Source organism: Vibrio sp. J1-1, from assembly GCF_021728395.1.
Classification (GTDB): domain Bacteria; phylum Pseudomonadota; class Gammaproteobacteria; order Enterobacterales; family Vibrionaceae; genus Vibrio.
Genome location: NZ_JAKKCM010000010.1, coordinates 1 through 115,343 on the forward strand (window position 1 = coordinate 1; position 115,343 = coordinate 115,343).

The 115,343-nt window shown below is 45.7% G+C and carries 95 protein-coding genes, 1 tRNA gene, 1 other RNA gene and 1 other annotated feature (1 of these 98 running past the window's edge); of the genes, 61 read left to right on the forward strand and 36 right to left on the reverse strand.

Annotation, left to right across the window (positions count from 1 at the left end):
• Positions 1-158: 158 nt before the first annotated feature.
• The 5 genes from L3V31_RS15875 to rpsU form a co-directional block, all read right to left on the reverse strand.
• Positions 159-234: transfer RNA gene (locus tag L3V31_RS15875), tRNA-Ile, on the reverse strand.
• Between the two features lie 154 nt (positions 235-388).
• The gene (rpoD, locus tag L3V31_RS15880; protein WP_237317286.1) at positions 389-2,257 is read right to left on the reverse strand and encodes an RNA polymerase sigma factor RpoD; all 1,869 of its coding nucleotides are present in this window, start codon (positions 2,255-2,257) and stop codon (positions 389-391) included.
• Between the two features lie 99 nt (positions 2,258-2,356).
• The gene (gene dnaG, locus L3V31_RS15885) at positions 2,357-4,114 is read right to left on the reverse strand and encodes a DNA primase (protein ID WP_237317288.1); all 1,758 of its coding nucleotides are present in this window, start codon (positions 4,112-4,114) and stop codon (positions 2,357-2,359) included.
• Between the two features lie 143 nt (positions 4,115-4,257).
• Positions 4,258-4,701: a GatB/YqeY domain-containing protein gene (locus L3V31_RS15890; protein ID WP_176290838.1), complete on the reverse strand. Its 444-nt coding sequence runs from the start codon at positions 4,699-4,701 to the stop codon at positions 4,258-4,260.
• 28 nt (positions 4,702-4,729) lie between these two features.
• Positions 4,730-4,945 carry a 30S ribosomal protein S21 gene (gene rpsU / locus L3V31_RS15895; RefSeq protein WP_001145625.1) on the reverse strand — a complete coding sequence of 72 codons (216 nt, stop codon included), beginning with the start codon at positions 4,943-4,945 and terminating at the stop codon, positions 4,730-4,732.
• 229 nt (positions 4,946-5,174) lie between these two features.
• Between rpsU and tsaD the strand changes: the two genes are divergently transcribed.
• Together tsaD and L3V31_RS15905 are read left to right on the forward strand one after the other, a co-directional pair.
• Positions 5,175-6,191, forward strand: coding sequence for a tRNA (adenosine(37)-N6)-threonylcarbamoyltransferase complex transferase subunit TsaD (gene tsaD / locus L3V31_RS15900; RefSeq protein ID WP_237317289.1), 1,017 nt, complete (start codon positions 5,175-5,177; stop codon positions 6,189-6,191).
• Positions 6,192-6,342: 151 nt separating this feature from the next.
• The gene (locus L3V31_RS15905; protein ID WP_237317291.1) at positions 6,343-7,158 is read left to right on the forward strand and encodes an alpha/beta fold hydrolase; all 816 of its coding nucleotides are present in this window, start codon (positions 6,343-6,345) and stop codon (positions 7,156-7,158) included.
• A 25-nt stretch (positions 7,159-7,183) separates the two neighbouring features.
• Here the strand turns inward: L3V31_RS15905 and plsY are convergent, their stop codons facing one another.
• Complete coding sequence (gene plsY, locus L3V31_RS15910) at positions 7,184-7,795, reverse strand: glycerol-3-phosphate 1-O-acyltransferase PlsY (protein ID WP_237317293.1); 612 nt, start codon at positions 7,793-7,795, stop codon at positions 7,184-7,186.
• Between the two features lie 251 nt (positions 7,796-8,046).
• Here plsY and folB point away from each other — a divergent pair, with 251 nt between their 5' ends.
• From folB to L3V31_RS15925, 3 genes are read left to right on the forward strand one after another with little or no spacing between them, the layout of a single operon-like run.
• Positions 8,047-8,406: a bifunctional dihydroneopterin aldolase/7,8-dihydroneopterin epimerase gene (gene folB / locus L3V31_RS15915; RefSeq protein WP_237317295.1), complete on the forward strand. Its 360-nt coding sequence runs from the start codon at positions 8,047-8,049 to the stop codon at positions 8,404-8,406.
• A complete protein-coding gene (gene folK / locus L3V31_RS15920) occupies positions 8,403-8,885 on the forward strand; it encodes a 2-amino-4-hydroxy-6-hydroxymethyldihydropteridine diphosphokinase (RefSeq protein ID WP_237317297.1) in 483 nt (160 codons plus the stop codon). Before folB ends, folK begins: the two co-directional genes overlap by 4 nt.
• Before the next feature lie 15 nt (positions 8,886-8,900).
• Complete coding sequence (locus tag L3V31_RS15925; RefSeq protein ID WP_237317299.1) at positions 8,901-9,704, forward strand: undecaprenyl-diphosphate phosphatase; 804 nt, start codon at positions 8,901-8,903, stop codon at positions 9,702-9,704.
• A gap of 54 nt (positions 9,705-9,758) precedes the next feature.
• On the opposite strand, the gene L3V31_RS15930 is transcribed toward L3V31_RS15925, so the two are convergent.
• Entirely contained in the window at positions 9,759-10,979 is a 1,221-nt protein-coding gene (locus tag L3V31_RS15930) for a multifunctional CCA addition/repair protein (protein WP_237317301.1), read from the reverse strand.
• A 137-nt stretch (positions 10,980-11,116) separates the two neighbouring features.
• Between L3V31_RS15930 and L3V31_RS15935 the strand changes: the two genes are divergently transcribed.
• Complete coding sequence (locus tag L3V31_RS15935) at positions 11,117-12,757, forward strand: ExeA family protein (RefSeq protein ID WP_237317303.1); 1,641 nt, start codon at positions 11,117-11,119, stop codon at positions 12,755-12,757.
• Positions 12,757-13,422: a general secretion pathway protein GspB gene (locus L3V31_RS15940; RefSeq protein WP_237317305.1), complete on the forward strand. Its 666-nt coding sequence runs from the start codon at positions 12,757-12,759 to the stop codon at positions 13,420-13,422. The genes L3V31_RS15935 and L3V31_RS15940 overlap by 1 nt, the downstream gene beginning before the upstream one ends.
• Positions 13,423-13,488: 66 nt before the next feature.
• Here L3V31_RS15940 and L3V31_RS15945 read toward each other — a convergent pair whose 3' ends face one another.
• The 3 genes from L3V31_RS15945 to L3V31_RS15955 form a co-directional block, all read right to left on the reverse strand.
• Positions 13,489-14,100 carry a TIGR04211 family SH3 domain-containing protein gene (locus L3V31_RS15945; RefSeq protein ID WP_237317307.1) on the reverse strand — a complete coding sequence of 204 codons (612 nt, stop codon included), beginning with the start codon at positions 14,098-14,100 and terminating at the stop codon, positions 13,489-13,491.
• Positions 14,101-14,282: 182 nt separating this feature from the next.
• On the reverse strand, positions 14,283-15,542 hold the full coding sequence (locus L3V31_RS15950; protein ID WP_237317309.1) for an inorganic phosphate transporter: 1,260 nt from the start codon (positions 15,540-15,542) through the stop codon (positions 14,283-14,285).
• Positions 15,543-15,672: 130 nt separating this feature from the next.
• Positions 15,673-16,353 (reverse strand): TIGR00153 family protein, encoded by a 681-nt coding sequence (locus tag L3V31_RS15955; RefSeq protein ID WP_014230765.1) that lies wholly within the window; start codon positions 16,351-16,353, stop codon positions 15,673-15,675.
• Positions 16,354-16,565: 212 nt separating this feature from the next.
• Here L3V31_RS15955 and L3V31_RS15960 point away from each other — a divergent pair, with 212 nt between their 5' ends.
• Positions 16,566-18,098 carry an inorganic triphosphatase gene (locus tag L3V31_RS15960; RefSeq protein WP_237317311.1) on the forward strand — a complete coding sequence of 511 codons (1,533 nt, stop codon included), beginning with the start codon at positions 16,566-16,568 and terminating at the stop codon, positions 18,096-18,098.
• A 47-nt stretch (positions 18,099-18,145) separates the two neighbouring features.
• Here the strand turns inward: L3V31_RS15960 and L3V31_RS15965 are convergent, their stop codons facing one another.
• Entirely contained in the window at positions 18,146-18,919 is a 774-nt protein-coding gene (locus L3V31_RS15965) for an ion transporter (protein WP_237317312.1), read from the reverse strand.
• 66 nt (positions 18,920-18,985) lie between these two features.
• Between L3V31_RS15965 and L3V31_RS15970 the strand changes: the two genes are divergently transcribed.
• The 3 genes from L3V31_RS15970 (at position 18,986) to hldE (ending at position 24,706) form a co-directional block, all read left to right on the forward strand.
• Positions 18,986-20,242 carry a methyl-accepting chemotaxis protein gene (locus L3V31_RS15970; protein ID WP_237317314.1) on the forward strand — a complete coding sequence of 419 codons (1,257 nt, stop codon included), beginning with the start codon at positions 18,986-18,988 and terminating at the stop codon, positions 20,240-20,242.
• A gap of 122 nt (positions 20,243-20,364) precedes the next feature.
• Positions 20,365-23,208, forward strand: a complete 2,844-nt coding sequence (gene glnE / locus L3V31_RS15975; protein ID WP_237317316.1) for a bifunctional [glutamate--ammonia ligase]-adenylyl-L-tyrosine phosphorylase/[glutamate--ammonia-ligase] adenylyltransferase — start codon at positions 20,365-20,367, stop codon at positions 23,206-23,208.
• A gap of 67 nt (positions 23,209-23,275) precedes the next feature.
• The gene (hldE, locus tag L3V31_RS15980) at positions 23,276-24,706 is read left to right on the forward strand and encodes a bifunctional D-glycero-beta-D-manno-heptose-7-phosphate kinase/D-glycero-beta-D-manno-heptose 1-phosphate adenylyltransferase HldE (RefSeq protein WP_237317318.1); all 1,431 of its coding nucleotides are present in this window, start codon (positions 23,276-23,278) and stop codon (positions 24,704-24,706) included.
• A gap of 158 nt (positions 24,707-24,864) precedes the next feature.
• Here the strand turns inward: hldE and tolC are convergent, their stop codons facing one another.
• On the reverse strand, positions 24,865-26,187 hold the full coding sequence (gene tolC / locus L3V31_RS15985) for an outer membrane channel protein TolC (protein ID WP_237317320.1): 1,323 nt from the start codon (positions 26,185-26,187) through the stop codon (positions 24,865-24,867).
• A gap of 228 nt (positions 26,188-26,415) precedes the next feature.
• Between tolC and nudF the strand changes: the two genes are divergently transcribed.
• The 6 genes from nudF to parC all read left to right on the forward strand — a co-directional run bounded on the left by nudF (position 26,416) and on the right by parC (position 33,431).
• Positions 26,416-27,063, forward strand: a complete 648-nt coding sequence (gene nudF, locus L3V31_RS15990) for an ADP-ribose diphosphatase (RefSeq protein WP_237317322.1) — start codon at positions 26,416-26,418, stop codon at positions 27,061-27,063.
• A 3-nt stretch (positions 27,064-27,066) separates the two neighbouring features.
• A complete protein-coding gene (locus tag L3V31_RS15995) occupies positions 27,067-27,525 on the forward strand; it encodes a DUF1249 family protein (protein ID WP_237317324.1) in 459 nt (152 codons plus the stop codon).
• A 46-nt stretch (positions 27,526-27,571) separates the two neighbouring features.
• A complete protein-coding gene (cpdA, locus tag L3V31_RS16000; protein WP_237317326.1) occupies positions 27,572-28,378 on the forward strand; it encodes a 3',5'-cyclic-AMP phosphodiesterase in 807 nt (268 codons plus the stop codon).
• A gap of 47 nt (positions 28,379-28,425) precedes the next feature.
• Complete coding sequence (gene yqiA / locus L3V31_RS16005) at positions 28,426-29,010, forward strand: esterase YqiA (RefSeq protein WP_237317328.1); 585 nt, start codon at positions 28,426-28,428, stop codon at positions 29,008-29,010.
• A 251-nt stretch (positions 29,011-29,261) separates the two neighbouring features.
• Positions 29,262-31,142: a DNA topoisomerase IV subunit B gene (parE, locus tag L3V31_RS16010; protein ID WP_237317330.1), complete on the forward strand. Its 1,881-nt coding sequence runs from the start codon at positions 29,262-29,264 to the stop codon at positions 31,140-31,142.
• A 3-nt stretch (positions 31,143-31,145) separates the two neighbouring features.
• The gene (gene parC, locus L3V31_RS16015; RefSeq protein WP_237317333.1) at positions 31,146-33,431 is read left to right on the forward strand and encodes a DNA topoisomerase IV subunit A; all 2,286 of its coding nucleotides are present in this window, start codon (positions 31,146-31,148) and stop codon (positions 33,429-33,431) included.
• A gap of 38 nt (positions 33,432-33,469) precedes the next feature.
• On the opposite strand, the gene degS is transcribed toward parC, so the two are convergent.
• The 3 genes from degS to zapG all read right to left on the reverse strand — a co-directional run bounded on the left by degS (position 33,470) and on the right by zapG (position 36,732).
• Positions 33,470-34,534, reverse strand: coding sequence for an outer membrane-stress sensor serine endopeptidase DegS (gene degS / locus L3V31_RS16020; RefSeq protein WP_237317335.1), 1,065 nt, complete (start codon positions 34,532-34,534; stop codon positions 33,470-33,472).
• Positions 34,535-34,731: 197 nt separating this feature from the next.
• On the reverse strand, positions 34,732-36,099 hold the full coding sequence (locus L3V31_RS16025) for a DegQ family serine endoprotease (protein ID WP_237317337.1): 1,368 nt from the start codon (positions 36,097-36,099) through the stop codon (positions 34,732-34,734).
• A gap of 189 nt (positions 36,100-36,288) precedes the next feature.
• Positions 36,289-36,732: a Z-ring associated protein ZapG gene (gene zapG / locus L3V31_RS16030; protein ID WP_014230780.1), complete on the reverse strand. Its 444-nt coding sequence runs from the start codon at positions 36,730-36,732 to the stop codon at positions 36,289-36,291.
• A gap of 195 nt (positions 36,733-36,927) precedes the next feature.
• Here zapG and zapE point away from each other — a divergent pair, with 195 nt between their 5' ends.
• From zapE to sspB, 8 genes are all read left to right on the forward strand, one after another.
• Positions 36,928-38,031, forward strand: coding sequence for a cell division protein ZapE (gene zapE / locus L3V31_RS16035; RefSeq protein ID WP_237317339.1), 1,104 nt, complete (start codon positions 36,928-36,930; stop codon positions 38,029-38,031).
• Positions 38,032-38,282: 251 nt separating this feature from the next.
• Positions 38,283-38,711, forward strand: a complete 429-nt coding sequence (gene rplM, locus L3V31_RS16040) for a 50S ribosomal protein L13 (RefSeq protein WP_237317340.1) — start codon at positions 38,283-38,285, stop codon at positions 38,709-38,711.
• Between the two features lie 15 nt (positions 38,712-38,726).
• A complete protein-coding gene (rpsI, locus tag L3V31_RS16045) occupies positions 38,727-39,119 on the forward strand; it encodes a 30S ribosomal protein S9 (protein WP_005372876.1) in 393 nt (130 codons plus the stop codon).
• A gap of 544 nt (positions 39,120-39,663) precedes the next feature.
• A complete protein-coding gene (gene petA, locus L3V31_RS16050) occupies positions 39,664-40,254 on the forward strand; it encodes a ubiquinol-cytochrome c reductase iron-sulfur subunit (RefSeq protein ID WP_237317342.1) in 591 nt (196 codons plus the stop codon).
• Positions 40,254-41,519, forward strand: coding sequence for a cytochrome bc complex cytochrome b subunit (locus L3V31_RS16055; protein ID WP_014230784.1), 1,266 nt, complete (start codon positions 40,254-40,256; stop codon positions 41,517-41,519). The genes petA and L3V31_RS16055 overlap by 1 nt, the downstream gene beginning before the upstream one ends.
• Positions 41,516-42,253, forward strand: a complete 738-nt coding sequence (locus L3V31_RS16060) for a cytochrome c1 (protein WP_237317344.1) — start codon at positions 41,516-41,518, stop codon at positions 42,251-42,253. Before L3V31_RS16055 ends, L3V31_RS16060 begins: the two co-directional genes overlap by 4 nt.
• Positions 42,254-42,351: 98 nt before the next feature.
• Entirely contained in the window at positions 42,352-42,987 is a 636-nt protein-coding gene (gene sspA / locus L3V31_RS16065; RefSeq protein ID WP_237317346.1) for a stringent starvation protein SspA, read from the forward strand.
• 16 nt (positions 42,988-43,003) lie between these two features.
• Positions 43,004-43,489: a ClpXP protease specificity-enhancing factor gene (sspB, locus tag L3V31_RS16070; RefSeq protein ID WP_237317348.1), complete on the forward strand. Its 486-nt coding sequence runs from the start codon at positions 43,004-43,006 to the stop codon at positions 43,487-43,489.
• A gap of 63 nt (positions 43,490-43,552) precedes the next feature.
• Here sspB and L3V31_RS16075 read toward each other — a convergent pair whose 3' ends face one another.
• The 4 genes from L3V31_RS16075 to L3V31_RS16090 are packed head-to-tail and all read right to left on the reverse strand — an operon-like array spanning position 43,553 to position 47,003.
• The gene (locus tag L3V31_RS16075; RefSeq protein ID WP_237317350.1) at positions 43,553-44,221 is read right to left on the reverse strand and encodes a BON domain-containing protein; all 669 of its coding nucleotides are present in this window, start codon (positions 44,219-44,221) and stop codon (positions 43,553-43,555) included.
• A gap of 21 nt (positions 44,222-44,242) precedes the next feature.
• Complete coding sequence (locus tag L3V31_RS16080) at positions 44,243-44,833, reverse strand: phosphoheptose isomerase (protein WP_237317352.1); 591 nt, start codon at positions 44,831-44,833, stop codon at positions 44,243-44,245.
• A 3-nt stretch (positions 44,834-44,836) separates the two neighbouring features.
• The gene (locus tag L3V31_RS16085) at positions 44,837-45,205 is read right to left on the reverse strand and encodes a YraN family protein (protein ID WP_237317354.1); all 369 of its coding nucleotides are present in this window, start codon (positions 45,203-45,205) and stop codon (positions 44,837-44,839) included.
• Complete coding sequence (locus L3V31_RS16090) at positions 45,189-47,003, reverse strand: penicillin-binding protein activator (protein ID WP_237317355.1); 1,815 nt, start codon at positions 47,001-47,003, stop codon at positions 45,189-45,191. Before L3V31_RS16090 ends, L3V31_RS16085 begins: the two co-directional genes overlap by 17 nt.
• A 68-nt stretch (positions 47,004-47,071) precedes the next feature.
• Between L3V31_RS16090 and rsmI the strand changes: the two genes are divergently transcribed.
• The 16 genes from rsmI (at position 47,072) to lpxC (ending at position 65,456) form a co-directional block, all read left to right on the forward strand.
• Positions 47,072-47,935: a 16S rRNA (cytidine(1402)-2'-O)-methyltransferase gene (rsmI, locus tag L3V31_RS16095; RefSeq protein ID WP_237317357.1), complete on the forward strand. Its 864-nt coding sequence runs from the start codon at positions 47,072-47,074 to the stop codon at positions 47,933-47,935.
• A 198-nt stretch (positions 47,936-48,133) separates the two neighbouring features.
• An RNA gene (gene rnpB / locus L3V31_RS16100) (RNase P RNA component class A) lies at positions 48,134-48,563 on the forward strand.
• 230 nt (positions 48,564-48,793) lie between these two features.
• Positions 48,794-49,744 carry a 16S rRNA (cytosine(1402)-N(4))-methyltransferase RsmH gene (gene rsmH, locus L3V31_RS16105; protein WP_237317358.1) on the forward strand — a complete coding sequence of 317 codons (951 nt, stop codon included), beginning with the start codon at positions 48,794-48,796 and terminating at the stop codon, positions 49,742-49,744.
• Between the two features lie 5 nt (positions 49,745-49,749).
• Positions 49,750-50,067, forward strand: coding sequence for a cell division protein FtsL (ftsL, locus tag L3V31_RS16110; protein ID WP_237317359.1), 318 nt, complete (start codon positions 49,750-49,752; stop codon positions 50,065-50,067).
• Positions 50,064-51,851 carry a penicillin-binding transpeptidase domain-containing protein gene (locus tag L3V31_RS16115; protein ID WP_237317362.1) on the forward strand — a complete coding sequence of 596 codons (1,788 nt, stop codon included), beginning with the start codon at positions 50,064-50,066 and terminating at the stop codon, positions 51,849-51,851. Before ftsL ends, L3V31_RS16115 begins: the two co-directional genes overlap by 4 nt.
• Before the next feature lie 61 nt (positions 51,852-51,912).
• Complete coding sequence (gene murE, locus L3V31_RS16120; protein ID WP_237317364.1) at positions 51,913-53,394, forward strand: UDP-N-acetylmuramoyl-L-alanyl-D-glutamate--2,6-diaminopimelate ligase; 1,482 nt, start codon at positions 51,913-51,915, stop codon at positions 53,392-53,394.
• On the forward strand, positions 53,391-54,755 hold the full coding sequence (gene murF, locus L3V31_RS16125) for a UDP-N-acetylmuramoyl-tripeptide--D-alanyl-D-alanine ligase (RefSeq protein WP_237317366.1): 1,365 nt from the start codon (positions 53,391-53,393) through the stop codon (positions 54,753-54,755). The genes murE and murF overlap by 4 nt, the downstream gene beginning before the upstream one ends.
• The gene (gene mraY / locus L3V31_RS16130) at positions 54,755-55,837 is read left to right on the forward strand and encodes a phospho-N-acetylmuramoyl-pentapeptide-transferase (RefSeq protein ID WP_014230799.1); all 1,083 of its coding nucleotides are present in this window, start codon (positions 54,755-54,757) and stop codon (positions 55,835-55,837) included. The genes murF and mraY overlap by 1 nt, the downstream gene beginning before the upstream one ends.
• 38 nt (positions 55,838-55,875) lie before the next feature.
• Positions 55,876-57,189 carry a UDP-N-acetylmuramoyl-L-alanine--D-glutamate ligase gene (gene murD, locus L3V31_RS16135; protein ID WP_237317368.1) on the forward strand — a complete coding sequence of 438 codons (1,314 nt, stop codon included), beginning with the start codon at positions 55,876-55,878 and terminating at the stop codon, positions 57,187-57,189.
• A 21-nt stretch (positions 57,190-57,210) separates the two neighbouring features.
• Positions 57,211-58,407 (forward strand): cell division protein FtsW, encoded by a 1,197-nt coding sequence (gene ftsW / locus L3V31_RS16140; protein ID WP_237317370.1) that lies wholly within the window; start codon positions 57,211-57,213, stop codon positions 58,405-58,407.
• Positions 58,394-59,461: an undecaprenyldiphospho-muramoylpentapeptide beta-N-acetylglucosaminyltransferase gene (gene murG, locus L3V31_RS16145; RefSeq protein ID WP_237317372.1), complete on the forward strand. Its 1,068-nt coding sequence runs from the start codon at positions 58,394-58,396 to the stop codon at positions 59,459-59,461. Before ftsW ends, murG begins: the two co-directional genes overlap by 14 nt.
• 23 nt (positions 59,462-59,484) lie before the next feature.
• Positions 59,485-60,942 (forward strand): UDP-N-acetylmuramate--L-alanine ligase, encoded by a 1,458-nt coding sequence (gene murC / locus L3V31_RS16150; protein WP_237317374.1) that lies wholly within the window; start codon positions 59,485-59,487, stop codon positions 60,940-60,942.
• A 191-nt stretch (positions 60,943-61,133) separates the two neighbouring features.
• A complete protein-coding gene (locus tag L3V31_RS16155) occupies positions 61,134-61,916 on the forward strand; it encodes a cell division protein FtsQ/DivIB (RefSeq protein WP_237317527.1) in 783 nt (260 codons plus the stop codon).
• Positions 61,909-63,171: a cell division protein FtsA gene (ftsA, locus tag L3V31_RS16160; protein WP_014230805.1), complete on the forward strand. Its 1,263-nt coding sequence runs from the start codon at positions 61,909-61,911 to the stop codon at positions 63,169-63,171. Before L3V31_RS16155 ends, ftsA begins: the two co-directional genes overlap by 8 nt.
• A 30-nt stretch (positions 63,172-63,201) precedes the next feature.
• On the forward strand, positions 63,202-64,437 hold the full coding sequence (gene ftsZ, locus L3V31_RS16165) for a cell division protein FtsZ (protein WP_237317375.1): 1,236 nt from the start codon (positions 63,202-63,204) through the stop codon (positions 64,435-64,437).
• Between the two features lie 101 nt (positions 64,438-64,538).
• Positions 64,539-65,456, forward strand: a complete 918-nt coding sequence (gene lpxC, locus L3V31_RS16170; RefSeq protein ID WP_237317377.1) for a UDP-3-O-acyl-N-acetylglucosamine deacetylase — start codon at positions 64,539-64,541, stop codon at positions 65,454-65,456.
• Positions 65,457-65,525: 69 nt separating this feature from the next.
• Here the strand turns inward: lpxC and L3V31_RS16175 are convergent, their stop codons facing one another.
• On the reverse strand, positions 65,526-65,981 hold the full coding sequence (locus tag L3V31_RS16175; protein ID WP_237317379.1) for a DciA family protein: 456 nt from the start codon (positions 65,979-65,981) through the stop codon (positions 65,526-65,528).
• A gap of 399 nt (positions 65,982-66,380) precedes the next feature.
• Between L3V31_RS16175 and secA the strand changes: the two genes are divergently transcribed.
• The 6 genes from secA to L3V31_RS16205 all read left to right on the forward strand — a co-directional run bounded on the left by secA (position 66,381) and on the right by L3V31_RS16205 (position 76,417).
• The gene (secA, locus tag L3V31_RS16180) at positions 66,381-69,107 is read left to right on the forward strand and encodes a preprotein translocase subunit SecA (RefSeq protein ID WP_237317381.1); all 2,727 of its coding nucleotides are present in this window, start codon (positions 66,381-66,383) and stop codon (positions 69,105-69,107) included.
• Between the two features lie 125 nt (positions 69,108-69,232).
• The gene (gene mutT, locus L3V31_RS16185; protein ID WP_237317383.1) at positions 69,233-69,634 is read left to right on the forward strand and encodes an 8-oxo-dGTP diphosphatase MutT; all 402 of its coding nucleotides are present in this window, start codon (positions 69,233-69,235) and stop codon (positions 69,632-69,634) included.
• A 114-nt stretch (positions 69,635-69,748) separates the two neighbouring features.
• Positions 69,749-70,558: a 4-hydroxy-tetrahydrodipicolinate reductase gene (dapB, locus tag L3V31_RS16190; protein ID WP_237317385.1), complete on the forward strand. Its 810-nt coding sequence runs from the start codon at positions 69,749-69,751 to the stop codon at positions 70,556-70,558.
• Positions 70,559-71,040: 482 nt separating this feature from the next.
• Positions 71,041-72,180 (forward strand): glutamine-hydrolyzing carbamoyl-phosphate synthase small subunit, encoded by a 1,140-nt coding sequence (gene carA / locus L3V31_RS16195; RefSeq protein WP_237317387.1) that lies wholly within the window; start codon positions 71,041-71,043, stop codon positions 72,178-72,180.
• Between the two features lie 16 nt (positions 72,181-72,196).
• Complete coding sequence (gene carB, locus L3V31_RS16200; protein ID WP_237317389.1) at positions 72,197-75,430, forward strand: carbamoyl-phosphate synthase large subunit; 3,234 nt, start codon at positions 72,197-72,199, stop codon at positions 75,428-75,430.
• A 207-nt stretch (positions 75,431-75,637) separates the two neighbouring features.
• Positions 75,638-76,417, forward strand: coding sequence for a TSUP family transporter (locus tag L3V31_RS16205; protein ID WP_237317391.1), 780 nt, complete (start codon positions 75,638-75,640; stop codon positions 76,415-76,417).
• On the opposite strand, the gene L3V31_RS16210 is transcribed toward L3V31_RS16205, so the two are convergent.
• The 10 genes from L3V31_RS16210 to gltB (L3V31_RS16255) all read right to left on the reverse strand — a co-directional run bounded on the left by L3V31_RS16210 (position 76,344) and on the right by gltB (L3V31_RS16255) (position 93,506).
• Positions 76,344-77,213, reverse strand: a complete 870-nt coding sequence (locus tag L3V31_RS16210; protein ID WP_237317393.1) for a LysR family transcriptional regulator — start codon at positions 77,211-77,213, stop codon at positions 76,344-76,346. The genes L3V31_RS16205 and L3V31_RS16210 overlap by 74 nt on opposite strands.
• 129 nt (positions 77,214-77,342) lie before the next feature.
• Positions 77,343-77,963 (reverse strand): TRIC cation channel family protein, encoded by a 621-nt coding sequence (locus tag L3V31_RS16215; RefSeq protein WP_237317394.1) that lies wholly within the window; start codon positions 77,961-77,963, stop codon positions 77,343-77,345.
• A 68-nt stretch (positions 77,964-78,031) separates the two neighbouring features.
• Positions 78,032-78,856 (reverse strand): vitamin B12 ABC transporter substrate-binding protein BtuF, encoded by an 825-nt coding sequence (btuF, locus tag L3V31_RS16220; protein WP_237317396.1) that lies wholly within the window; start codon positions 78,854-78,856, stop codon positions 78,032-78,034.
• Positions 78,856-79,809, reverse strand: a complete 954-nt coding sequence (locus L3V31_RS16225) for a cobalamin biosynthesis family protein (protein ID WP_237317397.1) — start codon at positions 79,807-79,809, stop codon at positions 78,856-78,858. Before L3V31_RS16225 ends, btuF begins: the two co-directional genes overlap by 1 nt.
• 30 nt (positions 79,810-79,839) lie before the next feature.
• Positions 79,840-80,535 carry a 5'-methylthioadenosine/S-adenosylhomocysteine nucleosidase gene (gene mtnN, locus L3V31_RS16230; RefSeq protein WP_237317399.1) on the reverse strand — a complete coding sequence of 232 codons (696 nt, stop codon included), beginning with the start codon at positions 80,533-80,535 and terminating at the stop codon, positions 79,840-79,842.
• Positions 80,536-80,598: 63 nt separating this feature from the next.
• Positions 80,599-81,027 carry a DUF1499 domain-containing protein gene (locus tag L3V31_RS16235; protein WP_237317401.1) on the reverse strand — a complete coding sequence of 143 codons (429 nt, stop codon included), beginning with the start codon at positions 81,025-81,027 and terminating at the stop codon, positions 80,599-80,601.
• A 121-nt stretch (positions 81,028-81,148) separates the two neighbouring features.
• Positions 81,149-82,561, reverse strand: a complete 1,413-nt coding sequence (locus tag L3V31_RS16240; protein WP_237317403.1) for an FAD-dependent oxidoreductase — start codon at positions 82,559-82,561, stop codon at positions 81,149-81,151.
• A gap of 21 nt (positions 82,562-82,582) precedes the next feature.
• A complete protein-coding gene (gltB, locus tag L3V31_RS16245; RefSeq protein WP_237317405.1) occupies positions 82,583-87,046 on the reverse strand; it encodes a glutamate synthase large subunit in 4,464 nt (1,487 codons plus the stop codon).
• Between the two features lie 452 nt (positions 87,047-87,498).
• Positions 87,499-88,968: a glutamate synthase subunit beta gene (locus L3V31_RS16250; protein WP_237317407.1), complete on the reverse strand. Its 1,470-nt coding sequence runs from the start codon at positions 88,966-88,968 to the stop codon at positions 87,499-87,501.
• Complete coding sequence (gltB, locus tag L3V31_RS16255) at positions 88,968-93,506, reverse strand: glutamate synthase large subunit (protein ID WP_237317529.1); 4,539 nt, start codon at positions 93,504-93,506, stop codon at positions 88,968-88,970. Before gltB (L3V31_RS16255) ends, L3V31_RS16250 begins: the two co-directional genes overlap by 1 nt.
• Before the next feature lie 563 nt (positions 93,507-94,069).
• Between gltB (L3V31_RS16255) and L3V31_RS16260 the strand changes: the two genes are divergently transcribed.
• The 3 genes from L3V31_RS16260 to L3V31_RS16270 all read left to right on the forward strand — a co-directional run bounded on the left by L3V31_RS16260 (position 94,070) and on the right by L3V31_RS16270 (position 98,179).
• Complete coding sequence (locus L3V31_RS16260; RefSeq protein ID WP_237317409.1) at positions 94,070-95,029, forward strand: TIGR01212 family radical SAM protein; 960 nt, start codon at positions 94,070-94,072, stop codon at positions 95,027-95,029.
• A 347-nt stretch (positions 95,030-95,376) separates the two neighbouring features.
• A complete protein-coding gene (gene arcB / locus L3V31_RS16265; RefSeq protein ID WP_237317411.1) occupies positions 95,377-97,728 on the forward strand; it encodes an aerobic respiration two-component sensor histidine kinase ArcB in 2,352 nt (783 codons plus the stop codon).
• 1 nt (position 97,729) lies between these two features.
• Complete coding sequence (locus L3V31_RS16270; protein ID WP_237317413.1) at positions 97,730-98,179, forward strand: hypothetical protein; 450 nt, start codon at positions 97,730-97,732, stop codon at positions 98,177-98,179.
• A gap of 67 nt (positions 98,180-98,246) precedes the next feature.
• On the opposite strand, the gene arcA is transcribed toward L3V31_RS16270, so the two are convergent.
• The gene (gene arcA / locus L3V31_RS16275) at positions 98,247-98,963 is read right to left on the reverse strand and encodes a two-component system response regulator ArcA (RefSeq protein ID WP_020335906.1); all 717 of its coding nucleotides are present in this window, start codon (positions 98,961-98,963) and stop codon (positions 98,247-98,249) included.
• A gap of 360 nt (positions 98,964-99,323) precedes the next feature.
• Here arcA and L3V31_RS16280 point away from each other — a divergent pair, with 360 nt between their 5' ends.
• On the forward strand, positions 99,324-99,731 hold the full coding sequence (locus L3V31_RS16280) for a DUF3293 domain-containing protein (protein WP_237317415.1): 408 nt from the start codon (positions 99,324-99,326) through the stop codon (positions 99,729-99,731).
• A gap of 59 nt (positions 99,732-99,790) precedes the next feature.
• A complete protein-coding gene (locus L3V31_RS16285; RefSeq protein WP_237317417.1) occupies positions 99,791-100,273 on the forward strand; it encodes a putative 4-hydroxy-4-methyl-2-oxoglutarate aldolase in 483 nt (160 codons plus the stop codon).
• Here the strand turns inward: L3V31_RS16285 and L3V31_RS16290 are convergent.
• The gene (locus L3V31_RS16290) at positions 100,270-100,740 is read right to left on the reverse strand and encodes a ribonuclease regulator (RefSeq protein ID WP_237317419.1); all 471 of its coding nucleotides are present in this window, start codon (positions 100,738-100,740) and stop codon (positions 100,270-100,272) included. The genes L3V31_RS16285 and L3V31_RS16290 overlap by 4 nt on opposite strands.
• Positions 100,741-101,183: 443 nt before the next feature.
• Positions 101,184-101,303, forward strand: a sequence feature (Thr leader region).
• Between the two features lie 54 nt (positions 101,304-101,357).
• On the opposite strand from L3V31_RS16290, the gene thrA reads away from it, so the two are divergent.
• The 3 genes from thrA to thrC are packed head-to-tail and all read left to right on the forward strand — an operon-like array spanning position 101,358 to position 106,071.
• Positions 101,358-103,817, forward strand: coding sequence for a bifunctional aspartate kinase/homoserine dehydrogenase I (gene thrA, locus L3V31_RS16295; protein WP_237317421.1), 2,460 nt, complete (start codon positions 101,358-101,360; stop codon positions 103,815-103,817).
• 20 nt (positions 103,818-103,837) lie between these two features.
• On the forward strand, positions 103,838-104,794 hold the full coding sequence (gene thrB, locus L3V31_RS16300) for a homoserine kinase (RefSeq protein WP_237317530.1): 957 nt from the start codon (positions 103,838-103,840) through the stop codon (positions 104,792-104,794).
• Complete coding sequence (thrC, locus tag L3V31_RS16305; RefSeq protein ID WP_237317423.1) at positions 104,791-106,071, forward strand: threonine synthase; 1,281 nt, start codon at positions 104,791-104,793, stop codon at positions 106,069-106,071. The genes thrB and thrC overlap by 4 nt, the downstream gene beginning before the upstream one ends.
• 119 nt (positions 106,072-106,190) lie before the next feature.
• On the opposite strand, the gene grcA is transcribed toward thrC, so the two are convergent.
• Positions 106,191-106,568: an autonomous glycyl radical cofactor GrcA gene (gene grcA / locus L3V31_RS16310; protein ID WP_237317425.1), complete on the reverse strand. Its 378-nt coding sequence runs from the start codon at positions 106,566-106,568 to the stop codon at positions 106,191-106,193.
• A gap of 327 nt (positions 106,569-106,895) precedes the next feature.
• Between grcA and nfo the strand changes: the two genes are divergently transcribed.
• The 3 genes from nfo to L3V31_RS16325 all read left to right on the forward strand — a co-directional run bounded on the left by nfo (position 106,896) and on the right by L3V31_RS16325 (position 109,403).
• Complete coding sequence (gene nfo, locus L3V31_RS16315; protein ID WP_237317426.1) at positions 106,896-107,783, forward strand: deoxyribonuclease IV; 888 nt, start codon at positions 106,896-106,898, stop codon at positions 107,781-107,783.
• Positions 107,784-108,059: 276 nt separating this feature from the next.
• Positions 108,060-108,740: a uracil-DNA glycosylase gene (gene ung, locus L3V31_RS16320; protein WP_237317429.1), complete on the forward strand. Its 681-nt coding sequence runs from the start codon at positions 108,060-108,062 to the stop codon at positions 108,738-108,740.
• Positions 108,741-108,851: 111 nt separating this feature from the next.
• Entirely contained in the window at positions 108,852-109,403 is a 552-nt protein-coding gene (locus L3V31_RS16325; protein ID WP_237317430.1) for a hemerythrin domain-containing protein, read from the forward strand.
• 229 nt (positions 109,404-109,632) lie between these two features.
• On the opposite strand, the gene L3V31_RS16330 is transcribed toward L3V31_RS16325, so the two are convergent.
• Positions 109,633-109,818: a DUF3545 family protein gene (locus L3V31_RS16330; protein ID WP_014230839.1), complete on the reverse strand. Its 186-nt coding sequence runs from the start codon at positions 109,816-109,818 to the stop codon at positions 109,633-109,635.
• A 723-nt stretch (positions 109,819-110,541) separates the two neighbouring features.
• Between L3V31_RS16330 and L3V31_RS16335 the strand changes: the two genes are divergently transcribed.
• Positions 110,542-111,975 carry a sodium:alanine symporter family protein gene (locus L3V31_RS16335; protein ID WP_237317432.1) on the forward strand — a complete coding sequence of 478 codons (1,434 nt, stop codon included), beginning with the start codon at positions 110,542-110,544 and terminating at the stop codon, positions 111,973-111,975.
• A 108-nt stretch (positions 111,976-112,083) separates the two neighbouring features.
• Positions 112,084-112,860, forward strand: coding sequence for a peroxide stress protein YaaA (gene yaaA, locus L3V31_RS16340; RefSeq protein WP_237317434.1), 777 nt, complete (start codon positions 112,084-112,086; stop codon positions 112,858-112,860).
• A gap of 66 nt (positions 112,861-112,926) precedes the next feature.
• On the opposite strand, the gene srmB is transcribed toward yaaA, so the two are convergent.
• Positions 112,927-114,150, reverse strand: coding sequence for an ATP-dependent RNA helicase SrmB (gene srmB / locus L3V31_RS16345; protein ID WP_237317436.1), 1,224 nt, complete (start codon positions 114,148-114,150; stop codon positions 112,927-112,929).
• 107 nt (positions 114,151-114,257) lie between these two features.
• Entirely contained in the window at positions 114,258-114,977 is a 720-nt protein-coding gene (locus L3V31_RS16350; protein ID WP_237317438.1) for a tRNA1(Val) (adenine(37)-N6)-methyltransferase, read from the reverse strand.
• A gap of 330 nt (positions 114,978-115,307) precedes the next feature.
• On the opposite strand from L3V31_RS16350, the gene brnQ reads away from it, so the two are divergent.
• Positions 115,308-115,343 carry the 5' end (the start) of a branched-chain amino acid transport system II carrier protein gene (gene brnQ / locus L3V31_RS16355; RefSeq protein WP_237317440.1) on the forward strand. 1,275 nt of this gene lie beyond the right edge of the window, so the window shows 36 of its 1,311 coding nt (coding positions 1-36); its start codon is at positions 115,308-115,310; the stop codon falls past the right edge of the window.

Consider the following 115,343-nt stretch of genomic DNA (forward strand, 5'->3'; position numbering starts at 1 on the left):
AGTCAAAAAAGAAATCTAAGGAGAAAACCAAGTAGAAGCCAACGTGAAATTTTAGTCTAAAATAGACTTACTTAAGTGGATCACTTTTCAATGCAAATGGTGGATCAGATTTAAGTGCAAATTAACATATGAATTTCTTCATACGCCTTATCGGAATTTGGTGGCCCCTCGCAGACTTGAACTGCGGACCAATCGATTATGAGTCGACTGCTCTAACCACTGAGCTAAGGGGCCTGATAGGTCAACGATTATAGGGGAAGCGTTGCGAGGTGTCTAGATACCAACATGGCTAATTGCGCTTAGTTTTTATCCACTTAGCACAGTGGATAATAAAAAAGGTGACCTAGGGTCACCTTTTTTGATTTTTTAACGCAGATGAGCGCTGTACTTACTCGTCTAGGAAGCTGCGCAGAGTTTCTGAGCGGCTTGGGTGACGAAGTTTACGCAGTGCTTTTGCTTCGATCTGACGAATACGTTCACGAGTAACGTCGAACTGTTTACCTACCTCTTCTAGCGTGTGGTCGGTGTTCATATCGATACCAAAGCGCATGCGAAGTACTTTTGCTTCACGTGGCGTTAGACCTGCAAGCACGTCTTTTGTCGCGCCTTTCAAGCTTGTCGCTGTTGCAGAGTCCAATGGTAGCTCAAGCGTTGTATCTTCGATGAAATCACCTAGATGCGAATCTTCGTCGTCACCGATTGGTGTCTCCATTGAGATTGGCTCTTTCGCGATTTTCAGTACTTTACGAATCTTATCTTCTGGCATCTGCATGCGTTCTGCCAGTTCTTCTGGTAGTGGTTCACGACCCATCTCTTGTAGCATTTGACGAGAGATACGGTTTAGTTTGTTGATCGTTTCGATCATGTGAACCGGAATACGAATCGTACGAGCTTGGTCTGCGATTGAACGAGTGATTGCCTGACGGATCCACCACGTTGCGTATGTCGAGAACTTGTAACCACGACGATATTCGAACTTATCTACCGCTTTCATCAAGCCGATGTTACCTTCTTGGATTAGATCCAAGAATTGTAGACCACGGTTGGTGTATTTCTTCGCGATAGAAATTACCAGACGTAAGTTCGCCTCAACCATCTCTTTCTTCGCACGGCGAGCTTTTGCTTCACCGATAGACATACGACGGCTGATGTCTTTAACGTTTTGTACGCTCAGAGATGTCTCTTCTTCAATCATTTTTAGCTTAGTGATTGAACGACGGATCTCTTCTTCGTTACGTTTGATTTTCTCTGCGTATGGTTTGTCAGACGCTAGAACTTCATCTAACCAAGCATCGCTTGATTCGTTACCAGTGAACAGAGCGATGAACGATTTCTTCGGCATTTTGCCGTATTCAACGACTGACTTCATGATCAAACGCTCTTGAGTGCGAACGCGATCCATAGAAGTACGCAGCTCATTCACCAAGTGATCAAACTGTTTTGGTGTTAGACGGAATTCTTTGAACACGTCTAGCATCATTTCATTAGCAACGGTTGCTTTCGGGCTTTCGTAACCGTATTCATTGATTGCTAATTGTAGATTTTGGTATGTACTACGAAGCTGATTAAACTTCTCCAGAGCAAGTTCTGGATCGATACCAACATCTTCTTCAGAATCTTCTGAATCGTCTTCTTTGTCTTCGTCTTCATCATCATCAACGTCTGTGTTATCTTCATCTTCTAATTGAGATTCAGACAGCTCAGAACCGATGTGCGTTGCCGTAGGAGCAGCGGTATCGTCTGCATCTGGGTCTACAAAGCCAGAAATTAGGTCCGTAAGGCGAAGCTCTTCTGCTTGAACTTTATCAAACTGTTCAAGAATGTACGGGATCGTTCCTGGGTATTCAGCAACCGATGATTGAACTTGGTTAATACCTTCTTCAATACGTTTTGCGATGTCGATTTCGCCTTCGCGAGTCAGTAGTTCAACAGTGCCCATTTCACGCATGTACATACGTACTGGGTCTGTCGTACGACCAATCTCACTTTCTACGCTAGAAAGTGCAGCGGCTGCAGCTTCAGCTGCATCTTCATCGGTAATATTTGTGTCATCATTTAGTGCTAAATCATCAGCATCAGGAGCAGTTTCTACTACCTTAATGCCCATATCATTGATCATCTGAATGATGTCTTCTACCTGTTCTGAATCTACGATTTCAGCAGGTAGGTGGTCATTTACTTCGGCGTAGGTCAGATAGCCTTGTTCCTTGCCTTTAATAACAAGTGACTTTAGCTGTGACTGCGGATTTTGATCCATAGACGGTATCCAACTTCGTAATCTGGTGAAGGAATCAGTATGCGAAATGCAAACCACTAACTATAACAAATTAAATTGATGCTGACTAATTAAACAGGGTTACGCTTTTAAATCTAGCATAAGTGCTAGCAGCTCCCTTTTCTCTTCGGCTGATAAACCGACACTTCTTGCTTTGGCCTGCAGGTTTTCAATTTGTTTTTCAACACACTGGGCGATAATTTTGTCCAATGAGTCTAAAAAAATTTCTTCTTGGTTGTCTTCATCGAGTGGAATGTCCCAACTCGCAAGACGAGACAGAAGTGCCTCATTTTGGCTATTTCGCCAGTGCTCTAATAATTGGCCTGTGTTTATATGGGGATGCGGCTGGCATTTATCAAGCACATCTACAAATAAACTGAGGCCAGGTATGGATAAATCTCTCACTGTGGAAAGGTCCGGTACCATTTGAGCATAGCTCGGATTTTGAATAAGTAGAGCAATAACCTCACGCATTGGAGTCCGTTTGATCTCTTTGTGCGGTTGAGGTCGAGTATCGTTCACTTTTTTACGTGATTGACGCAGACGGTTGTCAAAGCCTGTGCGTTCATCAAGTAGTTTTTCGAGTAGCTCCTGAAAGTATGGATCAGGAATCTTGTCTATCAAGGCACTAGCATAAGCTCTGAGTGCTGATTTACCCTCATTATTGCCCAAGTTTATTTGGTGCAACTCGATGAGGTTATCAAACAGGTAGCTCGATAGTGGTGTTGCTTGCTCAATTTGCTGCTCGAAGGCCGCTTTGCCGTATTTGCGAACATAGCTATCTGGGTCTTCACCATCTGGTAAGAACAAAAATTTCAATGTGTTACCAGTTTTCAAGTACTGAAGAGCGTTTTCCAGTGCTCGCCAAGCGGCTTCTTTACCTGCTCGGTCTCCATCGTAGCAACACACCACCGTGTTGGTTTGGCGAAACAGCATTTGAATATGATCGCCAGTGGTTGAGGTGCCTAATGAAGCGACAGAGTAATCGACGCCATATTGCGCTAAAGCAACAACGTCCATATAACCTTCAACCACTAAAACTAGTGACGGCTCTCGGTATGCCTGCAGCACTTCGTAAAGGCCGTAAAGCTCTTTACCTTTATGGAAGATCGGCGTTTCCGGGGAGTTTAGGTACTTCGGTGTGCCGTCGCCTAGCACTCGGCCACCAAATCCAATAACTCGACCGCGGCGGTCGCGAATCGGAAACATCACACGCCCACGGAATCGGTCGTAGCGATTTCCTTTGTCGTTCTCAATCAACATGCCACCAGATACGAGCATGTCTTGAGCGTCTTTCTGCTGACCGAAGTTCTTACGAACTAAATCCCATTCGTCAGCCACGTAACCGATGCCAAACTTCTGAACGATTTCGCCAGATAAGCCACGATCTTTAAGATACTCAATAGCAACTTTGTTTGCTGGTTGCTTTAGTTGATTACGATAGAACTGAGCGATGCTACCCATTAAATCGTAAAGGTTACGTTTCTCGCTGCTGCTGGCTTGTGGACCAGATTTAAACTGACCACCGCCACTGCGCTGTTCACGTGGAACATCCAGGCCTAAATATGAGGCAAGCTCTTCGATGGCTTCCACAAAGTCCAGGCGTTCAAACTCCATGATGAAGTCAATAGCGTTACCATGAGCACCACAACCAAAACAGTGGTAAAACTGTTTTTCCTGGCTAACGCTAAAAGAGGGCGTTTTCTCGTTGTGGAATGGGCAACAAGCGCCGTAGTTTTTACCTTTTTTCTTAAGTTTCACGCGCGCGTCGACGATATCGACAATATCAAGCCGAGCTAGAAGGTCATCGATAAAATTGCGTGGGATGTGTCCAGCCATAAAACCTAACAAAAAAGAAAAATCATGATTGGTGTGAATGAATTACTGAGAAAGCGTGTGTGCGACTTTGAGTTATTTCATTCAGATACAAACAAGCCGTGCGTTCCAAAGGATAGCACGGCTTGCTGCAATTGGGTGGGGTGTTAAGCCAATTTAGCGCGAACCAAACCGCTTACTTTACCCATATCTGCACGCCCTTGAATTTGCGGTTTCAAAACGCCCATTACTTTACCCATGTCTTGCATGCCAGCTGCACCAGATTCTGCAATCGCGTTCTCGATAAGAGTCGCAACTTCATCGTCTGTCAGTGGTTGAGGCATAAAGTCCTCAAGAACCGTAATTTCTGCTTGTTCCGCATCAGCAAGATCTTGACGACCCGCTGCTTCGTACTGCGTAACAGAGTCGCGACGTTGTTTAACCATCTTAGTCAATACCGCAATAATGTCGTCGTCGTTCAGAGTAATCTGTTCGTCAACTTCACGTTGCTTAATTGCTGCTAAGGCTAAACGAATAGTACCAAGGCGCAATTTGTCCTTGGCTTTCATCGCTAATTTTTGCTCTTCTTTGAGTTGATCAATCAGAGCCATAACTAAATTCCTCTACGGAGCTCAGTTATTAGTACAGGCGAACGCGACGAGCGTTTTCGCGAGCTAGCTTCTTAGCGTGACGCTTTTGAGCTGCTGCTTTAGCGCGTTTGCGAACTGTAGTTGGTTTTTCGTAGTGCTCACGACGACGCACTTCAGAAAGGATACCTGCTTTTTCGCAAGAGCGCTTAAAACGACGTAGAGCAACGTCGAACGGTTCGTTTTCACGTACTTTAACTACTGGCATATGCCTTTCACCTCAGGGGTTATTCGTTAATGCTGGCATTCAACAGACCAAATCACAAATATTTGGTCACTTACCAGCTGATCAAAAATGGTGCGGAATTTTAATCCGATCACAACTGCTTTGTAAAGCATTTTGTCGATTATTGTCTGTACAAAATTTGTTTGCAGCACCAAGGCAAGGTAATATGACGCCCAAATTTCCTCTATATAGAAAGCATACTGAGATAACCATGCGCATTATTGGTATTGAAACCTCTTGTGACGAGACTGGCATCGCGATTTATGACGATGAAAAGGGTTTATTGTCACACAAGCTTTACAGCCAAGTAAAACTTCACGCAGATTATGGTGGTGTGGTGCCTGAGTTGGCTTCACGTGACCATGTGAAGAAAACCATTCCTCTTATTAAAGAGGCATTAAAAGAAGCCAACCTGACTTCAAAAGACATTGATGGCGTGGCGTACACCGCAGGTCCAGGTTTGGTTGGGGCATTATTGGTTGGCGCAACCATTGGTCGCAGTATCGCTTACGCTTGGGGTGTGCCTGCGGTGCCTGTTCATCATATGGAAGGCCATTTACTGGCGCCAATGCTGGAAGACAACCCACCGCCGTTTCCGTTTGTAGCGGTATTGGTGTCTGGTGGTCACTCTATGATGGTGGAAGTGAAAGGCATTGGTGAGTACCAAATTCTTGGTGAATCAATTGATGACGCAGCCGGTGAGGCCTTTGATAAGACCGCGAAGTTGATGGGGTTGGATTACCCTGGTGGTCCGCTGCTATCAAAGTTGGCTGAAAAAGGCACGCCGGGGCGCTTTAAATTCCCACGTCCAATGACAGATCGCCCGGGTCTCGACATGAGCTTCTCTGGACTGAAGACATTCACTGCGAATACTATTGCGGCCAATGGCGATGATGAACAGACTCGCGCAGATATTGCACTGGCATTTGAAGAAGCGGTCTGTGCGACGTTGGCGATCAAGTGTAAGCGCGCACTGGATCAGACTGGTATGAAGCGTATTGTTATCGCGGGTGGAGTGAGTGCCAACCGTCGTCTACGTGCAGAACTGGAAAAGCTGGCGAAGAAAGTTGGTGGTGAAGTTTACTACCCACGTACAGAGTTTTGTACCGACAATGGCGCAATGATCGCTTATGCGGGTATGCAGCGTCTGAAAAACGGTGAAGTATCGGATTTGTCTGTCGAAGCACGTCCTCGTTGGCCGATCGATCAACTAACACCGATAGCGTAAGCGTATTTATCTTGTACAGGCCTCTATTAATAGAGGCCTTTGTTTTTGATAACAAGAGCACATCAATAGCAGGTGGTTGTTTTCCGCAATAACCTCGCGACGCTTGGTTCATTGGCAACATCAGGTAGAAAAAGAATTAATGGATATCGCAATGAATAAATTTGAAATTGAAGGTCAGCAACTTGCCTATCTAGATCAAGGTAAAGGGCCAGTACTGCTGTTTGGTCACAGCTATTTGTGGGATAGCCAAATGTGGGCACCGCAGGTTGAAGTTCTGAGCCAGTTTTATCGCTGTATCGTGCCTGACTTATGGGCGCACGGGGAGTCAGATGCTGCGCCTGCATCGACTCGTTCGCTTGTCGATTATGCGCAACAAATGTTGGCGTTGATGGATCACCTGCAAGTAGAAGAGTTTTCCATTGTTGGTTTATCTGTTGGTGGCATGTGGGGAGCTGAATTAACTGCTCAAGCGCCTCAGCGTGTGAAGTCACTGGTACTGATGGATACTTTTATTGGCTGGGAGCCAGAAGTCACACACAAGAAGTACTTTGCAATGCTGGATACCATCGATCAAGTTCAATCGGTGCCAGAGCCTATTGTCGAAGCGGTTGCGCCTTTGTTCTTTGCGAATAATGTTGACCAAGCGAACCCAGAATTAATTGCGTCATTTAAGCAAAGCTTACAAGCAATGCAAGGTGAGCGTGCGGTTGAAGTGGCACGAATTGGCCGAATGGTCTTCGGTCGACGTGACGTGATTGAAGATTCAGAGAAGTTTGCATTGCCGACGTTAATTGCAGTCGGCCGTGAAGATAAGCCTCGCCCGGTGTTCGAATCTTATTTGATGAATGATTGTATTACAGGCAGTGAACTGGTTGAAATCCCAGAAGCGGGTCACATCAGCTCGCTTGAACAGCCCGAATTCGTCAATCAGATGTTGTTGAACTTTTTAAATAAAGTTTACTCTTAAAGCTGCACTAAACAGAAACTCGGCACTAGGCCGAGTTTTTTTCTGTCAGTTTCTTTTGCCCGATTTTAGGCTCTTCGCCGGACAATAAACGTCGGATGTTCTGGTGATGTTTAAATACGATCAGACAACACAGCATCGCAACAGGTAAAGTGTACTGTGGCTTGAACATCCAGGTATAAAAAGGCGTCAGCAATACCGTGACCAGAGCTGCAAGGGAAGAGTAGCGGAATATGACCGCAACGCAGAGCCAGGTCAGCATCACCAAAACCGTAAGGTCGAGCCCAATTGGCGCGATTGCCCCGAAGGCTGTGGCAACGCCTTTTCCGCCTTTGAAATGGAAGAAAATAGGGTACATATGGCCAAGGCATGCAGCGATAGCAATGACACCCAGGATGATCGGGTTAATCCCAAGGAAGTAGCCTCCCCAAACCGGAATGGTGCCCTTTAGCATGTCACACAGCAGGACTGAGAGAGCAGCACCTTTACCGCCAATGCGTAATACATTGGTCGCGCCTGGGTTATTGGAGCCAACTTTACGTGGATCTGGCAATTTTAAGAGACGACAAATCAAAACCGCACTGGAAATAGAACCCAGTAAATAGGCGGCCATCGTCATTATCAGTGCCAGTGCGTCCATAGAAGTCCTTGATGGATTGGAATTTAATGCTCAGTTCTAGCGTAGTTGTTATCATAGCGTGAATCTGCTGCTAGCAGAAACACTCTCTACGAAGGAGCTTGCATTATGTGAGTTCCTGTATATAAAGGTGTTTTGCAGTTTTTATACCTAAGCAACTTTATCCTGACCCGATTATAAGTGGCTTAGGTATAGAATATTACGATCAAATTACCCTCAATGGGTATCCGACCTCTGAAATAGAAGGACATAAGATGGCTCTGGATAAAGTGTTTATTGAACAATTAGAAGTGATCACCACGATTGGCGTGTACGATTGGGAACAGCAAATTAAACAAAAGCTGGTACTTGATATCGAAATGGCGCACGACAATAAGCCAGCAGGCAAAAGTGATGATGTTCAAGATGCATTAGATTACTCGCAAGTGAGTGAAGCGGTATTAAACCACATAGAGAACGGCCGTTTTTTACTGGTAGAACGTGTGGCGGAAGAAATCGCAGAGTTGATCATGCAACGTTTCTCGGTGCCTTGGATTAAAATTCGCTTGGCAAAACCAGGCGCGGTTCCACAAGCTCGCTCTGTTGGCGTGGTAATCGAGCGAGGTCAGGCATGATCACCGCTTATATCGGTGTCGGTACGAATATAGACAGAAAGCAGCATGCGAAAGTTGCTTACAACGAGCTGCAACAGCTTGGAGAAGATCTTCTTGTATCCCCGATATATGAATGTGAGCCAATTGGTTTCAGCAGCCAGAATTTCTACAACTTTGTGATTGCTCTGCGTACAACTTTATCATTAGAAGAGTTGAGTCGTTGCCTCCGTGAGATTGAATTTAAGTGGGGGCGAGAAGAAAATGCGCAAAAGTATCAGGATCGAACACTGGATCTGGATATAGTGTTGTTTGGTGAGATCATCTCCAAGCAAAAGCCCGAACTGCCTCGCAGTGATATCTACAAATATCCTTTTGTCACAAAGCCTTTGTATGATCTCAAACCACATTTGGTTATTCCTGGTGATGGACGCACGGTCGCGGATGTTTGGTACGCGATGCAACCAGTTGATTCTCTCAAGCCAGTTTCTTTTTCACTTTAAATTTGAGTTGTTTACATGAGTTATTTGGAAGCCTTTATTTTGGCTCTGATTCAGGGTCTGACGGAGTTTTTGCCGATTTCCAGCTCCGCACACTTGATCCTGCCTTCCGCTATTCTTGGTTGGGAAGACCAAGGTCTTGCATTTGATGTCGCTGTCCACGTCGGAACCTTGATGGCTGTAATGATCTATTTCCGTTATGAAGTGATCACGTTATTTCGGGCGTTGTTTGCCTCTATCTTTAAGGGGGACCGTGGTAAAGAAGCGAAACTGGTGTGGATGATAGTGCTGGCCACGATTCCAGCCTGTGTGTTTGGTTTACTGATGAAAGATATCATCGAAGTTTACTTACGCAGTGCATATGTGATCGCAACGACGACGATAGTGTTTGGTTTATTGTTGTGGTGGGCGGATAAAAACGCCGAACAAGTGGCAAACGAATACCAGACTGGTTGGAAGAAAGCGCTATTTATTGGTATCGCTCAAGCACTAGCGATGATTCCGGGGACCTCTCGCTCTGGTGCCACTATTACCGCAGCGCTGTACCTTGGTTTTACTCGTGAGGCTGCCGCACGTTTCTCATTCCTGATGTCGATTCCAATCATCGCGCTTGCTGGTAGCTACCTCGGTATGAAGTTGGTTACCAGTGGCGAACCAGTGCACATTGGGTTTTTACTGACGGGTATCGTGACATCTTTTGTGAGTGCGTACATTTGTATCCACTTCTTCCTAAAGATGATTTCACGTATGGGGATGACACCATTCGTCATTTACCGTCTCATTCTGGGTGTGGGCCTATTTGCTTTCTTACTTAGTGCCTAATCCTTATTTAATAAAACGCCCGTTCCATGTTGAGCGGGCGTTTTTGTTTGGTCGCTATTTATTAAGCGCGATTCTTACCGCTTCAATCCGTCTCTTTTCTTGTTCATCTCGAATCGCTGGCCCTTTAAATCCGTCCTGAATGATAGCCTGAACATCCACCGCCGCTGCGGCTTCATATGCTCGGGTAAAAATCTCAGCTTGAGGATAAGGCTGATCTTCTAATCCTTTTCGGCCCGCATGATCAGCCTGACAACAAATTAAGATGTCTTCTAAGCGCTCAGCCTTACGCCAAACGTCGAACTTGTTGAGTATTTTGATGATGGTTTGCGGCTTTAACTCGGCGGCTCGATGGATATTAGAGTGCTGTTCACAGACCATCAAAGCCAAATCACGAAACTCATTGGGAACACGGACACGTTCACACAGTTTCTTTATCAGTTTGAGGCCAGTATGGCAGTGCATTTTATGGCTTGGCCATTCACTCTTTGGCGTCACCCCTTTACCGAGATCATGCACTTGTGCCGCAAAACGTACCGGTAGGGAAGCGCTGAGTTTCGCCGATTGTTCTGTAACCATTAAGGTGTGAATTCCGGTATCAATTTCAGGGTGCCATTTCTCAGGTTGAGGCACGCCAAACAGTGCATCTATTTCTGGCAGGACAACCGCCAGTGCACCGCAATCGCGTAGCACAGAGAGAAAGACGTCGGGACGAGGCGAAGACAAAGACTTATGCCATTCCTGCCACACCCGTTCTGGTGTCAGTGTATCGAGTTCCCCGGATGCAGACATATCACGCATCAACTGCATGGTTTCGTCTGCTACCTTAAACCCCAATGGTGCGAGTTTGGCAGCGAAGCGCGCGACACGCAAAACTCGAAGAGGATCTTCGATAAACGCATCAGAGACGTGGCGTAAGAGGCGGTTGTTGAGATCGTCCTGACCGCCATAGGGATCGTACAGCTTGCCTTGGTCATCCATTGCCATGGCGTTGATGGTTAGGTCCCGACGAATCAAATCTTCTTCCAAGGTGACGCTTTGATCGAAGAAGCACTCAAAACCGGTGTAACCCGAGCCTGATTTTCTCTCTGTTCGTGCTAGCGCATGTTCTTCTTTGGTTTGAGGATGAAGAAAAACGGGGAAGTCCTTGCCAACGGCCGTATACCCCAGCTCAAGCATCATTTCAGGGGTGGCACCAACCACCACCCAATCATTGTCATAGTGATCAATTCCAAGCAATTGATCCCGGACTGCACCACCTACTAAGTAAACTTGCACGAACAACCTCTTAATTTACTGATATGTCGTTGGACATTGTAGCAAGCAATGGTACTTTTCTTTACTCCCAATAGAAGATGCATCTATGTTTAGTAGGTATCTGATTCAAAGTGGGCGGGTTTTTAGCTGGAGATCCTATGTATAAGGACTTTTTTGGGTTTGTAGAGCAACCTTTTTCGATTGTTCCAAACTCTCGTTATTTGTATCTGAGCCAACGTCATAAAGAAGCGATCACGCACCTCAAAGCTGGATTGGGTGATGGGGGCGGGTTTGCCATGTTGACAGGCGAGGTAGGGACGGGGAAAACCACCGTTGCGAAAGCCATGTTGGCCAACTTGGACGAGACCACCAAAGCGGGTTTGATCCTTAATCCAACTTTTTCTACTCGAGATCTTCTGGAGGCGATTTGTGATGAATTTAAAATTGTCTATCCGCAAGATGCGACGTTAAAACAGTTAAACCAAGTCATTCATCAATACCTGTTGCATAACCATAATGCTGGCTGGCAAACCTTGTTGGTTATTGATGAAGCGCAGCACCTAGTCGCCGATGTGTTAGAGCAGCTTCGCTTGCTGACTAATTTAGAAACAGAAACCCGAAAGCTGCTTAAAGTCCTTTTGGTTGGTCAGCCCGAGTTACAACGATTATTACAAACCACCCAGCTACGCCAGCTTGCTCAGCGAATTACCGGACGTTACCACCTCTTGCCTTTGGATGAAAAAGAAACCGAGGATTATATTGCGTTTCGACTCCATACTGCTGGGGGCAATCAACAGCTATTTAATCGTAGTTCGACCAAACTGATAGCCAAGTACAGTCATGGTATTCCTAGGTTGATTAACCTCATTTGCGATAAAGCTCTTAACATGAGTTATCACCAAGGCAGTGCTGTTGTGGACAAACAGACCGTTTTACGCGCCTGTGAAGAGGTCATGCAATTTCAGGCCGATATTTATCAGCAAGATAACAAGCCAGGACAAATGGTAGCTCGTCGCCAGTTTAGCTGGCCTGCTTGGGGAACCGCAGCCATTGGAGTCGCTGCCGCGCTTGGTGTCGGTTGGGCGGTCATTAATCATATGCCGATGAAGCCGATTTCCCAGTTTGTCGAAGAGACCGTTGCCATCAGTGCTCCTGAGCCAGTTGAGCCAGTCGTCGTGCACGATCAGCTAAGTAATGAGCAACGTGAGTTATTGCTTTCACAAAAACAATCGAACCTTGCTGTGAACGACCTGTATAAATTGTGGGGCTATCGAGCTTCGGTGCGCGATAACCTCTGCTTATCAGAGGCACAATCGACCATGGTTTGTGAAAGGAAAATGGCGACATGGCCACTGTTGATGAAGCAAAATAGACCCGTAATCTTGGAGCTGAATTATCAAGGCGATATCGGCTATGTGATTCTCTATGCGGTAGGGAACGATAAAGTCGAAGTACTTAACGGTAAGCAGCGTTTACGCCTTCCTCTCTCCTGGTTAAAACCGATGTGGCAGGGAAATATCATCGAGCTGTGGCAATCACCGCTTAAAGAAACGTTGCGGTTAGATATGGAAGGGCCTGCTATTGAAGTTTTAGACCAGCTACTGGCTGAGGCGGTCAGCGAATTGCCTTTAGGCACCTCCATTTTTGATTCGGAAATGAAAGAACGCGTCGAACTGTTCCAACGCTGGCAAGGTATTGGTGTTGACGGCATAGCGGGTCAGCGAACGCTAGAGCGATTACAACAGAATGTGCAGCCTAACGCGCCAACTCTGGCAAGCATAGATAAGGAGGATGTGTAATGTCTTTAGCCAAGCATGCAAGCCTACTGCTTTTGCCTATTGGTGTGTCTGCCCTTGGCACAGCCTGGTATCTGGAAAAGCTGACTCCCAAAACTCAAGCAGCAACGCCAGTGGCTGTTGCGGAGGTTGTACAGCCGTTTGAGGTATTAGACTACCCGGAAATCAACCAATTGGCGCAACTGCCAAGAGAATGGCCAAGTGCAGAGATATCCGGTGAGATAGGGACCTATTTACAACCTGAAGAGTATGCGAGCAGTAGTCGAGGTGCAGATTCGCCAGTGGCTCAAAATCAAACTAGCGATGATGATTTAGACTTCTCGTTAGATGATATTGATTTATCTTCACTGTCGCCGGATTTGGCAATGAAGGTGGAGAGCGCACTATCCAAGAGTGGAGGTGCAACGTCACAGCGCTCAGATCCAGTCAACGATTTGGAGGGAAATGCTCAGCAGTGGCAGGGTCGTCTTCCAGCACTCAACTTACAAACACACATGTACGCCAGTGATGACCAACGACGTTGGGTGAAAATTAATAATGTCGAATATCACCAAGGGGATGTGGTGGATGGTCAGGTCACACTGAAAGAGATCCAGCCTCAATCGGTGATCGTTGAGTTTCAGGGAGAGCAGATCCGAATTCCGGCACTTTATGAGTGGAAAGGTTAACCTAGTTCAAATAAGCAAAAGGCCACAACAATGTGGCCTTTTTAGTATTCAATGTTAAGTGAGCGATTATGCCCAGCCAGCTGGAGAACGCTTCTTGCGTGGCACTAGGTGAGGCAATACCAAACCAAACAGCAGACCCAAGCCAGCAACGCCACCACCGTAGGTAAAGTACTTCAGCAGCATGTCATCTTTTTGCGTATCAAGCTTAGCGCGCAGCTCACGGTTTTCCGTTTCAACGGATGTCAGTTGATCGCTGATCTCAGAGTATTTGTTCTCAAGATCTGAAATTTGTTGATTCCGCGTTTCTAGTGAGGTCACAAGGCCCGCTTTCTCTGTGTCTGAAGTCTGACGTGCATTAGCCAGTTGTTCTTTCACTTCAGCAAGCTCTTTTTCAATACGAGGTAAGCGAATCGCCATGCTTTCTTTGTTGGTAACAAATTTGCTTTGCACCCAGCCAGTACGGCCTCGGGAGTCACGAACTTGTGTATAGCCGGTCTCTTTATTCGCGCTTATTAGTTGCACTTGAGAGCCTGCGTCGACACTACCAATAATTCGGTAAGTGTTGTTTGGACCTGAGTGCATAAAAGTGAATAGGTCATCAGAAATATAACGGTTTGCAGCTAGGGCCGTTGGCGCTGCTAGCAAAGTAAACAAAACCGTGATGATTAGTTTTTTCACAGTAAATCCCTTAACGATTTTTCTTGGATACAGCGTTGGCACCGAATTATTGGAGCCGGAATTAGACGAATAGTATGCAGTTTCAAACTTTGGTGCAACAAAGAAGGGAGGCAAAGCCTCCCTTTCTGTGCGTTTGAGTCAATAATGACAAAGCGCTTACATTCTATTGACGGGTGTCTTAATTAAGCAAACATTGCTTGGATGCCGTAGAAGAATACTACTGCCAATAGCGCGCCAGCTGGTAGCGTCACAATCCACGATGCAACGATGTTACGAACGACGCCTAGGTTTAGTGCTGCAATACCGCGAGCAAAACCTACGCCTAGAACCGCACCAACCAGCGTTTGAGTGGTTGAAATTGGTAGGCCTGTACCAGATGCTAGAACAACCGTACATGCCGTCGCTAACTGTGCTGCAAAACCACGGCTTGGTGTTAGCTCAGTAATACCTGTACCAACAGTTGCCATTACTTTATGGCCCAAAGTCGCAAGACCCACAACAATACCGATACCACCTAATGGAAGAATCCACCATGCGATTGTGCTTTTAGATGTGATTTCACCCATGTGCTCAACCGTTGAGACTACCGCTGAAAGAGGGCCAATCGCGTTTGCTACGTCGTTTGAACCGTGTGCAAATGCCATTGCACAAGCAGTGATTACCATTAGCACACTGAAGATGCCTTCAACACCAGAGAAGCTGTGGTCATCTTCACGGTTGGCAAATTTCTTCTGAATGTAGAAGTAACCGCCAGCCATCACAATCGCTGATACAGCAGCTGCCCACACCCAAGCTTCACCATTGGTCAGGTGAAGACCAACGTGCTTAAGACCTTTTTTGATGGTGACCAGTGCAATCACCATTGTGGTGATAAACATGTAAACAGGCACAAAACGTTTTGCATTAAATAGCGGATTTTCGGTATCAAAAATCAGTCGTTGTGCGCTGACAAAAATCACGTATGCAAAAAAGCCGGAGATAACTGGTGTAATGATCCAACTACCAACAATGCCCTGAACACTTGCCCAGTCCACCGCTTCTGTACCCACAGATACACACGCAAAACCGATGATAGCACCGATGATTGAGTGAGTGGTTGATACTGGCCAGCCCATGTAAGACGCTAGCAGTAGCCATGTACCAGCTGCAAGTAGCGCTGACATCATACCGTAGACAAGAACGTCAGGTTGGTGAGCAAATAGAGATGTTTCGATAACACCTTTACGGATAGTGTCGGTTACTTCACCGCCTGCAAGATAAGCACCTGCAAATTCAAAGATCATCGCAATGATGATGGCTTGTTTTACGGTTAGCGCTTTTGAACCTACCGATGTACCCATCGCATTAGCAACGTCGTTCGCGCCAATACCAATCGCCATCATCAAACCAAAAATCGCTGCAACAATAATCAGGACAGTGCCGTAGTTCGCAAGGATATCCATCGTAATACCTAGTTGTTTTATAACAAGCGGAACAAAATTTTACGCGCACCAAATCGAAAGACGATGAAAACAGTCATAGTCCTTATGATGCGTGTGTATTATGCTCTTCGTTATGTCGTTAACTTATGTTTTAAGATCGAGATAGCATGACTTCCAAACGAGCACCTACGCGCTGCGCTTGGTCGGCAATACCACCTACCCATTCAAGAATCTTATACAAGAACATGACATCGATAGGGTTCATGTCAGATTCAATCGCCATCAATTGTTGGCGAAGTTCAATCTGCATAGCATCGGTATCATCTTCGATGACGTCTAACTGATGAATCATTTCAGCAACGAGTGTTACTTCACGGCCTTTAAAACCAGTTTCTAATAGTTCATCAAGTTCATTAATTACCTTTTGCGCCTGATTAGCCGCGTCAAGACAACGTTGAACGTAAGCGAGGAAATTTGGCTGGAGAGCCTCAGGAATGACAAGTTGACGACCATATACACGGCCAGCAATGTCTTTCGCCAAGTTGGCAAGTTTGTCTTGTTGAGTCAGAAGCTCAAGCATGTCAGTACGGTCTACTGGCATAAACAAACCGCGAGGCAGTTTTAGACGGATTTCACGTTTCAGAACATCCGCTTCTTTCTCAAGGTGAGAAATTTGAGCACGGATCTCTGCTGCTTTTTCCCAGTCTCCCTTTGAAGAAACTTCAAAGAACTTCACCAGGTGTGAACAACATTCGTTGACACACACAACGTGGCGTTGCAAAGGCTTAATAGGGGACTTTGCAAATAACCCCATAATTGTATTTACTGGCATGGTCATTCAACCTAATAACTATAACCTAAAAAAAACATACACCATTTCTTTAGTCTTGGCGAAATGTTGAGCGATGGCTATAAAGGCGCGCATGTTAACGCATTAAATGGCTCTTTAAAACTGTTTTAGATCATCATTCGAGTGATATTTCTTTCTTGCCGTGTAAGAAAATACGCAATATCCTGTTTCTATCTGCTTTGAAAGGTATAGCTATGGAAACCGAAATAGAACTGAAGTTTTTTGTTTCTCCTGAATTTTCAGAAACTTTAAAGGAAAAAATTTCTGAGACAAAAGTACTTCAGCATAGTTGTCGTGACTTGGGTAACACCTACTTTGATACTGCTGATAAATGGTTAAGAAAGCATGACATTGGTTTAAGAATTCGCCGTTTTGATGATGTCTATGTTCAAACAGTGAAAACCGCAGGACGCGTCGTAGCTGGTTTACACCAAAGACCAGAATACAATGCCGAGCACACAAGTGATGAGCCTGATCTCACACTTCACCCTTCTGATATCTGGCCTTCAGGCAAAGATGTCGAGACCTTACAATCCGAACTCACCCCATTATTTTCGACCAACTTCACTCGTGAGCAGTGGTTAATTGGTATGCCTGATGGCAGTCAGGTTGAAGTCGCCTTCGACCAGGGCATGGTCATCGCCAAAAGTGAAGATGGGGAAGACAGAGAAGAGCCGATTTGCGAAGTCGAACTTGAACTCAAATCAGGTCAAACCGACGCTCTATTTACATTGGCGCGTAGCTTTTGCGAGCAAGGTGGCATGCGTCTAGGGAACTTAAGCAAAGCGGCCAAAGGTTATCGTTTGGCAACCGGGTACACAGGTGATGAAGTAAAACCGCTGGCTTTAGTCGACAGCAGCAGCACAGACACCGTGGAATATTGTCTGATTAACTCTTTGGAGCACGCGTTATCCCACTGGCATTACCATGAGCAAATATATTCGGAACGTGATTGTGTCGAAGCACTTCGTGAAATCAGTAATGCGCTGCGTTTTATCCGTCAGACCTTAACCATATTTGGTGGTGTTGTCCCTCGTCGAGCCAGTGCCATTCTTCGCCAAGAACTAAAATGGCTGGAAGAAGAACTTGGCTGGTTAGATGAACATGCACATCTTGAAGAGTTGCTTGATGACAAAGGTAACGTGCTGCGCAAGCTTGATGCTCGTAAGTTCTTGGTTTCGGAGCTAACCCAGCAGCTACAAGAACTCCCAAGCCGTGAAGAAGTGTTAGAGCTATTAAGTTCAGCGCGCTACACTGGCTTATTGCTTGATCTGAGTCGTTGGATTCTTGCGCGTGGCTGGCAGCCATTTTTGGATGAAAAAGCTCGAGAAAAAATGGCGAGTAACATCATGCCATTTTCTGTGACGCAACTGGATCGTACCTGGGCGGAGTTGATGGAAGCTTTCCCGGCAGAGCGTGATTTGTCTGCGCAGGACTATGTTGACCAGCGCTACCGTTTGCTGCGTAACCTCTACACCGGAATCGGGTTTGCGAGCCTATACAACAGTGACGAACGTAATAGCTTCCGTCTCCCATGGGCCGATCTGGTTCATGGTATCGATGACCTGTTGATGCTGAATCATTTGCTGCCGCTGGTGGATATGTTGCAAGCCGATGAAAAAGAGCAGTTAGAACGATGGCTGCATCGTCAAGAGCGCTCTATCTTACATGCTATGGATCAAACCCGCGCAATCAGTGTTGAGGCTCAGCCTTACTGGCGAGAATAATGCACATTATTTATTGAGCGTTGAAGACAAAATAGGGCCACGAGGCCCTATTTTTCATTATGCTGCTGTTGTTCTTGTTGTCGCAGCTCAAGCTCATCAATCCGGTTAAGTAGCGTTTCCTGCTGCTCTAGGAGCTTGTTCAACATGTGTTCAACATGCTTGGTACGATGATCCTCCTGCTTGGTTGGCGCAGTCACAATTGATGTGATTAAACCTGAGATCATACCGAAGATCCCCACACCACAGACAATGATCACCACGGCCAGAAACTTACCGCCACTGGTCACCGGGTAATGATCGCCATATCCTACTGTAGAGATCGTGACAAATACCCACCATAGCGCGTCAGCCCCTGTGCGAATGTTGGCAGCAGGATCTTTGGCTTCAACGAACAGCATCGTACTGGAGCCCAGAGTAATTAAAATCACCATCAACAACAGGATGGAGGCAACGGTTGTCTCTCGACGGTTCTCTTTGAGTTGGTGGAGAATGAATCTTGAAGAACGCAGTACCAGGATCATACGCAAAATATGAAAGACCCGAGCAAAGCGTAATGGCTCAATCATCGGGATGCTGGCGACAAAATCTATCCAATGAAGTTTAAGGTAATTCCACCGATTTGTGGCGCGGATCAAATCAATAGTGAGTTGTAAGAGAAAAATACTACAGATTATGAAATCGAGACCGATAAGTACTTGACGGGTTTCGCGATCGATCGAAAAAAATAACAGACCAGAGGTCACAAATAATGCCAAAAAGGACAGCACTAAGGATAAAAGCCCCATCGGACGAGTGCTGTCTTTGATATCGTTGTTTTTCATACAAATCTCGAAATAATTCGCGTAACAGAATGACAAAACTATATAGGACTCGGTGGAGAACTGACAATGGAAAAACTGGCATTTAAGCCGTGGGAAAGAGTCGTATCCGACATTCGACTGATACCCAAAATGGTCATATTGATGGTCTTCAGTACTATTTTGATTGTGGCAAAGCAACTTTGGGATGCCAACACGTTTTACGATTCATTGTTGGCTGCGACACAGAATACGGATGTTGCTCAGCAGCATTATGAGGCGTACCTCACTCAGGTTGTATGGCAGACAGCGTTGCTCATCATTGTCTTTGTTGTTTTATTGTTCGCAGCAGCACGTGTCATGTTACGTCAAACTCAATACCTGAATGATGCGATAAAACTGATGGCGAGCAAAAATTTATCGGTGCCATTTGGTATGGATTGTAAAGATGAATACGGAGACGTGGCACGCGAGCTGGAAAAAACACGTCGCCAATTACATGACGTGATCCAAATGCAAATAAACGCCTCGGATGAGCTAGCGACTCTGACCGAAGTCATGACAATAAGCATGTCAGAAACCAAAGAGTCGGCTCAAGAAGAATTTAATGAAATAGACCAGCTTGCCACAGCCATGAGTGAGATGTCTTCTACTGTTCAAACGGTGGCTGAACATGCGCAGCAGGCATCGATTCTTACCGAACAGGCATCGTCTCAAGCGGTTTCGGGTCAACAATTCTTACAGAGCACCGTCGCTAAGATGAGTGAACTGTCTACGGACATTGCCTCTTCTGCTCAGGCTGTTAATCAGGTGGAAGAACGTGTGGAAGCGATTGGCAGTGTGGTAGGAACCATTCAGGGGATATCTGAACAGACCAACCTATTGGCACTTAACGCTGCGATTGAAGCGGCGCGAGCGGGCGAAGCGGGACGCGGTTTTGCGGTTGTCGCAGATGAAGTTCGCAACCTTGCACAGCGCACGCAACAGGCGACGATTGAGATTCAGGAAATGATAACTCACCTGCAAACCAGTGCAGAATCAGCCGTTGAGCTGATGGAGAAAAGCGTTGTTGAGGCCGCTGAAGGCAATGAACTGGTCTCAAATGCGGGTTCTGAGCTGGACGGGATTGTTACCCAAGTCACGCAAATCAATGATATGAACTTCCAAATCGCCACAGCTTCTGGTCAACAAAGCAGTGTAGCAGAGGAAATGAGCCAAAACTTAACCAACGTAAGAGAGCTAGTTGAGGCATCAGTAATTGTGGTGACAGAGCTGCTGGAAACCTCAGAAACAATGCAAAGCAACGCTGGAGAGTTGGACAAGAAAATTAAGTCATTCAGTGTTTAAGGCTTACAGCTTTTGATTAAACGCCCACAAACCTTTTGTGGGCGTTTTTATTTGCGTCAACTCTGGTATAACTAAATGATCTAGATAAACCTTATTCATCGTGCTTTTCACAAGGAAGAAAAATGCAGCTGCCCCCGTCTTTGATTTCTGTCGCTGAATCCGCCGTTCAAAATGCTCAGCAAGCAGGCTACTTTCAATTGTGGCCAAGTGAAATCGCAGAGCAATTTTATTATGTGTCTGGTCTGAGCCAGTTCATTACCGAAACCATTCATCGAGATGAAAAGCTCGCTCAGGAATTGCCTGAGATGGTGGCGGAGCCTAGTCGCCAGGCGTCCTACCGAGAAAGGCTGGCAGCACTATTGGCAGATTGTCAGGATGAGGTGTCAGGCCATCGTGTATTACGTCAGTTCCGTAATCGCGAGATGGTTTATATTGCATGGAAGGATTTTCTTCATGCCTGGACACTGGAAGAGTCACTGAGTCACCTCTCTCAATTGGCAGAAGCGCTGATCTTCGAAACTTACCAATGGCAATATCAGGCTTGTTGTAAAGAGTGGGGGACACCAACCAATGCTGAAGGTGAAGCTCAACCGATGTTAGTCATTGGAATGGGCAAGCTTGGTGGTGGCGAGCTGAACTTCTCTTCCGATATTGATCTTATTTTTACTTATCCAGAAAACGGTGAAACTCAGGGTGCTCGCCGCAGCATTGCCAATGCGCAGTTCTTTACTCGTCTGGGCCAGCGAATTATTAAAGCATTAGACCAGCAAACCTTTGATGGTTTCTGCTACCGCGTTGACATGCGTTTACGCCCATTTGGTGAAAGTGGTCCACTGGTGATGAGCTATGCGGCACTGGAAGACTATTATCAGGAACAAGGCAGGGACTGGGAACGCTATGCGATGGTTAAAGCTCGTGTGATGGGGTGTGAAATGTACCCACAGTATCAAGAGCTGCGTCAGATGTTGCGTCCATTTGTGTTCCGACGTTACATCGACTTCAGTGCGATTCAGTCGTTAAGACGTATGAAGTCGATGATAAGTAGCGAAGTACGTCGTCGTGGGTTGAACAACAACATCAAGCTTGGTGCGGGGGGCATTCGTGAAATTGAGTTTATCGCTCAGGTATTCCAGCTGATCCGAGGTGGACGGGAGCCCTCTTTACGTAATCGAGGTTTGCTGGAAACTCTGCAAGGTATTGAAGAGCTTGCCTTGTTAACACCACAAGACGTACAGAGTCTGGAAGATGCTTACAAGTATTTGCGCCAATTAGAGAACTTGCTGCAAGCAATGGCGGATAAGCAGACACAAACACTACCAGATTGCGACATTGAGCGCATGAAACTGGCGACAGCGATGCTATGTGGCTCTTGGGAACAGTTGATCACTCTGACTCAACAGCACATGGGTAATGTTCATCAGGTATTCGATTCTTTGATTGGCGATGACGAAGAAGACGAAGCCTGTAATGTTGCACGCCATTTCCATGAGTTGTGGGATATGGCAAAAAAGCAAGATGTGATTGAGCATATCCTGCAACAAGATATTCAGATGGAAGATTTTGTCTCCTGTGCGAAAATCATTATCGATTTTAAGCAAGATATCGCCAAGAAAACATTGGGTCCACGCGGTCGAGAAGTGCTCAACAGACTGATGCCTAAAGTATTCGATGCGGTATTCGCGCACCCAGACGCGCAATTTGGTTTACCTAGAGTGTTGCACTTGTTGCACAAAATCTGTACCCGAACCACTTACTTAGAGTTATTGGATGAACATCCAGCCGCTCTGGTGCAACTCGTGAGGCTGTGTACGGCAAGTCCGATGATTTCTGAGCAGTTATCGCGTTACCCAATCCTACTTGATGAGCTGATTGATCCGCAGCAACTGTACAATCCTATTCCTTTAGACAATTACCGAACCGAGCTGCGTGATTTTCTGGCGCGAATTCCAGAAGATGACATGGAACAGCAGATGGAGGCGCTGCGTCAATTCAAACAAATTTGTATTCTGCGTATTGCAGCGGCGGACATTGCTGGCGCTCTGCCAGTCATGAAAGTGAGTGATCACTTAACTTATCTGGCTGAATCTATAGTAGAAGCGGTTGTCAGTCAGGCTTGGTTACAGGTGTCAGAAAAGTACGGTGAGCCTACCCATGTTAAAGATCGTGAAGGCAGAGGCTTTGCGGTTATTGGCTACGGCAAAGTTGGTGGCTGGGAGCTGGGTTACAACTCTGATTTGGACATCGTATTTATGCACGACTGTCCGGTCAACGTGTACACTGATGGGAAGAAAGAAATCGATGGTCGCCAGTTCTATCTTCGTTTAGCACAGCGCATTATCCATATTTTCTCAACCCGCACCGCATCAGGGATTCTGTACGAAGTGGACACTCGCTTACGTCCGTCTGGAGCCTCGGGTTTACTGGTGAGTCCAACTGACGCATTTGACGAATATCAGCATCAGGAAGCCTGGACATGGGAACACCAAGCTTTGGTTCGCGCCCGAATGATCTATGGCGATGAACCCCTGGTTATCGCTTTCCATAACACTCGACATGATGTGCTGTGTAAATCGCGCGACCAAGCGACGCTAAAAAAAGAGGTCGTCGAAATGCGCGAAAAAATGCGCGATCACCTTGGTGGAAAGAAAGCTGGGCGCTTTATGCTTAAACAAGATGTTGGGGGGATTACGGACATTGAGTTCCTTGCTCAGTATCTGGTGCTCAACTACAGCCATACAAAACCTAAACTCACGCGTTGGTGTGATAACGTACGAATTTTTGAAACGCTTATTGCACAACAGGTGATGGACGAAGACCAAGCGATGCAGCTGATAAACGCCTATACCTCAATGCGTAATGAGATACACCATCGAAACTTACTCAATCTAGACGCCGATGTGGCTGAGAGCAAATTTGTTGCGGAAAGAGAGTGGGTGAAACAGGCATGGAATCAGTGGTTCAGTTAAGGCGAGTTATTTAGCCACGACAAGCGCTGTGGTAAACTCTGCCCGATTAAATTTTTGGAGACCAATAATGAAACCAATTCTACCTGATTACAACAACGCTGGTGTGCTTATCATCGGTGATGTCATGCTAGATCGTTACTGGTATGGCCCAACTGGACGTATCTCACCTGAGGCACCAGTCCCTGTTGTAAAAGTAGAAAACAATGAAGAGCGTCCGGGTGGCGCTGCAAACGTTGCGATGAACATCGCGTCATTGGGTGGTCATGCTCACATTGTTGGTCTGACAGGAATGGATGAACCCGCGAAAGTTCTGACTGAAACATTAAGCTCGCTCAAAGTGAAATGTGACTTTGTGCCGTTGCCAGAGTATCCAACGATCACCAAGTTACGTGTAATGAGCCGTGGTCAGCAGTTGATCCGCTTGGACTTCGAAGACAAGTTCGAAAATACCGACGCAGAACCTGTGCTCACGCGTATGGACGCTGCTCTGCCAAATGTTAAAGCCGTGATCATGTCAGATTACGCCAAAGGCTCTCTTGAGCATGTACAGGCATACATTCAGAAAGCGCGTGCAGCCAACGTTCCTGTCTTTATCGATCCAAAAGGTGCCGACTTTGAACGCTACCGTGGTGCGACACTTCTGACGCCAAATATGAAAGAATTTGAAGATGTTGTCGGCAAAGTGAAATCTGATCAGGAGCTGGTGGAAAAAGCACTGGCGCTTGTGGAAGAGTTTGACTTTGAAGCACTGCTGGTTACCCGCAGTGAACATGGAATGACGTTAATTCGCCGTGGTGAGGAACCGTTCCACCTGCCAACACAAGCAAAAGAAGTGTATGACGTAACGGGTGCAGGCGACACCGTTATTTCTGTCTTGGCGGCTTCAGTTGCAGCAGGTAAATCATTTGAAGAAGCGTGTGCTCTAGCGAATGCGGCTGCTGGCGTTGTGGTTGGTAAACTAGGGACATCGACCTTGTCTGAAATTGAATTGGCTGAAGCGGTGCATGGTAGTAAAGATACTGACTTTGGTGTGATTTCAGAAAAAGCTTTGATCGAAGCGGTGAAAAAAGCACGTGCTAAAGGCGAGAAGGTTGTGATGACGAATGGCTGTTTTGATATTCTTCACGCAGGTCATGTGTCTTACCTTAACCATGCTGCTGAACTGGGCGATCGCCTTATTGTCGCTGTGAATACTGACGAGTCAGTTAAGCGTCTTAAAGGTCCTGGTCGTCCGGTTAACCCGACTGATCGTCGCATGGCCGTATTGGCTGGCTTAGGAGCGGTAGACTGGGTCGTGCCATTTAGTGAAGATACGCCGCAGCGCTTAATTTCAGAAGTGCTGCCAAGCTTGTTGGTGAAAGGTGGAGACTACAAACCAGAAGAGATTGCGGGTGGCAAAGAAGTGATTGCTGCAGGCGGTGAAGTCCGCGTACTGAACTTTGAAGATGGCTGTTCAACCAGTGAAATCATCAATGCGATTAAAGGTGGCAAAGGATAAGTCCTCTATCATCTCAATTAAATCGCAATGGAAAGGCTGCCGTGGGTGGCCTTTTTTGCACCAACCTGAGATGCCTATTCTTCCGTTTGTTTCTCGCAGGTAATAAAAAACGCCAGTTGTTTACTCTCAACTGGCGTTTTGCTTGTCTTGTTAACTGATTAGTTTACGGCTTTCAGACCAGCATCGATATTTAAGATATCTTGCTCACTCAGTGTGCCTACCGCCTGGCGCAGTTGCAGACCACTGATAATGTAGTCGTATCGAGCATTAGATAGGTTACGGTTTGCATCGTATAAACGGCGAGTCGCGTCCAGTACGTCAACAATCGTACGAGTACCTACATCAAAACCTGCTTCAGTCGCTTCTAAAGCTGATTTCGCTGATACCACCGACTGCTCGTAAGCTTTCAATGCACCGATCGATGCGTTGATGTTGTTGTTTTGAGCGCGAACATCTTTCACTACGCTGCGGTACTGAGCTTCAAGATCTTCACTTGCAGCAACATAAGCGTACTCAGCTTGTTTAGTTTGCGACGTGACGTTACCACCTGTGTATAAAGGCAGCGCTAGGTTAACGCCGATATTGAAGTTATCAGTGGTGTAATCGCGATCACTGTGAGAAGTATCGCCGTAGTTGTAACCACCATCTAACGACAGGGTTGGCAGGTGACCTGAACTTGCCAGAGAAATGTTGTCACGAGCGATATCCTGTGAAATACGAGAAGACAGCAAGCTTAGGTTTTTCTCTTTTGCGACTTCAATTAATTCTTCAGCAGGGCTATCCGAGCGGCTTGCAGAGAAACGAGCGGTATCTAGCACATCCAGGTTTTTGTGTTCTTGACCTGTGATTTCGCGCAATGATTCGTAGCTGTTGATCAGGTCGTTTTCTGCTAATACTTCATCAGCAAGCACAGCGTCGTATTGAGCTTGCGCATCATGCACGTCAGTGATTGCAGAAAGACCTACTTCAAAACGCTGCTTAGTTTGCTCAAGCTGACGGCCAACAGCGGCTTTTTCTGCACGAACAAACACAAGGTTATCTTTAGCTCGCAGTACTTCAAAGTAAGCTTGTGAAACACGTAGGATCAAGCTTTGTTGCGTAGCGGCATAAGTCGCGTCGGCCTGACGAGCTGTTTTTTCAGCGGTATCTAGAGAGATCCAAGATGCACGGTTGTAAAGCTCTTGAGAGAAGTTGATGCCAGCAGTCAGGTCATTACTATCGTTCGACGTTTTAGGGCCTGAATCCAGGTCGGTATCCCCACGAGTGAGGTTGTAACCCGCAGTTAAATTGATTTGTGGTAGAAGAGCACTACGGCTTGAAGTGATTGCTTCGAAAGCTTGGTCACGCTGCGCTGCTACGCTAAGCAATTGTGGGTCATTCTGTTTTGCTAAGTCATAGATGTCAGCTAATGAGTCTGCATAAGCCGATGCACTTATGCTACCTAGCGCTGCACTGATAAATAGTGGAAGCAATTTTTTCATTTTCTATTCCCGCGGTCAATATATTGGTTAATTCTCAGTAGTTTAACCCAATTTGGACGATATTTACTCAAAACTTTCCATTTTTTACACGTAATTATCCAGTTGTGCAATAAAAATTTGTATAATACTTAAAATAAATTATAACAATTATACAAAAAGTTGAGCCAAGTCCTTTGAGCTAATGATTAACAATGAGTACACTACAAGATTCACTCAGAGAGGTGTTGAATGCAACAGTGTGACAAGCGACAAGACGAGTTTACTTCGCAAGATGTGGAAATCATCTCGAAAGAAACCTTATTCAAAGGCTTCTTTAAAATGGTGAAGTACCGTTTCAAACACCGGCTTTTTGCTGGTGGCTGGAGTGATGTTGTCGAGCGAGAAATGTTCGAACGTGGACATGCTGCGGCGATGTTGCCTTATGATCCAATTAAGGATCAGGTCGTTATCATTGAGCAAATACGCGTTGGTGCATTAGAACATGATCACCCTTGGCAGCTTGAAATTGTTGCTGGCATGATAGATCGAGATGAGTCCGTTGAAGACGTGATCCGCCGAGAAGCTAAAGAAGAGGCGGGGCTTGAGGTAGGGCGTGTTATTCCGATGACGTCTTACTACCCCTCTTCAGGTGGATGCTCAGAAAAGTTGGATATTTTTGTCGGAGAAGTCGATGCTTCTAAAGCACATGGCATTCATGGTTTAGACTATGAAGATGAGGATATTCGCGTTCACGTGATCAGCCGTGAAGAAGCATATCAATGGGTGAAAGATGGAAAACTTGAAAATGCAGCTTCAATTATTGCAGTACAATGGTTGCAATTAAACCATCTTGAGTTGAAATCACAGTGGGTAAATCCCCATAACGGTGGAGAGTAAGTAATGGCGCAGATAGCTGAAAAACAGCGATATCATGTTGATTTAGCGGGTCTAATGAGAACCTATGAGACCAATTACGCTAAGTTAAATGCCCTGCTGCCTGTCTCTGCCGAGGTCGGTGACGTGCGCTGCTATCAAGCTGCGCATATGATTTATCAATTGACCGTGAATGAAGTCACAAAATACACCACAGTTGTTGAGATATGTCAGAGTGATGAAACACCAGTGTTTCCTTTACCGACAATGTCTGTCAGGCTCTACCACGATGCGAGAGTTGCCGAAGTATGCTCAAGCGGAGACTTCTCTCGTATTAAAGCTAAATATGATTATCCCAACGACAAATTGATGCAACGAGATGAAAAGCATCAACTAAACACGTTCCTTGGTGAATGGCTGACGTTTTGTTTAAGAAGTGGAATCAGTAGAACACCGCTTGCCTTCAATTGCTCGTCGCGTCATTAAAGGAAAATAACAAATAACAATATAGTGGAAGAATCAGGTTTTCATTTTGCAATCATCTAGTGACAGCATCAAACTTTTACAAATCACGGATACTCATCTGTTTGACGCCGATGAGGGAAGTTTGCTGAGCGTAAAAACTGCCGACAGCTTTTCTGCTGTGGTTGATGAGGTTTTGCGCCGCAAAGTGGAGTTTGATTACATTTTAGCAACCGGGGATATTTCGCAAGATCATAGTGCGGGGTCTTATCAACGATTCGCAGCTAGTATTGCCCCGCTCGAGAAAGATTGTTTCTGGCTGCCGGGCAATCATGACTACAAACCCAATATGGGAAGTGTGCTTCCATCAGAGCAGATTAAGGCGACGGAACATGTGTTGCTTGGTGATAAGTGGCAAGTGATCCTGCTTGACTCTCAAGTTGTCGGTGTTCCACACGGTCGTTTAAGCGATCAGCAGCTGAGACTGCTTGAAGAAAAGTTAATCGAGCATCCTGAGCGTTATACGCTGGTATTGTTGCATCACCACCCAATTCTTGTTGGTAGCGCATGGCTAGACCAACACACACTCAAAGATGCAGAAGCATTCTGGCAGATTGTTGAGCGTTTTGATGGTGTTAAAGGGATTCTGTGCGGGCACGTTCACCAAGATATGAATGTGCTTCATCATGGTATTCGAGTCATGGCGACACCTTCTACGTGTGTGCAATTCAAGCCTAACTCAGATGACTTTGCACTAGATATCACTTCGCCTGGCTGGCGAGAGTTAGAGCTGCATGCAACGGGTGAGATTACCACGCAGGTTAATCGATTGCCGGAAGGTCTGTTCCAACCAGATTTCTCTTCGAACGGATACTAATCCTGCCCGAACATCATGTTCGGGCTTTCTTTTTATGTGAGACTTTTATGATGAAACCTTCACTATTGCTGTACATCCACGGTTTTAATAGCTCACCACTCTCAATGAAAGCGAATCTGATGAGAGAGTATTGTCAGCAGCATCGTCCGGACATCAAAGTGATCATTCCGCAGTTGCCGTGTTTTCCTCAGCTGGCTGCTCAACTCTTATTAGAAATCGTCGAGCAGTATCAAAACGATTACCGAATCGGATTAGTAGGCAGTTCACTAGGAGGCTTCATGTCGACTTGGTTGAATAGTCAATTTGGGTTTAAAGCGGTGGTTGTTAATCCGGCCGTCAAACCTTATGAATTGTTAGTCGACTATTTGGGCGAACAAACAAACCCCTACACGAATGAAACTTATACACTTGAAACTTGCCATATTGACGAGTTGAAAGCTCTTGATGTACAAAGCATCGCATTGCCAGACGCGTTTTGGCTACTGCAGCAAACCGAAGACGAGGTTTTGGACTATCGTCAGGCGGTAAATAAGTTTGCACAATCCAAGCAAACCGTAGAACAAGGCGGTGATCACAGTTTTGTAGGCTTCGAGCGTTATCCTGCAAAGATTATCGAATTTCTACAACTGTAATCGATAGGAACGATTGGAATACGCTCATAGTTTTTACTGATATATCCAACTGTTGCTTGACATAGGCGGTTTGCTTTCCGACTATATTTTGCTGAAAGATCTTAAGGGTCATAGACTCTGGCTACTTTGTTATGTATCAGATTTACAAACACTTAAAGATACAAACAGGGTGGCTTTTTCGTTTCCTGAGTAAACACATTCTGATTCGTGTTTTGCAGGTAACAAATAAACTTTGAGAACAATTCCGTATTATGACTGAACAATATAATGCTGGGGCCATTGAAGTACTGAATGGCTTAGAGCCAGTACGTCGCCGACCAGGGATGTATACGGATACAGCGCGCCCGAACCATATGGGCCAAGAAGTTATCGATAACAGTGTCGATGAAGCGCTAGCCGGACATGCCTCAAAAGTACAAGTCATCCTACATGCTGACCAATCACTGGAAGTGATCGATGATGGTCGAGGCATGCCTGTTGATATCCACCCTGAAGAGAAAGTCTCTGGTGTTGAGCTGATCTTATGTAAGCTTCACGCGGGTGGTAAATTCTCGAATAAAAACTACCAGTTCTCCGGTGGTCTTCACGGGGTAGGTATTTCGGTAGTAAATGCACTGTCTAAACGTGTTGAAGTGACAGTACGTCGCGATGGTCAGGTCTATGAGATTGCTTTTGAGCATGGTGATAAAGTCTCAGACCTTACCGTAACCGGCACATGTGGCCGACGTAATCGTGGTACCAGCGTACACTTCTGGCCAGAAGCGAAGTACTTTGACTCGGCCAACTTCTCTGTGACGCGTTTGGTCAATAACCTACGTGCGAAGGCGGTACTTTGCCCGGGCTTAGAAATTACCTTTACTGATAAGGTTAATAACAAAGACTATAAGTGGCTCTATGAAGACGGCCTGAAAGACTATCTGGTTGAAGGTGTTAAAGGCTACACGGTTCTGCCGGAAGAACCGTTTACCGGTGAATTCTCAGCAGAAACCGAAGCCGCAAACTGGGCCGTGATTTGGCAGCCAGAAGGCGGCGAGATGATCACCGAAAGTTACGTCAACCTGATCCCTACTGCTCAGGGTGGTACACACGTAAACGGCCTGCGCCAAGGTTTGTTGGACGCAATGCGCGAGTTCTGTGAATTCCGCAACCTGTTGCCTCGTGGCGTCAAACTGACTGGTGATGATGTCTTCGACCGTTGTTCATACGTACTATCGGTAAAGATTCAAGATCCGCAATTTGCCGGTCAAACCAAAGAGCGTCTTTCATCTCGTCAAACGGCTGCATTCGTATCAGGCGTGGTGAAAGATGCCTTCAGCCTATGGTTGAACGAAAAGCCGCAACTGGCAGAACAATTGGCTGAAGTTTGTATTGCTAACGCGCATCGTCGTATGCGTGCAAGCAAAAAAGTCGTGCGTAAGAAAGTCGCGTCAGGTCCAGCTTTGCCAGGTAAATTGACCGACTGTTCTGTGCAAGACTTAAATCGCACAGAAATCTTCTTTGTCGAGGGGGACTCGGCGGGCGGTTCTGCAAAACAGGCGCGTGACCGTGAGTTCCAAGCGGTGATGCCGCTACGCGGTAAGATTCTGAACACCTGGGAAGTGTCTGCTGACCAAGTTCTGGCGTCTCAAGAAGTGCACGACATTTCCGTTGCGTTAGGTATCGACCCTGACAATGATAACCTAGATGGCCTTCGTTACGGTAAAATCTGTATCCTTGCCGATGCGGACTCGGACGGTCTACACATCGCCACACTGCTGTGTGCGCTGTTCACACGTCACTTCCGTGCATTGGTTGAAGCGGGTCATATCTACGTTGCCATGCCGCCACTGTATCGTATCGACTGCGGTAAAGAAGTGTTCTACGCACTCGATGACGATGAAAAAGATGGCGTACTAGAGCGTCTGTCGAAGAAGAAAGCCAAAATCAACGTTCAGCGATTCAAAGGTCTGGGTGAGATGAACCCATTACAGCTGCGTGAAACCACCATGGATCCAAACACACGTCGTCTGGTTCAGTTAACCATTGACGACTCTGCGGCGACCATGGAAATGATGGACATGTTGCTTGGTAAGAAGCGTGCAGATGACCGTCGCTCTTGGTTACAAAACAACGGCGATTTGGCAGAGGTTTAACGAATGTCTACAGAAATTACTTACGATGGCGTTGAACAGTTGCCGATGCGCAAGTTCACCGAAGACGCTTATCTGAATTACTCGATGTACGTAATTATGGACCGCGCATTGCCATACATTGGCGATGGTTTGAAGCCGGTTCAACGACGTATCATTTACGCGATGTCGGAGCTAGGTCTCTCGGCATCAGCAAAATACAAAAAATCAGCACGTACTGTCGGTGACGTGTTGGGTAAATACCATCCGCACGGCGACTCGGCATGTTACGAAGCGATGGTATTGATGGCTCAGCCGTTTTCTTACCGTTATCCACTGGTTGACGGTCAGGGTAACTGGGGTGCGCCGGATGATCCGAAATCTTTCGCTGCGATGCGTTATACCGAAGCGAAACTGTCTAAATTTGCCGAAGTACTACTGGGCGAATTAGGTCAGGGCACGGTTGAGTGGCAGCCAAACTTTGATGGCACGATGAAAGAGCCGCAAATGCTGCCTGCGCGTCTTCCTCATATCCTGCTTAACGGCGTAACGGGTATCGCGGTTGGTATGGCGACTGATATTCCTCCGCATAACGTACGTGAGGTAGCTGACGCAACAATCCATCTGATCGATAACCCTAAAGCGGAACTGCCGGATGTAATGCAGTACGTGAAAGGTCCGGATTACCCAACGGAAGCTGAGATCATTTCACCACAAGCGGAAATTGAAAAGATCTACCGTAACGGACGCGGCAGCATCAAGATGCGTGCAGTCTGGCATAAAGAAGGGACGGATATCGTCATCTCGTCGATTCCGCACCAAGTGTCAGGCTCTAAGTTACTTGAGCAGATCGCAAACCAAATGCGTGCGAAGAAGCTACCAATGGTCGAAGACCTTCGTGATGAATCGGACCACGAGAATCCAACTCGTATCGTTATCGTTCCTCGTTCTAACCGAGTCGATTGCGATATGTTGATGAATCACTTGTTCGCTTCTACTGATCTAGAGCGAAGCTACCGCGTTAACCTGAACATGATTGGTCTGGATAACCGTCCTCAAGTGAAAGGTCTGGTTCAGATTCTATCGGAGTGGATTGAGTTCCGCCGCACTACGGTTCGCCGTCGTTTACAGCATCGTTTAGATAAAGTGATGGCTCGCTTGCACATCTTAGAAGGTTTGTTGGTTGCTTACCTGAACCTTGATGAAGTGATTGAGATCATCCGTACTGAAGACGATCCAAAAGCGGTGCTGATGGAACGTTTTGGCATTACTGATATTCAAGCAGACGCGATTCTGGATACCAAACTTCGTCATCTTGCCAAGCTGGAAGAAATGAAGATCCGTGGTGAGCAAGAAGAGCTGGAAAAAGAACGTGAGAAGCTCGAACTGCTATTAGGTTCTGAGCGCCGCCTGAATACGCTGCTGAAGAAAGAGATCAAAGCAGATGCAGAAAAATACGGCGATGACCGTCGTTCGCCACTGGTAGAGCGTTCGGAAGCGAAAGCGCTAACTGAGCGTGATCTGGTTCCGAGTGAACCAATTACGGTTGTTCTGTCTGAAAAAGGCTGGATTCGTCACGCTAAAGGCCACGAAGTTGAAGCGGAAAGCTTGAACTATAAGTCTGGTGATAAATATCTGGCGCATGCGCGAGGTAAGAGTAACCAACCTGCCGTTTTCCTTGGCAGTGATGGTCGAAGCTACTCTCTTGAATCGCACTCTTTACCATCCGCTCGTAGCCAGGGTGAGCCAATTACTGGTCGCCTGAACATCACCGCTGGTAGCAGCATTCGCCAAGTTATTATGGGTGAAGAAGATCAGCTTTGGCTGGTGGGCTCTGACGCGGGTTACGGTTTTGTATGTAAAGGTTCCGATCTGTTGTCCAAGAACCGCAGCGGTAAAGCTTTGGTGACCTTGCCTGCTAAATCTGAAGTAATGACGCCTAAAGAGGTTGAAGATCTAGACTCTGATGAAATTTTGGCGATCACGAACCAAGGACGTATGTTGTTGTTCCCAATTAAAGACCTGCCACAATTAGCGAAAGGTAAGGGGAATAAGATCATCAACATTCCTGCAGCAAAAGCGAAAGAGCGTGAAGAAGTATTATCTCATCTGATGGCTCTGCCACAGGGAGCCTCTCTGACACTTTATGCTGGCAAGCGCAAGCTGGGCTTGAAACCAACCGACTTAGAGAACTTCCGTGGTGAGCGTGGTCGTCGAGGCAGTCTATTGCCAAGAGGTTTACAACGAGTGACACGAATCGAAGTTGAGCTCGGTGAGTCGAGCAACACTGAAGAGTCGAGCGAAAGCGAATAGAAATATAAACAAAAATCCCAGCCAATGGCTGGGATTTTTTATGCTTCTTGTTTATCTTCGGCAATAGTGACTTTTAACGTTATTTCTTTGCCTTTACGAATAATACCTACGTCGACCGTGGTCCCGGGACGTAAATCGGTGACGATATCCATCACGCTTTGACGTCCCTGAACTTTATTGCCATCAATACTAATTATGATGTCTTGTTTCTCGAAACCTGCTGCGCTAGCTGGACCATTCGGGTCGATACCGAGCACAACAATGCCGCCAATATGTTCATTACCGAGTAAGCGAGCGGTGACAGCATTAATATCTTGACCATCAATGCCGATATAGCCACGAATCACACGGCCATCAGCAATGATCTTTTGCATGATCTTACTCGCTAGCGGAGCCGGAATCGCGAATGAAATTCCGTAGGTTTCCAAATCGGTTGCTTGCTGGAAGGAAGCGGTGTTGATTCCGACTAATTCACCTTGGGTATTAACCAGTGCACCGCCAGAGTTGCCTTCGTTGATTGCTGCATCTGTTTGAATGAAGGCTTGGCGTCCGTCGCTGATAGAAGATCGTCCTGTTGCGGAGATAATACCAAAGGTCGTGGTTTGTCCTAAGTTGTATGGATTCCCAATGGCCAGTACCACATCTCCAACTTGAGGTTTATATTCTGAGTTAAGTGGTATCACGGGCAAATTTGTACCCTCAACGCGTAGTACGGCGATATCGGTGCGTTTGTCGGTACCGACAAGTTGTGCCGCGGCAGCTCTGCCATCTTGTAACGCTACGACGATTTGGTCAGCCTGCGCGACCACATGGTAGTTCGTAATGATGTAACCTTTTTCACTGACAATCACACCAGAACCCAGTCCTTGTGTGGAAAGCTTGCTGCGATCATTTTCAACATACTTACGACTGTAAATATTCACCACGGCTGGAGCGGCTTTTCTGACAGCCTGATTGAAAGAGAGTTCAAGAGAGGCGATATTGCTTGGTTGTGGATCAAGCGCAGCTGGAATTACGTTATTACGTAAAGATGGAACCGCAAGTAGGACAACGGCGGCGGTTGCTAAGCCTAAAAAGACAGAACGTAATAAAAAGCTAAGCATATCCTCTCCATGTGTGAACACCAAAGTGGCATCGGAAGGTGAAGAATAGCATTACATTGAAAAATAACAAAAGGACAGCACGTGATTGTGCTGTCCTTTTAATTGCCCGCTTAAAAGTTCGTCAAAGTATTAGAGCTCTATCACCGAATGTGGTGTATCCAAAGCACATTTACCTAACGACCTTTGGACCAATACTGTTATCGGATGACCAGATAAATGGTACGTTCGCCGCGTTGGATGTTGAGTGCCAGTACGCCTTTTTGCTGATCAACAATGGCACGAAGTTCAGCAAGATTTTTCACACGCTGACGGTTCACACCGATGATGATGTCACCTTCTTGCAACTGGTACTGAGCCGCCGGTGAGTTTTCAGCAACGCTTGTCACCTTCACACCTTGAACGGAGTCACTCGGGTTTGTGTTACTTAACTCTGCCCCTTTAAGACCATCATGTAGGGTTTCTGCTTTCGCTTTGATATTGGTCGACTCACCAAGCGTCACATTGAAGGTTTCGCTTTTACCATCACGTACTACACCCAGAGTAATCTTTTTACCTGCACCTAATGTGGCGACTTTGGCACGTAACTCAGAGAAGGTGTCAATCGACTTACCATTAACGGAAACGATGATGTCACCTGCTTTCAAGCCTGCTTTATCTGCAGCACTATCAGGAACTACTTGGCCAATAAATGCTCCTTTGCTGGACTCATAGCCAAGTGCCTCAGCTAGCTCAGATGTGACTTCGCCACCTTGAACACCCAACATACCGCGTTTCACTTCACCAAACTCTAAGATTTGCTCAGTAAGGTTTTTCATCATGTTGGAAGGAATCGCAAAGCCAATGCCGACGTTACCGCCATTTGGACCTAAAATAGCGGTGTTGATCCCAATCAGCTCACCATTTAAGTTGACCAATGCACCACCTGAGTTGCCGCTGTTAATCGCTGCATCGGTTTGAATGAAGTTCTCGAAGTTTTCAACATTCAAACCGCTTCGGCCAAGTGCTGAAACAATACCTGAAGTGACGGTTTGACCAAGCCCAAACGGGTTACCAATTGCAACGGTAAAGTCGCCGACACGCAACCTGTCTGAGTCAGCAATGTTAATTTGCGTCAGGTTCTTTGCTTTTTCTAGTTTGAGCAGCGCTACGTCGGCCATTTCATCACCACCAACTAACTCGGCGTCATACTCTCGTCCGTCATATAAGCGTACTCGAATCTCATCTGCCCCTTTTATTACGTGATAGTTCGTTACGATATGACCTTTATTAGCGTCAATAATGACACCTGACCCTAAACCTCGGAACGGGCGTTCTCGTGTTTGTTCCATTGGAAAATCGGGGCCAAAGAAAAATTGAAATTGCTCGGGAATACGGCTGGTTTGCACCTGTTTGCCTTCTACCGCAATGCTGACTACCGCTGGGGTCACTTTTTCCAACATTGGCGCAAGGCTAGGTAATTGTTGACCATCCACGCTGAGCGGTAAGGCTGCTGTCGCCTGAATGGGCGTAAAGATAGAGCTCAAACTCAGAGATAGAACGGTCAGTGCAAGCAGTGGTTTTTTCATCCAATAACTCCTCTTGAAACATGTCTGCCAAAAAGAAATATCCTAACAATTAGTAATATAAGGTTAAGTTGGGATAATCAAAAGGGGTAGCAGTCCACAAGTAAGTTAGAGATGGCTGTTTAAGAAAAGTTCAAAAAGGACCGATACAAAATGAGTTTTGTATCGGCCTGATAGGGGAGATAAGAGGCGTTATGATGCTTTGGCGGTGACCGCTTCAGGTGCTGTAATGACTTCTTTCTCTTGATCTTTTAAAAGACCTGTTGCGCCATTGGCGTAGTCTTTAGGTTGTTCATTCACATTTGGCTGATCTTCTTTGATCTGCTCTGAAGCCATCGCAGTCTTCTTATCGAACGGGTTATCTTGCTCTGGTAAATTAGGCAAAAGCTCTGAAGACGTCTTCGCTAAATGCTGATATAGCTTGGTGTAATCTTTACCTAAGGTATCTAACATTTCTGCGGTTTGGGCAAAGTGGTCAACGAGCTCTTGGCGTTGTTGTTCTAGTTCAAACTTCGCCGACTCTAGTTCTTTCTGTACAGACTTCTGTTTTTTGTATTCAGGGGTGGTTAGTCTACTAATGACTACGCCTACTATTGTACCGACCAGCAAACCCACAATGGCATGAATCCAAGGCATAACTGCTCCTTATATTTGTTTTAACAAGTCTTTTACTACTTAGTTACACGCGGTGCTCGTCCATGTTACTATGGCTTGAACAGCCGATAAAGAAAAATAGCAGTATGTCTTCGGGGACTGATCATTAATTCTCTGTAATTAGACATTGCCCCCGAGGTGACACTTTCCTTTGTACCTCTAAAACGACTTAATGCGATGACACCACTACAACGATATCAAAAAGATATAGCAGAACATGGATTCCAGCGTGATGACGCTCAGCATCAGGCAGTAACTGCTTTGGATAAGCTCTATCATGCTATTGTCAAGTTTCAGTCTGCACCTGTACCTCAACTTTCCAAATGGCAAAAACTCATGGGTAAAAAGGTTGAGTTGCCTGAACCACCTAAAGGTTTGTATTTTTGGGGTGGGGTCGGTCGAGGTAAAACCTATTTGATGGATGCTTTTTTTGATGCGTTGCCAACAGAAAGAAAGATGCGAGTGCATTTTCATCGGTTTATGTACCGAGTACACGATGAATTGAAGCAACTGGGTGATGTTGAAAACCCATTATCGAAAGTGGCTGATAAGTTCAAAAAAGAAGCGGACGTGGTGTGCTTTGATGAGTTTTTTGTCTCTGATATTACGGATGCAATGATTCTGGCAACATTGCTACAAGAAATGTTTAAGCGTCAGATGATCTTGGTTGCGACATCGAATATTGAACCGCAAAACTTGTACCGCAACGGCCTACAGAGAGCGCGATTCTTACCCGCTATCGATATGATTCTGGCTCGTTGCGATGTTTTGAATGTCGACAGCGGAGTGGATTACCGCTTACGAACGCTTGAGCAGGCAGAGATATATCATCATCCGCTAGACGAACAAGCGACCATTAACCTGAATAAGTACTACCAGCAACTGACAGGTGAGCGGCAGCACGTGGCGCATCAGATAGAAATTAACCACCGAAATATCGATGTTATAGAAGCCAGCGACGGTGTATTGCATGCTTCCTTTGCCCAGCTATGCCAAACTACCCGAAGCCAGAACGATTACATAGAACTCTCACGCATTTATCATACAGTATTGCTGGCCGACGTTGAGCAGATGAGTGGCAAAATAGACGATGCAGCGAGACGTTTTATTGCACTGGTCGATGAGTTTTATGAGCGACATGTTAAGCTCATTATTTCTGCGGAAGTGCCGATGGATAGCTTATATACTCAAGGCCAGCTTGAATTTGAGTTTAAGCGCTGTCTATCTCGTTTGACTGAGATGCAGAGTCATGAGTATCTCGCAAGAGAACATTTGGCTTAAATCTACTTGTTTCAAAAAATCTGAAGAAAAAATTAGTGATTTGGCGCAAAAAAAGGTGATTTTTTCTTCGGTCTTCTCTATAATCCTGCGACCCACCGTTACTGCAGACCTGATTATCGAAGTTATTTCGACAATGAAGGTCGAGAGTACCAACGACTCGAAGGGGTGATGACTGGGCTCTTAGACAGTGTGGGGACACCAAGAGGGTGTTCCTTTAAAGTTTAAAATTTAATTAACGGGTTATTGTTAGCATGAAAACTTTCGTTGCTAAACCAGAAACTGTAAAACGCGACTGGTACGTTGTAGACGCTGAAGGTAAAACTCTTGGCCGTCTAGCAAGTGAAATTGCATCTCGCCTACGTGGCAAACACAAAGCTGAATACACTCCTCACGTTGACACTGGTGATTACATCATCGTTATCAACGCTGAGAAAGTTGCTGTAACTGGTAACAAAGCTAAAGACAAAGTGTACTACCGTCACTCTGAATTCCCAGGTGGTCTAAAATCTATCACTTTTGAAAAGTTGATCGATCGTAAACCTGAGATGGCTCTTGAGCTTGCAGTTAAAGGCATGCTTCCTCGTGGTCCTCTAGGCCGTGCTATGTACCGTAAGCTTAAAGTTTACGCGGGCGCTGAGCACAACCATGTTGCTCAACAACCACAAGTACTAGACATCTAATTGGGGATTTCGAAAATGGCAGAGAATCAATACTACGGCACTGGCCGTCGCAAAAGCTCAGCTGCACGTGTTTTCATCAAACCAGGCAGCGGCAACATTGTAGTAAACAAGCGTAACCTTGACGAATACTTCGGTCGTCCAACAGCACGTATGGTTGTACAACAACCTCTAGAGCTAGTTGAACTAACTGAGAAGCTAGACCTTTACGTAACAGTAAAAGGCGGCGGTATTTCTGGTCAAGCTGGTGCTATCCGTCACGGTATCACTCGCGCGCTTATGGAATACGATGAGTCTCTACGTCCTGCTCTACGCGCAGCTGGCTACGTTACACGTGACGCTCGTTGCGTTGAACGTAAGAAAGTTGGTCTACGTAAAGCACGTCGTCGTCCACAGTTCTCTAAGCGTTAATTTCCTTTACGGAAATTATGCTTTCCAGAGTTATTCTGGATACTGTGCACCAAAAGCTCGGCTATATGCCGAGCTTTTTGTTTTTATACGACTGAAAAATACTGCATTAATTTAATATTTTTATTCCCGATCTTGCTTAATATCCACGCAACATTTAGCTGAGCCATTATTGAGTTTTATCTTGATTTTATGTGCTATAAAGTTTTAATAACTCTCGACAGTAGTCCGCCTATTTTATTTCTTCTTCAGCAGACTTAATTTACTGAAAACAACCGATATAAAAGGGACAAATCTTATTGGTTCGTGCCTCTTACTCTCGCTTTGTTGCTATAAATCACATCAAACATTTATTATTTTACTGCTTTTGTGACGACACGAGCGATTTACCTCACAAATGTTACAAAAAGGTAGCTTTATCTTGTCAAAAAGTGGGGTTTTCTTTATCATTTCATCCCAATAAATATAACGAAATTCATTATGTGTTAGCCATGCTCTTATAAGCGGAATAATAACTATCCAAGGGAGCAAATGGGAGAATGTTTGGATGAGCAACGCGCCTTTAAATAACGGTCGCAGGCGTTTTCTAACCGCTACAACGGCAGTTGTAGGTGGGTTAGGGGCAGCTGCCGTCGCCGTTCCTTTTATAAAATCATGGAATCCGAGTGCTAAAGCAAAAGCTGCTGGCGCACCGGTGGAAGTGGATATCAGTAAAATCGAACCGGGCCAATTGGTTCGTGTTGAGTGGCAGGGTAAGCCTGTATGGATAGTACGCCGAACTCAACAAGTACTAGATAACATGAAAACTATCGGAGATCAGCTTCGTGATCCCCAATCTGAGATGGAACAGCAACCAGCTTATGCTCAGAATGAGTACCGCTCAATTAAGCCAGAGTTTTTCGTGGCGGTTGGTTTCTGTACTCACTTAGGCTGTTCACCGACCTATCTACCGGACTCTTTCGCAGAGCAAGTTCAGGGCGTAAAATCTGGCTTCTTCTGTCCTTGTCACGGTTCTAAGTTTGATATGGCTGGTCGAGTGTTCCAGGGTGTTCCTGCGCCGCTGAACCTTGTGATTCCTAAGCACATGTATCTGAGCGACACAAAGCTCATAGTTGGTGTTGATGAGGGGGATGCATAATGCAAGCAATGTTAGACTGGGTAGAAAAACGTATTCCAGCGATGAATGCTTATAAAAAGCATTTATCTGAATACCCTATGCCGAAGAACTTCAACTTTTGGTACCTTTTCGGTTCTCTGGCAATGCTGGTTCTTGTTAACCAAATCCTAACCGGTATTTGGCTAACGATGAACTATGTCCCTTCTGGTGAAGGTGCGTTTGCGTCTATCGAATACATCATGCGTGATGTAGAGTACGGTTGGTTGCTGCGCTATATGCACTCTACCGGCGCTTCAGCATTCTTCGTTGTTGTATACCTGCATATGTTCCGTGGTCTAATCTACGGCTCTTACCAAAAGCCTCGTGAGCTACTGTGGATCTTCGGTATGTTGATCTTCTTGGTTCTTATGGCTGAAGCGTTCATGGGTTACCTACTACCATGGGGTCAGATGTCATACTGGGGTGCACAGGTAATCATTTCTCTGTTTGGTGCGATTCCTGTTATCGGCGATGACTTAACACTTTGGATCCGTGGTGACTACATCATCTCTGGTGCAACGTTGAACCGTTTCTTCGCTCTTCACGTTATTGCGCTACCAATCGTACTGCTTCTGCTTATCGTACTTCATGTCTTGGCACTGCACGAGGTAGGCTCAAACAACCCGGATGGTATCGAAACGAAGTTACCAAAAGGGACAATGGGCGACGATTACCAAACGCAATTCAAGTTCCACGATTACTACTCGAAAAAATACGACATCATCGACTCTATTCCGTTCCACCCTTACGGTACGGTAAAAGATTTGGTTGGTGTGGCTGGTTTCTTGTTCTTCTTCTGTTACGTGTTGTTCTTCAACCCAGAAATGGGTGGTTACTTCCTTGAGCCGCCTAACTTTGAAGCTGCAAACCCGCTTAAGACGCCTGCGCACATCGCTCCTGTATGGTACTTCACACCGTTCTATGCAATCTTGCGTGCGGTTCCAGACAAGCTGTTGGGCGTAATCCTGATGGGTGCTTCGATTGCAGTTCTGTTTGTACTACCGTGGCTGGATCGTTGTAAAGTGCGTTCTTACCGTTACCGTAGCAAACTTCATCTGTTGAATATTATCCAATTCACAATCAGCTTCATTGCGCTAGGTATTTTGGGTGCGTTACCTGCAACGCCAACGTACACACTACTAGCACAAATCTTTAGTTTGGGTTACTTCATGTTCTTTGTACTGCTGTTCTTCTACAGCAAAAATGAAGCAACTAAACCATTACCAGAGAGGGTGACATTCAAATGAAGAAGTGGATTGTAATTCTATTTGCTATGTTGCCATCTCTAGCGATGGCAGCAGGTGCCAGTGTGCCGCTTGATAAAGCTCACGTGGACCTATCGGATAAAGCTTCGCTGCAAAACGGTGCGAAGTTATTCATGAACTACTGTTTTGGCTGTCACTCTACGCAGTACCAGCGTTATGAGCGTGTCGCAACAGATTTGGAAATTCCAACAGACTTAATGAAAGAGAACCTGATTTTCAACCCAGAAGCGAAAATCGGTGATCTGATGGTTAACTCTATGCCACCTAAGCAAGCGGCAAGCTGGTTTGGTGCTCCACCGCCAGATTTGACGCTGGTTGCTCGAGTTCGTGGTGCGGATTGGTTATACACTTACTTACGTTCGTTCTATGTGGATCCATCACGTCCGTTTGGTGTGAACAACATTGTATTCCCAAGTGTTGGTATGCCACATGTACTTGAAGAACTACAAGGTATCCCAACGCCAGTCTATGAGACTCACATTGTTGATGGTGAAGAAGTTCAAGTTGTTGTTGGTACTGAAACCGATGGTACTGGTGAATTAAGTACTGGTGAATATGATAAAGCTGTGGGTGATCTGGTTAACTTTCTGGTTTACTCTGGTGACCCGGTACAGCTAGAACGACATGCGATTGGTTGGTGGGTGATGGGTTTCTTAGTCATCCTGACTATCATCGTTGTGTTGCTTAAGAAAGAGTATTGGCGTGATGTGCATTAATTGTGCTAAAATACTGTGCTAATTCCCAATTTTAATTTGACTGTACAATGGAGGCTTAGCCTCCATTGTTTTTATTTGTAAGTGTACTGGAGGGCTCCATGGCTGTAGCTGCCAATAAACGTTCTGTGATGACTCTTTTCTCAAGTGCATCAGATTTGTATAGCCATCAGGTTCGCATTGTACTGGCTGAAAAAGGTGTAAGTGTTGAAGTTGAGCTTGTTGATGAAGCTAACCTTCCTGCTGAACTTGTCGAGCTAAACCCATATAAATCAGTGCCAACTCTTGTGGATCGTGAGCTCGCGCTTTACGATTCAAAAATTATCATGGAGTACTTGGACGAGCGTTTTCCTCATCCACCTCTAATGCCGGTTTACCCTGTTGCCCGTGGTAACAGCCGTTTGATGATGTACCGTATCGAACGTAATTGGTACACACTAGCTGAAAAAGTAATGAAAGGTAACGCTGAAGAGTCAGAAAAAGCGCGTACGAAGCTTCGTAACGATCTTCTGACTCTAGCGCCAATCTTTGCTGAATATGAGTACTTCATGAGTGAAGAATTCAGCTTGATCGATTGTTACTTAGCACCGTTGTTGTGGCGTTTACCTCAACTTGGTATTGAGCTTGTTGGTCCTGGCTCTAAAGAGATCAAGGTTTACATGAACCGCGTATTTGAACGTGATTCATTCCTTGCTTCTTTGACTGAAGCTGAACGTGAAATGCGTCTAGTTCGTTAAGCGATTTAGATACATTATGGATATTGCAAAAATGACTGCCCGCCGTCCATATATGCTTCGTGCATTTTATGATTGGCTGGTAGAAAATGACTTAACTCCTCACTTGGTTGTTGATGCAACCATGCCAGGCGTACGTGTACCTGTTGAGTTTATTCAAGATGGTCAAATTATCCTGAATATAGCCCCTCGTGCCGTTGGTAATCTTGAGTTGGGCAATGATGCGATTACTTTCCATGCTCGTTTTAGTGGTCGTCCGCACTCGGTAATTGTGCCTGTCTATGCAGTTCAAGCTATTTATGCTCGTGAAAATGGTGCGGGTACGATGTTTGAACCTGAAGAGGCTTATACCAATATCGAAGAAGAAATGATGGAAGAAGAACCATCTCCATCGTTTACGACGGTAAGTGATGATGCTCCTCAAGTTGCAGACTCGGAATCTGATGACAGCGAAAGTGAAGCAGCTCGTCCGAAAGGCAAACCAAGCTTAAGAGTTATTAAATAAAAAAAGCAGCGATTACGCTGCTTTTTTTTTGGTCTCTTGATTTTTAAGGTGATGCTTTAGCAATCAATCGCTTATAGTGAATGCCTCAACGTTCGCTTCACCATCCTCGTTTGTATCACTTTGTACCGGTTTTTCACTATGATTAGGTAAATCAACTTTAACGGACTCTGTCTCTCCATACTGGAATCCATTAATCACTTGCTTTACTCCTGAGACGTTACGTGCGATTTCTATCGCTCTTTGGCTCTGTGCTTCTGTGACATAGCCAAACAGGAACACTTCACTATCCTCAGTAATCACTTTCACTTTAACAGCATTTAGCTGCTCATCAGTGAGCAATGATGATTTTACTTTCGTCGTGATCCAGCTGTCATTACTGATTTGCGTAACCGTTAGCGGTTCTTTTTGCTTCATTTGGTTATGAATGACTTTAACGCCGGAGATTGCACGGGTTCTTTTCTCAAGATCACTGATTAAGGCCTGAGTTGGAGCCTGACCCATCAGCACCACGGTACCATTGTATGCGCTGGCAAAAACACGAGCCTGGCCTTTGAATGGCTGTTTATTACCAATGGCGGCGACTTCAAACTCAATGTTGTTATCTTGCCAGATCTGTTTGGTAGTGCGGGTGTCCGTAACGATATTGGCTGTCGTTGCGGCGCCAGCAATGAACAAACCTGCACAACCACTAAGGTTGAACACGGTAAATAAAAGGATGAGGCTACGTAGCATGATTCTGACTCTCAATCTGAGTTATTCTTCGTGAGCAGGGAAAAGCACTTGGTCGATCAGGTCACATAAGCAATGTAAGGTCACCATGTGGACCTCATGAATGCGTGCCGTACGATGAGAAGGAATTCGAATTTCGACGTCGTGTTCACCCAGTAGCCCCGCCATTTCACCACCGTCTTTGCCTGTTAGAGCAATAATGGTCATGTCGCGAGTTACCGCCGCTTCCATCGCTTTGATGATGTTCTTGCTATTACCACTGGTCGACAAGGCAAGAAGAATATCACCCGGTTGGCCAAACGCTCGGACCTGTTTAGAGAAGATTTCCTGATAATGGTAGTCGTTCGCAACGGCTGTAAGCGTTGTGTTATCAGCGGTCAGAGCCATGGCCGGTAGGCTTGGGCGCTCTGTCTCAAAGCGATTTAAAAGGCAAGAAACAAATTGTTGTGAATTGGCGGCACTTCCACCGTTTCCACAGCATAGGATTTTATTGCCGTTCAGTAAGCTAGAAACCATGGCTTGCGCTGCATGAGTAATGGCGTCTGGCAGTGCTTCAGCAGCTGCAATTTGAATTTGAATACTTTCTGTAAAGCTGTCTTTAATGCTATCTAGCATCGCTTATCCTTCAGATATTGCGTTTTGTATCCAGTTAATATCTCGGCCACTGTCGTGAATGGCGATAACATCAAACCGGTAATCGATTGTATGTATGGACTGTTTTTGGCGGCTTAGCCAAATATTTGCGGTTTTGATCAGCTTACGCATTTTTGCGCGAGTGACCATTTCCGCCGCCGAGCCAAAACGATCATTGTTACGATATTTGACTTCGACGAAGACGATAGTTTCACCTTGTTGGAAGATTAAATCAATTTCGCCGACTTTTGTCAGAAAATTTTTCTCAACAAAGCGTAAACCCTGGCGGAGCAGATATTGCTTCGCCAGGGTCTCATATTGATTTCCTATCTGACGTTTACTGAAGAGCCCCACGCTCAGTCCAGCTTAGTTCACGTTGTACAACACAGTTGTTGTCGAGGCTTAACACACCTGTCTGACCTCGTATCGATAGTCCTGGAACCAGTTTCATCTGAGGAAGTTCGCCAATCAACTTGTATGCATCCATACCGAGCGCTTTCAGGCGGACTTCCATATTGGATTGTTCTGCCCACAGCTCTTTCATTTCAGCGGCAACTGTCGGGTCTGGGTCAATCAATAGTGGGATATCGCTGTAAATAATGCCAGTCAAATCATCGTAGGTAGTGCTACCGCTATTACTACGAGAGTTAGAGAAGATTTGAGGTGGCTTAGCATCTGGATTAATCGCTACTTCGATAAATGGTTTAATTAAAGTCAGCTCTGAACTTCTTGCGACAATGTAAACCGCATCTACGTCGCGACGGCTACGCGGCTGAGCCTCAAGTTTAATTTTCATCAGCGATTGCATCTGAGCGATACGCTGTTTACTTTCCTGCAGGCCGAATACGTCATTGATGTCTTTTTGCAACTGTCGTTTATCGCCAAAGTAGCTGGTTGCGACTTGGTTTGAGCTGTATTTATTCCACTCTTCATTAAACGCTTCAACGACTCGTTGGCCGTAACTGCCTTTAGGTGCAAGAATTAGCGGGAAATTGTAGCCTTGATTGAACAGGTACTTGGCCGCTTGTGCTACTTCTTGCTCTGGTGAAAGTGCCAGGTAGCAGATATTACTGCCTGGTTGGATTTCTTCAGGGATGTTCAAGGCTAGGGCTGGAATTGTTGAGCCAGCAGTAGATCCATCGATTGAAGTCTGTAACAGCTCAACATTTTCTTTTTGCAGCGGGCCGACAACAAAGTCGATATTCTCGTTGAACAGACGCTGCTTGATTTGGTCGGCGCTATAAGCATGCGTGTCGATAACAGTGACGCTTGTGCTATCGTCACGAGCTTCATCATTCATCATCGCAAACATGAACCCTTCACGGATCAGCTGTGCTTGAGGAGCAAATCTCCCCGTCAGCGGTAGCAGCAGCGCCGTATTATTTGGCTTAACGATGTTGAGCGACAATATGTTTTGAATTTCTTCAGGCGTGTAAACCGCAGCCGGGTGCGATGGGTTTTCGCTTAACCAACGTTCCAGCGTATTTCTTAGCTGAGAGAGGTTGCCTGACATCGCTTTAGAGTAAATCGCTAGTTGCAACCAGCCACTCAATACTTCTTCGTTTGGCTCGGTACGTAGTGAAGACAGTTCTGCTTCTGAGTAACTACCAAAGTTCATCCAAATACGACTAGAAATCTCTCTTTGCTCTGGAGACGAAGAGTAATGACCTAGCATGACCAACTCGCGGTTTGCTTCAAATGATTGGTTCAGGCTTTGGTAAGCGTCTGCACGTAACGCGTAGTAATCCTTCCACTGGTCGTTCGGCAGTTTCCACCAAGGCTTAAAGTTCAGTAGCTGAAGTAACTGAGAGTAATTACCTTGCTTTTGCTGTATGGTCGCTCGCGCTAGTTGCCACTCAGCCTGTTGCACTTCTGACAACTGTTGGCGAGAAAGTCGCGTGATCAGCAGGTCTGCCTGATCAAATTGGTTGGCTTGAATTGCGGCTTTGGTTGCCATGATCAACCAGTCGTTTTGTACGCTGCCTTCCGAGCTATCAGCTTGAATCATGTAGTTCTGCACTGACTGGGTAGGCTCAAGTGTGACATCTACACCATCAGGTTGTCTCGGGCCTGAAGAACAGGCGACGAGTGTAATTGCTAGTGCAACAGGAGTGAGTATGCGTGGTACACTGAGTCTCTTATGGTTAATCATTGCCGTGAGTTCTCTATAATTTTGTACAAAATTGTCTTTATATTAATCGTTGAAGTGATGGTAAACAAATGACAGATAAAAATAATTTGCCGAATGAGGGGCCAACTCTCTATATCGTACCGACTCCAATCGGAAATTTAGCAGATATCACCCAACGTGCTATCGAAGTTCTGTCGAATGTGGACATCATTGCTGCTGAGGATACCCGACATACGGGTAAATTACTGTCTCACTTCAATATTCAAACCAAAACTTTTGCGCTTCATGATCACAACGAACAGCAAAAAGCACAGGTTTTGGTAGAAAAGCTACTTGCAGGTCAGTCCATCGCTTTGGTTTCTGACGCGGGTACGCCTTTAATCAGCGATCCAGGATACCACCTGGTGACAAAGTGTCGTCAAGCGGGCGTAAGAGTTGTGCCTCTTCCTGGTGCATGTGCGGTTATTACTGCGTTAAGTGCTTCTGGCTTGCCGTCTGATCGCTTCAGTTTTGAAGGGTTTTTACCGCATAAAAGTAAAGGGCGTAAAGACAAGCTTTTAGAAATCGCATCGGTAGAACGCACCTGTATCTTTTATGAGTCACCGCATCGCATTTTAGACTCTCTACAAGATATGTTAGACGTTCTTGGCCCTGAACGAGAAGTTGTTTTGGCGCGAGAGCTAACCAAAACGTTTGAAACTATTCAAGGAATGCCACTTGGAGAGTTGAGCGAGTGGGTGAAAAGTGATGATAACCAACAGCGCGGTGAAATGGTGTTGCTTGTTCATGGCCATCGTGAAACGGCGGATGATTCGCTGCCTGACGATGCGTTGCGTACACTGGGCATTTTGACCAAAGAGTTGCCTCTTAAAAAGGCGGCGGCGTTGGTGGCAGAAATCCATAACCTTAAAAAGAATGCGTTGTATAAATGGGGCTTAGAAAACCTGGATTAATAAGGCGACCTCTGCCTGAACGGGTTTATCAAGCAAAATAGATTTGGGCTGATGATTTTCATCGGCCCTTTCTTTTTGTGCTGACTTGGCGTCATTGTGGGGCGTTGTGCGAGTAAAAAATCACCATTTGATGCATTCCTTACATCATATCTGTGATCTAACTAGACTCTGAAGTGAGAACTCTATACAATCCGCTCCGGAGCTGACTGGGTAGTCGCTGCTTTGTTGATGTCCTTCGGGAGACTGACGTTGAGGTCCTTCGGGAAACTGACGTTGACGTCCTTCGGGAGACTGACAAAGGGGAGGAAAGTCCGGGCTTCATAGAGCAAGGTGCCAGGTAACGCCTGGGGGGCGCAAGCCTACGACAAGTGCAGCAGAGAGAAGACCGCCGATGGCCCGTAAGGGATCAGGTAAGGGTGAAAGGGTGCGGTAAGAGCGCACCGGACGACTAGCAATAGTTCGTTGCAGGGTAAACTCCACCTGAAGCAAGACCAAATAGGCCTCCACATTGCGTTGCTCGCGTAAGGAGGCGGGTAGGTTGCTCGAGCCAGTGAGTGATTGCTGGCCTAGACGAATGGCTACCGCCGCGCAAGCGGAACAGAACCCGGCTTATGTGTCGGCTCCAACTATTCGAGACCCATCATTACTTTTTTAGTAATGATGGGTTTTTTGCATTTTATTGACTCAGACTACGTCATTACCAATAAACTTGGTATTAAATCACGCCTAACTCTAGACTTGTGGTGGCGATGATGTGGGAAATCAGTACACTAGGATATGTTAATGCTCGCTGATAAAATCAGCATAAGATAACAACACGTCCTTAAAATCGCTTCAAGATTATTCAACGAGAAAGCTATGACCGAAACCTTTCAACATATTTCCGTGTTATTAAATGAATCCATTGATGGCCTGGCTATCAAACCTGACGGTATCTATATCGATGGAACATTTGGCCGAGGCGGTCACAGCCGTACGATTTTATCTAAGCTAGGTGAAAACGGCCGACTTTACAGTATTGACCGCGATCCACAGGCTATCGCGGAAGCGGGTAAGATTGATGACCCTCGTTTTACCATTATTCACGGTCCGTTCTCGGGTATTGCTGAATATGCCGAAGACTATGGTCTGGTTGGTAAAGTCGATGGCGTCTTACTGGATTTAGGTGTCTCTTCCCCTCAGCTTGATGATGCTGAGCGTGGATTTAGCTTTATGAAAGATGGTCCACTGGACATGCGCATGGATCCTACCACGGGTATCCCGGTATCTCAGTGGCTAATGGAAGCGGATTTGGATGACATCACATGGGTCATTCGCGAATTTGGTGAAGACAAACACGCCCGTCGTATTGCACGCGCGATTGTGGAATACCGAGAAAATGAAGAAAATGAGCCTCTTGTTCGTACAGGTCAGTTAGCTAAATTGATCTCAGAAGCTGCCCCAAAAAGCTTTAAAGAGAAGAAGCATCCTGCGACGCGCGCATTTCAGGCATTCCGTATTTACATCAACAGTGAGCTAGAAGAGATCGATACTGCGCTAAAAGGTGCAGCAAGTATTCTCGCTCCGGAAGGACGTTTGTCGGTCATCAGTTTCCACTCGTTGGAAGACCGCATGGTAAAGCGCTTTATACGCAAAGAGAGCAAAGGGCCAGAAGTCCCACATGGCATTCCACTAACTGAAGCACAAATCAAAGAGCTGGGCAGTGCGAACATGAAAGCCATTGGTAAAGCGATAAAACCAAGTAAACAAGAAGTTGACATAAACCCTCGTTCACGCAGTTCAGTGTTAAGAATTGCTGAAAAGCTTTAATTATTATGACGAAAACCACTCCTAACCTTGCTAAGTTGATTGCCACGGACTTAGTCACTGTTGGTCGTTGGCCATTACTGTTGTTGCTTCTTATTTTGGCATCAGCAATGGGAGTGGTATTTGCTACCCACCATGCGCGTCAAGCGATCACCGAAAAAGATCACACCCTGGTTGAGCGAGAGCGACTAGACAGCGAATGGCGCAACCTGATGTTGGAAGAAACCGCCCTGGCAGAACATAGTCGAGTTCAAGACCTAGCGAAAAAGGAGCTTGAAATGAAACGACCTGACGGCGATAAAGAAGTGGTTATCACACTAAAATGATTAGAAAGAAAACCAGTACCAAACAAGGAAATAAGCGGAAGGTTTCCGCAAAAGCTGCAGTCGATGAGAAGAAAATCGAAAAAAAAGCGGCAAAAGTCGAGGTAGAAGAGTCATTTTTGATTCGTTGGCGTTTCCATCTGTTACTGTTTTTTGTCTTCTGTGCGTTTGCACTGCTTATTGGCCGTGTAGCGTACATTCAAATCATCGAACCCGATAACCTGATCAAGCAAGGTGATCTTCGCTCTGTTCGAGTTAAGTCGATTCCTTCTGCGCGAGGCATAATCTCTGACCGAAACGGAGAGCCTCTTGCCGTCAGTGTACCAGTCGAAGCCGTTTGGGCCGATCCGGCGACCATCTTTAAAGAAAATGCACTCAGTCAGACCCAAAGCTGGCATGCGCTGGCAGACGTTCTCGGCGTTGAGCGTCAAGGTCTTATCGATAAGATCAAGAGTAATGAAAAGCGTCGTTTTATTTATCTGCAACGTCAAGTTAGTCCCGCCATGGCGAATTACATCCGTGAGTTGAAACTGCCGGGTGTCGGACTTAAATCTGAGTCTCGTCGTTATTATCCGGCTGGTGAGGTTAGTGCTCACTTAGTGGGAGTCACGGGCATCGATGGCCACGGATTGGAAGGCGTAGAGCGCAGCTATGATGAATGGCTGACTGGCCAAGAAGGTAAAAAAACCATCCGTAAAGACCGTTATGGTCGGGTGGTAGAGAATATAGCCTGGCAGGACAAGCAAGAAGGTAAGTCTCTGCAATTAACTATCGACCAGCGCTTACAAGCTATTGCTTATCGTGCCATTAAACAGTCAGTGGCGGACCACCGCGCAACCTCTGGCTCTGTTGTGATGCTGGACGTAAAGACGGGTGCAGTACTGGCGATGGTCAACGCGCCATCGTATAACCCGAATAATCGTAGTGATTGGCAGAGTTACAAAATGCGTAACCGTGTGATTACCGACTCGATGGAGCCGGGATCGACTATTAAGCCGTTTGTTATTCTGGCTGCGTTAGAAAATGGCATTGCAGATACCGACACTATCGTTGATACAGGGAACGGTGTGCTTCGATTAGGTGGAAGCCGCGTTAAAGATGTCTCTCCTGTTGGTAAAGCCAGCTTGGAGATGATCCTGAAAAAATCCAGTAACGTCGGTGTAACTAAACTGGCGATGCAAATGCCTGTTGAGGCACTACTGGGCTTATACAGCTCTGTCGGTTTTGGTGAGCTTTCTGGCTTGAACCTAGTTGGTGAAGTGACCGGTATTTTCCCAAGTCGTTCGCGTTGGTCGCCAATTGAAAGAGCCACCATTTCTTTCGGCTATGGTCTTTCTATTACACCAATTCAGCTAGCGCACGCGTATGCGACGCTCGGTAACCTAGGTAAATACGAGCCGATACATATTATCAAAAGTAACGACAACAATATGTCTCGCCAGGTCGTTAGCCCTGAGCATGCGCGTCAGGTACTTAATATGCTAGAAACGGTAACTCAGCAAGGTGGCTCAGCTCGCCGTGCGGCAGTGCCGGGTTATCGGATCGGGGCGAAAACGGGTACCTCTCGTAAAGCTTCTGCGGGTGGTTACAGTGATGAGTACATTACTTACACCGCAGGTCTCGCCCCCGTTAGTGATCCTAAAATCGCACTCGTTGTGATCGTCAATGAGCCTCAAGGCGATGATTACTATGGTGGTTCTGTGGCATCTCCAGTCTTTTCTGAAATTATGAAAGGTGCGCTACAGATCCTTAATGTGGCCCCAGATGAAAATAAATTCCAGCAGTAAGCAAAGTTAGCTTGCTGCCAAATAAATTGAGTAAACCTGAGCCAAAGCTCGGAGAACAAATATGACTAAAGCCATCAGTATGGACGCATTGCTGTCCTCTTGGGTTGATTGCCCAAGTTTAGCGTCCGTTCTTGTCTCTGAACTGGAACTCGACAGTCGACGAGTTCAACCCGGTATCACCTTTGTTGCGATTGTTGGGCACGTAGTGGATGGAAGGAAGTTTATTCCGTCGGCAGTTCAACAAGGTGCAAATGCGGTTATCGCACAAGCGTGTGAGAATAAAACGCACGGCACCATAGAGTTGGTCGATGAAGTTCCGGTTATTTATTTGAGTGATTTGGATAAATGTCTGTCCGCAATGGCAGGGCAGCTTTATCGCTATCCAACAATGGAGCTTATTGGTGTTACAGGGACCAATGGCAAGACAACCATCACCCAATTGATTGCGCAGTGGATTGAACTCATCGGTTCTAAAGCGGCGGTGATGGGGACGACGGGGAATGGTTTCTTAGATCATTTGCAAGCAGCTGCAAATACCACCGGCAACGCCGTGGAAATTCAACACACGCTCGCGTCATTAGCTGAGCAGGGAGCAAAATACACCGCGCTGGAAGTCTCTTCTCATGGATTAGTGCAAGGGCGAGTGAAAGCCCTGTCATTTTCGGCTGGGGTGTTTACCAACCTTAGCCGTGATCACCTCGACTATCATGGCACGATGGAAGAGTACGCAAGCGCTAAATTTAGCCTCTTTACCCAGCATCAGTGTGAAAAAGCCATCATTAACGTTGATGATGAAGTCGGTGCAGCTTGGGCCAAAGATCTTTCAAATTCGATTGCGGTCTCTTTAGTGCCGACAAATGAGTTTACAAACGCCTTATGGGCCAGCAACGTCACGTATGCAGAATCCGGTATCACTATCGATTTTGGCGGCATGTTTGGTCGCGGCACCTTATATGCGCCTTTGATTGGGGAGTTCAACGCTGCGAATTTGATGTTAGCGTTTGCGACTTTGCTAAGCTTAGGTTTTGACAAACAAGAGCTTTTGGCGACGGCCAATCAGCTGCAACCGGTATTAGGTCGAATGGAACTGTTCCAGACTGATAACCGAGCAAAAGTCGTGGTTGACTACGCGCACACCCCAGATGCTTTAGAAAAAGCGTTGCAAGCGCTGCGCGTGCATTGTGAAGGAGAGCTGTGGGCGATCGTCGGATGTGGCGGAGATCGTGATGCCGGTAAACGTCCAATGATGGCAGAAATTGCAGAGCGCTTGGGTGACAAAGTTGTGTTAACGGACGACAACCCGCGTAGCGAAAGCCCTGAACTTATCGTCAAAGATATGTTGGCTGGATTATCTAAACCGAACGAGGCGATTATTCAGCATGATCGTTTCAAGGCTCTGTCTTATGCCCTCAATAATGCGTCAGCCCAAGACATTATTTTGCTGGCTGGTAAAGGCCACGAAGACTATCAAATTCGTAATGGCGAAACGATCCATTATTCGGATAGAGAATCCGCAATGCAGCTATTAGGACTGTCATCATGATTAAAGTAACCTTGTCTAAACTTGCTGAAATCACACATGGTGAATTAGTCGGTGAAGATATCGCTATTGCTGCGGTTTCAACCGATACGAGAACCATTGAGAGTGGCTCGATGTTTGTCGCACTAGTGGGTGAACGATTTGATGCGCATGACTTTTGCCAGCAGGCGGTTGATGCGGGAGCGGGTGCTCTGTTGGTGCAAAAGCGTCTCGATGTGAATGTACCTCAACTCGTTGTGGCTGACAGTAAAGTCGCTCTCGGTGAAATCGCAGCTTGGGTTCACCAATCTTGCCAGACTCCTACCGTTGCCATTACGGGGAGCTGCGGTAAAACCACAGTAAAAGAAATGGTGGCGAGTATTCTGCAGTTGAAAGGTCAGGTGTTGTTCACCGCTGGTAACTTCAATAATGATATTGGTGTGCCGTTAACCTTGCTACGTTCTCAAGCAGACGATGATTACGCTGTCATTGAATTGGGTGCAAACCATATCGGTGAAATTGCCTATACGACGCAATTGGTGAAACCGGATATTGCTTTGGTCAACAATGTTGCTGCCGCACACCTTGAAGGGTTTGGTTCCATTGAAGGGGTTAAACAAGCGAAAGGCGAAATCTACCAAGGCTTGTCTGTTGGCGGAGTAGCGATTGTCAATCTGGATAGTCAGGGTGATGCGTTATGGCAATCTGTTCTTGCCGATAAGAAGGTGATCACTTTTTCGCAAAGTAACACTCAAGCAGATTTCTATGCTTCCGATATAGAAATGGATCAAGAAGGTAAAGCCAGATTCACTCTGCATCTCGCAGAAGATGGACAAGAAATTGAACTATCTCTGGGGATTATTGGTCAACACAATGTTGCGAATGCGATTGCGGCTGCAATCATTGCACTACAAATGGGTGCGAGGATCGAAGAAATTCAATCTGGCCTGTTGCACTTGAATAAAGTGAAAGGCCGAGTAGACGTTGAGCAACTGAGTCAGTCCATCAAGCTGATTGATGACAGCTACAACGCCAGCGTTCCCGCAATGAAAGCTGCTGTGGACTTATTGGCTGCTTTCAAGGGACAACGTTGGTTGATTTTAGGCAATATGGCGGAATTGGGTGAGGAAAGTCTTGCACTTCATCGTCAAGTCGGGGAACATGCTGCCCCACAAAAATTTGAACACGTTCTCACGTATGGTGCGGACGCAAGGGTGATCAGTGACCTGTGCGACGGAACCCACTTTGAGACACATCAAGATATGATTGACTACATCAAGCAGCATCTAGACCAAACCGTTTCTGAAAACCACACCATGTTGGTTAAGGGAGCGAACGGTGCTCGTATGTTTGAAGTCGCTGCTGCTTTGAAGGAGTATTTTTAATGATTATCTGGCTTGCCGAGCTGCTACAGCCATACTTCTCTTTTTTCCGATTGTTTGAATACCTGTCTTTTCGAGCAATTTTAAGTGTATTAACTGCCCTAGGCCTGTCGCTCTGGATGGGGCCTATCATGATCAAGCGATTGCAAATGCTGCAAATCGGTCAGGTAGTACGTAACGAAGGTCCTGAATCTCACTTTAGTAAGCGTGGTACGCCGACTATGGGCGGTATCATGATTTTAGCTGCGATTTCTATCACCATTCTGCTTTGGGCTGATTTATCAAATCCTTATGTTTGGGCGGTACTTGCGGTGCTACTCGGCTATGGTGCTGTCGGGTTTGTTGATGATTACCGTAAAGTAGTGCGTAAGAATACCGATGGTTTGATCGCGCGCTGGAAATACTTTTGGCAGTCGTTAATTGCATTTGTGGTGGCGTTCGCTCTTTACGCTTACGGCAAAGATACTGCTGCAACTCAACTTGTAGTGCCATTCTTTAAAGATGTCATGCCTCAAATGGGGATGTTGTACATTATTTTCACTTATTTTGTGATTGTCGGCACGAGTAACGCGGTAAACCTGACTGATGGTCTGGATGGCTTGGCGATTATGCCAACGGTTCTGGTAGCTGCGGGCTTTGCTGTTATTTCTTGGGCGACGGGGAACGTTAACTTCTCTGAATACTTGCATATCCCTTACCTTCCTCACGCTTCTGAACTTGTGGTGGTGTGTACGGCGATTGTTGGTGCTGGTCTTGGCTTTTTGTGGTTCAACACTTACCCAGCGCAAGTATTCATGGGCGATGTAGGCTCACTTGCTTTGGGCGGTGCGCTAGGCACCATCGCAGTATTGGTTCGTCAGGAATTTGTACTGGTTATCATGGGTGGTGTTTTTGTGATGGAAACCCTGTCGGTTATTCTTCAGGTGGGTTCTTACAAACTACGTGGTCAGCGTATTTTCCGCATGGCACCTATCCATCACCACTATGAACTTAAAGGTTGGCCAGAGCCTCGCGTTATCGTGCGTTTCTGGATTATTTCTATTGTTCTTGTTCTGATTGGTCTAGCAACACTGAAGGTGCGTTAATCGCGCCTTCTCAGACAAGAGTTACAGTGTGAACAAATATGGAACGTTGGCAAAACATACATAGTGTTGTCGTCGTAGGGCTCGGTATTACCGGGCTCTCTGTCGTTAAACACCTAAGAAAAAATCAGCCACAGCTGGTGGTTAAAGTCATTGATACTCGAGCTAATCCTCCGGGGGCTGACCGCCTTCCTGAAGAGATTGAACTGCACAGCGGTGGCTGGAATACCACGTGGCTTGCAGAGGCCGATTTGGTGGTGACTAACCCTGGTATCGCGCTTGCGATGCCTGAAATTCAGTCCGTATTAAGCCAGGGGATCCCCGTTGTCGGTGATATTGAACTGTTTGCTTGGGCCGTCACTAAGCCCGTCGTTGCGATTACCGGCTCAAATGGTAAAAGCACGGTAACAGATTTAACTGGCGTAATGGCAAAAGCCGCTGGGTTAAGCGTTGGTGTTGGCGGCAATATTGGCGTTCCTGCGCTCGATCTACTTGATCAAGAAGCTGACTTGTATGTGCTTGAGCTTTCTAGCTTCCAGTTGGAAACCACTTCTAGCCTTAAGTTAAAAGCGGCGGCATTTCTGAATCTTTCAGAAGATCATATGGATCGCTATGAAAGCATGGCCGATTACCGATCAGCAAAATTGCGTATTTTTAATCATGCTGAGCTTGCGGTAGTGAATCGAGATGATCAGGAAACCTTGCCTGATCATGACATGCCAGTGGTTACCTTCGGTGGCGATGAGCAAGCATTTGGTTTACAAACCGATGGTGAGAAAACCTGGTTACTTGACCACGGCCAGCGCGTGATTGCCAGTGATGAACTCAAGCTTGTCGGTAAGCACAATTTAGCGAACGTACTGGTTGTATTGGCACTGCTTAAGGCTGTGGGTGTTGATTGTCACAACACATTGAATACACTAAAAAATTACACCGGACTGACACACCGTTGCCAGGTTGTTGAAGATAATCAAGGTGTTAAATGGGTCAATGACTCTAAGGCAACCAATATTGCTAGCACGATGGCGGCGTTATCGGGGCTGGAGCTGACTGGTAAGTTGTATCTACTGGTTGGTGGTGTTGGTAAAGGCGCAGATTTCACGCCATTAGAACCGATTTTCGCGACGCTTAATCTACAGCTGTGTTGTTTTGGCGCGGATGGTGATGAGTTCTTACCATTGCATTCATCTGCGATTCGTTTCAACACGATGGAAGATGTGATTCAGCAGATATCTTCACAGTTAAAAGCGGGTGATATGGTGATGCTGTCTCCTGCATGTGCTAGCTTTGATCAATTCGACAACTTTATGGCAAGAGGTGATGCATTCGCCGCGCTTGCTAAAAAATACGCATAATAATTGAAGGTCACTCGTTTCGTGAGTTTAGGTAACGTTAAACACAACATCAGTAATTGGCTCAGGCAGCCTGCACCAGAGGCGCTGTTTGATCGCCAATTGGTGTGGATTGCGTTGGGGTTGATGTTGACGGGATTGATCATGGTAACGTCGGCTTCTTTTCCTATCAGCTCACGCCTGACCGAACAGCCTTTCCATTTTATGTTCCGTCACGCCACTTTTCTTGTACTTGCGTTGATCACATCAGCGGTGATTCTCCAAGTTCCTTTAGAAGAGTGGTTCAAGCGCAGTCACTATTTGCTTTGGCTCTCTTTTACCCTGCTTATCATCGTGTTGCTTGCGGGTAAGTCTGTAAATGGTGCCTCTCGATGGATACCTTTGGGGCTGTTTAACTTACAGCCTGCGGAAGTCGCAAAACTGTCCCTGTTTATCTTCATGTCTGGCTATTTAGTGCGTAAGCAAGACGAAGTACGTCAAACCTTCTTTGGCGGCTTTATGAAGCCAATCATGGTGTTTGCATTTTTTGCCGTACTATTGTTGGGACAGCCAGACTTGGGAACGGTCGTGGTAATGCTGGTGACTTTGTTCGGTATGCTGTTTATTGCGGGTGCAAAGTTGACCCAGTTTCTCGCACTGATGGTTGCTGGTATTGGTGCGGTGGTCGGTTTGATTCTGGTCGAGCCTTACCGTATGCGACGCGTAACTTCCTTTCTTGACCCTTGGGAAGACCCATTTGGCAGTGGCTATCAGTTGACGCAATCTTTGATGGCGTTTGGTCGTGGTGAATGGTTTGGTCAAGGGCTTGGTAACTCTATTCAGAAACTCGAATACCTACCAGAAGCGCACACCGACTTTGTATTCGCCGTATTGGCAGAAGAGCTTGGTTTTGTTGGTGTTGTACTGGTGCTGATGTTGATATTTAGTCTGGTACTGAAAGCCGTTTATATCGGTAAGCGCGCTTTTGAAAGCGGCGAAATCTTTGGCGGCTACCTCGCATTTGGTATTGGTATTTGGTTTGCGTTCCAGACACTGGTTAACGTAGGCGCTGCCGCAGGTATTGTACCAACCAAAGGTTTGACACTTCCGCTAATCAGTTATGGTGGTTCCAGTCTGATTATTATGTCCGTTGCAGTATCTATATTGCTGCGCATCGATCACGAATGCCGCTTGAAACGCGAGCAACAACAATCAGAACAACAAACTCATGAAGAAAACTAAACGTTTGATGGTGATGGCTGGTGGTACTGGCGGTCACGTATTTCCGGGGCTTGCCGTTGCTAAGCAATTGCAGGAGCAAGGTTGGGAGATTCGCTGGTTAGGCACGGCGGATCGAATGGAAGCGGATTTGGTACCAAAGCATGGTATTGAAATCGACTTCATCAAAGTGAAAGGCTTGCGAGGTCAGGGCGTTAAGCGTCTTCTGGCAGCGCCATTCCAAATTATCAATGCCATTATGCAAGCACGTACTCATATGAAGCAGTGGCAGCCGGATGCAGTTTTGGGCATGGGGGGTTACGTGAGTGGACCCGGCGGCGTTGCAGCTTGGTTAAGTGGTATTCCAGTTGTACTTCATGAACAAAATGCCGTTGCAGGTTTGACTAACCAATGGTTGTCTAAGATCGCTAAAAAAGTATTTCAGGCCTTTCCTGGTGCTTTCCCGAAGGCTGAGGTTGTCGGGAATCCTGTACGCGAAGATGTGACTCAACTGGCTGATCCAGCTCTTCGTATGCAAGGCCGCCAAGGACCGATTCGGATCTTGGTGATGGGGGGGAGCCAAGGCGCTCGTATTCTCAACCAAACTTTACCTGAGGTAATGGCTAACTTAGGTGAAGAGTACTGTATTCGTCATCAAGCGGGTAAAGGCGCAGCACAAGAGGTGCAAGCCGCCTATCAGGAACACAACGTGGTTAATGCCGAAGTGACCGAATTTATTGATGATGTAGCGGAAGCGTATTCATGGGCAGACCTACTGGTGTGTCGCTCAGGCGCATTGACGGTCTCTGAAGTTTCTGCCGCTGGTGTAGGTGCTATTTTCGTACCGTTTATGCATAAAGACCGTCAACAGGCACTCAATGCGGATCACTTAGTCGAGTGCGGGGCGGCGAAAATGATTGAACAACCAGTGTTTAAAGTTGAGTCACTCACTCAGCAAATCCAAAAGTTAGATCGCAAAACTTTACTAGAGATGGCTCAGCATGCACGTGGTGCCGCTAAACTGGACGCCGACAAAACTGTCGCACAAGCCATCGTCGCTTTGACTGAAAAGCGTTAATGAATTATCGAGAATAGAAACAGATGACTATTGAACATACACAAGACTTAGCTCAGATTCGCGCCATGGTTCCAGAAATGCGTCGCGTGAAATCAATCCACTTCATCGGTATCGGTGGTGCGGGAATGAGCGGCATTGCTGAGGTGCTCCTAAACGAAGGTTATCAAATTACCGGTTCTGATCTTGCAAAGAATGCGGTGACTGAACGATTAGCCACGAAAGGCGCAACCATCTTTATCGGGCATCAGGCAAGCAATGTTGAGCAAGCAAGTGTTGTTGTTGTTTCTACGGCTATTAACGAAGAAAACCCAGAAGTGATGGCGGCGCGTGAGCTACGTATTCCGATTGTTCGTCGCGCTGAGATGCTAGCTGAGCTGATGCGTTTTCGTCATGGCATTGCTGTTGCAGGTACACATGGTAAGACCACAACTACAGCACTTGTGACGCAAATTTATTCAGAAGCAGGTCTTGATCCAACGTTTGTTAACGGTGGCTTGGTGAAAAGTGCAGGGACCAACGCACGTCTTGGCTCTAGCCGCATTCTTATTGCAGAAGCGGATGAAAGCGATGCGTCATTCCTTCACCTTCAGCCAATGGTGAGTATTGTCACCAACATCGAAGCCGATCATATGGATACTTACGGTGGTGATTTTGAAACCCTGAAGCAAACCTTCATCGACTTTCTGCATAATCTTCCATTTTATGGTCAAGCGATTGTTTGTATTGATGATCCTGTGGTTCGTGAGTTAATTCCGCGTATTAGCCGTCAGGTGATTACCTATGGTTTCTCTGAAGACGCGGATGTACGGATCGAGAATTACCACCAAGAAGGCCAGCAAGGTAAATTTACGGTTGTTCGTAAAGGCCGAGCTGATCTTAATATCACCCTGAATATCCCGGGTCGTCATAATGCTCTCAACGCATCAGCCGCAATCGCAGTTGCAACGGAAGATGACATTGAAGATGACGCGATCCTCAAAGCAATGGCAGGCACGCAAGGAACGGGACGTCGTTTTGATCACCTTGGTGAATTTGATACGGGTAACGGCCATGCGATGCTGGTGGATGATTACGGTCACCACCCAACTGAGGTTGGCGTAACGATCAATGCCGCACGTAGCGGCTGGCAAGACAAGCGCTTGGTAATGATTTTCCAACCGCACCGCTACAGTCGAACCCGTGATTTATATGATGATTTTGCCAATGTACTTGAGCAGGTCGATGTGCTGATTATGTTGGATGTGTATTCTGCGGGTGAAAAGCCTATTGCAGGTGCAGATGGACGCGCATTATGCCGCACAATTCGCAGTAGAGGTAAGCTAGACCCAATTTTTGTTCCAGAAATCGAGCATTTACCGTCAGTTTTGGCTAACGTTATACAAGACGGAGACCTAATTTTAACGCAAGGTGCAGGCGATGTTGGTAAAGTGGCTAAACAACTGGCAGCTCTTGAGTTAAATGTTAATAAAATGATGGGATAAGCTGGAATTCGTTCTGAGCTTTAAGATAAAGACCTAGATCTCGATTTTGCGCCAACAACATTGTGATTTATTGTTATCAGTGTTTGATAGTTTATTAGAGCTCAGTATAATCTCAAGGTTAAAGTCATTGCTTTTGTTAGTGTGTTATTAACATGAGCAGGGTAGGCGACAAAGGTCAGGATACGAAGACGTTGTTGAATATTGCACTAAATGAAGAGCGACAAAACACGGATAATAATCGTGGTCGCAAAAATAAAATCTTAGGTGCGCTATTTTTCGTCGTAGTTTTGACTTTAATTAGTTCTGTTTTGTACTCGGCGATCAGTTGGATGTGGGATGACCAAAGACTTCCTCTATCCAAAATAGTGCTCCAAGGAGAGTTGGAGTATATCAAAGCTGATGATGTTCAAACTGCATTCAGCAGAATTGACCACATTGGTACGTTTATGTCGCAAGACATCGATGTATTACAGCAAAGTGTTGAAGCCTTGCCATGGGTTGCTCATGCAGCGATTCGAAAGCAATGGCCAGATACAGTAAAAGTTTTTTTGACAGAACATCATCCTGAAGCCATCTGGAATGGCAACGAGTTGTTGGATAAAAACGGCTTGGTATTCGATGGGGATGTTGGTCTGGTAAAGGAAGATAAAGTTAAGCTGTATGGACCTAAAGATAGCGGATCGGAGGTTTTACAAACCTACCGTGAATTGAGTCCTAAGTTTCAGCAATTAGGTTTAGCGATATCGTCTCTGGTGTTAAATGAGCGACGAGCTTGGCAAATCATCCTTGAAAACGGTATTCGATTAGAGCTCGGTAAAGAGTCCCTTCTTGAGCGTATAGAGCGTTTTTTCTCACTCTATAACAAGCTTGGTAGTGACACGCAAAGAATCAGTTATATCGATCTCAGGTACGATACAGGAGCTGCAGTCGGTTGGTTTCCTGAAGAAGAGTTAGAAGAGAGTACAGATGACTAAGGCCGCAGACGACAACATTATTGTTGGTCTTGATATAGGCACTGCAACCGTATCAGCTCTAGTGGGCGAAATTTTACCAGATGGCCAAATTAATATAATTGGTGCGGGTAGTAGCCCTTCGCGCGGCATGGACAAAGGTGGCGTGAATGACTTGGAGTCGGTTGTAAAATCAGTACAACGCGCAATTGATCAAGCTGAGTTAATGGCCGAGTGCCAAATCAGCCGAGTATTCATTTCGTTGTCTGGTAAGCATATCGCAAGCCGAATCGAAAAAGGTATGGGTACGATATCTGATGAGGAAGTTTCTCAAGAGGATATGGACAGAGCTATCCATACTGCAAAATCAATTAAAATCGGTGATGAACAACGAATCCTTCATGTGATTCCACAAGAGTTTACCATCGATTACCAGGAAGGTATTAAAAACCCGCTTGGTCTCTCTGGGGTAAGAATGGAAGTGAGTGTCCATCTTATCACATGCCATAATGACATGGCGCGCAATATCATTAAGGCGGTAGAACGTTGCGGCCTTAAGGTAGAGCAACTTGTATTTTCTGGGCTTGCTGCAAGTAATGCAGTAATTACCGAGGATGAAAGAGAGCTTGGAGTTTGTGTGGTCGATATTGGCGCCGGCACGATGGATGTTGCAATCTGGACGGGTGGTGCGCTACGTCACACAGAAGTATTTTCGTACGCGGGAAATGCGGTAACAAGCGATATTGCTTTTGCTTTTGGTACGCCAGTAAGCGATGCTGAAGAAATAAAAGTAAAATATGGCTGTGCTTTAAGTGAACTGGTCAGTAAGGATGACACGGTTAACGTTCCAAGCGTAGGTGGCCGACCTTCACGTAGTCTGCAACGTCAAACATTGTCAGAAGTGATAGAGCCACGCTACTCTGAGCTTATGGGACTGGTTAACCAAACGATCGATACCGTTCAGGCAAAATTACGCGCAGAGGGCATTAAGCACCATCTGGCAGCCGGTGTAGTACTGACTGGCGGCGCTGCGCAAATGGACGGGGTGGTCGAATGTGCGGAACGCGTATTCCGCAATCAAGTAAGGGTCGGCAAACCGCTTGAAGTCAGCGGCTTAACTGACTATGTAAAAGAGCCGTACCATTCTACGGCAGTTGGATTACTTCATTACGCAAGAGACATGCAGTCCAGCGACGATAGCGATTATAATGAACCTAAACGCTCATCTGTTACTGGCTTTTTCGGTAAATTGCGTAACTGGATACAAAAAGAGTTTTAACCTGAGTTGCAGGATAAACGGAGACAACACATGTTTGAACCGATGATGGAAATGTCTGACGATGCAGTAATCAAGGTCGTTGGAGTTGGTGGCGGCGGTGGTAACGCTGTTGAACACATGGTGCGTGAATCCATCGAAGGTGTGGAATTCATCAGCGTTAACACTGATGCGCAAGCACTTCGTAAGACAAGCGTTGGCAATGTTATTCAGATTGGTGGTGATATCACCAAAGGTCTGGGTGCAGGTGCGAATCCACAGGTCGGCCGTGAGGCAGCTCTCGAAGATAGAGACAGAATTAAAGATTCCCTAACTGGTGCCGATATGGTGTTTATCGCGGCTGGTATGGGTGGTGGTACAGGTACTGGTGCAGCTCCTGTGATCGCTGAAGTAGCGAAAGAGCTAGGCATTCTTACTGTTGCCGTGGTAACGAAACCATTCAGCTTTGAAGGTAAGAAGCGTTTAGCGTTTGCAGAACAAGGTATCGATGAGCTTTCTAAACACGTTGACTCATTGATTACGATTCCAAACGAAAAGCTACTTAAAGTTCTTGGTCGTGGCGTGACGTTGCTAGAAGCGTTTGCAAGTGCGAATGACGTTCTTAAAAACGCAGTACAAGGTATTGCGGAACTGATTACTCGCCCTGGTATGATCAACGTCGACTTTGCCGACGTACGTACTGTTATGTCTGAAATGGGTCACGCAATGATGGGTAGTGGTATCGCGAAAGGCGAAGACCGCGCTGAAGAAGCGGCTGAGATGGCAATTTCTAGTCCACTTCTGGAAGACATCGATCTGGCTGGTGCACGTGGTGTTCTTGTTAACATTACTGCTGGCTTGGATATGCGTCTTGATGAGTTTGAGACAGTGGGTAATACGGTTAAAGCATTTGCTTCTGACAATGCAACTGTGGTTATCGGTACTTCTCTAGACCCAGATATGACGGATGAAATCCGTGTAACGGTTGTAGCTACGGGTATTGGTAACGAGAAAAAACCAGATATCACCCTTGTTGCTGGCGGTAAAGCGAACGTAGCATCAACTGCACAAGCTCAACCACAACAACAAGCAATGGCAACTCAAGCTGAAGAAAAACCGGCACAAACCTTGCAGCCTCAAGCGCAAGAGAAGCCACAGGTTACTCCTCAGCCGACAAATACAGCGTCTTCTGCTCCTGCAACGTCGAGCCAAAGCTCTGCGGCACCAAAGCAAGAGAAAGAGAGCGGCTATTTGGATATTCCGGCATTCTTGCGTCGTCAGGCTGATTAATCTTTAACCCATAAATTTGACAGAGCTCAAAATTATGGTAGCATTCACGGTCGACGTTACAGACGACCGTGTTATGTAGCACATTTTAAAGAGGCAAGCAGATGATCAGACAACGTACTCTGAAAGAAATAGTGAAAACAACTGGTGTGGGTCTCCACTCTGGTCGTAAAGTCACGCTTACTCTGCGCCCGGCTGCTGCAAATACAGGTATCATTTACCGTCGTACAGATGTAAATCCACCTGTAGATTTCCCAGCTGATCCTGCGTCTGTTCGTGACACTATGCTTTGTACTGCATTAGTTAACGACGAAGGCGTGCGTATTTCAACAGTTGAGCACTTGAATGCTGCGCTCGCTGGTATGGGTATCGACAACATTGTTGTTGAAGTAGACGCTCCTGAAATTCCAATTATGGATGGTAGCGCAAGCCCATTTGTATACTTGCTTCAGCAAGCCGGTATCGAAATGCAAAATGCTCCTAAGCGTTTTATCCGCATTAAAAAACCAGTTCGTTTCGAAGATGGCGATAAATGGGCAGAGTTTGTTCCGTTTAACGGTTTCCGTATGGACTTTGAGATTGACTTTAACCACCCTGCAATTGAATCTGACGAGCAGCGTCTACTGTTTGACTTCTCATCTAAAGGGTTTGTTCGCGAGATTTCTCGTGCACGTACGTTTGGTTTTATGCGTGATATCGAATATCTACAGTCTCAGAACCTAGTTTTGGGGGGGAGCTTTGATAACGCTATCGTACTGGATGATTACCGAATTCTTAATGAGGAAGGATTGCGTTTTGACAATGAGTTCGTTACTCATAAAGTGTTGGATGCAATTGGTGACCTTTATATGTGTGGACACCCGATTATTGGTGAGTTCCGTGCATTCAAATCAGGCCACGGTCTAAACAACCAACTTCTACGTGCTGTTCTGGCTGATCAGGAAGCATGGGAATGGACAACATTCGAAGAAGAAGCTGGCTCTCCAGTCGCATTTGCTGAGCCAAATATGGTACTAGCATAAGCTTAAACTGAATTTAAAAAAACCAGGTCGCGACCTGGTTTTTTTCTATCCAAAATTTGTTTCAGGCGGCTATTTTTGCGATTTTTCTGCCATGTCAGCCAGTCTTTTCAGACGTTCCTGAATTTTAGGCGGTGCCATATCGGCAATGACCATTAAAGATTTGGCCGCTGATTCCGTTAACGGTGGTCGCTTGGGCCTATCCTCTTGCTCGGAACGGTTTCTGTATAAAGACGGGTTAATCCTCACCTCAACACTCATTAGCTTTGCATAACCTTGGGTACGGAGTCTATTGAGGATCATTAGTCGATCGTAGTCAATTTTCATTTTGATGGCTGCGCTGGACACATCGATCAACAGGTGACCGTTACGAACATTGGCTACCCGGCAATGATCAGCCGTGCCTTTAGGCAAAATATCCTGTAAGGCTTTGTTGAGCTGCAAGATTTCTCCAGCATGCTCTTGAATCTTCTTAAACTGAGATTCAGCAATAACATCCTCTGTCGAGGTTGGTCGATGATCACGCATAGGTAAAATCTAATTTTGTGGATATATCGCTATTCTAGAGCAGCTTTCTATCTAGGTATAGTTTACATTGGCGTCTTTATTCCAATTGGTTTGGAAGCCGGATAATGAAAGCAAAATTGATAGATTGGAGAGTTACAGTTGAAAACTTGGCTAATCTGTCACCACTTTCAATAAAATTTACAGAGTGCTTCAAACAAATAGGTCTATTTATGGTTGTATCGATTAAAAATCCTTACACTAGGCCCCAATGTTTCTAAATTTAGCCTTGAAATATGGATGTTTGGACTCAATATCATTTGTTAAATGATTTATATCAGTATTCTTAGTACCAAACTGGCAGAGACTGAAGGCATTACGAGTAGATCGGGAACGGTCTGATGAAAGAGAGATTCACGAAAAATGATAACTAAGCTACTGACAAAAGTTATTGGCAGTCGCAACGATCGAACACTGCGCCGCCTTAGAAAAATTGTAAAAGAAATTAATAACTATGAGCCGACATTTGAAGCTCTATCTGATGAAGAACTAAAAGCAAAGACTGTTGAATTCCGCGAGCGTCTGGACAAAGGTGAAACTCTTGATCAACTCCTTCCAGAAGCTTTTGCTACGGTTCGTGAAGCGTCTAAACGTGTTTACGGCATGCGTCACTTCGATGTACAGCTTATTGGTGGTATGGTCCTGAATGCAGGTCAAATTGCGGAAATGCGTACAGGTGAAGGTAAAACTTTAACTGCAACTCTTCCAGCTTACCTGAACGCATTAGCGGGTAAAGGCGTTCATGTTGTAACCGTGAATGATTACTTGGCTAAACGTGACGCAGAGACAAACCGTCCATTATTTGAATTCTTAGGTATGAGCGTTGGCATCAACGTGCCAAACATGCCACCTCAAGAGAAAAAAGAAGCGTATCAAGCGGATATCCTTTACGGAACAAACAACGAGTTTGGTTTTGATTACCTTCGTGACAACATGGCTTTCCGCAATGAAGATCGCGTACAGCGCGAGCGCTTCTTTGCTGTAGTCGATGAGGTTGACTCAATTCTTATCGATGAAGCTCGTACTCCTCTTATCATTTCTGGTCCTGCTGAAGACAGCTCTGAGCTATATACTCGAATTAACTTGCTGATTCCGCATCTTGAGAAACAAGATCAAGAAGATTCAGAAGAATACCGTGGTGATGGTCACTACACGTTAGATGAAAAATCGAAACAAGTTTACCTGACTGAAACGGGCCAAGAGTTTGTCGAAGAACTTCTGGTTAAGAACGGTTTGATGGGAGAGGGCGACACACTTTACTCTCCAACCAATATCAGCCTACTTCACCACGTGAACGCCGCGCTACGAGCTCATGTATTGTTTGAACGTAATGTTGATTACATCGTTACTGAAGACGGTGAAGTGGTTATCGTAGATGAGCACACGGGTCGTACCATGCCTGGCCGTCGTTGGTCTGAAGGTCTTCACCAAGCAGTAGAAGCGAAAGAAGGCGTTAAGATTCAGAACGAAAACCAGACGCTGGCATCCATCACATTCCAGAACTACTTCCGTTTGTACGAGAAGCTGTCAGGTATGACAGGTACAGCAGATACTGAAGCGTTTGAGTTCCAGTCTATCTATGGTTTGGAAACGGTTGTTATTCCAACCAATAAACCAATGATTCGTGATGATATGCCGGATGTGGTGTACCGTACAGAAGCTGAAAAGTTTGCCGCAATCATTGAGGATATCAAAGAGCGCGTAGCAAAAGGTCAGCCATCGCTCGTTGGTACAGTATCGATTGAGAAATCTGAGCTGCTGTCTAATGCACTTAAGAAAGCCAAAATTAAGCACAACGTACTGAACGCTAAATTCCACGAGAAAGAAGCAGAGATCGTTGCTGAAGCGGGTATGCCGGGCGCTGTCACTATCGCTACAAACATGGCGGGTCGTGGTACCGATATCGTGCTTGGTGGTAGCTGGCAATCTAAAGTTGAAACGTTGGAAAATCCGACTCAAGAGCAAATTGACGCGATTAAAGCGGATTGGAACGTTGTTCACGATAAAGTACTGCAAGCAGGTGGCCTGCACATTATCGGTACAGAGCGCCACGAATCTCGTCGTATCGATAACCAGTTACGTGGTCGTTCTGGTCGTCAGGGTGATGCAGGTTCTTCACGTTTTTACCTATCAATGGAAGACTCGTTACTGCGCATCTTTACTTCAGACCGCATGGCAAGTCTGATCCAAAGTGGTATGGAAGAAGGCGAAGCGATCGAATCTAAAATGCTGTCTCGTTCGATTGAAAAAGCGCAGCGTAAAGTGGAAGGTCGTAACTTCGACATTCGTAAACAGCTACTTGAATACGATGACGTTGCGAACGATCAGCGTAAAGTCGTTTACGAGCTACGTGATGAGTTGATGAGTGTTGACGATATCAGCGACATGATCGAGCAGAACCGCGAAGACGTCATGACGGCGATCATCGATGAGTACATTCCACCACAATCTCTGGAAGATATGTGGGATGTTGAAGGTTTGCAGGAACGCCTGAAAGCGGACTTCGATCTGGATGCGCCAATTAAGCAATGGCTTGAAGAAGATGACAAACTTTACGAAGAAGCTCTTCGTGAAAAGATCATTACACTGGCTGTTGAAGTCTACAAAGCGAAAGAAGAAGTCGTTGGTGCGCAAGTACTACGTAACTTCGAGAAATCTGTCATGCTACAGACGTTGGATACGCTTTGGAAAGAACACTTGGCTGCAATGGATCACTTGCGTCAAGGTATTCACTTACGTGGTTACGCACAGAAGAACCCGAAACAAGAGTACAAGCGTGAGTCGTTTGAGCTGTTCGAAGGTTTGTTAGACGCGCTGAAATCTGATGTTATCACGGTACTGTCTCGTGTACGTGTTCAGCAGCAAGAAGAAGTTGAGCGTATGGAAGAGCAACGTCGTGCACAAGCAGAAGAAGCAGCGCGCCGTGCACAAGCTCAACATGCGGCTGCAGAAAGTCAGCTTGCTGATGGTGAAGAGTCGGAAGGCGCACACCAACCGGTTGTTCGTGATGAGCGCAAAGTGGGTCGTAATGAGCCTTGTCCATGTGGCAGCGGTAAAAAGTACAAACAGTGCCACGGAAAAATTGACTAAATGAGCTTGGTCACTTATTGATAGAGAGTCGCTTAGGCGGCTCTTTTTTTAAGTAAATTTTATTGCTCCAACTCTTGTTATCTTCATGTAGGCTTGGAGCATTTCAGCGTTAGGAAGTATTCTCCATGAAAAGAATTCACATCGTTGCGGCGATCATTTTTAACCAAGATAAATCGCAGATCTTCATTACTAAACGTCCTGACGATAAACATAAAGGCGGATTTTGGGAATTTCCTGGTGGCAAAGTGGAGCCTGAGGAGTCTGTTGAACAAGCCATGATTCGCGAGTTAGAAGAAGAAGTAGGGATAAAAGTGACGGAGCAGTCTCTGTTTGAACACCTTGAATACGACTACCCAGACAAATCCCTGAAGTTCGACTTTATCTCTGTTACTGCTTTCGAACATAAACCATATGGTAAGGAAGGCCAGGAAGGACGCTGGGTTGATATCAAAAGCTTGCCTGAATATGCATTTCCGGAAGCAAATGTGCCAATCCTTGAACGCGTCGTACAAGAGTTTTCTTCATAGTTTAGGCATTAAGTATCTTGTGGTTCGCAAGGGATGTTGTTAGTTTAAAAAGATTGAGCGAAATGTGAGAAAACGAGAATAGATCTCGTGATCCAGAGAAGGAGATAAAACGCAATGGTTCGTATTGCAATCGCAGGAGCTGCTGGCCGCATGGGGCGCAACTTGGTCAAAGCCTCACACCATCATCAAGAAGCATCAGTAACAGCTGGATCTGAGCGTCCTGAATCATCACTCGTTGGTGTTGATATCGGTGAGCTTTGTGGTGAAGGTAAGTTTGATGTTGTATTGACGGATGATCTTGCTAAAGACGTGGATAACTTTGATGTCATTATCGACTTTACTGCACCAGTAAGCACTTTGGCTAACCTTGAGCTATGCAAACAGCATGGTAAGAGCATGGTGATTGGCACCACCGGTTTTAGTGAAGAAGAACGTGCGTTTATTGATGAAGCTGCGAAGCAAGTTCCTGTTGTAATGGCTCCTAATTACTCTGTTGGTGTTAACCTAGTATTCAAGCTGCTGGAAAAAGCAGCCAAAGTAATGGGTGATTACTGTGATATCGAAATCGTTGAAGCACACCATCGCCATAAAGTGGATGCCCCATCAGGTACAGCAATTGGTATGGGAGAAGCTATTGCTGGTGCGATGGGCAACAATCTTAATGATGTAGCGGTTTATGCTCGCGAAGGCATTACTGGTGAACGTACCAAAGACGAGATTGGTTTTGCCACCATTCGCGCTGGTGATATTGTTGGTGAACACACCGCGATGTTTGCTGATATTGGTGAGCGAGTTGAAATCACACACAAAGCAACTGATCGCATGACCTTTGCAAATGGCGCAGTGAAGGCAGCGGTTTGGCTAAGCGCTAAACCGGCAGGCTTTTATACGATGACTGATGTACTGGGTTTGAATGAACTTTAATTACATAATTATTCGCCGGCGTAAGCCGGCTTTTTTACACCTCTAGGTATAGATGTAAAATAAATGATTAAATGTTGCCAGAGTTTCCATTGTGGTTAAGTGCTCTTTTTAGTGCTTTTGTTATGTATACGGTCTATATGGCTTAAAAAGTACAGTTATTTTTGATTAGTTAACGTTTGCGTAAAAATCTTATCTAATTTTGTGATCTGTAGAAAGTTCAAATTTGTAAAATTCACAAAAAAGTCACCCCTTCCCAGCTAAAGGTAACTAAAACTTGTTATTTTGGGGGTTATTCTATCCAAACGCCCTTACTCGCTAGAAATCCATCATTTATTTTTAATTGTTTATTGACAGGTTTCCAGTCCGTCTTTAGAATACCGCCAATTTGTCTGAAATACCTATTTATGTCTATTTTATAGGTAAAGGAAGGCATTGATTGCAGTTTGATTTATTTTTTTTGCATTTTTATTCTGGAGGTTGTCTTGGGTAATTTAGCACTGTTAGTCCTAGAAGATGGGACAGTGTTCCGCGGAGTGTCCATTGGGGCAGATGGCGTATCCGTCGGTGAAGTCGTTTTCAATACCTCGATGACGGGGTATCAAGAAATCCTCACTGATCCTTCCTATTCTCAGCAAATCGTTACTCTTACTTATCCTCACATTGGCAATACCGGAACCACTTCCGAAGATGAAGAATCCTCTTCAATTCATGCACAAGGCCTTGTGATTCGCGATCTTCCACTTATCGCTTCTAATTTCCGTAATGAGCAATCTCTTTCTGACTACCTGAAATCACAAAACATTGTTGGCATCGCCGACATAGATACGCGCAAGCTGACTCGTATCTTGCGTGAGAAAGGTGCGCAGAATGGTTGTATCGTCGCTGGCGACAACTTAGATGAAGCTTTGGCATTAGCGAAAGCTAAAGAATTCCCTGGCTTAAAAGGAATGGACCTTGCGAAAGAAGTTACAACAAAAGAAGCGTATCAATGGAAACAAGGCTCGTGGACGCTTGAAGGTGGACTTCCAGAAGCGAAAGATGACAGCGAGTTACCGTACCACGTCGTTGCATACGATTTCGGAGCGAAGCGAAACATCCTACGCATGTTGGTTGACCGAGGATGCCGCTTAACGGTTGTACCTGCTGAAACTTCAGCAGAAGAAGTGCTGGCTCTTAACCCAGATGGCGTTTTCCTATCAAACGGCCCTGGCGATCCAGAACCATGTACTTACGCGATTGAAGCAACAAAAGTGTTCCTAGAAAAAGGTCTACCTATCTTTGGTATCTGTCTGGGTCACCAAATTCTGGCGTTAGCGTCGGGTGCACAAACTGTGAAAATGAAGTTTGGTCATCACGGTGCGAACCACCCAGTTAAAGATTTAGATCGTAACGTTGTAATGATTACCTCTCAAAACCACGGTTTTGCAGCGGATGAAGCAACGCTACCGGAAAACCTACGTGCAACTCACGTATCTCTATTTGACGGCTCTCTGCAGGGTATCCACCGTACAGATAAGCCAGCATTTAGCTTCCAAGGTCACCCAGAAGCGAGCCCAGGTCCACATGACGCAGCACCGCTTTTTGACCACTTTATCGAACTAATCAAAACACACAGCGCTTAATTCGGAGTAGTAGATAATGCCAAAACGTACTGACATTCAAAGTATTCTAATTCTTGGTGCTGGTCCGATTGTTATCGGTCAGGCATGTGAGTTTGACTACTCTGGCGCACAAGCGTGTAAAGCACTTCGTGAAGAAGGTTACCGAGTTATCCTTGTTAACTCGAACCCTGCAACGATCATGACAGATCCAGAGATGGCTGATGCGACTTACATCGAGCCAATCCAATGGGAAGTAGTACGCAAGATCATCGAGAAAGAACGCCCAGACGCGGTACTGCCAACCATGGGTGGTCAGACTGCGCTTAACTGTGCGCTAGAGCTAGAGAAGCACGGTGTTCTTGAAGAGTTCGGCGTAGAAATGATTGGTGCAACGGCTGACGCGATTGATAAAGCAGAAGACCGTTCTCGCTTTGATAAAGCAATGAAGTCTATCGGCCTTGAGTGTCCTCGCGCAGATACCGCGAAGAGCATGGAAGAAGCTTACAAAGTTTTAGACATGGTTGGCTTCCCTTGTATCATCCGTCCATCATTTACGATGGGTGGTACTGGTGGTGGTATCGCTTACAACAAAGAAGAGTTCGAAGAAATTTGTCGTCGTGGTCTGGATCTTTCTCCAACCAATGAACTGCTTATCGATGAATCGCTAATCGGTTGGAAAGAATACGAAATGGAAGTGGTTCGTGATAAAGCGGACAACTGTATCATCGTATGTTCAATCGAGAACTTCGACCCTATGGGCATCCACACGGGTGACTCAATCACAGTTGCACCAGCGCAAACTCTGACTGACAAAGAATACCAGCTAATGCGTAATGCATCGCTAGCGGTTCTGCGTGAAATTGGTGTTGAGACTGGTGGTTCAAACGTACAGTTTGGTATCAACCCGAAAGATGGCCGTATGGTTATCATCGAGATGAACCCACGTGTATCTCGTTCATCTGCTCTAGCGTCAAAAGCGACTGGTTTCCCAATCGCGAAGATTGCAGCGAAACTTGCTGTTGGCTTTACTCTGGATGAGCTACAAAACGACATCACAGGTGGCGCAACGCCAGCATCATTCGAACCAACTATCGACTACGTTGTGACTAAGATTCCTCGCTTTAACTTCGAGAAATTTGCGGGCGCAAACGACCGTCTGACAACACAGATGAAGTCGGTAGGTGAGGTGATGGCGATTGGTCGTAACCAACAAGAATCTCTTCACAAAGCACTGCGTGGCCTAGAAGTTGGTGCAACTGGCTTTGATGAAATGGTTGACCTAGAAGCACCAGACGCACTAACTACGATTCGCCACGAGCTAAAAGAAGCGGGCGCAGAGCGTATTTGGTACATCGCAGACGCATTCCGTGCGGGTATGTCTGTTGATGGCGTATTCAACCTGACTAACATTGACCGCTGGTTCCTGGTTCAAATTGAAGAATTAGTGAAACTAGAAGAAGAAGTGAAAGCAGGCGGTTACGCTGGCTTGACCAAAGACGTTCTTCGTCTACTGAAGCGTAAAGGCTTCTCTGATGCTCGCCTATCTAAACTACTTGGTGTTGCTGAAAGTGAAATTCGTCGCGCTCGTGAACAGTTCGACATTCACCCGGTTTACAAGCGTGTGGATACTTGTGCAGCAGAATTTTCTTCTGACACGGCTTACATGTACTCATCTTACGATGAAGAGTGTGAAGCAAACCCAACAGACAAAGACAAGATCATGGTTCTTGGTGGCGGTCCAAACCGTATCGGCCAAGGCATCGAATTCGATTACTGTTGTGTTCACGCATCGCTAGCACTGCGCGAAGACGGTTACGAAACCATTATGGTTAACTGTAACCCAGAAACGGTATCTACTGACTACGATACGTCTGACCGCTTGTACTTCGAACCAGTAACTCTGGAAGATGTACTGTCTATTGCTCGCGTTGAAAAGCCAAAAGGTGTGATTGTTCAATACGGTGGTCAAACGCCACTGAAACTGGCTCGTGCACTAGAAGCGGCTGGCGTGCCAATCATTGGTACTAGCCCAGACGCAATCGACCGCGCAGAAGACCGTGAGCGCTTCCAAGCAGCTGTTGAGCGTTTAGGTCTTCTACAACCACAAAACGCTACTGTAACGGCGATGGAGCAAGCGGTTGAGAAGTCAAAAGAAATTGGCTTCCCATTGGTTGTTCGTCCATCTTACGTACTCGGTGGCCGTGCGATGGAAATCGTATACGACGAGCAAGATCTACGTCGCTACTTCAACGAAGCAGTAAGCGTATCGAACGAGTCTCCAGTACTGCTAGACCGTTTCCTAGATGATGCTACTGAAGTTGACATCGACGCAATCTGTGATGGTGAGCGCGTTGTTATCGGCGGTATCATGGAGCACATTGAGCAAGCGGGTGTTCACTCAGGTGACTCAGCATGTTCACTTCCTGCTTACACGCTAAGTCAGGAAATCCAAGACAAGATGCGTGAGCAAGTTGAGAAGTTAGCCTTTGAACTAGGCGTACGTGGTCTGATGAACACGCAGTTTGCGGTGAAAGACAACGACGTTTACCTAATCGAAGTTAACCCTCGTGCTGCGCGTACCGTACCATTCGTTTCGAAAGCGACGGGTGCACCACTAGCGAAAATCGCTGCACGTGTAATGGCGGGTCAATCTCTAGAGTCACAAGGCTTTACTAAAGAGATTATTCCTCCTTACTACTCTGTGAAAGAAGTGGTTCTACCGTTCAACAAATTCCCTGGTGTTGACCCACTATTGGGCCCAGAAATGCGCTCAACAGGTGAAGTAATGGGTGTTGGTACAACGTTCGCAGAAGCTTATGCAAAAGCAGAACTAGGTTGTGGTGCCGTTTACCCTGAAGGTGGCCGTGCGCTACTGTCAGTACGTGAAGGCGATAAAGAGCGTGTTGTTGACTTGGCTTCTAAGCTAGTGAAACTAGGCTACCAGTTGGATGCGACACACGGTACTGCTGTGATTCTAGGCGAAGCGGGTATCAACCCACGTCTGGTAAACAAAGTACACGAAGGTCGTCCACACATTCTTGACCGTATCAAGAACAACGAATACACCTACATCGTAAACACGGCTGCTGGTCGTCAAGCGATTGAAGATTCGAAAGTTCTACGCCGCGGTGCACTAGCAGAGAAAGTGAACTACACAACGACCCTGAACGCAGCGTTTGCAACGTGTATGTCTCACACAGCTGATGCGAAAGCATCTGTGACTTCTGTTCAAGAGCTACACGCTAAAGTGAAAGCAAGTCTAGAAGCGTAATAGATAAAAATCAGTAAGCTCGTTAATCAGGGCTTATATGACAACCTCATTGCCCGCTCATTTGAGCGGGCTTTTTTGTTTTAGACGTTCCCGATTACAGCTGATGAAAATCTGGAATAGGTTGGTGTCTTGCCTTTCCTTTTGCTCTTCGTTTGATTAATGCTACCGTTGCCTTCCTTTTGGTATCTCATTGACAAGGAAGCATTAGTGGAAATCACGTTTGAGGTTTTAGTCGCACTGTTTTTTGTAGCATCAGCAGCTGGCTTTATTGATGCTATGGCTGGTGGAGGAGGTCTGTTGACGCTTCCTGCGTTACTGGCAGCTGGGCTCAGCCCGACTCAAGCGTTGGCAACCAATAAGCTGCAAAGCTCATTCGGCAGTTTTTCCGCGAGTTGGTATTTTGTGCGAAATGGCATCGTCAGCTTAAAAGAGATGCGCATTGCTATCTTGTGTACTTTCGTTGGTTCCGCAATCGGCGCTGAGGCGGTGCAGTTTGTCGACGCGGGTGTGCTTACCAGCTTGATTCCCGTTTTTCTCATTGCGATTTCACTCTATTTTTTGCTGGCACCAACAACGAAAAATACAGGTGGTGATCCAAAACTATCAGAGGCAATGTTCGCGTTGTTTATTGGTGGTGGCGTAGGCTTTTACGATGGCTTTTTTGGCCCCGGAACCGGATCGATCTTTACGGTTTGTTTTGTTGTTCTCGGCCACTTCTCTTTAGTTTATGCAACCGCACGGACCAAGATCCTTAACTTCACATCTAATATTGCAGCACTGTTGTTTTTTGTATTAGCTGGTCTGCCTGTATGGGAGATAGGGTTGACCATGGCTGTTGGTGGTTTTATTGGTGCTCAACTTGGGGCAAAAGTGGTGGTGACGAAGGGACAGAAATGGATTCGCCCTCTAGTGATCACCATGTCGATGTTGATGGCACTAAAACTTCTTTGGCAACAACATCAGCAATGGATTCTATCAGTGTTTTAACCCGTTGATTACGATAGGTGTTATGGCGAAGGCAAACGTGAATAGGGCGGATAAGGTGTGCTAACTGGTCGAACTCAAAGCGGTATTTTTCGTCGATTTTGAGTGTATTGATGATAGATTTTGGAATCAAAGCGGGTGCCATACCAGCTAATGCCAATTGTGCTGCTGCGGTATAGGAGTCCATTTCCATGATTGGCTCAATATTGTGCTTAGACAGAATCGCTTGCTGATACGTATTGGCAGGATTACTTAAATCATTGGTCACCACTGCTGTAGGTAAAGTAGTCAGTGGATGCTTGCTAATGATAGAGAAGGGTTCATCGGCGAGGTGAAAGCTCATCAAACCGTGATGAGGGGGTAAATAGCCAGCACAGAACCCAAGCGTTGCTTTGCCTGACTTTACATTTTCTATGATTCTTGGGGTGTGGTTGGTGGAAATGCGAAGATAAGGATCGTCTGAAAATCGCTCTTCCATGATCAAACTCAGATAGCCAGCGACTAACGTTTCAGAGCAATCCAGTTTAATTAACGACGTATCTTCGATCACTTGTTGATCGTGAATTTGACCGATTAACTCATTGAAGGTTGGTTCAATCGTAGCAATGAGTGCAAGTGCGTCTGATGTGAGTTTGATATGCCTACCGCTTGGCTCAATAAGCTTTTTCCCGATTTTCTTTTCCAAGTTGGCAATGCGTTTGCTCACGGCAGACTGGCTAATGTACAACTGACTGCCAGTTCGGCTCATTGTCTTCTCTCTGCTCAGAACAAGTAATGTCTCAATGCCTTCTAGTAACATACCAATCGATGAAAATAGGGAATAGTAGGTCTAATTTAACCAAATGTAGAATAGTAAGCGAGCATAACAGTACAAATAAAAAGAGCCGATGTTAGGACCGGCTCTTAAAAATGTTCTTGGCGAGGGGCGTTAACGATTGATTGCGAATGTAGGCAAAGACAAGTGCCAGCGGATCGCACCAAGACGGATAATCAATGTTGAGCTTACGCCAGCGATTAGGGCTGTTGAGTGGTCATACCCCATCGCGACAGCTGTTGTATGGAATATCCCTCCAATAATACAGGCTGTTGCATACACTTCACTTCTCAATACCATCGGCACCTCTCGTGCCAGTACATCACGTATGATGCCGCCACCACACCCAGTAATAACGCCCATGATTACAGCGACCATTCCTGAAGCATTATAAGCCAACGCTTTTTCTACTCCGATACCGACGAAGACAGCAAGACCAATGGCATCACAAACAGGTAAAACCCACCAAGAAACGCGCTTGGGACGGCGCACTATCAACATGGTTAATAGACAGGTGATAAAGATAACCCAGAGGTAGGTCGTGTCAGTAACCCAGAATACAGGTGTAGCACCCAGTGCCATATCTCGGATTGTTCCACCACCAATAGCGGTGACGCTTCCGAGCACAATGACGCCGAATGGATCCATCTTTAACCGACCAGCCAGTAATACACCAGAAATGGCGAATACAGCGGTGCCGAATAAGTCGATCATGTAAAGCAGCATGGAGTCCATGTTACTTGGTACCTTTAACAAAGTGATAAAAAATGGGCGCAAATTGTACGGTATTTACCACCAAAACGTTAGCGTTTTTGGCGTACGCTTTCAAAGTATTCGCACACTTCTGAGATGGCATTAAGTGTTCTGGGTGTCGGTCGGTTGATCCAGTCAGCATTCAATGACCAAATATGCCCGTCCTTTAAAGCAGGAACCTCATTCTTCCATTCAGACCACATACCGTCACTACTCATTGCATGACGCGAAGTAAAGATAACCTCTGGCTGGCGAGTGATGATTTGCTCGATGCTGACCTGAGGGTAGGGAGAGCCCGCGCTGGAAAATATATTTTCGCCACCACAAAAGGTAAACACCTCACTTGGCCAGTTTTTTCCTGCGACCGTGATGATCGGTTTTTCACTGAGTTGGTAAAAATAACGGACCTTGTCTTCGGTGCTGTATTTGTCTTTCAATGCTTTTAATTGGGTTCTAAAGTCATCAGCTGCTTTCAGGCCTACTTGTGGATTTTCACTGTACTGACTCAATTGTTCGATGTTGTTGGCAATGTCCATGAGTGAGCTGGACGTAGAGTAGTAAATGGGCACATCAAACTGGGCGAGTTTTTCCAATTCTTTGGCTGGATTACCTGAAGGCCAGGCAATGACCAAATCCGGACGAAGCGCAATGATACGTTCTAGCTTTATCCCTTGGTAATTGGAGACTTTCTCCAGTTTATTCGCTTGTTCAGGGTAATCACTCATTTCACTCACTGCGATCAATTTATCTCCCAGCCCTGCGGCGTAGGCAATCTCGGTCGCGTGTGGCGCTAAGCTAATGACACGTTGCGCTGGCTCGTTAGCCAATACGATTGATGAAAACAAAAGTGACATTGATACGGCAATTTTTGGCATCATAATCCTTGATAAATCAGTCCGAGAAGAAGGCTTTGGATAACAATCCAAGCAAAAATACGCCAAACCAAGATTGCTTGGATCTGCGCCAGATGTATGGCTGACGGCGCAATACGTCCACCAATTTTAGCTCGCTCTGCCCGTGTTCCTTGGTAAATAGCAGGGCCACCCAAAGAGAGTTGTAACTTGTGCCCGACACTACACAGCAACCACGCAGGCCCGGGTAACGGCCAGGATTGAGCTTGTTGGTTTATTCCGCTAATCACGGCAGAGAGACTCTTCCCAGATGCGATAAACAGAGCGAACAAGCGTAATGGAATGATTTCAAGTGCCGCGAGAAGTTGAATGGCGGGTTTGCCAAATGGTGAGTATTGTTTTCGGCTTGGTGACCAAGTACGTGCAAGTTCTGCGATGAGCCGGTAAAGGAAAGCACCGATACCACCCGTAAGTGCGTACCAGAACAGAACACAGACGACATTTCGGCCGTAGCCCATAATGATCGTTTCCGCTCCCGCTTTGCCTACCCCTAACAGAGAAAGGCTGTTTGTATCACGGTTGAGGTACGGTTTTAATCGTTGGCGACATAAAGGCTTGTCCTCATTGGACATAGCGCTAACGAGCTGTTTTGTTAACCTTTCACTACTTCGCCAATCTAACGCGAGCAGCAACAGTGCTAACTCGTATAGTGGTGCTTTCCATACCAGAGGCTCTAGCGCAATCAATAGCACCAAACAAGGCAATATCATGACGAGAATGGACAGGCTGCCTGCCAGCATGCTTTGTGAATAGCTATGGTGTCGATTCACCTTTGTGGCCAACTGCTCTGCTATTTTTCGCCATAACATTAAAGGATGAGCGGAGTGAGGGATAGGTAAAACGAGATGAAACAACAGTGCGCCCCACATGACAAGGAGCGCACCATTGGCATAAAGTTGCTGAAAAGTTTCTTCCATGAATGGTTCGATTTATTTAATCAGCTCGACTTATTTTACTAGCTCTAGCATTTTGAACACCATTTCAGAGGAACTTTCTGCCGCTAACGGTAAAAACTCTTCGAAGCTCATTGGAGATTCTTTGTCTGCTACGTCTGAAATGGCACGTACCACCACAAATGGCGTCTTGAACTGGTGGCAAGTCTGAGCAATTGCTGATGCTTCCATCTCTACTGCGATCACTGATGGGAAGTGCTCGCGGATAAATGCTTGACGCTCAGCGGTGCAAACGAAAGCATCACCAGTACAAATAAGGCCGCGTACCGCGTGTTTGTTTTCCATCTGGGCCAAGGCTTTTTCTGCCAGCTCCATCAGCTTTTCATCCGCTTTGAATGCCGCAGGTTGGCCTGCCATTTGGCCTATTTCGTAGCCGAATGCTGTTACGTCTGCATCGTGGTGACGTACTTCTGTTGAGATGACCACATCACCTAGGTTTAGACTGGAGTCGAAGCCACCAGCAGAGCCTGTGTTGATCACAACGTCAGGTTGGTATTCATCAAGTAAGATGGTCGTACCCACAGCAGCGGCTACTTTACCGATGCCCGATTGTAGAAGTACTACATCTACACCGTTAATTTGACCAGAGAAATACGTACAGCCTGCTTTGTTGACCGTCTGGCAGTTTGTCATTGCTTCTTTCAGGATGGTCACTTCTTGTTCCATCGCACCGATGATACCAACTTTCATAACACTCTCTTTGGGTAAAATATTCATTCGGGCGAGAGTATAACACTCCCCATTGCCAGTTTTCTATTTGATGAGCCCTGCGTCAGAGAGTTCTGCGCGTAATTGCTTTGCTCGCTTTCTATTGACGCCGAAATCGGAGTATCCAATACGAGATTCAGAGCGAACGATGAGCTTATCGTCACTGATTTTTAGCTCGAGATCGTCAACAAAGCGCATGATCTTGGATGTACATTCGATACGTAGATAATCGCCTTCTTTTACCGCTGTTTTTGCCCCCGGTAGTTTGAGAGCCGCTTGCTCAATCGCATCGAGTGTTGCGGACTCTGTCAGCAGGAATGGTTCAAGATAGTGCTCTTCACGAGAATCCTGGGTGGAAACACAGTTTGGTTTGTTGCCACATGGTGTTTGAGAGTGATCGGTCACGGTTGGTACTCCTTGGCTGCATGCGGTTAAGCTGAAAAACACGATAGAAAGGAGAGCGAAGTTTTTCATGGTATAGATTCCTTGTGGTAGGAATGTAGTCGTTCAAATTTTTTTGTTATGTAATTATATGTAATAAAAGAAAAAAGGACCCAATATTAGGGTCCTTTTGAGAGATTTGACGTGTTGAACGTTAAACATCCAGGTAGTCGAGGATACCTTCGGCTGCTTTTCGACCTTCGTCAATCGCAGTAACCACTAAGTCAGAGCCACGAACCGCATCACCACCAGCAAAGATTTTTTCGTTGCTGGTTTGGTACTGAAACGCTTGTTTCAGAGGCGCTTTAATTCGGCCCCACTGGTCAAGATCAACATTGAAAGGTGTTAACCAATCCATTTGATGCGGTTGGAAACCAAATGCCATGATAACGGCATCTGCAGCTAACACGTGCTCGCTACCTTCAACGGGCTCAGGGCGACGTCGGCCTGCTTCATCTGGTTCACCAAGTGCCGTTTTTACCACTTTTACGCCAGTTACTTTACCCGATGCGTCGACTTCTAACCCTAGAGGTTGAAGGTTGAACATGAATTTCACACCTTCTTCTTTGGCATTTTTGACTTCTCGGCGCGATCCCGGCATGTTGGCTTCGTCGCGGCGGTAAGCACAAATTACGTTGGATGCACCTTGACGGATAGAAGTACGTACACAGTCCATTGCGGTATCACCACCACCAAGTACCACGACTTTCTTACCAGCCATGTCGATATAAGGTTGGCTATTTTTCAGGTCCATCACTTTATAGGTGTTGGAAATCAAAAATGGCAGGGCGTCATATACACCCGGTGAATCTTCATTTTCCAAACCAGCACGCATGTTTTTGTAGGTACCCACACCAAGAAAGACCGCATCGTACTCATCGATAAGTTCTTGCATCTGCACATCTTTACCGACTTCTACGTTCATGCGGAAATCGACACCCATCTCAGTGAAAATACGGCGGCGATTTTCCATCACTCCTTTTTCGAGTTTGAAAGAAGGGATACCGAAGGTCAGCAGACCGCCAATCTCTGGATAACGGTCAAACACCACAGGTTTTACACCATTACGCACTAAAATATCGGCAGCCGCCAAACCGGCCGGCCCAGCACCGATGATGGCGACTTTTTTGTCGGTCCATTCGACTTTAGACATATCCGGCTTCCACCCCATTTCAAAGGCTTTGTCGTTAATGTACTTCTCGATGTTACCGATGGTGACGGCACCAAAGTCATCATTGAGTGTACAGGACCCTTCACACAAGCGATCTTGTGGACAAACGCGGCCACACACTTCTGGTAAGCTATTGGTTTGGTGAGACAGCTCTGCGGCTTCCAGAATACGCCCTTCATTGGCCAGTTTGAGCCATTGAGGAATGTAGTTGTGCACCGGACATTTCCATTCACAGTATGGGTTACCGCAATCCAGACAACGGTCAGCCTGTGCCGTTGCCTGTTGTTTAGTAAATGGTTCGTAGATTTCGACAAATTCAATCTTACGAATTTTAATTGGCTTTTTCGCCGGATCTACGCGTTGAACATCGATAAATTGATAAACGTTCTGGCTCATGATTCAAACATCCTCCATGACTTATTGGGCTTGAACGCGCAGTTCAGCAGCGCTACGACTTTGGTGACCAAGCAGAGTATTCAAATCTGCCGCTTGAGGTTTCACCAAGTAGAACTTCGGAATCCATTCATCAAAGTTCGCCAAAATATGCTCTGCGTGACTAGATCCGGTTTCTTCCAAATGTTCTGCAATCAGACCACGAAGATGTTCTTGATGTATATACAGGTCAGACAGTGAAATGGCTTCAACCGATTCGTTGTTTACACGACATTCGAAGCTCTGGTTCTCATCCAGTACATAGGCAAAGCCACCTGTCATACCGGCACCAAAGTTCACACCTGTCGCACCAAGAATCGCGACAATACCACCTGTCATGTATTCACATGCGTTATCACCAGCGCCTTCAATCACTGCGATAGTACCAGAGTTACGTACACCAAAACGTTCACCCGCTTTACCCGCAGCGAACAATTTACCGCCAGTCGCGCCATACAAACAGGTGTTGCCGATGATGGTTGCTTCGTTACATTTGAACGCGGTCCCTAAGTGTGGCTTGATGGCAATCTTGCCGCCCGCCATGCCTTTACCGACGTAGTCGTTGGCATCACCAGTTAGGTAAAGTTCTACACCACCGGCGTTCCATACACCAAATGATTGACCTGCAGTGCCATCTAGATGCAATTTAATCGGTGATGCCGCCAGCCCTTGGTTACCATAGCGTTTTGCAATTTCACCCGACAGGCGCGCACCTACTGAGCGATCGGTATTGATCACATTGTAGTAGAAGCTGGCTGGGCGACCCTCTTCTACCGCATCAATAGCGTCATCAACGATTCGCTGGTTCAGTTCTGCTCTGTCAAATGGTGCATTTGGCTCCGTCCAGAACAGTGGATGTCCTTCTGGAGAAACAGGGGCTTCTAGAATATTGGACAGATCCAATTTAGTTTGTTTGGCGGTGAATCCTTCGAGAGCCTCAAGTAGGTCAGTTCGACCAATCAAGTCAGTCAACTTCTCAACGCCAAGCTCTGCAAGCAGACCGCGTACCTCTTCAGCCAGGCCTGTGAAGTAGTTCATCACCATTTCTGGCAAGCCCTTGAAGTACTCTTTACGCAGGGTTTCATCCTGAGTCGCAACACCTGTCGCACAGTTGTTTAGGTGACAGATACGCAAGAACTTACAGCCCATTGCCACCATTGGTGCGGTACCAAAACCAAAGCTTTCCGCCCCTAAGATTGCCGCTTTAACCACGTCTAAACCGGTTTTCAGGCCACCATCGACCTGCAAGCGAATTTTATGACGCAGACCGTTGGCAACCAGAGCTTGTTGAGTCTCAGCTAGGCCTAGCTCCCAAGGGCTACCAGCGTATTTCACCGAGGTGAGTGGGCTCGCAGCCGTACCACCGTCATAACCAGAGATAGTGATAAGGTCAGCATAGGCTTTTGCCACACCTGTGGCGATAGTGCCAACACCCGGCTCGGATACAAGCTTCACCGAAACCAGTGCTTTCGGGTTGACTTGCTTCAGGTCGAAGATCAACTGAGCCAAGTCCTCAATCGAGTAAATATCGTGGTGAGGAGGAGGGGAGATCAGAGTCACGCCTTGCACGGAATAACGCAGTTTAGCGATTTCTGCCGTGACTTTATGTCCAGGAAGCTGACCACCTTCCCCCGGTTTTGCGCCTTGAGCAACTTTGATTTGCAGAACATCCGCATTGGTTAAGTAATGTGGCGTTACGCCAAATCGACCCGAGGCAATCTGTTTAATACGCGAGTTACGTTCGGTACCAAAACGGCGAGGATCTTCACCGCCTTCACCAGAGTTTGAGTAACCACCGAGACGGTTCATCGCCGTTGCAAGTGCTTCGTGTGCTTCTGGGCTCAATGCACCGATAGACATGGCAGCAGAGTCGAAACGTTTGAATAGGTCGTTTTTCGGTTCCACTTTATCCAGTGGTAACGGGGAATCGGCTTTCTTCAGTGTCATTAAGTCACGCAGCATCGCAACCGGACGTTGGTTTACCTGCTTAGCGTAGCTTTGATAGTCATTGATATCACCTGATTTCACGGCAGTTTGAAGCGTACTGACTACATCTGGGTTGTAGGCATGGTATTCACCATCGTGTACATACTTAAGCAAGCCACCTTGTTCAAGAGATTTACGTTTTGTCCAAGCTTTACGGGAAAGGTTGGTCAGATCTTGCTGGAAGTCTTCAAAGTTCGCCCCGGCAATTCGAGTGGTAACACCTTTAAAACAGAGATCAACAACTTGCTGGCTCAAACCCACTGCTTCAAAAAGTTGAGAGCAACGGTATGAGGCGATGGTTGAGATCCCCATTTTCGACATGATTTTGTACAAGCCTTTATTGATGCCGTACTGGTAGCTTTGCATCACGTCGCGGTAGTCTTTATTTAGTACGCCATCATCAACCAGCTTACCTAGCGCTTCATAAGCTAAGTATGGATAAACCGCCGTTGCACCGAAGCCAAGCAGTACCGCAAATTGGTGTGGATCTCGAGCCGTTGCCGTTTCGACCACAATGTTGGCATCACAGCGCAAGTTGGCATTGGCTAGGCGAGTTTGCACCGCCCCTACAGCCATTGCAGCAGGAATTGGCAGTTTGCCTTTTACTAAAGCGCGATCAGACAGTACGATCAGAACGGTGCCTTCACGAACCACTTGCTCTGCTTGATCACACAGGAAGTGAATGGCTTGCTCGAGGTTTCTTTCTTCCGGATCATAGTTGATATCGAGAATGGTATTACGATAGTGATCGTCACTCAGTCCAAGCAGTTGCTGCATATCGGAATAAAGCAGAACAGGTGAGTCGAACGTGACACGATGCGCGTGCCCGTCGGTTTCACAGAAGACGTTCATTTCCTGACCGATACTGGTTGCCAGCGACATCACGTGTTGTTCACGTAATGGGTCAATCGGCGGGTTAGTGACTTGAGCAAATTTCTGACGGAAGTAGTCGGTCACCAGGCGCTCTTTTGAAGACAGAACGGCCATTGGGGTATCATCACCCATGGAGCCCACTGCTTCTTGTCCCATTTCACCGAGGACACGCAGTACCTGGTCGATTTCTTCGTTATTCATGGCGAATTGCTTTTGGTAAGTCTTAAGCAAATCTTCGTCGAAATTACGCTCGCCCACCTGATCTGCAGGCAGTTCTGCAAACGGTGTCAGTTTGCGGACGTTGTTTGCCATCCATTCACGGTATGGGTGACGACTTTTCAGATCGTTGTCGATCTCGCTCGATTGCCACAATTTGCCTTTTCGGGTATCGATAACCAGTAGCTCGCCCGGACCTACACGACCTTTTTCTGCAACTTCATCTGGCGCGTAATTCCAAATACCAACCTCTGAGGCGAGAGTGATCAATTTGTCTTTGGTGATCACATAACGTGCCGGACGCAGACCGTTTCTATCTAAGTTACATGCGGCGTAACGACCGTCAGACAGTACGATGCCCGCTGGGCCATCCCATGGTTCCATGTGCTTCGAGTTGAAATCGTAGAAAGCACGCAGATCCTGATCCATATCTGGGTGGTTCTGCCATGCTGGTGGCACAAGCATGCGCATCGCGCGGAAGATGTCCATACCGCCGGCCAGGAATAGGTCCAGCATGTTATCTAAGCTGGAAGAGTCTGAGCCTGTTTCATTAACAAATGGTGCAGCGGTTTGCAGATCGGGTAACAGCGGAGATGAGAACTTGTAAGCACGCGCTCGCGCCCACTGACGGTTACCTTCAATGGTATTGATCTCACCGTTATGTGCCAGATAGCGGAACGGTTGGGCTAATGGCCAACGTGGTTGTGTGTTGGTAGAAAAACGCTGGTGGAACAGACAAATTGCTGATTCCATACGTAGATCGGCAAGATCCAGATAGAAGCGTGGTAAGTCTGCCGGCATGCAGAGTCCTTTATAGACCAGCACTTGGGTAGATAAGCTACAGATATAAAAGTCTGGATCTTCCGTGATCTGCTTTTCAATGCGACGTCTAGCTATATATAGACGGCGTTCAATATCTCGCTCGCGCCATCCCGCTGGTGCGGAGATAAATACCTGATGGATATTGGGCACGGAGTGTAGGGCAATCGGGCCCAGCACTTCGGAGTTTGTTGGTACTTCTCGCCAACCTGCAACGGTCAGAGTTTCTTGAGCGAGTTCTTTGTTAACGATTTCTCGCGCTTGCTGAGCTTTGATAGGATCTTGGCTAAAGAAAATCATCCCCACGGCATATTGCTTACCAAGGTTAAAACCATTTTCTTCAGCGACTAGGCGTAAGTAGGAATCGGGCTTTTGTAGTAGAAGACCACAACCATCACCAGTTTTACCATCGGCGGCGATACCACCACGGTGGGTCATACGGTCAAGTGCAGAAATTGCTGTACGAACCAGCTTATGACTTTGCTCGCCTTCCATATGAGCGATCAAGCCAAATCCACAGTTGTCTTTCTCAAGACTTGGATCATAAAGAGCCATTGCAATTCTCCCTTTGCTTATCTGTCATCCCGACAGATACATCAACACTGCTTATGTTGATAGTGATGACTAACTATGCGTCATTTTTTTGTTTTTATGTGTATTTATTCAATAAAAAGCGTTAAATATTTAACAACTTTTGACTGTTTTATTTTCATCAACTTCACAAGCTATAGGTTATTGTAAAAAAGGTCAAGTTATTAGTGGATAATCACGCGAATCAGGGATTTACCATTTAATTGGCTGAAATTATTCAATGATTTCAATTGGATATGAATTTGATTGTTACAATAAAGTAACATTTGCTGCTATGGGGAATAAAAAAGACCAGCATAAAATGCTGGTCAAAATAGAAAGACTGGAAGGAATTGTTTTCTTTCTTGTTGAACAACCAACAATATAATTATTGGCTGCTCAAAACTCAGAAAGAGGGAGGAGTATATCTCCTCCTATTATGCTGAAAGCATCAGCGAGTTTGCTTTTGCCTCTAGATGCGTACCACCCATCAGATAGTCGTCGATAGAACGAGCACACTCACGGCCTTCGTTAATGCAACGAACCACAAGTGATTGACCTGTACGCATATCGCCTGCAGCGAAAACGCCTTCTTGGTTAGTTGCAAAGCCTTGAGTTGCCACATTGCCACGATCATCAAGAGCGATGTCTAGCTGAGCCAGCACACCCGTTGGTTCTGGGTGTAAGAAGCCCATCGCTAGGAAAGCCATGTCGCATGGAATCACTCGCTCACTGCCTTCCACTTCTTTAAAGCTTGGGCGCTCGCCAGGTTTTGCATCTTCCCATACGATGTCGGCAATACGCAGACCCGTTACTTCACCTTTATCATTACCAACGAACTCTTTGGTCAGGATGTTCCAGTGACGATCTACCCCTTCTTCGTGAGAAGTTGAAGTACGAAGGATCATTGGGTACTGAGGCCACGGCATATTCGCAGGGCGTTTTTCTGGTGGAATTGGCATGATCTCAACTTGAGTCACGCTTGCTGCACCGTGACGGTTCGAGGTACCAACACAGTCAGAACCCGTATCACCACCACCGATTACCACAACGTGTTTGCCAGCCGCATGGATCTCTTCTGTTTTCAGATCCATATTGTTTGCACGGCGGTTATTCTGTGCAAGGAACTGCATTGCGAAGTAAACGCCGTTTAGCTCACGTCCTGGTACCGGAAGGTCACGAGGAACCGTAGAACCGCCAGTCAGTAGTACCACATCGTATTCTTGACGTAACTGCTGAGCGTTGACGTCAACACCAACGTGTTGGTTCACTTTGAACTCCACACCCGCTTCAGCCATCAGGTTGATCTTACGATCAATCACTTCCATGCTCAGCTTAAAGTCAGGGATACCAAAACGTAGCAGACCGCCGACTTTTTCGTCTCGTTCAAATACCGTCACTGAGTGACCCGCGCTGTTCAGCTGCTCAGCCGCAGCCAGACCTGCAGGGCCTGAACCGATGATTGCAACGGTTTTACCTGTACGAGAGCGCGGAGTTTTTGGCTTGGCGTATCCTTCACGATACGCCGTTTCCACGATGGTTTTCTCGATATTACAGATGGTGATTGGGTCTTGGTTAATTCCAAGTACACAAGAACTTTCACACGGTGCAGGACACACACGACCCGTAAATTCCGGGAAGTTGTTTGTCGAGCTCAGAATGTTCCATGCTTCTTCCCAGCTATCGCGGTAAACCGCATCGTTAAACTCTGGGATGATGTTACCAATTGGGCAGCCGTTATGACAAAACGGCACGCCACAGTCCATACAGCGAGAAGCCTGAGTATTGATCTTGCTACCAAACTCCTCGTTCAGAACGAACTCTTTGTTGTTCTTGATACGTTCAGCGGGATCGATCTTCTGTGGAAGTTCACGACCATGCTCTAAAAATCCAGTAGGCTTACCCATTACACTGCCTCCGCTTCAGTTTGTTGTGCCTCAGCTTTACGCTTTTGAAGTACCGCTTTGTAATCGCGCGGCATTACCTTAACCATAGAGGCTAGGCTAGCTTCAAAGTTGTCTAGGAAAGACTGAGCAACTTCACTTCCTGTGAATTGAACATGCTTAGTTAACATGTCTAGTAACAGATCTTTATCTTCTTGTTCGATAGGATCCAAGTCCACGAGCTCTGGGTTCAGTTTGGACTCGAAGTCACCTGATTTATCCCATACGTACGCTACACCACCGCTCATACCAGCAGCAAAGTTGCGACCTGTTGAACCAAGGATGATCGCTGCACCGCCAGTCATGTATTCACAGCCGTGGTCACCCACGCCCTCTACCACAACTTTCGCGCCAGAGTTACGAACACAGAAACGCTCACCAGCCATACCGCGGATGAAAGATTCACCAGAGGTTGCACCATAGAAACATACGTTACCTACGATGATGTTGTCTTCAGCAACAATGCTAGAGTTCGCATCTGGGTACAGCACTAAGGTACCGCCAGACAAGCCTTTACCCCAGTAATCGTTCGCGTCACCTTCAACTTCGAACTTCACACCTTTCGCAAGGAATGCACCGAATGACTGACCAGCAGAGCCTTTGAATTTCACGTTCATTGGTTGTGGCAGACCTTGGTCTTTGTACACTTTCGAGATCTCGTTCGACAGCATAGTACCCGCAGAGCGGTCAGTGTTGACGATAGGGAACTCAGCGTTAACAGCTTCACCTTTCTCAAGCGCCGGAATAGCGGCTTGGATCAGTTTGCGGTCTAGTACCGATTCAAGGTTGTGGTTTTGTACCGTTTGGTTGTGTACACCGTCCGCTTCACGTGGTTGCTCAACGTGTAGAACAGGAGACAGATCCAGGTTCTTGTATTTCCAGTGAGAAACGTCTTGGCGAACACGCAGTTTCTGGCCTTGGCCGACCATCTCATCGATCGTACGGAAACCAAGTTCAGCCATGATTTCACGCAGACCTTGAGCCATGTACTGGAAGAAGGTCACAACATCTTCTACGCGGCCATCAAAGCGTTCACGCAGAGTTTTGTTCTGAGTTGCGATACCGACTGGACAGGTGTTCTTATGACACTTACGCATCATGATACAGCCTTCAACAACCAATGCTGCGGTTGCCACGCCCCATTCTTCCGCACCTAGCAGGGTTGCGATTGCAAGGTCACGTGGCGTCTTCATCTGACCGTCAGCCTGAACAACGATACGGTTACGCAGACCATTCTTCAGAAGAGTCTGGTGTGTTTCTGCCAAACCTAGCTCCCAAGGAAGGCCAGTGTGACGGATAGAAGACATTGGTGAAGCACCTGTACCGCCATCGAAACCAGCGATCAGTACCACGTCCGCTTTCGCTTTCGCTACACCAGATGCGATGGTACCAACACCCGCTTCAGACACGAGTTTCACGTTAACACGGCCTGCACGGTTCGCGTTTTTCAAGTCGTAGATTAGCTGAGCCAAATCTTCGATCGAGTAGATATCGTGGTGTGGCGGTGGAGAAATCAGACCGACGCCCGGAGTCGAGTGACGAGTCGCACCGATCCAGTCATCCACTTTATCACCTGGTAGCTGACCACCTTCACCTGGTTTCGCACCTTGAGCCATCTTGATTTGAAGCTCTTCAGCGTTAGTCAGGTAGTAAGACGTCACACCGAAACGACCCGACGCAACCTGTTTGATTGCTGAGCGTTCCCAGTCGCCGTTCTCTTTGCGCTCGAAGCGCATTGGGTCTTCACCACCTTCACCAGAGTTCGATTTCGCGCCTAGGCGGTTCATCGCAACGGCGAGTGTTGAGTGAGCTTCGTAAGAGATCGAACCGAATGACATTGCACCCGTTGCGAAACGCTTAACGATGGTTTCAAGTGGTTCAACTTCGTCGATAGAGATAGAACCTGCAGGGTTCTTAATGAACTCTAGTTGGCTACGCAGTGTAACGGCATCATCGCCTTGTTTATCTACTGCGCTCGCGTACTGCTTGAACTGATCGTAGTCTTTATTACGAGTCGATTGTTGAAGCAGAGAAATTGTTTCTGGGTTGAATAGGTGTTTTTCACCACGTTGTTTCCATTGGTAAACACCACCAACATCTAGCATTTGAATTGGGATTTCACGTTGTGGGTAACCCACACGGTGACGAACCAAAACTTCTTTTGCAATGTCGTCCAGCGTCAGACCCTGGATACGAGAAACCGTACCAGTAAAGTATTTATCGACGACAGACTTGTGAATACCAAGTGCTTCGAAGATCTGTGCACCATGGTAAGACTGCAGCGTTGAGATGCCCATCTTAGAGAAGATCTTCAGCAGACCACCGTTGATTGCTTTACGGTAGTTGTTGAACAAATCGCTTGGATTTGCTTCTGGATCGAGCTTTTTCGTACGCTGTAGTTGGATGATGCTCTCGATCACCAAGTAAGGGTTAACCGCGTTCGCACCGTAACCTAGCAGCGTTGCAAAGTGGTGCGTTTCACGTGCGTCACCTGTTTCTACCACGATGTCACATTTCGCACGCAGACCTTTACGGATCAGGTGGTGATGGACTGCGCCAACCGCCAGCATTGCCGGGATTGCTGCGTGGTTAGAGTTTACTGCACGGTCTGTCAGTAGAATGATGGAGTAGCCATCAATGACGGCGTCTTCTGCGTATTGGCAGATGCGTTTTAGAGCGCGCTCAAGTTTGCCTTTGTCTTCGCTTGCCTGGAATACGATGTCCAGTGTCTTCGCTTGTAAGTGCTCGTTATCGATAGCACGCAGCTTTTCAAGCTCAGAGTTAGCTAGTACTGGAGATTCCAGCTCTACTTTTTGACAGTGAAGTGGTGTTTCAGTCAGTAAGTTCTGATCTTTACCTAAGTAAGTGTTCAGTGACATAACCATGCGCTCACGGATCGGGTCGATCGGCGGGTTAGTCACCTGAGCAAACAGCTGCTTAAAGTAGTTTGATAGATGCTGAGATTGGTGAGACAGAACCGCTAGCGGCCAGTCCGCACCCATAGCTGATAATGGCTCTTTACCATCATTTGCCATTGGAACGATGATTTCGTTCACTTCTTCAGTACTGATACCAAATGCTTGCTGACGATGCAGCAGATGCTCCGGTTTAGGCTGGCTAAACTGGTTGCTCGCTTCTGGAAGTTTTTTCAGACTGAGTAGGTTCTCTTCAACCCATTTATCGTAAGGCTGAGAAGTCGCAATGGTGTCTTTCACTTCTTCGTCAGAAATGATTCGGCCTTGCTCCAGATCCGCCACAAAAATACGACCAGGTTGCAGACGACCACGGAACTCAACATTTTCTGGTGCGATGTCGACTACGCCAGATTCAGACGCCATAACCAGGAAGTCATCTTTCGTTACTGTGTAGCGAGAAGGGCGCAGACCGTTACGGTCAAGCGTTGCACCTACTTGAACACCATCAGTAAAACATACCGAGGCAGGGCCATCCCATGGTTCCATAATGTTTGCGTGGTACTGATAGAATGCACGACGCTTAGGATCCATGTTTTTATTTTCTTGCCATGCTTCAGGGATCATCATCATCAACGCATGTGGCAGGCTGCGACCAGAAAGAACTAGAAGCTCAAGCGCCATATCGAAGTTAGATGAATCTGAGCTGCCTTCTTGACAGATAGGCAGAAGCATATCGATTTCAGCCTGAGTGAACAGATCGGATTCGATGATCGCTTCACGGGCTTTCATCCAGTTCAGGTTACCGCGAACTGTATTAATTTCACCGTTGTGGGCGATGTAACGGAAAGGCTGTGCCAGACGCCATTTCGGGAACGTGTTGGTAGAGAAGCGAGAGTGTACCAGTGCCAGTGCAGTCACCATGGTTGGGTTTTGCAAATCTAAGAAGTACTGAGGTACTTGCTCAGTGGTTAACTGACCTTTGTACACCAATGTCTTGTATGACATTGAGTTAATGTAGAAGTCGTCGCCAATGTTCGAAACGCTTTCCAGACAAACTCGCACTGTATAGTTACGCAGTACATAGAGTTTACGCTCAAGCTCTTCAGGAGTGACACCAGGACCGCCAGAAATAAACACATGCTCAAATTGAGGCTCAGTGCTTAGCGGATCGGCGCCAATCATTGAGTTGTCAGTTGGTAAAACGCGGTAACCGATGACTTCAAGATCCAGGCGTTTGGCATTACGCTCTAGAATGTCACGGCACTGTTCACGTTTGTATTCGTCTTTCGGGAAAAGAACGACACCAACACCATATTTTTCGAAAGAAGGCAGTTTTATGCCTAGCTTAACGGCTTCTTCTAATAGAAATTCATGAGGTTTTTGTAGCAAGATACCAGCGCCGTCACCACTGCATGGGTCACAACCTTGACCGCCACGGTGTTCCATGCGCGCCAGCATATCCAATGCTTGCGTTACTACTTCATGAGATTTACGGTTTTTAAGGTGAGCAACAAAACCGATACCACAAGCGTCATGCTCCAGTTCAGGAGTGTACAGACCCTGTGAATTTTGCTCTCTATCTACCATAGCTACCATAGATACATCCTTCCAGTTCAATGTAGACGCGAAAACTCCAGACAGACTGATCCTGTCTAGGTAAACTTTATTTGCGTCTTGTCCTTTATATTTATGATTCGCCACCGGTCGAGGTTGACCAGTCTTGATTCCTTTCCGTATCTCGCAGGAAAAGTGTTGCGAGAAAAACAATCCTTGGTGATATCTCTTTATTATTTGCCACTTATTGGTGACTTATATAGGTAGGAGTGAGATAACACCGATAATCCCGCAGTCCGTGTTGTAATCAAAATGACAAAAACTACGTGGATACGTAAGTATCCTACAATTTTGTTACTTCGGAATGCAACGAAAAGTCGACGTTGTGACCCATTTTTTTTGTTTAATTATGCATATTTTGTTTAACAATTACGCAACATTGCTGGTTTTTATATGTATTTATGCAGGTTTATTGATTTTGACCAGTCTGTAACTTGTTCGGATTGATTAATATTCTGTGTTTTTTCTTGCAATGGTGTAATTTATTTACACTAATCGTAGTGAGATTGATTGCAGTTCTCGATTGGTGGGGTTTTATGCAGTTACATGAGTTGGTCAACACATTAGGCCAGGATCTTCAGCGCCGATATGGCGAAAAAGTTCATAAATTAACCTTGCATGGTGGATTTAGCTGCCCTAATCGAGATGGCACGATAGGCCGCGGAGGATGCACATTTTGTAATGTTGCGTCTTTTTCCGACGAGGAAGTACAGGTTAAAAGCATTCATGATCAACTCAGTGATCGTGCTGGAGAGATCCAACGTGCGAAAAAGTATCTAGCCTATTTTCAGGCATACACGAGTACTTATGCTGAAGTTCAAGTGCTCAAAAGCATGTACGAAGAGGCATTAAAAGCGGCAGATATCGTTGGTTTGTGTGTTGGTACCCGACCTGATTGTGTTCCAGATGCCGTGCTGGATCTGTTGTCTGACTACGTCAAGCAAGGTTATGAAATCTGGCTAGAGCTTGGTTTACAAACCGCTAATAATAAAACGCTAAAGCACATTAACCGCGGTCATGACTTTGAATGTTATGCTGAGATAACTAAGCGTGCTCGGGCTTTAGGCATTAAGGTGTGTACTCATTTGATCGTAGGATTACCCAAAGAGTCTCGCCAAGATAACGTGGACACGATGAGCAAAGTACTCGAGGTGGGCACGGATGGCATAAAGTTGCATGGTTTGCACATTGTTGAGGGCAGTACCATGGCTAAAGCGTGGCGCGCAGGAAAGCTGGAAGCCCCTGAGCTAGAAGAGTATGTCGCTATTGCTAGTGAATTAATCCGCATGACCCCGGCGGAGATTGTTTATCACCGTGTCTCTTCTGCTGCACGCCGTCCGACGTTACTTTCCCCTTTATGGTGTGAAAACCGTTGGCTAGCAATGACAGAAATTGGTCGTGCATTGGATATAGAAGGCGCTCAGGGGAGTTTGACTGGTAAGCCTTTTATCTATAAAAAGCCCCAACTTAAAATCGAAGTTAGTACTAACATCTAGTTACAAACGACTAGCGTCAGTGGCCTACATGCCCAAGTATTTCAAGCATACTTGGGCTCATGAGTTACCTTATCGTTTCCATCCTCTTTAAACGTCGCTTTAGACTCTTTTCCAAAGCCTCTTTCATTCTTATGTATTACGCATAAGAGCGATGAAAGTGAAGTTATTGCCAACGCTTTGTGACCTCTTGCTCTAAGTTGATAGTGAGCAGTTTAAATCACCGTATCAAACACGTTAAACTGCTGGTACTTGGTGTTTTTCCATTATTCCCCTGATTTTTTCTTTAGCACCAAGGTGAATGTCTAATCTTCAGGGGTGATATCTAGCTTTGCGCCGTGGAGTCGTGAATGAAACCGATGAAAAATCTCGCCCAGTATTATGTCGACCTTCTGGTTAAACTGGGGATTGTCCGTTTTTCAATTTTGCTGGCACTTGCGCTGGTGGCGTTGGCTGTCGTGGTACAAGTCGGTATTACCTTGGCACTTAAGGGCCGAGTTGACGATATTGATATCGTTCGCTCAGTGTTCTTTGGTCTGCTAATTACTCCTTGGGCGGTGTACTTTCTGTCGGTGGTTGTCGACCAGTTGGAAGAGTCGCGCCAAAGGTTAACTAAGCTGGTTTCCAAGCTGAAAGACATGCGCTCGCGTGACCAAGAGCTGAACTTCAAGTTGCAACAGAATATTGAAAAGCTCAATCAAGAGATTGAAGAACGTATTAAAGCAGAAGAAGCGCGCGAAGAAGCGATGAAGGATCTGGAAAATGAGGTCTTTCAGCGTGAGCGAACGCAGTTAGAGCTCGCCGAGCGAACCGCGCTTTTACGCTCCTTCATTGATGCTTCGCCAGATTTGATTTACTACCGAAATGCGGATGGTGTGTTCTCCGGCTGTAACCGTGCTATGGAAGAGCTGACCGGTAAGAAAGAACATCAGTTGGTGGGTTTAAGCCCTTGGGATGTGTACAGCAAAGAAATCGCACAGCCAATCGTTGATACGGACCAGAAGGTCTTTACTGATAATCAGGCCATTACCTATGAGCAATGGCTGGAATACCCGGACGGTCGCAAACATTACTTTGAACTGCGCAAGGTCCCGTTCTATAGCAAGGATGGTCGTCACCTTGGTTTGGTTGGTTTTGGGCGTGATATCACCGAGCGTAAACGCCACGAGGAGTCGCTGGAAAAAGCTAGCAGGGATAAAACCACCTTCATTTCTACCATCAGTCATGAACTTCGTACGCCACTCAACGGTATTGTTGGTTTAAGCCGAATGCTGCTTGATACTCAACTGACGGAAGAACAGCGTAAGTACATGCAAACCATCAATGTCAGTGCGATTACGCTTGGAAATATTTTCAACGACATTATCGATATGGATAAGTTTGACCGCCGCAAACTAGAGTTATTACCTGAGTCGCTTAATTTCGAAGACTTTGTCGCAGAAATAGAGAGTATCTCTGCGTTGATGGCTGAACAGAAAGGCTTGCGGTTTGACCTAGAACGTTTGAGCGATTTACCGAAAGCGATTGAAGTTGACGCCACCCGCTTACGCCAGGTTATTTGGAACCTGGTCAACAACGCCATGAAGTTCACCAAAGAAGGCGGTGTGGTAATGACGGTGAGTGCGGATGTCGAAGATGACTTCGCGACCATTATTATCGAAGTGGAAGATACCGGTATCGGTATTCCTGAAGAAGAGCTGAATAAGATTTTTGCCATGTATTATCAAGTTAAATCAGGCAAAGATAACTTGCATGCGGTTGGTACGGGTATTGGACTGGCTGTCTCTAAGCAGCTGATCAATATGATGGATGGTGATATCTCCGTAGCGAGTGAAGAGGGTTATGGCAGTACATTTACCGTTTCTATTCATGTTCCAGTTGTGACTCCAGAAGAGCCTATCATCGACGCACAACGAGATAATGTTCACTTAAATATCTTTATGGTTGAGGATATCGAACTGAACGTGACTGTGGCGAAATCATTATTGGAAAGCTTGGGCCATTCAGTCACCGTTGCCATGACAGGACAAGAAGCGTTAGTCAATTTTGTTCCGGAACAGTATGACTTAGCTTTACTAGATATTCAGTTGCCCGATATGACCGGCTTCGATGTGGCTAAATACTACCGAGAGCACTACGATAACTTGCCGCCATTAGTTGCGTTGACAGCAAATGTGCTAAAAGATCGTAGAGAATATCTGCAAAACGGCATGGATGATGCCATCAGTAAGCCTTTAGCTGTGCATGCCATTCAGTCTGTTATTGATAAGTTTTTTATGCATAGAGTGGAAAAATCACAGCCAGTTGAGGTTCTTGAAGTGAAGGAAGAACCGACACCACCCCCAGTGATAGAGACGCATTTGCTTGACCTCGATATGCTGGAGTCTTACGTTGATATTGTAGGTTCGAAGCCTGTTTATGACAGTATCAAAATGTTTGAAGAGATGATGCCTGATTATATTGAAGTTCTGGACTCCAATATGATCGCGAAAGATAAAGACGGCATCGTGTCAGAAGCGCACAAAATCAAAGGTGCAGCAGGTTCAATTGGTCTGAAACGCATTCAAAGTGTCGCGCAAAAAGCCCAGTCTCCTGATATGCCCGCTTGGTGGGAGAATATTTCAGATTGGGTCGAAGAAATAAAAAATGAATATCTCAATGATATTCAAGTACTAAGAAGTTGGTTAGAACAAAGGAAATAACATGAAAAAACTTGCATCAGTGGCCATTGCTACTGCATTGCTGACGGGTTGTAGTGCTGTTCCTGAAGTGAATTGGAAACAAGACAGCCAGATAACGATTAATCAAGTTAATGTTGAGCTCAAGAGTAACCTCTGGGTAAATCTGATGCCGACAATTGGTGAGTCTCAGGCGCACAACCTTCACGGTTCTCTCTCTTTAGAAAGTGATACGCAGTTACCTGCCAATCTGACAGTAGAAGCTTTGATTATCAAACAAGGTGATGACCAGTGGGTGCTGGACGAAGACTCACTGGACACTCGGACTTATAGTGAAAACCAGTGGGAAGTCGCTTTTACCTGGCAAAATCAACTTAACACTGAAAAGTGGGTTGAGCTGGCAATACTATTGGATGATGCTGGTAAAAAACGTTGGCTGGTAGAAAAGTATGTGGAGATAAATAAGGTCTACTAGCTCGTCTTCGGCATAGAAAAAGGGCTTGCTCCAATGAGCAAGCCCTTCGTATTTCTTGTGGTTAGAATTAGTCTTCTAAATCGCCACAGAAGCGGTAACCTTCACCATGAATCGTTGCGATGATTTCTGGCGTACCTGATACCGATTCGAAGTGCTTACGAATACGACGAATGGTAACGTCAACAGTACGATCGTGTGGCTTCAGTTCGCGGCCTGTCATCTTCTTAAGAAGGTCGGCACGTGTTTGGATCTTGCCTGGGTTCTCACAGAAGTGTAGTAGAGCTCGGAACTCAGAACGAGGCAGTTTGTAGCTATCACCTGACGGGCTCACCAGTGAACGGCTATTGATATCTAGCACCCAACCGTTGAATTCGTATTTTTCTACCGAGCGTTTTTCTTCTTGAACAGCACTTGCGCTCATTGAGCGGCTTAACAAGTTGCGAGCACGGATAGTCAACTCACGTGGGTTGAAAGGTTTAGTGATGTAATCATCAGCACCAATCTCAAGACCTAGAATCTTGTCCACTTCATTGTCACGGCCAGTCAGAAACATCAGTGCGATGTTTGCTTGTTCGCGTAATTCACGTGCAAGTAGAAGACCATTCTTGCCTGGAAGGTTAATGTCCATAATGACCAAGTTGACAGAGTTGTCTGATAATACTTGGTGCATCTCTTCACCGTCACTGGCTTCAAAAACAGCGTATCCCTCTGCTTCAAAAATACTCTTAAGAGTGTTACGAGTTACTTGCTCATCTTCAACGATCAGAATCTGCGGGGTTTGCATTGGCGGTACCTAAATTTGTGACAAAATTGTGCTAATAGAATAAATTCTAGGCAAAAATATAACATACAGGTAATGAAATTTTGATAATAAATCAAGTTAATCAAAATTACACTTCTTTCAGTTATCCGCCTTCCATAGAGATTTACCAGCTCACCAACATCCCGTGGCGACTTTTATTCTAGTGGGATATTTACCTTTCATTTCCAGTTTCTTATTGGGGGAGGAAACGTAAACACCCTAGTTATGGGGCGAATTTTATATTGTTAACAGCATGCTAACAATGCTCAAATGTTAATTCCATGCAGTTTGTTGATTTACATCAATTGATGAATTTTAACCGTTATTAATCATTTAAGAGTTATGATAGAAAAAAATAATAAGAACATCGACGCATCGTTATGGCATGCTTATGCAAATTCTTTTTTCCACTTTGAAGCGAAGTGGAATGTTTTGAGCTATGTGGTGATAACTGCTTGGAACCCATACAGTAATTTGCGGTCAAAAGAAGATAATTGCATACTTAATCAGATGCTAGAAAAACGCCTAAAACACGTTAATTATGTGCCACTTATAGTAGGTGATAGAACCTTTGAATGGTGCGAAGAGAGTTTTGCGGCGGAGATCTCAATAGAAGACGCGATATCACTGGCAAAAGAGTTTCAGCAAAACGCGATTTATTATGTCTCTCATGGCGACATTTATCTTATTGCTTGTCGTGAGCCAAGCAATCGATACAAGGTCGCTAAGATGAGTGACCGACTCGTATAACGGAAACAGGATACTACTCGTTGGAGCTTATCTCGGACGAGAAAATTCACGGAGGAAATATGAACGATATAACACCAGATATATGTGACCAATTTGAAGACCAAGTAACGTTGCTGAAATTGCCACTACAGAATTTCGGACAACGTACCGCGTTTTATGGCGAAATTGTCACAGTGCGCTGTTATCACGACAACTCCAAGGTACGAGAGGTGCTTGGACAGGATGGCAAAGGGAAAGTGTTAATCGTAGATGGGCACGGATCATGTCAAAAAGCGTTACTCGGTGATCAATTGGCTATTCTTGGCATTGAAAATGGGTGGGAAGGAATTATTGTCTATGGCGCCGTGCGTGATGTGGCGCAACTATCACAAATGGATATTGGAGTACAAGCGCTTGGCACATGTCCGTTTAAAACAGAAAAGCGAGGTATGGGTGAGGTCAATGTGACAGTAACGATGCAAAACCAATTAGTGCAGCCGAAGCATTATGTGTATGCAGACTGGAACGGGGTACTGATCTCAAAAGAAAAACTGGAGTTTTAGAAGCGAAACCCTAATCCTACCTCAAAGCCTTGTTGCCAATCTTGATAATCTAGAGTGGCGTGAATATCTAACTTGTCAGTAATTTTTACACGACTAGACACCTCGGCAGCAAGGCCTCTGTCTTCTTCATCAACGCGCTCGTTGGTGTCAGCTTTGAAAGAACGTAGGGTACTCTTAACGGTGACACGATCATTAAAGTGGTAGCTAACGCCACTTAAAAAGCCACTTTGATTCTGGACTGGGGAGTTGTTAACGCGTGCACCCACATAGAGATCAACTGAGTCAAACAACTCGTACGAGTAACCGCCGTCAATGTTCCATACATCGAAGCTATCTGTTTGGTAGCTATCACTTGAGATAAACAATTTGTGTGGGGAAGTAATGGTTGCCCCTGGAAGGGTAGGTAGCTCAGTAGCCAAAGAAACACTAGGCATGACAAACAGTAACAGAAAAAGCCATCTTTTCATGCTCACCACTCCTTGTATTTCACGATTTTGATTTTTATTGGTATGTTCAACGCTTCCCAATATTAAAGCATATAATATGAAAGTCAGCTCATTTATTTCCTAAATAATTAGCTCTCATGGACAGTGATCACACTTAAGTTGCTGTGAAAGAGTTGTTACTGTGCATTTTCTTTGATCTTGGCCGTTTTAGTGAAGATCTCGATGAATGTGGGGGGAATGTAAGTTTTTCTATACAGAAAAAAGTGGGTAATTAAATATTACGGTAAATTTTTCAAAAAAATGAATTTTAAAACTATTCGTTTAATTTCATTGGTATACCGCAGGATTTATCTCTGTAAGAGTGGGAAATAAACAATTTTTTGTTGACTCTGTTTCAGAAACTCGGTAAACGTAGAGTTAAGCAAACACACAAATCGTAGAATAGTAGTTTATGCCAGTTAACAGCCTCGTTGTAATGACCACCACCATTATTATTACCGACATTACAATTGTTGGGGCAGGCTGCTAAGCGAAAGAAATTCACAAGAAAGGCCTGTATCCAACAAGATACAGGCCTTTTTTTATGCTTTCTTAATACAAAATTTAGACAAGTTTAAGAAGATACATTGGAGGAAGGGATGCGAGTATTGAAGTTTGGCGGTTCATCATTGGCTGATGCAGATCGCTTTTTAAGAGCAGCAGATATCATTGCGAATAATGCTCAACAGGAAGAAGTCGCAGTCGTGCTTTCTGCACCGGGTAAAACAACTAATAAACTGGTTGCTGTGATTGAGGGTGCTTTACGAAATGGTGAAGCAGAATTACAAATTAACGAGTTAGAAGAATCGTTTAAAACGCTTTTCGCCGACATCCAAGCCGTGGTTCCTAACCTAGATGGGACTGGCTACGACAATCAAGTTAAAACCTCGCTCTCTCAATTACGTCAATTTGTTCATGGCATCAGCTTGTTGGGCATGTGTCCAAACAATGTGAATGCGCGCATCATCAGTAAAGGTGAGCGTGTTTCTATTCAACTGATGAAAGCGGTACTTGAAGCAAAAGGTCAAAAAGCCAGTTTAATTGACCCGATTGAATACCTTTACGCTCAAGGCGACCACCTTGAGGCGATGGTTGATGTTGATATTTCCACACAAAACTTCCGCCAAAAGCCGCTTCCTCAAGGCCATGTCAACATCATGCCTGGTTTTACTGCCGGTAATGAGAAAGGAGAACTGGTCACTCTAGGTCGTAACGGTTCAGACTATTCTGCCGCTGTTTTAGCCGCGTGTCTTCGTGCCGATTGTTGTGAAATCTGGACGGACGTTGATGGTGTTTACAACTGCGACCCGCGTTTGGTCGAAGATGCGAGATTATTGAAATCGCTTAGCTACCAAGAAGCGATGGAACTGTCTTACTTCGGTGCATCTGTACTGCACCCTAAAACCATCGCTCCAATTGCTCAATTCCACATTCCATGCTTAATCAAGAACAGTTTTAACCCGCAAGGTGCAGGCACGTTAATTGGCCAAGATACTGGTGAAGATAACCTGGCTATTAAGGGGATTACTACACTAAATGACCTGACCATGGTGAACGTCTCTGGCCCAGGTATGAAAGGGATGGTTGGCATGGCGAGCCGAGTATTTGGTGCTATGTCATCGGCTGGTGTTTCAATCGTACTGATCACTCAGTCATCATCAGAATACAGCATCAGCTTCTGTATTGAAGCTGAAGATAAAGCAAAAGCACAACAGACACTGGCAGAAGCGTTTGAGCTGGAACTGAAAGATGGTCTGCTTGAACCAGTAGAGTTTATCGATGATGTAGCCATCGTGACACTGGTTGGTGATGGTATGCGCACGTCACGCGGCGTTGCTTCACGTTTCTTCTCATCTCTTGCAGAAGTTAACGTGAATATTGTCGCAATCGCACAGGGTTCTTCAGAGCGCGCTATCTCGGCTGTTATTCCTGAAGATAAGATCTCTGAAGCGATCAAAGCCTGTCACATGAACCTGTTCAATTCTAAACACTTCCTTGATGTTTTCGTTGTTGGTATCGGTGGTGTTGGTGGTGAGCTGGTGGATCAGATTGAACGCCAACAAGCCAAACTGGCAGAGAAAGGCATCATCATTCGCGTATGTGGTCTGGCAAACAGTAAGGGTCTGCTTCTGGATAGTGAAGGGCTGCCACTGGAACACTGGCGCGACCGCATGTCTTCAGCAACTGAAGAGTTCAGCTTAGCGCGCCTAATTGCACTTGTGCAACGTAACCACATCATCAACCCTGTTTTGGTTGATTGTACTTCGAGTGAAGATATTGCGAATCAGTATGCTGATTTCCTAGCGGCGGGTTTCCACGTTGTTACACCAAACAAAAAAGCAAACACAGCAAGCATGGCGTATTACCATCAGCTTCGCGATGTAGCGCGTAACTCACGCCGTAAACTGATGTACGAGACAACGGTCGGTGCGGGGCTGCCAGTCATAGAAAACTTACAAAATCTTATTTCAGCAGGTGATGAGCTCGAGCGATTCAGCGGTATTCTGTCTGGTTCACTATCCTATATCTTCGGTAAGCTAGACGAAGGCATGAGCTTGAGCGAAGCGACAAACATCGCGAAAGAAAACGGCTTCACTGAACCTGATCCCCGTGATGATCTATCTGGTATGGATGTGGCTCGTAAGCTTCTTATTCTGGCTCGTGAAGCGGGAATGTCCCTAGAGTTGGAAGACGTTGTGGTTGATCAAGCGCTACCGCCGGGCTTTGATGATTCAGGCAGTGTTGATGAGTTTATGACGAGACTACCTGAAGCCGATGCGTACTTTAAAGAGCTTGTCGCAAAAGCAGCTGAAGAAGGCAAAGTTTTACGATACGTTGGTGAAATCAATGATGGTAAGTGCAAAGTAAGCATTGCTAGCGTTGATGAAAATGATCCGATGCACAAAATTAAAGATGGTGAGAACGCACTGGCGTTTTACAGCCGTTACTACCAGCCAATCCCATTGGTGCTTCGTGGTTACGGTGCAGGTACGGAAGTTACCGCAGCTGGCGTATTTTCAGATGTGATGCGTACTTTAGGTTGGAAACTAGGGGTATAACAGTAATGAGTTCAAGTGATATGGATGTAGTGGTTTATGCCCCAGCATCAATTGGTAATGTTAGCGTAGGTTTTGATGTTTTGGGAGCGGCTGTCTCTCCTATCGATGGCACCTTATTGGGTGACCGAGTACAAGTAAAAACAGGCTCTGAGCCGTTCAGCTTGAAAACCGCAGGTAATTTCGTCTCGAAGTTACCTACAGAACCAAAAGAAAACATCGTTTACGACTGTTGGGTTGTCTTCGCTCGCGAGCTGGACAGAAAAGGCGTAGAGCTGAAACCACTGGAAATGACACTCGAGAAGAACATGCCTATCGGTTCCGGTCTGGGATCTAGTGCCTGTTCTATTGTTGCCGCATTAGACGCTTTAAACCGTTTCCACGGACAACCGCTCAATGAAACTGAGTTATTGGCGCTAATGGGCGAGATGGAAGGTAAAATTTCTGGTGGTATCCATTATGACAACGTCGCACCTTGTTACTTAGGTGGCGTGCAGTTGATGCTTGAAGAGCTGGGCATCATTAGCCAAGAAGTGCCATGTTTTGATGACTGGTACTGGGTAATGGCTTACCCAGGAATAAAAGTGTCCACTGCGGAAGCGCGAGAGATCCTACCATCTCAATACCGCCGACAAGATATCATAGCTCATGGTCGCCATCTTGCAGGCTTTATTCACGCGTGTCATTCTGGTCAACCTGAACTTGCTGCGAAAATGATCAAAGACGTGATCGCAGAACCGTATCGTGAGAAACTGTTGCCAGGCTTTGCGAACGCTCGCCAATACGCAGCATCTGCAGGCGCGTTAGCAACCGGTATTTCGGGCAGTGGTCCAACACTGTTCAGTATTTGCAAAGAGAAAGATGTCGCTGAGCGAGTTGCTCGCTGGTTAGAACAAAACTACGTACAAAACGAAGAAGGATTCGTCCACGTTTGTCGTCTGGATAAACAAGGTTCGAAAGTAACAGGAAGTGAGCTATGAAGCTTTACAATATAAAAGAAAATGATGAACAAGTTTCCTTTGGCCAAGCCGTTCGCCAAGGATTAGGTCGTAACCAAGGCCTGTTTTTCCCATCGGAATTACCAAAATTTGATGACATTGATGCGCTGCTAGAAGAAGACTTTGTCTCGCGTAGTACAAAAATTCTTTCTGCATTGATTGGTGACGAGCTAACAGAAGACCAAGTGAATTCTATGGTTGATGCGGCTTTCCAATTTCCAGCGCCTATCAAACAAGTAAAAGATGGCGTTTATGCGTTAGAGCTTTTCCATGGTCCGACACTGGCGTTTAAAGACTTCGGTGGTCGTTTTATGGCGCAATCACTGGCTGCGGTATCTACTGGCGGTAAGATCACGATTCTTACAGCAACATCCGGTGATACAGGTGCTGCGGTTGCACATGCTTTCTACGGCATGGAAGACATCAACGTTGTGATTCTTTACCCTAAAGGCAAAATCAGCCCGCTACAAGAAAAGCTGTTCTGTACGCTAGGTAAGAACATCCATACAGTAGCAATTAACGGTGACTTCGATGCTTGTCAGGCACTTGTGAAGCAAGCGTTTGATGATTCTGCTTTGCGTGAAGAAATCGGTCTGAACTCAGCAAACTCAATCAACATCAGCCGTTTGATGGCGCAAATCTGTTACTACTTTGAAGCTGCGGCGCAAATGAGTAAACAAGAGCGTGAAAATCTGGTTATCTCTGTACCAAGCGGTAACTTTGGTAACCTAACGGCTGGCTTGTTAGCAAAAGCACTTGGTCTGCCAATCAAACGCTTTATTGCTGCAACGAACGCGAACGATACGGTACCTCGCTACCTAGAAACAGGACAGTGGGATCCAAAACCAACGGTTGCAACGACATCTAACGCGATGGACGTAAGCCAACCAAACAACTGGCCACGTATCGAAGAGCTTTGCCGCGTAAAAGAGTGGGGCTTGGAAACGCTGGGTAAAGGTGCAGTTTCTGACGAGCAAAGTGCCGAGTCAGTAAAAGAGCTGAACTCACTGGGTTACCTATGCGAGCCGCATGGTGCAATCGCGTATCGCTTACTGGACGAGCAACTTCAAGCCGGTGAGACTGGTTTGTTCCTATGTACTGCTCACCCTGCGAAGTTCAAAGAAGTGGTGGATGATATCTTAGGATCTGATATCGACCTACCAGCACCACTGGCTAAGCATGCTGTGATGGATCTATTGTCTGAAGATTTAGATGCGGATTTTGATGCACTAAAAACAGTACTGCGTCGCGTGCAATAAGCTAAATACAAGCTAAATGAGAAGGTGGAGCTTAGTCTCCACCTTTTTTATTTTATAGAGGCAATAAAAAACGACGCTCAATGAGCGCCGCTTTCAAAACTTACTGGGGTGTGTCTCTATTATAGAGACTCAGTAAATGTACGTGCGATTACGTCACGTTGTTGTTCTGGAGTTAGCGAGTTAAAACGTACTGCGTAGCCAGAAACACGAATGGTTAGCTGAGGGTATTTCTCAGGGTTAGCGACAGCATCTTCTAGTGTTTCACGCTTAAGCACGTTCACGTTCAGGTGCTGACCACCTTCAATTTTTGGTGCTGTTTCAATTGCTACTTCGCGGCTTTCGTATTCACCCAGATCGCTGATTGCAATCACTTGGTCTGCTTCGTAGCCAACTGATGCTGCAATACAACGAGCTTCATTTTTTTCACCATCTAGTAGCCAGATAGAGTTTAGTAGTTCGTCATTTGCCGCTTTAGTAATTTGGATACCTTGGATCATTACTGTCTCCTAGTCCACTTACGTGGTGTTTATTGGTGTTAGTTTTCAAACTTTTATTGAGCTGAGTATTATATAGCTAATAACCACTATTTTAATATTGATTTAAGTCAAAAAACAACCAAAAACATTATTTTTATTAAGGTTGTTTTGTTGAGATAAATCAATAAAGTGTTTAAAAACATACTAATTACAATATTTTTGATAATGTAAAAAATAGTTTAATGTCGATTATGTTGTTAACTTACTACATATTATTGATTTGAATTTAACCTTTGGTGTGTAACTAGTTGTATTTAGGTATGCACACTGAAAGTCTGAAGTGATTAAATGACAAACATGAAAAACAAGTTTGGCAGCAAGTTGATAGGCGCTCATGTCTCAGCTGCCGGTGGTGTCGATCAGGCCCCTTTACGTGCGCGTGAGATTGGCGCGAATGCTTTTGCTTTATTTACCAAAAACCAGCGTCAGTGGGTGGCAAAACCACTTGAAGATAAAACCATCAGCGCATTTAAAGCCAACTGCAAAATGCTCGGGTTTAGCTCTGAAAGCATTTTGCCGCATGATTCGTATCTGATTAATTTAGGTGCGCCTGAAGAAGAGAAGCTCAATAAGTCACGAGCCGCATTTATTGATGAAATGGAGCGTTGTAATCAGCTAGGCCTGACGCTTTTAAACTTTCATCCCGGAAGTCACCTTAAAAAAGTTTCCGAGCAATTGTGTTTAGCGACGATCGCTGAATCAATCAATCTCGCACATAAAGCGGTACCTGATGTGATTGCGGTTATTGAGAACACCGCTGGCCAAGGTACGAATCTCGGATGGAAGTTTGAGCATCTCGCTGAAATCATCGAGCAAGTCGACGATAAAGAACGGGTAGGGGTGTGCATCGATACCTGTCATACCTTTACCGCAGGCTACGATTTAAGAACCAAAGAAGATTGCGAACGCACGTTTGCTGAGTTCGACCGTATCGTTGGTATGCACTATTTAAGGGCGATGCATTTAAATGATTCAAAAGTCGAGTTTGCTAGCCGGGTTGATCGTCATCATTCTCTAGGGAAAGGTGAAATCGGTTGGGACTGTTTTGAGTATATTGCCAGGGACGCTCGTTTTGATGGTATCCCTCTGATTTTAGAAACAATTGATCCCGATATTTGGCATCAAGAGATCGAAACACTTCGTGGCTATCATTTGGATGAATTCAACAAAAATTAATTCCGTTGTCATAGTTGGCACTTTTCTTTCTTAGTGGCCATTGGGGCCATACAAAGAGGATTGCATTATGTCTCGACCAAACACTTTTACTCCATTTTCTCATACCAGACGTTCGGTGCGTTTACCTGCACCTAACCGTCACATTGCGGGTCAAGGCCACTTCCGAACGCCGCAGAAACACTAAACTCTGATTACTGTTCTTAAGTCGGGGGAAGTTTTTGTTTGTTTGAGTGTTGCTGGTTAGAATAGAGCAACACTTTCGGACAGGAACTTTCTATGAATCAGTCACCGACATGGCACGATGTGATCGGCGAAGAAAAAAAACAAAGCTATTTTGTCGATACCTTAAACTTTGTTGAATCGGAACGTTCGGCGGGAAAAACGATTTATCCGCCAAGCAAAGATGTGTTTAATGCGTTTCGCTATACCGAGTTTAACGATGTTAAGGTGGTGATTTTAGGCCAAGATCCTTATCACGGTCCGAATCAGGCGCACGGGTTGTGTTTTTCGGTTTTGCCAGGCGTGAGAACTCCACCTTCATTGGTGAATATATACAAAGAGCTCGCTCAGGATATTGATGGCTTTGAAATCCCTCAACATGGATTTTTGCAAAGCTGGGCTGAGCAAGGTGTATTACTGCTTAATACCGTACTGACGGTTGAGCAGGGGAAAGCTCATTCACATTCGAAAACGGGCTGGGAAGCGTTCACGGATAAAGTCATTGAAGCGATAAACTTGCATCAACAGGGCGTTGTGTTCCTGTTGTGGGGAGCACACGCTCAGAAAAAGGGAAGATTTATTGATCGTTCCAAGCATCACGTCCTTGCCGCTCCTCACCCTTCTCCGCTCTCTGCCCATCGAGGCTTTTTGGGGTGTAAACACTTCTCCCAAGCAAACCAACTACTTACATCACAAGGCAAAGAACCGATCAATTGGCATTTACCGCTGACGGTGTAAACTTAATAACAGCGATTAAGGTCTTCTTATCGCTGTTTTTTTGAGCATGCTCAAGCTGGCAATGCATTTCTCATGTACACTTAATAAAAGAAGGTGTTAAGGAGAGACGCTATGATGATCGAAAGAATTCGACGCGAACACGGCTACATGGTTCGCCTGTTGGCCATATTGCGCCACAAACTTAATGAAATAAAACAAGAACGTTCCATTAACTATGCGTTAGTGGGTGAGATTGTTGATTACCTCTCTACTCATTCAGAAAAAGTCCACCATCCAAAAGAGGATATCCTCTACCACCATTTTCTAGAACATTATGGTAAGCAACGAACCATGGAAAACCTAGAGCAGGAACATAAAGATCTAGCCGAAAAAACCAAAGAATTCTCAACGGTGATCGAGATGATTCTGCAAGATGCTGTAGTGCCTCAAGATGTATTTGTCTCACATTTAGAAGATTTCATTGATTCGCAAAAACGCCACCTCGAACTTGAAGAGCGGAAAATCCTGCCATTAATCGAAGAACTGTTTACGACCGAAGATTGGCAGTACGTAGAGAGTCTTTGGAGTGAAAATGAGGACGACCCTGTATTTGGCGACACCATAGCTGACCGCTATAAACAGTTGGCCGAGCGTGTTCGTCAAAGCGATATGGAGTTCATCTAAAGTAAAGCTCGCCCGGGCAAATGAGAAATTTGCTCGGTTTTGTACGCTGCATTTCTTATTTAATAAGAATTAAAGGCAAATAAAGTTTTGCCTGAATATGGGTTTAACGTACTGAAAATTCTCATTATGTGAGAACAAGGTCCAAGTGCGATATAAGTGCTCTTAGCCCCTTAATTATTCGCTCTATACTAAATAACAAAAGGCACCCGTAAGGTGCCTTTTGTTCGAATTAGAGTTTAATGTCGTCTAGGTTGTAATCATTACAGACATCAAGTTCACGTAGCTCTTTTAATAAATTGCGTCTGTCGTTCATCTCTTCTATTTCTCGCCATTTACGTTTCATTGGTTTGGCTCGAGATTTGGTTGTTGAGGTAGTATCCAGATTAAAAATGTCATCTAGTTGAAAGCCGTCCATAAGCCACCTTACCTTGTTTATCTAAACTGTTGTAACCAGTCCTTGTGGAGATTTTTAATTACCACAATAATTGTGAGAATAGCTATGACATATTTCGAATTTGTGTCTGTATCATGACATTTTCGTGCAAAAACACTTCGATAATCACACTTTAGTTTGTCGCCTCTGCCTAAAAAATATCCAAACGAGCCTCTAAAAACAATTAAATGGAGAGATTTTCTGTGTTAATGAGAAGGCTTCAATTAGAGCATAAAGCCAAGGTTAAAGTTGCATAAAACCACTTTGGTGGAATAGTGGTCGATTAACGATTTTATTAAGGAGGTAATTTTCTGTTACACCTTATGAATACTAGCCTTAAACCGAAATCATAGGCCGAAACACTATTGGTTATAAGTTAATTACTCTTGTTGTTTTTAAGTAACCAATATGTTGCCACTTGTGGGGCTTCTATCTTCTGATTATGTTATTTTTTGGTGATTTTATAGTGAAATATAACAATAATGTGCAAGTTAATTCATATTGATTTTTATGTCTCCAGATTGCATTATCCGCCCGTCAATAAATACGCTGGTACGTAAAATGGATGCATGAAGCGACATTTACGATTCTAGATTGCCCTTAAAACAAACACTATTTAATTAGCTAAGCACACTTTGACACTTAGCAGGCAATCTGGTGGATGGCTTGGACGCATAGACCAGCGCAACTCACTTTGAGGTACACATGACAGACTTAATCAATTTGATGAACGATCTCCTGTGGGGGTCGATTCTGGTTTATCTTCTTGTTGGTGTTGGTATTTACTTCACCGTTCGATTAGGGTTCATTCAGTTCCGCCATTTCGGCCACATGTTCTCTGTTCTTAAGAACAGTCGTAAAGCAGACAAAGCTGGTATTTCTTCTTTCCAAGCGCTTTGTACTAGTCTTGCTGCACGTGTTGGTACAGGTAACATGGCGGGCGTTGCAGTTGCACTGACTGCAGGTGGTCCAGGCGCGATCTTCTGGATGTGGCTGATCGCAATGCTTGGTATGGCAACGTCATTTGCAGAGAGCACTCTAGCGCAGCTATACAAAACCAAAGATGATGATGGCAACTACCGTGGTGGCCCTGCCTACTACATGGAAAAAGGTTTGGGCATGCGTTGGATGGGCGTATTGTTCTCTGTTTTCCTAATCATCGCTTTTGGTTTGGTATTCAACGCCGTACAAGCTAACTCAATTGCAAACGCAATGAGCACAGCATTTGGTTGGAATGACCTGTATGTTGGTATCGCTGTTGTTGTACTGTCTGCGATAGTAATTTTCGGTGGTATCAAGCGTATCGCGAAAGTTGCTGAGATGATCGTTCCGATCATGGCACTGCTATACCTAGCACTTGCACTGTTCGTCATGTTCTCAAACCTAGAGAAGCTACCTGATGTACTGACGCTTATCTTCAAGAGTGCCTTTGGTCTGCAAGAAGCGGCTGCTGGTGGTCTTGGCTATGCAATTGCTCAAGCGATGATTAACGGTATCAAACGCGGTCTATTCTCGAACGAAGCTGGTATGGGTTCTGCGCCAAACGCGGCGGCTTCAGCAACGCCTTACCCGCCACACCCTGCATCTCAAGGTTACGTGCAGATGCTAGGCGTATTCATGGATACGATCGTTATCTGTTCCGCAACAGTGGCTATCATCCTGATGTCAGGTGAGTATGTTGGTCAAGCAACTGAAGTGACGGGTATCGAGTTAACTCAGCGCGCATTGAGCTCACAAGTAGGTGATTGGGGCGGCATCTTTGTTGCGGTAGCAATCTTCTTCTTTGCATTTACATCAATCATCGCAAACTACTCATATGCGGAGACAAACTTAGTCTTCCTAGAGCATAACCATAAAGCGGGTATTAACGTTTTCCGTGTTATCTTCTTGGGCATGGTGATGTTTGGTGCGATGGCTTCTCTTCCAGTCGTATGGTCACTGGCTGATGTGTCGATGGGCCTCATGGCCATCGTTAACTTGGTGGCTATTCTTCTGCTGTCAGGTATCGTTATCAAGCTGGCTAAAGACTACAATCGCCAGCTAGACGCAGGTAAGGTACCAACATTTGATGCTAATGATTTCCCTGAGCTTAAGTCTCAGCTGGAAGAAGGCATCTGGTACAACGACAAAAAAGACTGAGTGTCATAGTTAAAAGCTATTAGCACGATTTATAAAGCCATGCAGACAATGCATGGCTTTTTTTGTACTCTTAATGGTATATAAAATTAAAAGGATAGAGTCAAAGTCATGCTTATCGTAGTTTCTCCTGCTAAGACACTGGATTATGAGTCTCCGTTAGCGACGGAAAAGTTTACTCAACCTGAGTTAATTGAATTCTCCAAAGAGCTGATCGAAGTTTGCCGAAAACTGACGCCTGCTGATGTTGCGTCGTTAATGAAGGTGAGCGACAAAATCGCAGATTTGAACGTAGGCCGATTCCAAGAGTGGAGTGAAACCTTCACGACTGAAAACTCACGTCAGGCGATCCTAGCGTTCAAGGGGGATGTTTATACGGGTCTTGAAGCGGAAACCTTGTCTGAAGCTGACTTTGATTACGCTCAGGATCATCTGCGTATGCTATCTGGCCTTTATGGTTTGTTAAAGCCATTAGATTTGATGCAGCCATATCGTTTGGAAATGGGTACGAAGCTTGCTAACGAAAAAGGCGCCAACTTGTACCAGTTTTGGGGTAATGTCATTACCGACAAGCTCAACGAAGCGATTGCCGCTCAAGGTGAAAATGTGCTGATTAATTTGGCTTCAAATGAGTACTTTAAAGCGGTGAAACCTAAGAGTCTTGATGCTCAGGTAATTACGCCAATTTTTAAAGACTGTAAAAATGGCCAATACAAAGTGATCAGCTTCTACGCGAAAAAAGCGCGTGGCATGATGGCGCGTTACATTATCGAAAATCGTATTGAAAGTGTGGCTGACCTGACCAAGTTTGATACGGCGGGTTACTACTTTGTCGAAGCAGAGTCGACGCCCACTGATCTGGTCTTTAAGCGAGAAGAGCAGAACTAAGCTCAAACTCCGGACACAAAAAAGGGTTGGCATTGCCAACCCTTTCGCTATTTATGACTTATAAGATTACTTCTTTTTAACGACTTTCTTTTTCGTTGTTTTCTTCTTATCGTCTTTTTTCTTTTTCTTCTTAAACACAGGTTTTTTGTGTTTTGGACGCATCTCTTTGATAAAGCGCTCTTTGATGTCTTCTTTAACGTAACGAGCAACGCGATCCATCATTGGCTGATCGTGCGCTTCTACAATTGAGATTGCGTTACCTTTTTTACCAGCACGAGCCGTACGACCAATTCGGTGTAGGTAAACGTCTGCCGTGCGTGGCAAGTCGTAGTTGATCACGTGTGACACATCTGGAAGGTCGATACCGCGAGCTGCAACGTCTGTTGCCAGTAGGACGTTAACGGTACCATCACGGAAACGTGCGATTGCGTTGTTACGACGATCTTGTGGCATCTCACCTTGAATCCATGAACATGGAATCTGTGCACTCTCAAGTTGACCACGTAGTTCAGCTAGACGTTCACGCGTCTTTAGGAACACGATGGTTCGATCTGCTTGCTGAGTGATGATGTGCTTGAGTAACTCGAGTTTATGCTCAGCGTCGTCCGCACGGTGATACCATTGGGCGATCTTCTTACGTTCACGTAGCGGTGACTTCGCGTCGATTTCCGCAGGCTCATTAAGTAGATCCGCGGTGAAGCCCTCAACGCCTCTGCCTTCTAATGTTGCTGAGAATAGAAGGGTTTGCTTACGCCAGCGACACTCTGTAGATAGACGGTCTACTGTTGGTGCAAAGCCCATGTCTAGCATTCGGTCAGCTTCATCTAGGATTAACCATTCAATTGCACGGCAGTCAAAGCGCTCTGCTTCAATGTATTCGCGTAGACGACCTGGAGTCGCAACAACGATGTCTTGCGTGGTAGCAAGAATGTCTGCGTGCTCTTGGTATTGAACCCCACCAGTGATGGTAAAAATATTGAGCTTAGTATTTTTTGCCAGTGCACGAGCTTGATCTGCCACCTGCATAGCAAGCTCACGAGTTGGTGTTAAAATCAGGATGCGTGCAGGCCCTGGTTTACGGCGCGGGAAATCCTGCAGGTATTGCAGAGCAGGAAGCACGAATGCTGCTGTTTTACCTGTGCCGGTAGGTGCCGACGCTAGAATGTCACGACCATCCAACGCTTGTGGGATTGCTTCTGCCTGGACTTTTGTTGGGCGTTCGAAGCCCATTTCTTCAATGGCATCAAGTAAGTTTGAGTCTAGATCAAGTTCAGCAAAGGTTCTGATCACAATGAGTTCTCCACAAGCAAGGCTTGGTTAATGGTTCGCCGCAACAGCTTAAAATACGAAAAGGTCGCACATTATAAAGTGATTGGTGATAAGGATCACATGTTATTTCACATCTTAAGATAAAACTCACGGGTTAGCTGGACAAAATTGTCGTTGTATCCGTCTGATGAGTGAATGATTAAGTGTGATTCTTGAGTGTCACAAGGAAGCTTCGCCAACTCAAACAACAAGCGATGTACTGGTTTTCTCTCTGATGGTTGCACACGGCAAAGACGAGATAAATACCAACCTTGCTGTAATGCTAATTCAATAAACTGCTCACCTTCGGTGATAGGCAGTACAAAGCTGGCTTTGCCATTATCTTCTAACAGTTGGTAACAACGGTGAAGTAGGGCGTCATGACGCAGCGAATCGGTGTGTCTTGCAGTAGCCCGCTGACTCTGTTTGGATTGCTCGCCACTATTGAAATAGGGAGGATTACAAATGATCCTCTGGAATGACTGAGGTGGCGTGAAGGTCAGCACATCGGCATGAATGACGGATAATCTCTCTTGCCATGCAGAGTGAGCAAAGTTTTTCCGGGCGGCTTCTATCGCTGTGACTTCAATATCTACTGCCGTTACCTGAGCTTGGCTAAAACGTTGAGCACACATTAGCGCCAGTAAGCCAGTGCCTGTCCCAATATCGAGTATTGCTGCATCTTCAGGACTTTCAATCCAGGCGCCAAGCATCACGCCATCTGTACTTACAGGCATGCCACTTTCACCACCTTCGATGAAAAACTGCTTAAACTTGAAGCTCTTAGTCTTATGTTTTTCGTTATTCATGTTTATCTTATATATGCTCTATATTTCAGTTATTTCATCTAATGTATATTAATTGTTTGGTTTGTTATGTTGTAAGTTAGTAAATTGTATTCTCATTTGATCGAGATAAATTTCTAGATTTTTGTTTTATATTAGTTAGATTAACTGGTTTTTAATTCTAAATATAAATTAATATGGTGTTTTTTTCTCATAGGTTGCCAAATGATGATTCTTTCGTCATTATGCGGCGCTCTTTTATAGATTGAACCACGAGTACTTGTTGATAACAAAGGCTCAAAAAGTGGTCGATGCATACACAACATTCACACATTTTTTAGACAAGGGTTATCTGTGAAACAGACATTAAAACTAACAGATATTATCGCA

Coding starts and splice junctions, on each gene's coding strand:
- rpoD (WP_237317286.1), bottom strand. CDS start 2,257: ATGGATCAAAATCCGCAGTCACAGCTAAAGTCACTTGTTATTAAAGGC.
- dnaG (WP_237317288.1), bottom strand. CDS start 4,114: ATGGCTGGACACATCCCACGCAATTTTATCGATGACCTTCTAGCTCGG.
- L3V31_RS15890 (WP_176290838.1), bottom strand. CDS start 4,701: ATGGCTCTGATTGATCAACTCAAAGAAGAGCAAAAATTAGCGATGAAA.
- rpsU (WP_001145625.1), bottom strand. CDS start 4,945: ATGCCAGTAGTTAAAGTACGTGAAAACGAACCGTTCGACGTTGCTCTA.
- tsaD (WP_237317289.1), top strand. CDS start 5,175: ATGCGCATTATTGGTATTGAAACCTCTTGTGACGAGACTGGCATCGCG.
- L3V31_RS15905 (WP_237317291.1), top strand. CDS start 6,343: ATGAATAAATTTGAAATTGAAGGTCAGCAACTTGCCTATCTAGATCAA.
- plsY (WP_237317293.1), bottom strand. CDS start 7,795: ATGGACGCACTGGCACTGATAATGACGATGGCCGCCTATTTACTGGGT.
- folB (WP_237317295.1), top strand. CDS start 8,047: ATGGCTCTGGATAAAGTGTTTATTGAACAATTAGAAGTGATCACCACG.
- folK (WP_237317297.1), top strand. CDS start 8,403: ATGATCACCGCTTATATCGGTGTCGGTACGAATATAGACAGAAAGCAG.
- L3V31_RS15925 (WP_237317299.1), top strand. CDS start 8,901: ATGAGTTATTTGGAAGCCTTTATTTTGGCTCTGATTCAGGGTCTGACG.
- L3V31_RS15935 (WP_237317303.1), top strand. CDS start 11,117: ATGTATAAGGACTTTTTTGGGTTTGTAGAGCAACCTTTTTCGATTGTT.
- L3V31_RS15940 (WP_237317305.1), top strand. CDS start 12,757: ATGTCTTTAGCCAAGCATGCAAGCCTACTGCTTTTGCCTATTGGTGTG.
- L3V31_RS15950 (WP_237317309.1), bottom strand. CDS start 15,542: ATGGATATCCTTGCGAACTACGGCACTGTCCTGATTATTGTTGCAGCG.
- L3V31_RS15955 (WP_014230765.1), bottom strand. CDS start 16,353: ATGCCAGTAAATACAATTATGGGGTTATTTGCAAAGTCCCCTATTAAG.
- L3V31_RS15960 (WP_237317311.1), top strand. CDS start 16,566: ATGGAAACCGAAATAGAACTGAAGTTTTTTGTTTCTCCTGAATTTTCA.
- L3V31_RS15965 (WP_237317312.1), bottom strand. CDS start 18,919: ATGAAAAACAACGATATCAAAGACAGCACTCGTCCGATGGGGCTTTTA.
- L3V31_RS15970 (WP_237317314.1), top strand. CDS start 18,986: ATGGAAAAACTGGCATTTAAGCCGTGGGAAAGAGTCGTATCCGACATT.
- glnE (WP_237317316.1), top strand. CDS start 20,365: ATGCAGCTGCCCCCGTCTTTGATTTCTGTCGCTGAATCCGCCGTTCAA.
- hldE (WP_237317318.1), top strand. CDS start 23,276: ATGAAACCAATTCTACCTGATTACAACAACGCTGGTGTGCTTATCATC.
- tolC (WP_237317320.1), bottom strand. CDS start 26,187: ATGAAAAAATTGCTTCCACTATTTATCAGTGCAGCGCTAGGTAGCATA.
- nudF (WP_237317322.1), top strand. CDS start 26,416: ATGCAACAGTGTGACAAGCGACAAGACGAGTTTACTTCGCAAGATGTG.
- L3V31_RS15995 (WP_237317324.1), top strand. CDS start 27,067: ATGGCGCAGATAGCTGAAAAACAGCGATATCATGTTGATTTAGCGGGT.
- yqiA (WP_237317328.1), top strand. CDS start 28,426: ATGATGAAACCTTCACTATTGCTGTACATCCACGGTTTTAATAGCTCA.
- parE (WP_237317330.1), top strand. CDS start 29,262: ATGACTGAACAATATAATGCTGGGGCCATTGAAGTACTGAATGGCTTA.
- parC (WP_237317333.1), top strand. CDS start 31,146: ATGTCTACAGAAATTACTTACGATGGCGTTGAACAGTTGCCGATGCGC.
- degS (WP_237317335.1), bottom strand. CDS start 34,534: ATGCTTAGCTTTTTATTACGTTCTGTCTTTTTAGGCTTAGCAACCGCC.
- L3V31_RS16025 (WP_237317337.1), bottom strand. CDS start 36,099: ATGAAAAAACCACTGCTTGCACTGACCGTTCTATCTCTGAGTTTGAGC.
- zapG (WP_014230780.1), bottom strand. CDS start 36,732: ATGCCTTGGATTCATGCCATTGTGGGTTTGCTGGTCGGTACAATAGTA.
- zapE (WP_237317339.1), top strand. CDS start 36,928: ATGACACCACTACAACGATATCAAAAAGATATAGCAGAACATGGATTC.
- rplM (WP_237317340.1), top strand. CDS start 38,283: ATGAAAACTTTCGTTGCTAAACCAGAAACTGTAAAACGCGACTGGTAC.
- rpsI (WP_005372876.1), top strand. CDS start 38,727: ATGGCAGAGAATCAATACTACGGCACTGGCCGTCGCAAAAGCTCAGCT.
- petA (WP_237317342.1), top strand. CDS start 39,664: ATGAGCAACGCGCCTTTAAATAACGGTCGCAGGCGTTTTCTAACCGCT.
- L3V31_RS16055 (WP_014230784.1), top strand. CDS start 40,254: ATGCAAGCAATGTTAGACTGGGTAGAAAAACGTATTCCAGCGATGAAT.
- L3V31_RS16060 (WP_237317344.1), top strand. CDS start 41,516: ATGAAGAAGTGGATTGTAATTCTATTTGCTATGTTGCCATCTCTAGCG.
- sspA (WP_237317346.1), top strand. CDS start 42,352: ATGGCTGTAGCTGCCAATAAACGTTCTGTGATGACTCTTTTCTCAAGT.
- sspB (WP_237317348.1), top strand. CDS start 43,004: ATGGATATTGCAAAAATGACTGCCCGCCGTCCATATATGCTTCGTGCA.
- L3V31_RS16075 (WP_237317350.1), bottom strand. CDS start 44,221: ATGCTACGTAGCCTCATCCTTTTATTTACCGTGTTCAACCTTAGTGGT.
- L3V31_RS16080 (WP_237317352.1), bottom strand. CDS start 44,833: ATGCTAGATAGCATTAAAGACAGCTTTACAGAAAGTATTCAAATTCAA.
- L3V31_RS16090 (WP_237317355.1), bottom strand. CDS start 47,003: ATGATTAACCATAAGAGACTCAGTGTACCACGCATACTCACTCCTGTT.
- rsmI (WP_237317357.1), top strand. CDS start 47,072: ATGACAGATAAAAATAATTTGCCGAATGAGGGGCCAACTCTCTATATC.
- rsmH (WP_237317358.1), top strand. CDS start 48,794: ATGACCGAAACCTTTCAACATATTTCCGTGTTATTAAATGAATCCATT.
- ftsL (WP_237317359.1), top strand. CDS start 49,750: ATGACGAAAACCACTCCTAACCTTGCTAAGTTGATTGCCACGGACTTA.
- L3V31_RS16115 (WP_237317362.1), top strand. CDS start 50,064: ATGATTAGAAAGAAAACCAGTACCAAACAAGGAAATAAGCGGAAGGTT.
- murE (WP_237317364.1), top strand. CDS start 51,913: ATGACTAAAGCCATCAGTATGGACGCATTGCTGTCCTCTTGGGTTGAT.
- murF (WP_237317366.1), top strand. CDS start 53,391: ATGATTAAAGTAACCTTGTCTAAACTTGCTGAAATCACACATGGTGAA.
- mraY (WP_014230799.1), top strand. CDS start 54,755: ATGATTATCTGGCTTGCCGAGCTGCTACAGCCATACTTCTCTTTTTTC.
- murD (WP_237317368.1), top strand. CDS start 55,876: ATGGAACGTTGGCAAAACATACATAGTGTTGTCGTCGTAGGGCTCGGT.
- murG (WP_237317372.1), top strand. CDS start 58,394: ATGAAGAAAACTAAACGTTTGATGGTGATGGCTGGTGGTACTGGCGGT.
- murC (WP_237317374.1), top strand. CDS start 59,485: ATGACTATTGAACATACACAAGACTTAGCTCAGATTCGCGCCATGGTT.
- ftsA (WP_014230805.1), top strand. CDS start 61,909: ATGACTAAGGCCGCAGACGACAACATTATTGTTGGTCTTGATATAGGC.
- ftsZ (WP_237317375.1), top strand. CDS start 63,202: ATGTTTGAACCGATGATGGAAATGTCTGACGATGCAGTAATCAAGGTC.
- lpxC (WP_237317377.1), top strand. CDS start 64,539: ATGATCAGACAACGTACTCTGAAAGAAATAGTGAAAACAACTGGTGTG.
- L3V31_RS16175 (WP_237317379.1), bottom strand. CDS start 65,981: ATGCGTGATCATCGACCAACCTCGACAGAGGATGTTATTGCTGAATCT.
- secA (WP_237317381.1), top strand. CDS start 66,381: ATGATAACTAAGCTACTGACAAAAGTTATTGGCAGTCGCAACGATCGA.
- mutT (WP_237317383.1), top strand. CDS start 69,233: ATGAAAAGAATTCACATCGTTGCGGCGATCATTTTTAACCAAGATAAA.
- dapB (WP_237317385.1), top strand. CDS start 69,749: ATGGTTCGTATTGCAATCGCAGGAGCTGCTGGCCGCATGGGGCGCAAC.
- carB (WP_237317389.1), top strand. CDS start 72,197: ATGCCAAAACGTACTGACATTCAAAGTATTCTAATTCTTGGTGCTGGT.
- L3V31_RS16210 (WP_237317393.1), bottom strand. CDS start 77,213: ATGTTACTAGAAGGCATTGAGACATTACTTGTTCTGAGCAGAGAGAAG.
- L3V31_RS16215 (WP_237317394.1), bottom strand. CDS start 77,963: ATGGACTCCATGCTGCTTTACATGATCGACTTATTCGGCACCGCTGTA.
- btuF (WP_237317396.1), bottom strand. CDS start 78,856: ATGCCAAAAATTGCCGTATCAATGTCACTTTTGTTTTCATCAATCGTA.
- L3V31_RS16225 (WP_237317397.1), bottom strand. CDS start 79,809: ATGGAAGAAACTTTTCAGCAACTTTATGCCAATGGTGCGCTCCTTGTC.
- mtnN (WP_237317399.1), bottom strand. CDS start 80,535: ATGAAAGTTGGTATCATCGGTGCGATGGAACAAGAAGTGACCATCCTG.
- L3V31_RS16235 (WP_237317401.1), bottom strand. CDS start 81,027: ATGAAAAACTTCGCTCTCCTTTCTATCGTGTTTTTCAGCTTAACCGCA.
- L3V31_RS16240 (WP_237317403.1), bottom strand. CDS start 82,561: ATGAGCCAGAACGTTTATCAATTTATCGATGTTCAACGCGTAGATCCG.
- gltB (WP_237317405.1), bottom strand. CDS start 87,046: ATGGCTCTTTATGATCCAAGTCTTGAGAAAGACAACTGTGGATTTGGC.
- L3V31_RS16250 (WP_237317407.1), bottom strand. CDS start 88,968: ATGGGTAAGCCTACTGGATTTTTAGAGCATGGTCGTGAACTTCCACAG.
- gltB (WP_237317529.1), bottom strand. CDS start 93,506: ATGGTAGATAGAGAGCAAAATTCACAGGGTCTGTACACTCCTGAACTG.
- L3V31_RS16260 (WP_237317409.1), top strand. CDS start 94,070: ATGCAGTTACATGAGTTGGTCAACACATTAGGCCAGGATCTTCAGCGC.
- arcB (WP_237317411.1), top strand. CDS start 95,377: ATGAAACCGATGAAAAATCTCGCCCAGTATTATGTCGACCTTCTGGTT.
- L3V31_RS16270 (WP_237317413.1), top strand. CDS start 97,730: ATGAAAAAACTTGCATCAGTGGCCATTGCTACTGCATTGCTGACGGGT.
- arcA (WP_020335906.1), bottom strand. CDS start 98,963: ATGCAAACCCCGCAGATTCTGATCGTTGAAGATGAGCAAGTAACTCGT.
- L3V31_RS16280 (WP_237317415.1), top strand. CDS start 99,324: ATGATAGAAAAAAATAATAAGAACATCGACGCATCGTTATGGCATGCT.
- L3V31_RS16285 (WP_237317417.1), top strand. CDS start 99,791: ATGAACGATATAACACCAGATATATGTGACCAATTTGAAGACCAAGTA.
- L3V31_RS16290 (WP_237317419.1), bottom strand. CDS start 100,740: ATGAAAAGATGGCTTTTTCTGTTACTGTTTGTCATGCCTAGTGTTTCT.
- thrA (WP_237317421.1), top strand. CDS start 101,358: ATGCGAGTATTGAAGTTTGGCGGTTCATCATTGGCTGATGCAGATCGC.
- thrB (WP_237317530.1), top strand. CDS start 103,838: ATGGATGTAGTGGTTTATGCCCCAGCATCAATTGGTAATGTTAGCGTA.
- thrC (WP_237317423.1), top strand. CDS start 104,791: ATGAAGCTTTACAATATAAAAGAAAATGATGAACAAGTTTCCTTTGGC.
- grcA (WP_237317425.1), bottom strand. CDS start 106,568: ATGATCCAAGGTATCCAAATTACTAAAGCGGCAAATGACGAACTACTA.
- nfo (WP_237317426.1), top strand. CDS start 106,896: ATGACAAACATGAAAAACAAGTTTGGCAGCAAGTTGATAGGCGCTCAT.
- ung (WP_237317429.1), top strand. CDS start 108,060: ATGAATCAGTCACCGACATGGCACGATGTGATCGGCGAAGAAAAAAAA.
- L3V31_RS16325 (WP_237317430.1), top strand. CDS start 108,852: ATGATGATCGAAAGAATTCGACGCGAACACGGCTACATGGTTCGCCTG.
- L3V31_RS16330 (WP_014230839.1), bottom strand. CDS start 109,818: ATGGACGGCTTTCAACTAGATGACATTTTTAATCTGGATACTACCTCA.
- L3V31_RS16335 (WP_237317432.1), top strand. CDS start 110,542: ATGACAGACTTAATCAATTTGATGAACGATCTCCTGTGGGGGTCGATT.
- yaaA (WP_237317434.1), top strand. CDS start 112,084: ATGCTTATCGTAGTTTCTCCTGCTAAGACACTGGATTATGAGTCTCCG.
- L3V31_RS16350 (WP_237317438.1), bottom strand. CDS start 114,977: ATGAATAACGAAAAACATAAGACTAAGAGCTTCAAGTTTAAGCAGTTT.